Source organism: Pseudomonas sp. PvP001, from assembly GCF_040546375.1.
Classification (GTDB): domain Bacteria; phylum Pseudomonadota; class Gammaproteobacteria; order Pseudomonadales; family Pseudomonadaceae; genus Aquipseudomonas; species Aquipseudomonas coleopterorum.
On the sequence record NZ_JBEPNQ010000001.1, the window covers coordinates 285,599 to 400,941 of the forward strand.

The window sequence follows — 115,343 nt, forward strand, 5'->3', positions numbered from 1 at the left end:
CATGATCGCCCAGCGGTAGCGTTGCCACAGACCGTCGGTGACGATCATTTCAGTGCGCCAGTGACGGGTCAGTTCGCTCATGTGCGGCGGTGGGATGTCCTGCAGGGCGCTGTCGAGGATCGACTGCAGCACTTGAGCCCGAGGCGATACGGCGAAGGCGAAATGGACCGGCGCCAGTGGCAGCGCCACACTGATGCGCAGCCGGTTGCGATACTGTCGCGCGATCATGTAGCGCGCGGCGATCAGGGGCAGCACCGCCGCTTCAGCCTGGCCGCGGTCGAGCATGGCCAACGCCTCGGCCGTACTGACCGCGTCCAGCCGGGTGATCGAGGGGTAGTTTTCCTGCAGCCATTCATGCACGCGGCTGCCCTCCACCAGCACGACGCGCTTGCCGCTCGCCTGCTCCAGCGAGACCAGGCCTCGCGCGCCCTCGCGGGTAACCAGTACCGGCGAGCTGCTCAGGAAACCTCGGCTGAATGCCAGGCGGGTCTGCCGCTCGGCGCTGGGGATCATGGCCGCGATCAGATCGGCCTCGCCGCGTTCGATCATTTCGCTCATACGTGTCAGCGAAGTGCCCTCGATCACCTCGATGGCCAGCCCGGTGCGCCGGGCAATCTGTTGCAGCACGTCAGCCGCCACCCCGGCGAAGCGGCCCTGATCGTCGCGGTAGCTGACCGGCACGAAACGCGGATCCATCAGCACCCGCAGTTCGCGACGTCCGGCCAGCCATTGCCGCTGTGCGGCGTTCAAGGTCAATGCCGCCGGCTCCGCCACGTCCGGGCGCTCGACGCTCCAGCGGCGCAGGATGGTTGCCCGCGCGTCGTCGGGTATGGCCGCCAGGGCCTTGTCCAAAACCCGCAACAGGCGCGCATCCTGCGGGCCGACGGCAAAGCCGAAGGCATGCCCTTCGATGCCCTCGGCCGATTGCAGCCGCAACGCAGGCAACTGGCTGCCATCGGCCTGGTAGACCATCGCCAGGGCCCCGCCGACGTACAGGTCAGCCTGCTGATACGCCACGGCCGCCATGGCGTTCAGGGGGGTGGGATGGAACTGCAGCTGAGCGGTCGGGAAGCGTTCGCGCACCTCGCTGGGCGAGACATGGTCCCTCACCAGGGCCACGCGCACCGGCGAGGCAGGATCGGCATCCAGCGCCCACTCCCGGCGCGTGGCCAGCACTGGCCGATCGCCGATATAGGGGTTCGAGAGCAGCAGCCCATGACGCAACACTTCGCGCCGGCTGGAGGTGCCCAGCACCTGGACCTCGCCCGCCTTCAGCGCAGCCAGCGCCAGCTCACGGGACGGATAGGCCTGCACTTCCACCTTCAATTCGAGCAGCTGTGCCAGCAGGTCCAGATAGTCGGCGCTGATGCCTTCGTAGGTGGCGCCGTTGGCGGACAGGTCGAACGGCGCGTAATCGGGGCGGCTGACGCCCACCCGCAAGACGCGCCGGGCGCGCAGCCACTGGCGGTCGCGATCGGCCAACTGGACCTGCAAGCGGTCGAACCAGGCGATCTCTGGCTGCGACCGGCCATGCAGCGGCAGCATCTCGGCGTGGACCAGGGCCGTACTGGCCAGCCACACGAGTACCCAACGCGTGCCGTGACCGATTCCCGCCAGAAGGCTCATCAGGCCACCCGTCAAACCAGAAAATTACGTTTGGCGAGCTCGGCCAGCTCGACCAGCGAGCCCATCTGCAGTTTGTCCATCAGGCGAAACTTGTAGGTGCTCACGGTCTTGTTGCTCAGCAGCATCAATTCGCCAATGGCCTTGTTGCTCAAGCCGCGGGCCAGGTGCTGCAGGATGGTCAGTTCGCGGTTGGTCAGGCGGGCGATGCTGTCCGTCTCGCTGACCAGCGCATCGCTGTTGCGCACCGAGCTGAAGGCGACCACCGGAAAATAGGTGAATCCGGTCCCGATGGCCGTTACCGCCTTGCGCAGCTCGTTGAGGTCGTCGCACTTGGACACATAACCCATGGCGCCCAGCTTCATGCAGCGCAGGGAAAAATGTTCGGCGGGCTGGGAGGTGAGGATGACGATCCGGCTGCTGGTCCCCAGTTCCTTGATCCTGGCGATGACATCCATGCCGTCGAGTCCGGGCAGGGAGATGTCGAGCACGATCAGGTCGGGCTGGTGAGTCTTGGCCATGAGGACGCCATCGACGCCGTCTTTGGCCTCTGCGACCACGCTGAACCTTTCCTGCTTGAGCAACAGTTTGACGCTGGACCGGATGAACGGATGATCGTCGATTATCAGTGCTGTACGCATGTGTTTCTCCTGATTGCGCGGGCGCCGGACGGCGCTTGCATGCCCGGTGCGTGCTTCCTTTGCAGCGTTTCGCAGCGCCTCTGTCGGTTCTGGATCAGGGGACGGCGGTCAAGCGCAGGACAAGACCACCTGCTGTAGGAGTGTTCCGCAAATTTGCGGTTGGCGTCGGTCGCCTCATTCCGAGTTGGCTATGGGAAGATTCCCAAACGCTTGAGTGAAATTTTCCCTAGCCTCGTAGGATGGCCACGCTTCAAGCGCCCCCTGTTCAGCGGTGCCAGTATTCCCGTGCTGTGCTGACATGAAAGCCGGACAATTCCCAAGCTTTCAGAGAAATCTCCTACACGTGGACCGCCGCAAACGTCTGCGAATGTCGCCGACGGGACTTCCGCGCACGGCCGCGGTCCATTGCAGACACAGGCCACGGTTTTCTGCGCAAATGTCCGACCTTCTCGAAATCGAACTTCCCGCTGATCTGCATTACGTTGACGACACCCAGCCCGGACTGCGTCGCAAGACGGTGCGTGGCCATTTCGCCTATTTCACGGCGGATGGCGAGCGCATACGCGACGAAGCCGAAATCAAGCGCATCAATGCGCTGGTGATCCCGCCGGCCTACACCGACGTGTGGATCTGCGCCGACCCCCAGGGCCACCTGCAGGCCACCGGGCGCGATGCACGCGGGCGCAAGCAATACCGCTATCATCCGCGCTGGCGCGAGGTCCGGGATGAAGACAAGTACTCGCGCATGATCGAGTTCGGCAAGATGCTGCCCAAGGTGCGGCGGCAACTGGAGGCCCACCTGGCCGCACCGGGGCTGGATCGCAACAAGGTCATGGCGGCGGTGGTGTCGTTGCTCGACAACACGCTGATTCGCGTCGGCAACACCCAGTACGCCCGAGACAACAAGTCCTATGGGCTGACCACCATGCGCAACAAGCATGTCGAGGTCAAAGGCCACACGATCGCCTTCCAGTTCCGCGGCAAAAGCGGCGTCGAACACTCGGTGACGGTGAAGGACCGGCGCCTGGCCACGATCGTCAAGCGTTGTATGGAGTTGCCCGGCCAGAATCTGTTCCAGTACCTGGATGAGGAAGGTCAACGGCACAGCGTCAGTTCCCACGACGTGAATGCCTACCTGCACCAGATCACCGGCGCTCATTTCACCGCCAAGGACTATCGCACCTGGGCTGGCAGTGCCCTGGCCCTGGCCATGCTGCGTGAGCTGCATTGGCAGCCGGAGCCCGATGCGAAGAAGCACATCGTCGACATGGTCAAGGCGGTGGCCAAACAGTTGGGCAACACGCCGACGGTCTGTCGCAAGTGCTACATCCATCCCAAGGTGCTGGAGCACTTCGTCATGGGTGAACTGGCCAAATTGCCCAAGCCGCGCCAGCGCAAGGGGCTGCGCCTGGAGGAAGTCGCCCTGGCAACGTTTCTCGAGCGCCTGGTGGCGGCTGCATAAAAGCGGCAAGCGAGGATGGCCGGAATTGTGGGTGGCGACTGCGGTCGGTTATAGCACGGCTCATACATTCCAAGGCTTTTCATGAAACCTACCGCTCCCAGCGGCTTCGTCCAGGTTCGCGGCGCTCGCGAACACAACCTCAAGAACGTCGATGTCGATATTCCACGCGATGCCCTGGTGGTCTTCACCGGGGTCTCGGGGTCGGGCAAATCGTCGTTGGCATTCGGCACCCTCTACGCCGAGGCGCAACGGCGCTACTTCGAATCGGTAGCCCCCTACGCTCGACGTCTGATCGATCAGGTCGGGGTGCCCGATGTCGACAGTATCGAAGGGTTGCCGCCGGCCGTCGCCCTGCAGCAACAACGCGGCACGCCCAGCACTCGCTCTTCGGTGGGCAGCGTCACCACACTGGGTAGCCTGGTGCGCATGCTCTATTCCCGCGCCGGCGCTTACCCAGCCGGCCAGGACATGCTCTATGCAGAAGATTTTTCGCCCAATACCCCGCAGGGTGCATGCCCGAATTGCCACGGTCTGGGCCGCGTGTACGAAGTCACTGAAAAGACCATGGTGCCCGACGACAGCCTGACCATTCGCCAGCGCGCGGTGGCCTCCTGGCCGCCGGCATGGCAAGGCCAGAACCAGCGCGACATCCTCGTGACCCTGGGGTATGACGTGGACGTACCGTGGCGCGACCTGCCGAAGAAACAGCGCGACTGGATCCTGTTCACCGAAGAAACCCCGACCGTGCCGGTGTATGGAGGGCTCACGCCGGAACAGACCCGCGAAGCACTCAAGCGCAAGATGGAACCCAGCTATCAGGGCACCTTCACCGGGGCGCGGCGCTATGTACTGCACACCTTCACTCACTCGCAAAGCGCACTGATGAAGAAGCGCGTCAGCCAGTTCATGATCGGCGCGGCGTGCGAAGTCTGCGCGGGCAAGCGACTCAAGCCCGAAGCGCTGAGCGTGACCTTTGCCGGCCTGGACATCGGAGAGTTCTCTCAACTGCCGCTCAGCCAGCTGGCGCAGAAGCTCAAGCCGGTGGCCGAGGGCAAACAGGTGGGCAAGAAACTCAGCGAGGAGAAGCGCCTGGCTGCTCAGCAACTCGCGCAAAACCTGTTGGGTCGCCTGCACACCCTGATCGATCTGGGCCTGGGCTACCTGTCCCTGGAACGCAGCACACCGACGCTGTCGTCCGGCGAGTTGCAGCGCCTGCGCCTGGCCACCCAGCTCGGCTCGCAACTGTTCGGCGTGGTCTATGTGCTGGACGAACCCACCGCCGGCCTGCACCCGGCCGACGGTGAGTCATTGCACACGGCGTTGCAGGGGCTCAAGGCGGCGGGCAATTCCCTGTTCGTCGTCGAACACGATCTGGACACCATGGCGCGCGCCGACTGGGTGGTCGATGTCGGACCGCTGGCCGGCGAACAGGGTGGCCAGGTACTGTACAGCGGTCCGCCCAAGGGCCTGGCCCGGATCGACGCGTCGCAGACCCGTGCCTATCTGTACGGCGGCGCCGTGCCGCTGCCGCGCCCGCGTCGCGAAACCGTCAACTGGCTGAAACTCGCCGACGTCAGCCGCAACAATCTGCACAAGGTGGCCGCCCAATTCCCGTTGCAATGCTTCACCGCCGTCACCGGCATCTCCGGCTCGGGGAAGTCGAGCCTGGTCAGCCAGGTATTGCTGGAGCTGGTCGGTGAACACCTGGGCCAGACTCAGGAAGAAGTCGAAGACCTGCTGGAAGACGCCGCGCCGCAGACGGAATCGGGGCACATCGTCGAGGGCATGGATCACATCAAGCGACTGGTGCAGGTCGATCAGAAGCCCATCGGCCGCACACCGCGCTCGAACCTGGCCACCTACACCGGCCTGTTCGATCATGTCCGCAAGCTGTTCGCCGCCACCGACGAGGCTCGTCGTCGCGGTTTCGATGCCGGACAGTTCTCGTTCAACGTGGCCAAGGGGCGCTGCCCGGAGTGCGAAGGCGAAGGTTTCGTCAGCGTCGAGCTGCTGTTCATGCCCAGTGTGTTCAGCCCCTGCCCGACCTGTCACGGCGCCCGCTACAGTCCCAAGACCTTGGCGGTGAAATGGCAGGGCCGTACCATTGCCGACGTGTTGCAATTGACGGTCCATCAGGCCTGTGAAGTGTTCGCCGAACAGCCAGCGGTGCTGCGCCCCTTGAGCGTACTGCGCGATATCGGTCTGGGCTATCTGCGCCTCGGTCAACCCGCCACCGAGCTGTCGGGCGGCGAGGCGCAACGGATCAAGCTGGCCACCGAACTGCAGCGCAATCAGCGTGGCGCCACCTTGTACGTGCTCGATGAGCCGACCACGGGCCTGCATCCCAGCGATGTGGACCGGCTGATGCAGCAGCTCAATCATCTGGTGGATGCCGGTAACAGCGTGATCGTGGTCGAGCACGACATGCGCGTGGTGGCTCAGGCGGACTGGGTGATCGACATCGGGCCAAAGGCTGGTGATCAGGGCGGCAAGGTGGTGGCGTCTGGAAGGCCCGAAGCGGTGGCCGAGGTTGGCCAAAGCCAGACTGCGCCGTACCTGCGCAGCGCCTTGGCAGAACCGGTGTAGCGAATCGGCAGCCCCGAAGGGTCGGGGCTGCCGGAGGTTCAACCGACGGGCTTGCTCTGGCCTTCATCGGAGGGGGTACGTTCCTTTTCCCCCTGCTGATTCTCGCGCTTGTGCTCCTCACCGACCTTGCCGGCATTTTCCGGCTTGTGGTCGAGGTCTTCGCGATCGGATTCTTTATTCTCGGTAGTCACGGTACTTCTCCTGGGAGTGCGCGGACGGCACATTGGGCCGTCATGCAGTTTAGGCATCTGCGCATGGCATTCGTGCCCAAACGTTTCCAGGCTGAACTCCCGCACCGCGTTGTCAGTCAGCATTGAAACGCCATTATCGGAGGATCATCCCGGATGCAGATTTCATTGGATAAACAGGTCGCCTTGGTCACCGGCGCCAGCTCTGGTCTGGGTGCCGCCGCCGCGAAGGCATTGGCCGCCGCCGGTGCCAGCGTGGTCGTGAACTACAATTCCCACGCAGAGCCTGCCGAAAAACTCGTCGCGCAGATCCGCGAAGCGGGTGGCAAGGCCATTGCGGTAGGCGCCGACGTGTCGAAGGAAGACGACGTCGAGCGCCTGTTCGCCACGACGGTCGACACCTATGGCGCTCTGGACATCCTGGTTGCCAACTCCGGGCTGCAGCGCGACGCCGCCACGGTCGACATGACCCTGGCCGACTGGAACAAGGTGATCGAAGTCAACCTGACCGGCCAGTTCCTCTGTGCCCGCGCGGCCTTGCGTCAATTCCAGCAGCAAGGGCCACGTTCCTGGCTGTCGCGCGCGGCTGGCAAGATCATCCACATGAGTTCGGTGCATCAGCTCATTCCGTGGGCAGGCCACGTCAACTATGCCGCGTCCAAAGGCGGTATCGACCTGCTGATGCGCAGCATTGCCCAGGAAGTGGGCGAACAGCGCATTCGCGTGAATGCCATCGCACCCGGTGCCATCCGCACGGCGATCAACGAAGAGAACACCCAGGGCGATGCCGAAAAGAAACTGCTCGAGTTGATTCCCTACGGTCGCGTCGGCGAAGTGGACGACGTTGCCAACGCAGTGGTCTGGCTGGCGTCCGATCTGAGTGACTACATACATGGCACCACTTTGTTCATCGACGGCGGCATGAGCCTGTATCCGGGGTTTCGAAACAATGGCTGAAGACGTCTGCAGTACCACGCAAAGCCCCATCGAGGCCCACGGTATCATCGGTGACATGCGCAGCGCTGCACTGGTCGCCGACAACGGCAGCATCGACTTCTGCTGCTGGCCGGAATTCGACAGCCCTTCGATATTCACCGCGCTGCTCGACTGCGACCGCGCCGGTGTCTTCGAGCTGGCTCCGGATCTACCCACTGCACGCCGTCAACAAATCTATCTGCCCGACAGCAACGTGTTGCAGACACGTTGGATCGACCATGATGCCGTGGTCGAAATCACCGATCTGATGCCGATCGCCGCCGTGGCCGACGCCCTGCCCCGGCTGATCCGCCGAGTCGAAGCCCGCAACGGCACGGCCACCATTCGCCTGCGTTGCCGGGTTCGACACGACTACAGCCGCGCCGATACCCAGGCCTACGCCAGTGGCGAGGACGTCTGCTTCCGGGCCGAGGGCCAACCCACTCTGCGGCTGTCGGCGACCCAGACCCTGAGCATCGACGAGCACAGCGCCATCGCTGTGTTCGAGCTCAAGGAAGGCGAATGCGCCGAATTCATCCTGGGTGGCGAAGAAGACCCCATGGTGAGCGCCGGCAAGGGACAGACCTGCCTGGAAGAAACCCTGGCGTTCTGGCGCAACTGGATCGGCCATTCGAACTACAAGGGTCGTTGGCGTGAAATGGTCGACCGCTCTGCCTTGGCGCTCAAGCTGCTGACATCGCGCCGGCACGGCGGAATCATTGCCGCGGCCACGTTTGGTCTGCCGGAGGCGCCGGGTGGCGTGCGCAACTGGGATTACCGCTATACCTGGATCCGAGACGCGTCGTTCACCGTATACGCGTTCATGCGCCTGGGTTTCACCACCGAGGCCAACGACTACATGCGCTGGGTACGCGATCGGGTCGGCGAATGCACCGACGAACCTGCTCGGCTGGGCGTGGTGTATGGCCTGGACGGCCGCGAAGAGTTGCCCGAGTCGGAGCTCGATCACCTGAGCGGGCACGGTGGTGCCCGTCCGGTGCTGGTGGGCAACGGCGCCCATGATCAGGTTCAGCTCGATATCTATGGCGAGTTGCTGGATGCGGTGTACCTGGCCAACAAGTACGGCGAAGCCATTTCCCATGAGGGGTGGAAACACGTCACTCACATCGTCGACAAGGTCTGCAGCAGTTGGCATCAGAAGGATGTCGGTATCTGGGAGATGCGCAACCCGCCCGAGCATTACCTGCATTCACGACTGATGTGCTGGGTCGCTATCGATCGCGCGTTGCGCCTGGCCGAGAAGCGTTCGCTGCCGGCACCGTTCGAGCGCTGGGACAAGGAACGACAGGCGATCCACGACGATATCTGGACCCATTTCTGGAACGCCGAAGCCGGGCACTTCGTACAGAAGCTGGGCAGCGTCGAACTCGACGGCTCCATGTTGCTGATGCCGCTGGTGCGCTTCGTCGGCGCCAGTGATCCGCAGTGGTTGAGAACCCTTGAAGCCATCGAACGCACGCTGGTTCGTGACGGTATGGTTTATCGCTATCGTCAGGATGACGGCCTGCCGGGCGACGAAGGCGCTTTCACGGCCTGTTCGTTCTGGTATGTGGAGTGCCTGGCCAGGGCTGGACAGGTGGAAAAGGCGCACTTGGAATTCGAACAACTACTGCGCTATGCCAACCCCTTGGGCTTGTTCGCCGAAGAGTTCGATCGACATGGCCATCACCTGGGCAATACGCCTCAGGGATTGAGTCACCTGGCGTTGATCAGCGCGGCCAGTTTCCTCGATAGAAAGCTGAGTGGCCAACGCACGCAATGGCAACCGTAGCCCTTGTAATCAACGATAGTGGCAAGAGTGCCACTATCACACCCATAAACCAAACGTAATGCCAATCTGCTAGGCGCTTGTCACGAAGCACGCCATACTGGCGCCTGTTACCCCTTGTTGCGCCATCGCTGCCGAGCCTCGATAAACCTGGCGCTTCGAGGGAATTAAATTTGTCATGCTGCGCTCCTATTCAGGTAGCAATGGACACACGTCATACACCGGATAAATTCTAAGCAAAGGAATCAAGGAGCCGTTCATGCTGATACTCACCCGCAAGGTAGGCGAAAGCATCGTCATTCACGATGACATCAAGATCACTATCCTGGGCGTTAAAGGGATGCAGGTGCGAATCGGCATCGATGCGCCGAAGGACGTACAGGTACACCGCGAAGAGATCTTCAAGCGCATTCAGGCGGGCAGCCCTGCGCCTGAAAAAGGAGATGGCAAGGCCTGATTGGCCAACTGCCGCGACCCTTCAAGCGCCGCCATGCAGCTGGTTCGAACCAGGCTGCACCGCGGCGCGAAGCGATCGTCAGATAGGCGTTGCCTGATGATGATTGTCGTCCGGAGCCCCTGCTCCCCCGCCAGCATGACGTTTCGCCTTGTCTGCGGCGAAATCCAGAGCGTCCTTGGCACACGTCAATCCATCGCGGATTTCGGTCTGCTCCTTGATCACACGGCCGTCCGACCCATAAGTCCCAAAGAACACTGAAACTTTGTCTTCAGCGATCTTGCGTGCGCGAACAACGATATGGCAGCCGTTCTTCAGCGTTTCTTCGTGGCGAACTTGCTCGTCCAGAAAATCCTTGGAGGATTTGTCCCACTCCTCGAACTGCGGAGTGGTTTGCAATTCTACGTCTGTCATATGCCTACCTCTTGTGGGTAATAAAGGCGATGCCTTATGTAACGGACCTTTCAGACACAGCGTGGTTCAGTAAAACGGAGCCAGGAAAGTCGGCAGACCCGGGTCGATCATAAAAAGGAATTATTCCAGCGGGCCACACGTCACTAATCAGACATGCCCTGAACGATCGCCTTCAGGCGCGAGGACCCCGCCATGCTGATATTGACGCGCAACACCGACGAAAGCATCGTGATCGAAGAGGATATCTTCATCACCATCATCGACATCAAGGGCGGGCAGGTCCGCCTTGGCATTGACGCTCCCCGGGATGTCGCCGTGCATCGCCAGGAGATCCATGACCGGATCCAGGCCGGCGTGCCGCTCGTGCCGAAGACGGCAGGCCGCTAGGCGCCGAAGGCGGCGCGCAGCTTGCTGGCCAGATCCTGTTCGCGGAACGGCTTCTGCACCAGCGGATAGTGCTCCGAGTCCAGCCCTTCGAGTTCAGCATAGCCGGTGATGAAGACAATCGGTAACCGTGGGTGGCGACGGCGGATCATGTGGGCCAGTTCGCCGCCGTTGGTACCCGGCATCGCGAAGTCGGTCAGCACCAGATCGACATTGGGGTCGAGCTTGTTCAGCGCCTGTTCGGCACTGTCGGCCTCGACCACGCTGTAACCCAGCCCGTGCAGCATCGTAGCGGTCACTTCACGCACGTCGTGATCATCGTCTACCAGCAGGATGGTCTGGCGTTCGCCGCCTTCATGGGTGGCAGCGACGTAGGCGGCTTCGTCTTCGCGGGCCAGCAATTGGTCTGGAACGCCTGGCAGGTACACCTTGACGGTGGTGCCATAGCCCGGCGACGTCATGATGGCCACGCCCCCTCCCGACTGCTTGGCGAACCCGAACACCTGGGCCAGGCCCAGGCCGGAGCCCTTGCCCACTTCCTTGGTGGTGAAGAACGGTTCGAACGCCTTGGCCAGTACCTGCTGGCTCATGCCGGTGCCCGAGTCCTGGATCGACAGCACCACATAGTTGCCAGGTTCCGGATCTTCCGGACGCTGGGCAGCCATGCTTACGGTTTCATTGGCCGTGGACAGGCGCAGGGTACCGCCGCCGGGCATGGCATCGCGCGAGTTGATTGCCAGGTTGAGAATGATCATCTCGGTCTGGGTCGGATCCACCAGAGCGTTCCACAGGTCGGGCGCGGTGTCGGTTTCGATCCAGATGCTGCCGCCCAACGTGCGTTGCAAGAGCTCGATCATGCCCTCCACGGTGCCATTGAGGTTGACCGCTACCGGCTCCAGGCGCTGCCGGCGCGAGAACGCCAGCAACTGCCCGGTGAGCTTGGCACCACGCTCGCCGGCTTCCTTGATGTTCTGCAGGCGACCCTGGATGCGTTCGGTCTTGCCTTTTTCGAAATCCCGGGCGATGAACGTCGTGCTGGCCAGGATCACCGTCAGCAGATTATTGAAGTCGTGAGCCACGCCTGCCGTCAACTGGCCGACCGCTTCCAGGCGCTGCAACTGATGCAGGGTGGCTTCGATGCGCTGGCGCTCGTCGATCTGTTCGCGCAACTGATGGTTGGCCCCGGCCAGTTCATCCAGCACTTCACGTTCGCCGGTGATGTCGCGTACGGCCGCGTACATGAGGCCTTCATCGGGAACGATGGTCCAGGACAACCAGCGGTAATCACCGTCGGCGTGGCGCATGCGATTGACGAAGCGCGTCGAGACGTTGCCGTTGGCGATGTTTTCGGTTTCGCGGCGCGTGGCGGCCAGATCGTCGGGATGGATGATTTCCCACAGCTGCATGTTGCCCAGTTGTTCCCGGGTCCAGCCCAGCGTGGTTTCCCACGCGGGGTTGAGCGAGACCGGCGACATGTCGAAACGCATCACCCCCAGCAGCTCGCGGGACAGCTCCCAGGTACGGTCGCGCTCGCGGGTACGCTTGACCACCCGTTCGCCGAGCATCTCGTTGAGCTGTTGCAGGGCCTGGGTCGCCTGCTTCTGCTCGGTGATGTCCTGGATGACGCCGGTGAAGCGCACGCACACGCCGTCTTCGAAGAAGGCCTGGCCATGGCTGGCGATCCAGCGCAGGGTGCCGCTGTCCAGACGCACGCGGTACTCGATGTGAAAGCGATGCTGGTCGTCCACGGTCAGCGCCGCCGCCATGCGTTCCTGCACGACAGGCAGGTCCTCGGGATGGCAGTGGTCGAGGAACAGCTGGATGTTCACTTCGGTATCAGGATGCAGTTCGTACAGTTCCCGGCAGCGCTCGTCCCACAACAGCGTGTCACTGACTGGCGCGTAATCCCAGATGCCCATGCGCGCGGCGTTGGTGGCGATGTGTGCGCGGACTTCGGCGTGCTGAAGCGAGCGCTCGGCGTTACGCCTGCGGCGGCGCTCGTGGACTTCGTCCATAGCCCGCTGTATCGCCCGGGGTAGCAGGCTCAGGTTCTGCTTGAGCACGTAGTCGATGGCGCCCTGGCGCATCATCTCGACCGCGTGTTCTTCGCCGTAGACGCCGGACAGGAAGATGAACGGCGTCATCGGCGCCAGCCGTTGCGCCGCCTGCAAAACCAGTGGCCCCGACGAGCCCGGCAGCATGTAATCGCACAGGATCAGGTCGAACGTACCGCCAGCGAGCGCCTGCTCTACGGCCTGATGATTGAACACCAGGGTCGGTTCGACCGCGAGACCGGCGCGCTCCAGGTTCAGCAGCGCCAGTTCGGCATCATGGGTGCTGTCTTCCACGAACAGCAATTGCAAGGGCTTGGGCGGCATAGGATTCCGAAAACGTGACTGGAGTGTGGCGCTCTGCACGCCATCCGTAAGCCCTGGTTCACGCTGCATGCCGGTTGATTCGATCAGCAGCGCGACTCGGGCTCAGGAGCCGGGGCGGCGAATGATTCGCGACGAACCCGGTGGCGGCTCGTTCAAGACCGCCCAGAAAATACCCAGATCGGAAATGGCCGAGACGAACTCCTTGAATTCGACCGGCTTGACCACGTACGCGTTCACTCCCAGTGAATAGGCGCGTTCCAGATCCGGCTCTTCCTTGGACGAGGTCAGCATGACCGTAGGAATGCTGCGCAGCTCGTTGGTCTCGCGTACCACCTTGAGTACTTCCAGGCCGTCGACCTTGGGCAACTTGAGGTCCAGCAGCAAAACGGCCGGGTTGCCCTCGTCGCGGGTGGAATGGCTGCCACGGCGCAGCAGGTAGTCCAGCGCCTCGGCGCCGTCACGCATGACGATCACTTCGTTCGCCAGCTGGCTGCGCTCCAGCGCCACCAGGGTCAGCTCCAGGTCTTTGGGGTTGTCCTCGACCAGAAGAATGGGTTTGAGCATCGCTTACCTCGGTTGATTCGTGCTGGCGGAATGTGCGCGTCTCGGCAACGCCATATAGAAGGTGGCACCCTGGTCAAGAGCGCCTTCGGCCCAGACTCGGCCGTCGTGTCGTTCGATGATGCGGCGCACGCTGGCCAGGCCGATGCCGGTACCTTCGAACTCTTCCATGCGGTGCAGGCGCTGGAACACGCCGAACAGCTTGCCGCTGTAGGCCATGTCGAAGCCGACGCCGTTGTCGCGGACGAAAATGACCGTCTCGGCGTCCTGCTGGTAGGCACCCACTTCGATCACGGCGTGTTCGCGGGTGCGGCTGTACTTGATGGCATTGGACAACAGGTTGCGCAAGGCCAGGTGCACGAAGGCGGCATCGGCCACCAGGCGCGGCAAGGGTCCGACGTGCCATTGCAGATCGCGGCCTTCGTAGTCGGGTCGCATCTCCAGACGGATCGATTCGACCAGCGCATTCAGGTCGACGTCGGTGAAGCGCAAGGCTGAACGCCCCATCTGGGAAAAGCTCAGCAGGTTGTCCACCAGCGTGCCGGCAAAACGCGCCGACTCGCCGATGTGCTCGAGAAAGCGCAGGCCTCGCTCGGAGAGTTTGGGACCTTCAAAATCGGTGAGCAGCTCGGCGTAGCCGGCGATGTGCCGCAGCGGCGCACGCAGGTCATGGGAAACGCTGTAGGAAAAGGCTTCGAGTTCCTTGTTGGATTTCTTCAGCTCCCCGGCCAGTTGCGCCAGCTCCTCGGCCTTGCGCAGGACGATACCCAGCACGGCGGTGCGCAATTCGTGCACACCTTCGATTTCCAGGGTATCCCAGGGGCTGGAATAGCCGCTGACTTCCTGCTGCCAACTCTCGAAGCTGGCACGCGGGTTGAGCACACCGGAACTGTCCAGGCTCTTCTCCGCCCGTCCGGCCCAGGTCACCGTGCGCGACTGCTCGGGCTTGAACCAGATGAGGTAGTGGGAATGGATTTCGGAGATGGCCACGGCCAGCACACCGCCGCAATGACGGGCCAGTTCGGGCAACTCGGGCACGTCGCGGCCCACGTTGTCGCTGTGGAAGATCTCCTGCCCGCCGCGCTCGGCCAGCCACAACGCCAGGGCGTCGACCACCGCCTGCGGCGGCGTGTCGCCAAGCAGCTCGCAACGGGCTTCGGCGATGATCGCTGCACCGCTGGCGCGGGCGAAGCCCAGGAAGGTGTCGGGCAGTGCCATCAGGCCGGCGCGCACGCTGTCGCTGTCGGCCATGGCCGAGAGCAGCTGGACGATGTGTCGGCGCAGTTCGAGCATGCGCTCGTTCTGCGCGTGGGCGGTCTTGGTCTCGATCTGCAGCGACAGTACGCTGCCCAACAGCTCACAGGCCGTACGGGTCTGGAAGCCCACCGCATGGGGCTGGTCGTGGTGGCAGGAGATCAGACCCCAGAGTTGACCGTCGACCACGATCGAGATCGACATCGAAGCCATGGTCTGCATGTTGCGCATGTATTGCAGGTGTACCGGCGACACACTGCGCAGGGCCGCAAGGCTCAGGTCCAGCGGCGCGCCGGTGACGGGGTTGTGGGCCGGCACCAGTGGCGAGGCCTGGTAGTTCGCATCTTCGATCACCCGGATGCGGTTGCTGCAATACAACTCCCGAGCCTGGGCGGGAATGTCGGAGGCCGGGAAGCACAGACCCAGGTAGCTGGGATAGTCGTCATCGCGCACTTCGGCCAGTACCGTGCCGTTACCGGCCGCATCGAAGCTGTAGGCCTTGACGCGGCCAAAGCCGGTCACGCGCTTGACCTCGATCACCGAGCGCTGGCACAGCTCGATGATGTCTGCTGCATTGTGCAACTGGCTGATGAAGGTCCGCACCAGCGGATACAGGGCACCATAGGCATGGGCCTCGTCGGCGGCGGGCTCGAACTCGGCGATGATGACGCCGTCGGCACGGTGCACCATCATCGCCATGGCGCGCGGGTGGCCGCCTTGCGCGAAACGCACATCGGCGAAATGGAACGGCTGCCGCTCCTCCCCGGGCCAGGCGGCCAGGCGCGACGAAAGGTTGCTGCCCTGCTCGAAGAGGGTTGCCACGGCGCATTCGAGCACGTGCGCAGGCTCGAGTTGCAACCAGTGACGCACGTTGTCGCTGACCTGCAGCACGCGCTCGGCGGCGGCATCGAGCACCATCATGAAGCCCTGCGGCTGAATGCTGCCGGGGGTGCGGATGGGTTCGCGCGCGCATTGCTCGAGGGCAGCGGCGAGCAGCACCGAAGTCTGGCTGGATGTCACAGTGTATCTCCTGGCGGCCCATCAGCGCGCTGCAAGCCATTGCATGGTCGCCAACCGTGGCATGTGAAAACGACTTTCAATCGGCGACTACTTTAGCAAAGAACCGCGCACTCCGGGAGCGTCGTCATCACTAATGGCAAATTGATTTTCGCCCGCTCGACAGCGGCCTGTCAGGGTATCCGCCATCTGCCATTAGCGCATGACATTTCCGAGCCATATCAGTATGATGCGCGAGCATGCGAGGTTGGCGAAATTGGTAGACGCATCAGACTTAAAATCTGACGACCTTTGGTTGTGCGGGTTCGATTCCCGCACCTCGCACCACCTCGATTGCCCCTCCTCTTCCCAATCTTCGGGAACTCCTGCCCGCAACGCTTGCCGACTTCCTAGACACCACGCATTTCGCGGGTGATACAAGGAGGCCCGACCCATGCCTGATGCTCAGGGTAAGATTCGTTACGCCGTGGTTGCCGGCGGCTGGATTTCGCAGGGTGCATTCATGCCCGGTGTGGACCAGACCCGCAACTCCGTGATGACCGCGCTGGTGACCGGCGACCCCATCAAGGCCGATCAACTGGCCGCGCTGTATGACCTCAAGAGCTACAGCTACGAGCAGTTTCCCGAACTGCTGGCGTCCGGCGAAATCGACGCGATCTACCTGGCCACGCCTAATTTTCGCCATCGCGAGTTCGCCGTCCCGGCCTTGCAAGCCGGTATCCATGTCCTGCTGGAGAAGCCCATGGCGGCCAGCGAGGAAGATTGCCTGGCGATCAATGCCGCCGCCGAACGAGGCAACGCCAAGCTGATGATCGCCTACCGCCTGCACTGCGAGCCCGGCACCGTGGAGATGGTGCAGCGGGTGCGCAATGGTGATATTGGCGAGCCCCGGTTGTTCACCGCCACCTTCACCCAGCAAACCAAGGCGGAAAACCATCGGATGAAAAGCGGTTTCTGGGCCGGCCCGGCCGCGGACATGGGACCCTACCCGCTCAATGCCGTGCGCAACCTGTTCGGCGGCGAGCCCCTGGAAGTGCACGCGGTAGGTGCGCAAACGCCGGGGCGGCCGATCAATACCTTCGACACCGTCAGCGTGACGCTGCGCTTCGCCGAACAGCGGCAAGCGACCTTTACCGTCAGCTTCAGCCTGCCCGCGAGCGAGCGCTTTCAGTTGATCGGTACTCAAGGTGAATTCGAGGCCTCGCCGTGCTTTGGTTTCGGCGAGGGCGTGGCCATCGCCTATCGCTCGATCATCGACGGCGAAAAGCAGGAGCATACCTTTCCGGTCGTCGACCAGTTCGGTGGCGAAACCGAGTACTTCTCCCAGTGCATCCTGGACGATCGTCAACCTGAAGCGGACGGCGACGAAGGCTGGCGCGATGTGCGGGTGTTGGCAGCCATCGAGCGCTCGCTGCAGACCGGCGAGGTGCAGCAGCTGGAACCGCTGCCGTCGCGCAAGGGGATACAGGCCGATCAGGCCCGCCAGCTGCCGCTGGCCAAGATCCCACCCTACGTCAACACGACCGAACCCAACGACTGATCGATCGGTGAAGCAGCGGCGTCCACCGCCCCTGCTTCAGTCGGACTCCAGCAAGGTGGCGGCCAGCCGTTTGGCTTGAGCCGCCACATCCGTCACCGCAGTACTTTCCCACCACATCCCACGCAGCGGCGGCCCCATGGCAAACAGACGCCGGCTGGCAATCCCGTCGCTGTCCAGCAAGGCCCCTTCATCGTCAGCCAGCAGCCCCAGTGCGAGCGGCCCGGGCTTGACCAGACCACGCGCCAATAGCTGGCGCGGCAACGGTTTATCGACGCGACGCCAGTCGTATTCGATACCACTGGAATTGATCAGTACGTCACCGTGCAGCGGCACAGGCACCGACTCACCCCTGCGGCGGATGGTCAAGGTCGTGCCTTCGGCGCTCAGGTAGCAGGCCGCCTGCAGGGTAAGTCGCCCTTCGGCGATGGCCTTCTGCAGCAGCGCATCGCTCGGCGGTGGCGAGCGATGGTGATGGCTTTCCCACCAGGGCCGTACATGGCGTACGAACTGCCGTTTCTGCCGCTCGCTGGCCTGGCTCCAGAGCCGTGCGATGTGCACCCTCACGGTGTCCAGCGGCGCCTGCCAATCGATTCCCTGCTGCAGGGCCTGGCGGCATTGGTTGCGCACCTCGGCCATGAGCTGGCGCGGGCTGCTCAGGTCGCTGGCTGCCGCCAGAAAGTCTGGCCAGGCCGGCGGCTGACGACGCACATGAGGCCACAAGCCGTGCCGCGAGATCACCGTGATCGGTCCGCGGTGACCGGCGCGGTCGAGGGAGACCACCGCATCGACCATGGTCAGCCCCGAACCGATGATCAGCACCCGCGCCTGCGGATCCAGCGTTCGCATGGTTTGCACGTCCCACGGATCGACCGCGGCGGCGTTCAGTCCGCCGGGCGCCTTCACGGCGGTGCGTGCAGCGGGAAACATGCCGGTAGCGAGCACCGCGCGGGGTGCGCACCACACTTGCGCGTCATCCAGCGTCACCCGGACCTGCTCGTTGTGGGTCTGGACGTCGACCACCTCCGCCCGCACGTGCTCCGCCGTGGAGCCGAAGCGAAGGCCCAGGGCGCGAGCCTCGGCCAGGCGTTGCTGGGCATAGAGGCCGAAGATGCCGCGCGGTGGAAACAATTCGGCGACCGGCAGCGCCTGCTCGGCCGATTCGGGCCAACCGCCGTTGTCGATGAACTGGGTGAGCCACTGGGTCAGGTCGTCGGCGTTGTCCGGGTCGACACTCATGCGCGCAGCGTTGCCGTTCAAGGTGTGACCCAGCTCGGTAGCGCTGTAGGCCTCGCCACGTCCCAACTCGGGACGTGGTTCGATGATGACAATGCGCTGCCCGCGAGGCTGCCTGAGCAACTGCACGGCCAGCAGGGTGCCGCTCAAGCCGCCTCCGATGATCACTACGTCGGCGAATCGGGGTGCAACGTGGGTCATGTCTGACTTCTCGAAAAACGATTTCGCCGATCATACGTCATGCAGTGCGCCGGGCCGTGGCGCTGCCGTCACGACAGCCTTCCATCCTGTCAGATCGAGGTCCTGTATGGCAGCGGGTTTGGCGAAGTAATAACCCTGTGCCTGGGATGCACCCATCTCGCGCAGCAGTTGCAAGGTGGCCAGGTCCTCTACCCCTTCGGCCACCAACGGTCAAACCCAGCGACTCGGCCATGCGCACGATGGCACGGACGATGGCCCGACTGCGCGGACTGCCGGTCAACTCGAGAATGAACGACTTGTCGATCTTCAAGCCATTGAACTGGTACTGATGCACGTAGCTGAGCGAAGAGAAACCGGCACCGAAGTCGTCCAGCACCACGCTCATGCCGTGCTCGGCCAACTGCTGCATGGTGCGCTGGGCCATGGCCGGCTCGGCCACCAGCGCACCCTCGGTCAATTCCAGGCAGATCCGTGAGGCGTCCACCTGATGGCGCGCCAGTACCGCGAGCACTTCATCGGCGAAACCGCTGCGAGTGATGCTGTAGCTGGAACAGTTCACATGCACCGGCGGCCAGTGGGCATGAGCGGGCTCGGCAAGAATCTGAGCCACACGGGTGAGCATGTACAGGTCGAGACGACCGATCAGCCGCAGACCCTCGAGCGCCGGCAGAAAGTGTCCTGGCGCGATGATGCGTCCGTCCGGCTGATGCCAGCGGATCAATGCCTCCAGCGCCTGCACCTCACCGGTCTGGACATCGACGATCGGCTGAAAATACGGCAGCAGCTCGTCGCTGCGCTTGAGCGCATTGCGCAGCGCGCCCTCTTGTTCGACCTGATCGGACACTTCACGGCGCAGGGCCTGGTTGAACACCGCGTAGCTGTCACGACCGGCACTCTTGACCCGGTACATGGCCTTGTCGGCATCGCGCAGCAGGTCGGCGGGTTCGCTGTGGAATTGACGGTCGGCGCCGACGATGCCGATGCTGCACGAGGAAAACACTTCATGGCCATTGATGAAGAACGGGCGGTCGAAGGCCACCAGGATGCGTTCGGCGATCTCCACGGCCTCCTCCAGGCTCGAGTCCGGTGCCAGCACGGCGAACTCATCGCCGCCCAAGCGGGCCAGCAGGTCATCCTCGCGCAGGCAACTGCGCAGGCGGGCCCCTGCCTCCAAGAGCAACTGGTCGCCGAAATGATGGCCAAAGCTGTCATTGACCATTTTGAAACGGTCAAGATCGATGAACATCACCACCAACTCTCGGTCATTGGCGCAGTACTCATGCCAGGCCTGTGCCAGACGTTGTTGCAGATGGATGCGATTGGGCAGCGCAGTCAGGGCGTCGTGGGCGTTTTCGTACTGCAACTTGGCGTTGGCGTGGTCGAGCTCGCGGGTTCGACTCTGGACGCGGGCTTCCAGGCGCAGGTTGGCCTCATAGATGGCTTCGGCCGCGCTGCGCCGGGACAGCGCGGTATCGATGTGGCGCGAAACGAACGTCAGCAGGTCCTGATCGCGCAGGGTGTAGTGCACGTCGCTGGCGTAGCTCTGCACCACCAGCACGCCGCGCACACGGTCGTCGTCGAACAGCGGAACGCCCAGCCAGGATTGCGAGCGGATCGGCTCGCGGGTGTCGTCGACTTCGCCCTGGATCATCAAGCGGGTGGCGGCATCGAAGTCGATCAGGCAGGCGCAGCGTTGACGAATCACATACTCGGTCAATCCGCGCCTGCCACGGCGCGGCTGCGGTCGCCCGGTGAGTTGTTCGTCGACGTAATAGGGGAAGCTCACTTCACCACTTTCGCCGTCGAAGATGGCGATGTAGAAATTGCGCGCATACAGCAGGTCGCCAACGATCACGTGGAGGCTGTGATAGAGGTCATCGAGCTCACCGGGCTTGCTCGACAGCTCGGCGATCTGGAACAGCGCCACCTGCAAATGCTCGGCGCGCTTGCGCTCGGAGACTTCCAGGCGCAGCGCCGCGTTGAGTTGGGACAGTTCCTGGGTGCGGCGTGACACCGTTTCTTCCAGGTCGGCACGGTGCAGGATGCGGTCCAGCGCCATGGCCACGTGCCGGGCGACGACCAGGAACAACGCGCGGTCTTCGGCAGTGTATGCACGCTCGACGTCGTAGACCTGCATGGCGATCATGCCGAACACTTCGTCGCGGGCATTCTTGAGCGGCGAGCCCATCCAGAACTCGGGGATATGCCCGACGCAATGAAAACGCCCCTGACGCCCGGCCAGGGCAATGCCCTTGGCGTCGATCAGCAATGGCTGACCGCTGGTCAACACCTGGCCGGTGAGCGACAGGTGGTCAGGGATGAGGTACTCGTAGTTTTCCGCTTCGAGGGCCTCGACATCGATCACGTCCACGTAATAGGGGTAGGTGATCTTGCCGCTTTGCTCATCGTAGAGCGCCAGGTAGAAGTTTTCCGCATCGATCAGGGTGGCCAGCAGCTTGTGCACGCCCACCAGGAAAACGCCTCGGTCGCGGGTGGAGCTGGCCAGGTAGGTGATTTCGTACAACACGCGCTGGGTAATCTGCGCACGGGCCAGGGCGTCGGTCTGGACCTGCCGGCCGATGGCGGCAGCCAGGTCGGCCAAGGGGCCATCATGGGAAATGTGCAACGGCGCCATCAACCAGCCGAGTACTGCCTCGCCCTGCCCGGTCGGCCATAGCTGCAGCCCGCAGCTGTCGCAGAAGCGCTGCAGCTCGTGGTTGGCCAGGACCAGCGGCCAGTGGCGCTGCGGATCGCCCTGACCTTCCAGGTGCAGTTGCTCACCGGCCCGGTACCAGGCCCACGCCGTGCTGTGTGGCCAATCACGGGCCTGCTGCAGAATCGCTTCCAACGAAGCGGCATCGAGCATGGACGTAGAGCCCTTGCCGAACTCGGCAAAGGTCGGGGGATCGGAACTCATAGACGCTCCATGCCAGAAAACCAACGGTCTACATCTTCGAGCCTATGGCTATCTAATGGCAAGCCCCGCGAGCGGCGCTGACGTTTACGGCAAACCCTTGTGTCGCAATCCCCCTGTCAGGCCTGGGTAGCGCTGCCGGTGTGCATGGCGGCCTGGATGTCGTGCATGAAGCGCTCGGCCGGTAGCGGATGGCCGAGCAAGTAGCCTTGCAGGGAATCACAGCCCAGCCGGGTCAGGAACAACTGCTGATTGCTGGTCTCCACCCCTTCGGCAACGATTCGCAGGCCCAGGGCCTGGCCCAGTGCCACGATCGCCGAGACGATCGCCGCGTCGTCACCGTCCTGCTCCAGGTCGCGAACGAAGCCGCGATCGATCTTCAGCTCGTTGGCAGGCAGGCGCTTGAGGTACATGAGGCTGGAATAGCCTGTACCGAAATCGTCGATGGACAGATCGACGCCCATGTCCGACAGCTGCTGCAGCACCGTCATGCTGGCATCGGCGTCGCTCATGGCGGTGCTCTCGGTGATTTCCAGGGTCAGGTTGGCAGCCGCCAGCCCGTGCCGCGCCAAGGTGACGGCAACGCTGCGCACCAGTCCAGCGTGGCCGAACTGCAAGGCCGACAGGTTGACCGCGACGCGCCAGTCATGGAAGCCCATCTCGACCCACTCGCGCATCTGCCGACAGGCCTCGTCAAGCACCCAGTGGCCGATGTCGATGATCAATCCGGTCGTCTCCGCCAGGTCGATGAACGCCGCAGGCGCCAGCAGGCCCATGCGCGGGTGCTCCCAGCGCAACAGCGCCTCGGCGCCGACCGGTTTACCGCTGCGGGCATCGAACTTGGGCTGGTAGAACAGGCGCAACTGGCGCTCGGCTACCGCCAGACGCAATTCCTGTAGAAGCTGCAAGCGCTTGCGGGCATTGGTGTTCATCGAGCTTTCGAAGAAGCTGTAGCCGTTCTTGCCAATGCTCTTGGCATGGTACATGGCCGCATCGGCATTCATCAGCAGCTCGTTCTGATCGATGCCGTTGCCAGGGTACAGGGCGATACCGATGCTGGCGGAAATATGCAGGCTGTGTCCGGCGACTTCGAACGTCTGGCCGATCAGGTGAACCTGGCGCGCGGCGATACCCTTGGCGTAGGCCGCTGCTTCGAGGCTTACCAGCAGGACGAACTCGTCGCCACCGATTCGGGCCAGAGTGTCCTGGCCGTGCAGGCTGGTGCGCAGGCGCGAGGCGACGGCGCGCAGCAGCTGGTCGCCCATGTGATGGCCAAAGGCGTCGTTGACCGGCTTGAAACCATCCAGATCGATGAACATCACCGCCAGACAACCGCCGACCGCATCGATCTGGCTGATCGCCTGGCCGATGCGGTCGGCCAGGAGAATACGGTTGGGCAAGTTGGTCAGGTTGTCATGCAGGGCCAGTTGCGTCAGCTCCTGGTTGGCCAGGGTCAATGAATTGGCCAGCGCCGCGGTGCGCGACTCCAGGCGCGCATCGAGCACCGACGTCAGCAAGGTCATGCCCAGCACCGCCAGGGTCGTGACCAGCACCAGGTAATCGAGGCCATCCCCGGTAAGGCCGTCGAGGGCGCCACCACACACGCTGCCCTCGGGAAATTTGGCCGCGGCCATGCCGGTGTAATGCATGCCGACGATGGCCAGGCCCATCAGCACCGACGCGCCGGCTCGGGCCAGTCGCACGTTCGGCCGGTTGCGCCGCAGGCGGAAGGCGATCCACAGCGCTGCGCCGGAAGCGCCCGCGGCGATGGCCAGAGAGGCGACGAACAGCACGGGGTCGTAGACGATGCCAGGCTGCATCTCCAACGCCGCCATGCCGGTGTAGTGCATGCTGCCGATGCCTGCGCCCATGATCAGCGCGCCCCCGGCCAACTGCGGCCAGGGCAGCAGCGGCTGGCTGACCAGCCACAGGGCAAACCCTGAGCTCAGGACGGCGATGAGCAGCGAAGCGGCGGTCAGGCCCAGGTCATAGCCCAGTTGTATAGGCAGTTCGAAGGCAAGCATGCCGATGAAGTGCATCGACCACACGCCGATACCCAAGGCCAGCGCACCGCCGCTCATCCACAGATAGATCGCCCGGCCCTGCGCCGTAGCGATGCGCCCGACCAGATCGAGTGCGGTATAGGACGCCAGGATGGCGACACACAGCGATACGGCCACGAGGGCGGAGGAATAGGTACCAATCAGCATCGATATCTTGACCAGGGCGTGCGGGGTTTCAGAGGTGGTACGAAACACGGTTGCCGACGCGGCTGGCCTATTGTGCCGGTTCCTGCCAGCCGCCGCCCAGCGCCGCGATCAACTGCACGCTGGCGACCAGCCGACTCTGCATCAGGGTCAACACGCTGCGCTCGTTGCTCAACGCCGTTGCCTGCACGTTGACCACGTCAAGATAGCCAATAAGCCCGGCCTTGTATTGGTTGGACGTGAGGCGCAACGACTCGCGGGCCGCCTGCAGCGCCTCGTTGCGCACCGACGCTTCCTCGTCGAACACCTTCAACTGGCTCATGTAGTCTTCGACTTCACGGAACCCGTCGAGCACGGTCTGACGATACTGCGCGACGGTCTGGTCGTAGGCCGCTTCGCTGCGGTCCACTTCCGCCGCACGCTGGCCGCCGTCGAACAGGGTCATCGCCAGTTGCGGGCCGACCGACCAGAAACGGTTGGGCAGCGAGATCCAGTTACTGAAGCTGCTGCTGCTGTAACCGCCGGAGAGGCTCAAGGTCAGGTCGGGAAAGTAGGCGGTCTTGGCCACGCCGATTTCGGCATTGGCCGCCATCACCGAGCGCTCGGCGGCGGCAATGTCGGGACGTCGCTCGAGCAGCTGCGAGGGGACGGCCAGAGGGATCGCCGGCAACGCCGGGATCTCGGTGCTCGCAGCCAGACTGAATTCGGCCGGTGCCATGCCGATGAGCACGGCAATGGCGTTTTCGAGCTGGGCTCGCTGCCAGGCCAGATCGATCAGGTCGGCCTGGGTGCTCTTGAGCTGGGTCTGTGCCAGGAACACCGCATCCTTGCCGGAAATCCCCGCCCGGTACTGGTTCTGAGTCAGGTCGAGCGAGCGCTGATAGGCTTGCACCGTGGCTTCGAGCAGGCGCTTCTGCTCGTCGATGACCCGCAATTGCAGGTAGTTCTGCACCAGCTCCGACTGCAGGCTCAGGCGCATCGCGGCCAGATCCGCAAGGCTGGCCTGGGCACTGGCCCGATCAGCCTCCAGCCCGCGGCGCAGCTTGCCCCAGATGTCGGCTTCCCAGCTCACGCCCAACTGCGTGTTGTAGGTATCGCGAATGCCGCTGCTCGATTGGCTCAGGCTCGAACCGCTGCTGCCGGTCCCCTGGCTGGAGCGGGTCTTGCCCGCGCTCAGATCGACGGTCGGAAACAGCGCGCCGCGGGTGCTGCGGACCAGCGCCTGGGCCTGCCGATATTGCGCCTCGTATTGGGCGACCGTCTGGTTGGAGCGGTTGAGCCTGAGCACCAGGGCATCGAGCTGGCGGTCGCCGTACAGCTCCCACCAGGCGCCGCGCGCCATGGCATCGCTGGGGTTGGCCTGACGCCAGCCATCGGCCTGCTTGAATTGCACCGGCGTGGCGATCGTCGGGCGTTGGTAGTCCGGGCCCAGGGTGCAGGCGCCCAGCATCAGGCTGCACAGTGCCACACTGGCCAGGCGCGAGACGCGCGGAAAAACGGAATCGGTCATAGCGGAGTGTCCAGAGCGGCATCGGTACGCACGCCGCGCCGCGTGTTGAAGCGGTGGCGCAGGCGGTCCAGATAGAGGTAGACCACCGGAGTGGTATAGAGCGTGAGGATCTGGCTGAACACCAGGCCACCGATGATGGTCAGGCCCAGCGGACGGCGCATCTCGGCGCCTGCGGCGGTGCTGAACATCAACGGCAGCGCGCCGAGAATGGCCGCCATGGTGGTCATCAGGATGGGCCGCAGGCGCAGCAGGCAGGCCTGGCGAATGGATTCGGCCGGGCCCAGCCCTTCATTGCGTTCGAGCTGCAGCGCCAGGTCGATCATCATGATCGCGTTCTTTTTCACCACGCCAATCAGCAGAAACAGGCCCAGCAGCGAGATCAGGCTGAACTGGCCACCGGTCAGGTAGATGCTCAGCAAGGCCCCTACCCCGGCCGATGGCAGGGTCGAGAGAATGGTCAGCGGGTGAATGTAGCTTTCATAGAGAATGCCCAGCACCAGATACACCGCCACCAGCGCGCCGAGAATCATGAAAGGCTGGCTTTTCTGCGCGGCTGCGAAGGCATCGCCGGTGCCGGCGACCTTGACGATGATGTCCTCGGGTAGACCGACCCGCACCAGCGCGCGCTCGATCAGTGGCGTGGCGACGTCCAGGGTCACCCCGCTGACCAGGTCGAAGGAAATGCTCTCCGACGCGAATTGGCCCTCGTGGCTGACGCTGTCGTCGGCCAGGCTGTTTTCGTAGTGAGCGATGCTCGACAGCGGTACGCGCTTGTTGTCGGTGGTGATCACCTGGACCTGCTCCAGGGTGATCGGATCCTGCGCATACCTGGGGTTGATCTCCATCACCACCTTGTACTGGTTGAGGCTGTCGTAGATGGTGGAAATCTGCCGTTGGCTGTAGGCGTTGTTGAGCACCGAGGTCACGGTGCTCATGTCGATGCCCAGGCGCTTGGCCTTGTCGCGGTCGACGATCAGCGTCACCTGGGCGGCACCGCGGCCTTCGCGGGCATCGATGGCGGTCAGTTCCGGCAGCGCGCGGAAGGCCGCGACGATTTTCGGGTACCAGGTACGCAGCGCGGACAGATCGCCGCTCTGGATGATGTACGAATACTGCGAGGTGCTCTGCTCCCGGGCACCGCCGAACTGCAGGTCCTGGTCGGCCATCAGCATCAGGCGGCCGCCGGGCACCTTGGGCATCTCCTTGCGCAGCCGCTCGATCACCTGCTGCGCGTTGATCTTGCGTTCCTCGATGGGCTTGAGGCGAACCAGAATGGTCGCGTTGTTGCTGCCGTTGTTGCCACCGATGAACCCGGCCACGCTGTCGACCGCCGGGTCGGCGAGCAACGCGCGGCGATAGGTTTCCATCTTCGGCTGCATGACCGAGAACGACAGACCGTCGTCGCCGCGCACGAACCCGATCAACTGACCGGTGTCCTGCTGCGGCATGAAGGTCTTGGGCACCACCACGTACAGGGCAACGTTGCCGATGATGGTCAGCAGCAGGCTGAGCAGGGTCAGCCTGCGGTGACGCAGAACCCAGCCCAGGCTGCGGTCGTAGGCAGCGACCATGCGCTGGTTGACGCGGCGACTGAAGCGCTGCAGGCGGTTGTCCTTCTCGGGCTCATGCGGCGTCAGCCAGCGCGCGCAGAGCATCGGCGTCAGGGTCAGCGAGACGAACAGCGAAACGACGATGGCCACCGCGAGGGTGATCGAGAATTCGCGGAACAGGCTCTCGATGATCCCGCCGATGAACAGGATCGACAGGAACACCGCCACCAGCGAGACGTTCATCGACAGCAGGGTGAAGCCGACTTCCTGGGTGCCCAGGTAGGCTGCGCGCAGTGGCGGTACGCCGTCGTCGATGTGCCGGGAAATGTTCTCCAGCACCACGATGGCGTCGTCCACCACCAGCCCGGTTGCCAGGATCAGCGCCATCAACGACAGGTTGTTGAGGGAGAACCCCCACAGGTACATGATCGCGAACGTCCCCACCAGCGACACCGGCACGGCCAGGGTGGGAATCAGCGAGGCGCGGAAATTGCCGAGAAACAGGAACACCACCAGCACCACCAGGACCACGGCGATGAGCAATGTCATCTCGGCCTCGTGCAGGGTGGCGGTGATCACCGGCGAGCGATCCATGGCGATGTTCAGCTCGACACTGGCCGGCAACAACGCCTCCAGGGCCGGCAGCTGTTCCTTGATCTGGCTGACGGTCTGGATGATGTTGGCCCCGGCCTGGCGGTTGATCACCAGCAGCACGGCCGAATTGTCATTGTAGAACCCGCTGTTGTAGCGGTCCTCGACACCGTCGGTGACCTTGGCCACGTCGCTCAGGCGCAGCACCGACCCGTCCTGATAGCGGATGATCAGCGGCTTGTAGTCGTCGGCCTTGTCCAACTGGTCGTTGGCCTGCACCTGCCACTGGCGTTCACCGTCCTCGACGAAACCGATCGGGCGCCGCACGTTGGTCCCGTCGATGGTGGTGCGCACGTCATCGAGCGAGACGTTGTACTGGTTGAGCAACTGCGGCTCGAGCTCGATGCGCACCGCCGGCAGCGAGCTGCCGCCGATCTGCACCTCGCCCACTCCAGGCACCTGGGACAGGCTCTGGGACAGGATGGTCGACGCCAGGTCGTACAGCTGACCCTTAGCCAGCACGTCGGAGGTCAGCGACAGGACCATGACCGGTGCCTGGGAAGGGTTGATCTTCTTGTAGGTCGGCATGCTGCGCATGCCACTGGGCAGCAGGTTGCGCGACGCGTTGATCGCCGCCTGCACTTCCCGCGCCGCGCCGTTGATGTCGCGGTCCAGGTCGAACTGCAGAATGACCCGGGTCGAGCCCTGGCTGGAACGGCTGCTCATGGTGGTCACGCCCGGAATGGCGCCGAACGATCGCTCCAGCGGCGTGGCCACGGTCGAGGCCATGACCTCGGGGCTGGCGCCGGACAGGTTGGCCGACACCACGATCACCGGGAAATCCATGCTGGGCAACGGCGAGACCGGCAACAGGCTGAAACTGACCCCGCCCAGCAGCATGATCGCCACGCTCATCAGGAAAGTCGCCACCGGGCGACGGATGAAAGGTCCGGAGAGGTTCATGATTCAGCCTGTTCCACGGCGGCTGGTCGGCGCCCCCAGCGTCGACCCAGGCGGTCGAAGTACAGGTAGATGACTGGCGTGGTGAACAGCGTCAGCACCTGGCTCACCAGCAGCCCGCCGACCATGACCAGGCCCAGTGGCTGGCGCAACTCGGCACCCGAGCCGCTGGCAAGCATCAGCGGCACCGCGCCGAACAGCGCGGCCATGGTGGTCATGAGGATCGGCCGGAACCGCAGGAGCGCCGCCTGGTAGATCGCGGTCTCGGGATCCAGCCCCTGATTGCGTTCGGCCTCCAGGGCGAAGTCGATCATCATGATCGCGTTCTTCTTGACGATACCGATCAACAGGATGATGCCGATGATCGCGATCATGCCCAGGTCGTTGCCGCTGATCAGCAGCGCCAGCAAGGCGCCCACCGCCGCCGAGGGCAAGGTCGAGAGAATGGTGATCGGATGGATGTAGCTCTCGTAGAGCACGCCCAGCACGATGTACATGGTGACGATGGCCGCCAGCACCAGCAGCAGGGTGCTCTGCAACGACGCCTGGAAGGCTTCGGCAGCGCCCTGGAACTGGGTCTGCACGCCCAGCGGCATGCCGATGTCACGCTGCACCTGTTCGATGACGTCGACCGCCTTGCCCAGCGCTACACCATCAGCGAGGTTGAACGACATCATCACCGCCGGGAACTGACCGATGTGCGCGATGGCCAGCTGGGCCCGGCGCTGTTCGATGTGGGCCAGGCTCGACAGGCGCACCTGGGTGCCACTGGTGGCAGTGGTGTCGCTGTCGGCCGTCTGGTTGGTCGTGCCCGTGCCGTTGACGCTGGCCTTGACGTAGATCTGCTCCAGCGCCTGCGGCCCGAGGGTGCTGGCGTCGGTGGCCTGCAGCACCACTCGGTACTGGCTGGACTGGGTGTAGATGGTCGAAATCTGTCGCTGACCGAAGGCGTCGTACAGCGCGTCGGTGATATCGGCGACATCCACCCCGACCCGCTTGGCCGCATCGCGGTCGATCACCAGGTACACCTGCAGGCCCTTGTCCTGCAGGTCGCTGGCCACGTCGGTGAGTTCGGGACGCTGCTTCAGCGCGTCCACCAGACGGGCGCTCCAGGTGGCGAGCAGGTCGGCGTCCGGGGAGGACAGGCTGAACTGGTACTGAGTGCGGCTGACCCGATCCTCGATGGTCAGGTCCTGCACCGGCTGCATGAACAGGCGCACGCCGAGCAGCTTGTCGACCTCCGGCTGCAGGCGCGCGATCACCTGGCTGGCTGTGAGGTCGCGTTCGCTGTGGGGCTTGAGGTTGATCAGCAAGCGTCCACTGTTGAGCGTGGCGTTGTCACCGTCCACGCCGATGTACGAAGACAGGCTGGAGACGGCCGGGTCCTGCAGGATGATCCTGGCCAGGTCCTGCTGTCGCTCGCCCATGGCCTTGAAGGAAATCGACTGTGGCGCCTCCGAGATGCCCTGGATGACGCCGGTGTCCTGCACGGGGAAGAAGCCCTTGGGCACCACCAGGTACAGGAGCACGGTCAGGCCCAGGGTGGCGACGGCGACCAGCAGTGTCAGCGGCTGGTGCCGCAGCACCCAGCGCAGGCCGCCGCCGTAACGGGCAATCAGCCAGTCGATCCAGGCGCCGCTGGCCTTGTAGAAGCGGCTCTGTTCCTCTTCCTTGGGCTCGCGCTTGAGCAGGCGTGCGCACATCATCGGGGTCAGCGTCAGCGAGACGACCAGGGAAATGAGGATGGCCACGGCCAGGGTGATGGCGAATTCACGGAACAGGCGGCCGACCACGTCAGCCATGAACAGCAGCGGGATCAGCACCGCAATCAACGAAAACGTCAGTGACAGCAAGGTGAAGCTGATCTGCCGCGCACCCTTGAGCGCGGCCTGCATCGGTGTCTCCCCCTCCTCGATGTGGCGCGAGATGTTTTCCAGCATCACGATGGCATCGTCGACCACGAAGCCCGTGGCCACGGTCAGGGCCATGAGGGTCAGGTTGTTGATCGAAAACCCGGCCAGGTACATCACCCCGAAGGTGCCTACCAGCGACAACGGTACGGCGATGGAAGGAATCAGGGTCGCGCTGAAGCGGCGCAGGAACAGGAACGTGACCATCACCACGAGGGCAATGGCGATCAGCAGTTCGTGCTGGACGTCGGTCACCGACGCGCGGATGGTCTGGGTGCGGTCGGTCAGCACCGTAACGTCGAGCCCGGCCGGCATGGTGTCGGTGATCGTGGGCAGCAGCGCCTTGATCCGATCGACCACGTCGATGACGTTGGCCCCCGGTTGACGCTGGATGTTGAGCAACACGGCCTGATTCTGGTTGGCCCAGGCAGCCAGCCGTTCGTTCTCGGCGCCGTCGACGATCTGCGCAACGTCACGCAGCCGCAGCGGGCCGCCGTTGTTGTAAGCCAGAATCAGGTTGGCGTATTCCTCGGGCGAACGCAGTTGGTCGTTGGCGTCGAGCATCGACACCCGCGTGGGGCCGTCGAAATTGCCCTTGGGCTGGTTGACGTTGGATGCGCCGATCAGGGTGCGCACGTCGGACAGGTTCAAGCCGTTGGCCGCCAGCGCTTCGGGATTGACCTTGATACGGACCGCCTGACGCTGGCCACCGGCGATGCTGACCATGCCCACGCCGCTGATCTGCGCGATCTTCTGCGCCATGCGGGTGTCGACCAGGTCGTTGAGCTTGGGCAGCGGCATGGTCTTGGAACTGATGGCGATGGTCAGCACCGGGGTGTCGGCCGGGTTGACCTTGTTGTACACCGGCGGCGCGGGCAGGTCCGAGGGCAGCAGGTTGCTGGCGGCGTTGATCGCCGCCTGCACCTGCTGCTCGGCGACGTCCATGTTGATCTCGAGGCTGAAGCGCAAGGTCAGCACCGACGCGCCGCCCGAGCTGGTCGAGGCCATCTGCGTCAGGCCGGGCATCTGCCCGAACTGGCGTTCAAGCGGCGCGGTGACCGCGCTGGTCATCACCTGCGGGCTGGCGCCGGGGTACAGCGTCATGACGCGAATCGTCGGGTAGTCGACCTGCGGCAGCGCCGACACCGGGAGCAATCGATAGGCGAGCACGCCCGCAAGTACGATGGCGAGCATGGTCAATGTCGTGGCGACAGGGCGCAGGATGAACAGCCGCGAGATATTCATGCCCCGGTCTTGCCCTTCTCGCCCGGCACACCAGCGCCATCCTGCCCCTGCAGATGCTGCCCCGGCGTGGTGGGGACCTTGGCGCTGTCATCGACCACTTCGACCCGGCTGCCATCGCGCAACCGATCGGTGCCTTCGAGCACGACCCGATCACCTTGGGCCAGACCTTGTTCGACCACAGTATTGGTGCCGTCGGTGGGGCCCACCTTGAGCTGACGGATCTTGACCTTGTCGTTACCGTCCATGGCGTAGACGAAGGTGCCGTCGACGCCGTACTGAACGGCTGCCGAGGGCACCAGCACGACACCTTTGAGGGTATCCGAGAGCAGACGCACGTTGACGAACTGGTTGGGGAACAGGGCCTCGTCCTGGTTATCGAAGCGAGCCTTGAACTTCAGGGTACCGGTGGTGGTGTCGATCTGGTTGTCCAGGCTGCCCAGCACGCCGGTGGCCTGCTTGCGCGTGTCGCCCCGGTCCCAGGCTTCCACGGTCAACTTGGCGCCGCTGCGGTAACGCGACAGCACCGGCGTCAGTTCGCTCTCAGGCAGGGTGAAGGCCACGGTGATCGGTTGAACCTGGGTGATCACCACCAGCGCACTGGTGTCGTTGGCAGCCACCAGGTTGCCGATGTCGAGTTGGCGCAGCCCCAGGCGGCCGGCGATGGGTGCGCGAATGCGGGTGAAGTCCAGGTTGAGTTTGGCGTCGTTGACCGCCGCCTGGTTGGTCTGGATGGTGCCCTGGTACTGCCCCACCAGCGCCTGCTGGGTGTCCAGGGTCTGACGGGCGATGCTGTCTTCGGCGAACAGGCCTTTGTAACGCTGCAGGTCGATCTGCGCGTTTTTGAGTTGTGCCTGGTTCTGCGCCAGCGTCCCCTGGGCTTGCTGCAAGGCGATTTCATAGCTGCGCGGGTCGATTTCCGCCAGCAGGTCGCCGGCCTTGACCCGCTGCCCCTCCTGGAAGTTGACCTTGACCAGCTCCCCGGCCACACGGCTGCGCACATTGACAGTATTGATCGCGGTCACCGTGCCCAGCGCCTTGTAGTACACCGGGAAGTCACCGGTGACCACATCGGCTACCCGCACCGGGGTGGGCTCGGCCGAACCGCCGAAACCAGGGCGCGCGGAACCTGCGTTGCGCCCCGCACTGGCGGGCGCGGCGGCGCCGTTCTCCGGGCTTTTCTTGGCCGGCCAGAACCACCAGCACAACGCGGCGACAACCAGCACCATCAACAGGCCGAACAGCCAGCGACGCGATTTACGGGGACCTGGGGACTGCATTGAATGATCGACCATTGTGCGGGAGGACTTCTACTTTGAGGAGGCTGAACGATAAGGAGTCGGCGGGCATAAGCAAAGCGCCTTTACGGGCAATTTACCTTGGCCGGCAATGCAGCGGGAGGTTACAGGCGATCAACCCGTAGCAGCGGCGCGAGCCGCGTCACGGGCCACGCGGAGCATCTGACCTTACGCGGCGCAACCGGACGCGGCTTGCGCCGCTGCTACAACGACGTCGCACCCTGTAGCAGCGGCGCGAGCCGCGTCACGGGCTACGCGGAGCATCTGACCTTACGCGGCGCCACAGGACGCGGCTTGCGCCGCTGCTACAGGGAGTGAGTCACTTCAAGACAGCGACGGCCGCCGCGTAGTCAGGTTCCTGGCCGATTTCCGGAACCAGTTCGCTGTACAGCACCTTGTCGTTCTCATCGAGAACGACGACGGCGCGGGCGGTCAGGCCCTTGAGGGCGCCTTCGGCGATGTCGACGCCGTAGGCGCGGTGGAAGTCATGGGCGCGGAAGGTCGACAGGTTCTGCACGTTCTCCAGGCCTTCGGCACCGCAGAAACGGGCCTGGGCGAAAGGCAGGTCAGCCGAGATGCACAGGATGGCGGTATTGGCCACGTCGTTGGCCTGAGCATTGAACTTGCGTACCGAGGTAGCGCAGGTCGGGGTGTCGATGCTTGGGAAAATGTTCAGCACCTTGCGCTTGCCGGCCAGGCTTTGCAGAGAAACGTCAGCCAGCCCGCCGCCGACCAGGGTGAACGCCGGGCCCTGAGCGCCGATCTGAGGAAGCTCGCCGTCCACTTTGATGGCGTTGCCTTTGTGCGTCACTTGAGCCATGAGCCTTGTCCTTTTCGGATTGAGAAAGGGCAAAGTTAAGCATGAAAACGGCTGTACGGCCTATGCGCAAAGTGAAAATAAAAGTTCTGCACACCGCTGCACCCAAGCTGCTCGGGGAAACACATCAACCGGCTCTGGCACGGGCTTCTGCAGTTGCTGGCCGAGGCCGCGCCCGCAGTTCGAGCACCAGCCTTGCGCACTCGCGGGCATTGGTGACGCGGTCAAGAGGAATGTCCACCCTGACCATCTCGACTTCATCGGTCTGCGGATTCATCAACTTCACGCACACTGACTGATCGCCAGTGACTGTGCACACGCATTTCTGGGGCAGGAACGCCAGTTCGACGAGCCTGCGCAGTTCCAGCGAGCTAAGTCCGGGGGGCAGCATGGTCAATCTCCTTTGGAGCCGGTGATTGGCGTCCCACCCGTGACGCATTCGGTCTCGGGACTGCAGAACGTTTCGTGTTTCTCAAGGTATATACCTGCTTTCACGCAGGCGCAACGGGAGTTTTCGGCCTACCCCAAGATTCCGATAAACTGCTGAAACATAAGGATATAAAATAGTTGTACAGATCATTCGAAGAAGCGTTTCAGCACTTCAAGACCTGTACACCCGACGTCGACAGCGCAGCCCTGATCAGTCGCGAGACTTGGGAATCAGCCCCTGCAACTGCTGAGCGAAGAAATGCGCATCCAGCTGACTGGATTCCGCCTCCTTGGTACCGCGATCCTTGCGCCAGAACCAGGCGCCATCGGCCGAGTCCTTGACGATGGAGATGCTGCCGTGCCGATCCGAGGTCAGGCCTGCCACGGCAATGACCATCGCCCCGCCCTGCCCCATGACCTGCGGCACCAGCTCTACCCGACGCTGCGCCAGAATGATCGCCAGGGACTCGCTGATGAAGGGCGAATGATCGCTGGGGTAGGTGCTGCTGGTGGCCACCCAGGGCGTGCGCTCGATCACCAGCAGCTGCCGCTCGGTGAGCGGCGCCAGCCAGGTTTCGATCTGAGCGAACAGGGCCTGGATGCTGTCCCGCCAGTGCTGGCATTGATCCTTGAACGCCTGTTGCTGGCGTTGCTGGGTTGCGGCATGTTGCTGGAGCATGTCAGCCAGTTGCTGTACTTCGTCCATCGCTACCACCTCGGTGCGCGCCCGCCCTGGACTGGCCGCAAATCGGCCGCCGCAGGTCGGGCATCGGTGGTCAGTGTAACAGGCTTGGTCAGACGCTCAGCGAATAGACCAGGGCCGAAATGGCCACCAGGCCGACCAGCGTCACGAACACGTTGGACATGTGCCCAGCGTACTTGCGCATGGCCGGCACGCGACGGATCGCGTACATCGGCATGAGAAACAGCAAGGCGGCAATGACCGGGCCGCCGAAGCTCTCGATCATGCGCACGATGTTCGGGTTGAGCGTGGCGACCAGCCAGCACACCAGCAACATGAACAGCGCGGTGAAACGGTCCAGGGCCTTGGCATTGGGTCGACGACCGGATTTCAGCACCAGGCCCTTGATGCCCTCGCTGGCGCCGATGTAGTGGCCCAGGAACGACTTGGCGATCGCCACGATCGCGATCAATGGCGCGGCGAAGGCGATCACCGGGTTGCTGAAGTGATTGGCCAGGTAGGACAGGATCGACAGGTTCTGCGCCTTGGCCTCGGCCAACTGCGCAGGGGACAGGGTCAGCACGCAGCTGAACACGAAGAACAGCACCAGCACCACCATCAAGCCATGGGCGCGGGCCAGGATCTGGCTGCTGCGTTGGTCGGCGTGCTCCCCGTAGCGGCGTTTCTGGTCCACCGCGAAGGCCGAGATGATCGGCGAGTGGTTGAACGAGAACACCATCACGGGAATCGCCAGCCACAGGGTATGAATGAACGCGCCCGGCGCGGGCATCTCACCTGCGGTGGCGAGGATGCCGCCGTTCCAATGGGGGATCAGGTACAAGGCCAGCAGCAACAGTGCGACGATGAACGGGTAGACCATCAGGCTCATCGCCTTGACGATGAATTGCTCGCCACAACGCACCACGATCAACAGGCCCAGGATCAATACCAGCGCCAGCACCGCCCGCGGCGGGGTCTGCATGCCCAGCTGGTGCTCCATGAAGCTGCCAACGGTATTGGTCAGGCCGACGCTATAGATCAGCAGGATCGGAAAGATGGCGAAGAAATAGAGCAGCGTGATCAACGCCCCGGCCTTGATGCCGAAATGCTCTTCCACGACGTCGGTGATGTCGGTCCCGGCACGTCCGGACAGCACGAAGCGAGTCAGGCCCTGGTGCGCGTAGTAGGTCATCGGAAAGGCGAGCACTGCCAGAATCATCAGTGGCCAGAAGCCGCCGAGGCCGGCGTTGATCGGCAGAAACAGCGTGCCGGCGCCGATCGCGGTGCCGAACAGGCCCAGCATCCATGTGGTGTCGTGGCGGTTCCAGGGCGTCAGCGCGGCGGGCGCCTGCGCGTATCGGGGGTCAAGGCTGTTGGCTTGCTCGTTCATCCGTTCGAATCTCCGCTTGCCGGTGTTCAATCGATGGCCGGAAGCGGAAAAACGTGCAGCTGGCAGCGCCCCGGCCTTGAAAAGGGGCGTGATTGTCCAAGATTGTGCAAGGAAAGCAAAGGGTTACTCGAGCAACGGTGCGCCAAAGGCATTGCGACCCCTCGCCTAGGCGATGGATTGCAACCACAGCGCGTGCAACGGCGTGCAGACCGCTTGACGAAACAACCTTTCAAGAACAACATTACAAGTGGAACGTCGTTACAATAATAAAATCCTGGAGCAATCCCATGAGCGATACCTTGCAACCCGACCCGAATTCCAAGCGCCAGTCGAGGAAAGCCGCCGCCAGCGGGTGGATAGGATCGGCGCTGGAGTACTACGACTTTTTCATCTACGCCACTGCTGCGGCGCTGCTTTTCCCGCAACTGTTCTTTCCGACAGACAACCCCACTGTCGGCATCATCGTCTCGCTGGCCAGCTTCGGTGTCGGCTACGTCGCCCGACCGATCGGTGCCGTGGTGCTGGGACATCTGGGCGACCGACATGGGCGCAAGACCGTGCTGGTCTACTGCATGTTCCTGATGGGTTTCTCCACGCTGAGCATCGGGCTGCTTCCCACCTACCAGCAGATCGGTGTATGGGCGCCGGCGATATTGATCTTCCTGCGCCTGGTGCAAGGCTTCGCCGTCGCAGGCGAAGTGTCCTGCGCCAGTTCCATGACCCTGGAGCATGCACCCGACGGGCGTCGCGGATACTTCGCCAGCTTCACGCTGCAAGGCGTACAGGCCGGGCAACTCCTGGCCGCGGCAGTGTTCCTCCCGCTCGCCCAGTTCATGCCTGCCGATCAGTTCGCTGCCTGGGGCTGGCGGATTCCGTTCCTGCTGAGCGCCGTGGTACTGGTGGCCGGTTGGATCATCCGCCGTGAAGTTCATGAAGCCCCGGTGTTCACCGAAGCGAAGACTCACGCCAAACCCGAGAAATTGCCTGTGGTCGAAGTGATCACGCAAAGCTGGCGAGATGTGCTGCGGGTGATCTGCATGGCGCTCTCTGCGGTGCTTGCCATCGTCGCCTCGGTTTTCGGCGCAACCTATGCAGTTCAGCCTGCCTACGGGATTGGCTTCCCTTCCGGGGTGTTCATGTGGATCCCGGTACTGGGCAATTTGTGTGCAGTCGTTCTCATCCCCTTCGTTGGAAAGCTTTCTGACAGGATCGGCCGTCGACCTCCGGTCATCGTAGGAGTCCTGTGCGGCGGGCTGCTGTCATTCGCTTATCTCTACGCGATCAGCATTCACAACCTGTGGCTGTCGCTGATTCTGTCGCTGCTCATGTGGGGCGTGGCGTACCAAGGGTTCAATGGTGTGTTTCCAAGCTTGTTCCCCGAACTGTTCCGTACCCGGGTTCGTGTCACGGGTATGGCAATCGGTCAGAACATCGGCGTGGCCTGCACGGCGTTCCTCCCTGCCCTGTTCGTCACCATTGCGCCTCCCGGAACCGAAAACATCCCCCTGAAAATCGGCGCATTGACGTTCGGCATCTGCGCCATCTCTGCAATCGCCGCGTTCACTACCCGTGAAACCTACCGCGTACGCCTCAAGGACCTGGGCGACCCCAATGCCGTCCCGATGTCGAAGGAGGAATATGAACGGGTGCAGGCACTGTCCAGCCGCAAGCCGGCAATGAACGTACCGCAATCGGTGTCGGTAACACGTTCCTGACGAGCAGCAGGCGGACTGTCGACGTACTGTTCAAGGCTCTGCGCAGCGCCACACGCACCTGGACGACGCAGGCAGAAGGTGACGACACCTTCTGCCTGCGCCGGACGGCCCTGTGGCAACCGCAGGACCTGACACGCCACCACCATCAATAAGGAATGAATGTGTGAACGTTGTTCTCCTGGAAGTAAGCCATTGGCACACGCCGCTATACCTGGATGCCCTGGAGCGGCTGGCCGATGTCACCGTCACGGCGATATCCGACGCCACCGGAACGCGCGGCGCCGCCCTGGCCGAACGCTTCGGCGCAAGGCTCTTCGATGATTGGCAGACCCTGTTGCAGCACCAGCCAGCTGACTTCGCCTTCGCCTTCGGCCCGCACGATGAACTCCATGACATGGGCAAAACACTGATAGAGCGGCGCATCCCGTTCGCCATGGAAAAGCCCTGCGGGCTCACTCGGCAGGAAGTGCTGGAGTTGCAACGACTGGCCGAAGCCGCTGATCTGTTCGTGGCCGTACCCCTGATCTGGCGGCACAGCGAACTATTGAGCCGGCTCAAAAGTGCGGCGCTGCACACCGGCGCCAAATGGAGGACTCAGTCATTTCGATTCAATGCCGGCCCACCCGATCGCTACCTGACCAACAGCTGTGCCTGGATGCTCGACCCAAGACGCTCGGGAGGCGGCTGCACGATCAATCTGGCCGTTCACTTCGTTGATCTGATCGAGCAGATTTGCGCCGAACGCATACGCAGCGTTTCTGCGGTCATGTATCGTGACCCGCAACTGGCGGCCGTGGAAATTGGCTCCATGATGACCTTGGTAACCGAGAGCGGCTGCATCTGCACCATCGAAACGGGATACAACTACCCGGCCAACACCCCGGAACAGCGTGAGTATTCATTTTCATTGTCGAGCGATCGGTTCTACGCCCGTTCGACCGCAGAAGGCATGCGTGTGATTGATTCCAACGGCCAGGCCAGCGACCTGCAGATGAGCCTGAACTCGGACGTGTATTACGACAACTTCGTGACCGATGTTCTCGCTGCCGATCGTGACACTGCCTATGGGGGTGCAAGACTTGCGACAATGCATACAGTCCTGAGTATCATCGAGGCTGCCTATGAATCGGATCGCCTGGGTGGTTTTCCCGTTCGGCTCTAGCATCGTGAATCAAAGTTGCCTGGCGTCGGCCGGCAGCGTAGAGGATTGGAAACTTGTCGCATATTGGACGTTACTTCAACACCCTGGAACTGCTGCTTGCTCATCCGGGTGGTCTTTCTCTGTCTGAGATCAGCGAGCAGACCCAAGTTGCGATGGCAACGGCTCACCGCATATTGAGCGCGCTTCGAGAAAGGGGATATGTTTGTCAGGACGAACAGGATCACTACCGCTTGACGCTGAAGATTCCCAGCATGGGCATGAGTTTCATCAATGAAACGGGATTTGCCAGAATCATGCAGCCATTGCTGGATGACCTGGCCGTTGAAACCGGCGAGCACGTTCGGCTGGCAGAGGTCGCGGAGGATCATCTGACCTGGGTACTTCAGGCCACCAAGAACACTCGGGGCCTGCAATACCGCCGGGCCCTGGATGAAAAGATCATCCCGCACACGACCGCGGCAGGAAAAGTGTGGCTGTCGACCATGCGCGACGAGCGCGCCATGCGGATCCTGTCAGCCTGGGACATAGAAAACACCCGAGACTACGCAGGCCCCAAGGCGCGTGTTTCGATTCGCGACATTTTCGATGACATAGCCTTGATTCGTAGCGAAGGACATGCGGTCGTGCGCGAGGAAGGCGAAGTCGGCGTGTGCGTAGTGGCAGTGGCCGTCTTCGACGCCTCGCGCCCAGCCAACACCGCGCCTGTGGGGACTCTGAGCATTGCCGGCCCCATAGCACGCATGCGCGAAGAAACGCTTGATGCACACCTGGCAAGCCTCAAGCGTTCAGCCATCAAGCTGGGCGAACACTGGGCGCTCTGGAATTCGGTGAGCGAAGCGTGATTCGTTGCCCCATCGCGCGCATGCTTGCGCTGCGATATGCCAAGTAACGTCCCAAGTGCCTGGTCCCTTCTGATCCCGGCGTCGGCAACGGATCGCATGGCAGGCCCTGAGGGCCTGCAAACCCGTGGGCTGCCTATGGAATTTTCCATCCCTTGGCGCGCAGGTCCGCCACACCCTTGTTCAGTTCGTGCAACGCGTTTTCCTCGCGGATAATTTCCAGCACGCAGTTTTCGATACCGCAGGTGGCCTGAACGGCCTCACCCAGCCCTACGAAGTCGACTACACCGGTCCCAACCGGATCATGCCCCCAGACATCCATACCGGTGTCGGACACGTGCACAAATTCGATAGCAGCATGGTAAGCCAGCAAGCTCGCGACCGGATCTTCAGCGATGTACGCGGCGTTGGCGATGTCGTAGACAACCCTGACCGTATCATCGTTTAGGGTTTCGACCACTTCTGCCAGTTGCGGCATCGTGGGGGTGAAGCAGTACGGCGTGTTTTCGAGAAGCAGCCGGACACCGGCCTGCTTCGCCATCGGTGTCAGCACCGCAAGGCTTTCGTACATCCAGTCGTAGGTCTTTTCCAGTGGCGGGGAAATCATCGGTCGACGAGTGCCAGGGGATATCACCACCTCTTGCGTACCCCAGGCGGCGGCCAGATCGATCACTGCCTTGATGTGATCGATACTTTTCCGACGCATGTTCGCAGCGGGGCTGGCCAGATTGATGTCATAGCCGCCAGCGTTGAGGGACCTGACCTTGGCACCGTAACCCAGCAGCCGCACGTAGGCTTCGGACTGCTGGGCAGTCGAGAGTTCCACGGGCCAGCAATGAGGCGAACTGACAGGCACTTCGAACACGCGATGCCCGTGCTCGGAAAGTTCGGCGATGGCATCGATGGCCGTGGACGCCCATAGGTAGGAAAACGTGCTGATGATCATACTCAAATTCCCTTCTTGTTATTGTTTCGACGAAATGGAAAAGGCCACGGACTATTGATCCGGTGATTGGCCAAGGCCATACAACGCCTCGGTCTTACTTGGCTGGAAGATCGCCGCAGTAGCCGCCAGGACAGGATAAAACAAACACCAAAAAAACATAATGGAATCGAGTTACGTTGTCAATTCGATTGCAAAGCACAAGCTGTTTTCGTATGTTGGCATTGTTTCGAATGTCCCGGTTCAAACAACGACATCCAATAAATCCAATAAGAAGGACTGCATCAATGAGAGCTCTGGTCAGTGGTGGTAGCAGTGGTATCGGCGCGTCGGCCTGCATGAGAATCGCGGAGGCGGCGCTGGCTCGAGGAGTCCAGCCTAGAATTGCGGTCTGTGGACATGCCCCGAATGACACACAGAAAGAAGTCGTCAGGTCCATCGAGGCCATGGGAGGAGTCGCCATTTCACTGTGCGGGGATCTCGGCAAGGATGAAGTACCGAGTCAACTGGTGGCGACAGCGGTCGCGGAGTTCGGCGGGCTTGACGCCCTGGTGGCCAATGCCGGCATCGCCAGCCCTGGCAAGATTTGCGACCTGACGCTTGCAGATTGGGACGATATGTTTTCGGTCAATCTACGCGGCGCCTGGCTCCTCGCCAAAGCCAGTTACCCGCATTTGCGCGAGAGCGGTGGTGCGGCCTGTTTTACCTCTTCGATGTCCGGCCAGATTCCACATGCCGGCTCGGGCGCCTACAGCCCGACCAAAGCGGCATTGACGATGCTTGCCCAGACACTGGCCCTGGAATGGGCGCCCGAAGGTATCCGCGTCAACGTGGTCTCTCCGGGCATGACACACACACCGATGTCCGAAAAGATCTACGCTGACCCACAACTCAAGAAAGCCAGGGAGGCAATCATCCCGTTGGGCAGGATTGGCCAACCGATCGATATCGCAAACGTGATCGAGTTTCTGGTCAGCCCATTGTCAGGATACGTGACGGGGCAAGATATCTGCGTCGACGGTGGCTTCTCCAAGTCCATCCTCAACCACATACCCGGCCGGCCCGGCTCGAAATCCTGATCACGGCAAAGGCCAAGCGTCGTCAGCGCTGAACCGGAGCATGGTCCAGGGCAATCCAGTCCGCGGTATCCAGCGCGGACATGGGCCGGGCGAAGTAGTAGCCCTGCACATAGCGGCAGCCCAATGCGACCAACGCCTGAACCTCCTCTCGGGTCTCCACGCCCTCGAAAATGCAATCCAGGTCCATGTCCTGGGTCAGTGCGAGCAAGGATTTGACGATTTTGTAACTGGCCGGCTTCTCGTGCAGGCGGGCGACGAAACTGCGATCGACCTTGAGTTTGGTCAATGCCAGCGCATGCAGGTGACTGAGGCTGGAATAGCCGGTGCCGAAATCGTCCAGGGAAATGCCGCACCCCAACGAGCGCAGGGTGGCGATCGCTTCCTGGACCAGATCCAGATCCTTGAGGGTCGCCGTCTCGGTGATCTCCAGGTCGACCCGACTCGGATCGAACAGCCCACTGGTGAGCAGCTGGACGATGGCCTGGACTGCGTCGGGCGAACCGCAGTCATGGGCCGACAGGTTGAAGGAAAGACGAATCGGCGCCGGCCAGGCCGCGGCACCCCGCAAGGCCTTGGCCAGCAGCGGCAGGGTCAGGCGATTGATCATGCCGCTGCGCTCGGCGACCGGAATGAACTGGCCGGGCGGAACCGGCCCCAGCTCCACGCTCTGCCAGCGCGCCAAGGCCTCGAAGGCGACGGTGGCACCGGTCTGCAGGTCGACGATGGGCTGAAAGGCGACATGGAATTCACGCTCGAGATCCGCACGTCGCAAGGCCTGTTCGGTGATGATCGCGCTTTGCAGCTGCTTGCGGTGCGCAGCCGAGAACAGCGACATATGGCCGACGAAATGGTGCTTGCTCTGGTACAGAGCGTAATCGGCGTACTCGAACAATTCATGGGCATTGCCGGCCAGATCGGGAAAGGTCGCCAGACCCATGGACGCGCCCACCTGGATCGGCACATCGACCAGCAGGTAGGGTTTGCTCAGTTCCACACAGATGCGTTCGGCAAACAGGGAAATCTCCAGGTTGTCGCCACAGTCGGGCAGGATCAGCGCGAATTCGTCGCCTCCCAGGCGCGCGACCTGGACGTTATCGGGCAGCAACGCAGCCAGGCGTGTGCCGACCTCGGCCAGCAGGCGGTCGCCGACGCTGTGACCGTACAGGTCGTTGACCGGCTTGAAGCCATCGAGGTCGAGGATGCCCACGCCCAGGCGTTGGCCCTCCTCGCCCGCCTTGGCCAGGCAGGTGTCCAGGCAGTTGAAGAACCAGCGCCGGTTGGGCAATCCGGTCAGGCTGTCCTTGTTGGCCAGCAGGAAGTTCTCGTCGCTTAGGGCTTCGCTGCGCGCCTGGGCGTTCACCAGTCCGGTGAAGTTGCGATAGTTGTTCTGCAGCACCACCAGCATGATGCCGGTGACCAGCAACACGTTGACGCTGGTGGCGATGAAGGTCGGGTTGTCGGTGGAGGCAAAGAATGCGACGAAGGCGACGTTGACCACCACCGCCGTCATCAGGGCCGCGGAACGCAGGTGCATCAGGCAGAAAATGCAGCCGATCACCGTAATGGCCATGTAGAAGGCCACGTGCGCCTTGGCATAACTGTCGCCATAGGGAAACAGCGCCAGGGCCCAGACCGTGAAACCGATGGCCACCACGCAGCAGATACGGTTGGTCCGCGCGAGCGCCTGGGCGACCTCGACGTCGTCGGGTTGCTGCTGCCAGCCTCGACGCCAGGCCACCGCCCGCACCAGGCTGATGATGGTCAACACCAGAGGGATGTGCACGGTCATCCACACCGGCGAACTGGCCATGTGGGTAAAGGCCAGTGCCCAGCTGTTGATCAGCAGGATGAAGTACATCAGAGGAATCTGCCTGGCCAGGGCCTTGTACTGGGCCGCGAGCAGACGCGAGTTGCCTTGAGGTACGCTGCACAGCCGTTTGATCAGAGCGAACAGGCCGGTGCAGGAAAAGCGTCTGGTCGTAGACATCATGTCCGAATGTATGGCTGTAATCAGAGGGTGTCGGCCGAACTCAGCTTTACTGTAGCCAACCGGACGCGATCGAGGCGGTTTATTTGTGTGGTCCGACAGGCTGGGTGCTGGCGGTGTCGGCTTTACCGCCCAGGTACCAGCCCACCACGCCCCACAGCGCGGCGCAGGCGGCGCCCACCAGCGCGATCAGCACCACGCCCTGACCGAGCAGGTCGAGCAGGCTCTTGACCCAGCCGCTGAAGGCGTCGCCACCGCGGTAAACCACGGTGTCGATGAAGTTCTTCGCCTTGTACTTGGTTTCTGCGTCCAGCGGCGCAAACAGCATCTCGCGCCCAGGTCGCACGAACGCGTATTCACCGATGCGCCGGGCAATCATCAGCCCCGCCAGCATGGCGAAGCTCGGCGCCAGCGCCAGGCCGATGAAACCCAGGCACACCAGCGCCGGCACCAAGGCCAGCAAGGTCCTAACCCCCAGTCGCTGCGCCAGCCGGCCGGTGATGAACAGCTGCGCGGTGAGTGCGCCGGCCTGAACGACGAAATCGATGATGCCGAATACCCGGACCTGTTCCTCGCGGCTGGGGAACAACTCGGCCACCAGGCGCGCCTGCTCGAAATACAGAAAGGTGCTGACCGTGGCCAACAGCACCACGAAGGCGCAGACGCCCAGCAGGTAGCGCGATTGCAGCACACGGGTCAGCCCGCTGAACGGATTGCCAGCCACCGGGCGGCGCGGGTTTTCGGCCTGAGCGGCGCCGGGCCGCCCTGCCCCGTGCACAGCGCGCCAGCTCATCAACAGGTGCTTGAGGGCGACGGCGATGGCAAGCAACACAGCGGCCAGTACCGACAGGCCGCTGGGCCCCATGACACTCACCAGCAAGGCGCTCAGGGCCGGGCCGACGAGACCGCCGACGCTCGCGCCCGCGGCGATGAACGCGAACAGGCGCTTGGCCTGTGCGCCATCGAAGACGTCGGCCATCAGGCTCCAGGCGACCGAGATGACGAACAGGTTATAGACCGAGATCCACACATAGAACACCCGCGCCAGCCAGATGCCCTGTTCCGCAGCGCCAAACGCAACGGCGAAGAGCAACAGATTGCCGCAGAAAAAGCCGTAGACCCAATCGATATAGTGAAGCCTGGCCACCCTGGAGTTGAGCCAGCCAAACAGCGGCACGGCCACCAACATGGCGATGAAGGTGGCCGTGAACAGCCATTGCAGGTTTTCCACACCGCCCTGAATGCCCATCGACTCGCGGATCGGTCGCAGCATGAAATAGCCGCAGAACAGGCAGAAGAACAACGCGAACCCGGCCAGTGCGGCCTGCCCCTCGCCAGGACGGGCATTGATCACCTGCGTGAAGCGCGCAGCGATGGGGGTCATGGAAGACGCACCTCAGGCAAACTCGGTGGCAATGCGCTTGAGTTGCTCGGCATTGGGCAAACGACCCTGGCCGGCGAGCAGGTTGTCGAGCACATAACGCGGCTGCGACGTGGCGGGAATGACGGCGGTCGCCGCAGGATTGGCCAGGACGAACTTGAGCATCAACTGCGCCCAGGAACTGGCATCCAGCTCGGCGCTGGCCCATTCAGGTACGGCACGACCCTTGACCTTGGCGAACAGGCGGCCGGCTTCGAACGTCCGATTGATCAAGGTGGCGATACCCTTGTCGGCGCAATACGGCAGCAGCTTGCGCTCGGCGTTGCGCGCACCGATCGAGTAGTTGATCTGCACGAAGTCGACGGGCTCCTGCTTCAGCACGGCCAACAGCTCATCCTGGGCCGACTCCACGTAGTGCGTCACGCCAATGTAGCGAATGCGGCCCTGGGCCTTGAGTTCGCGCAGCAGCGCCAACTGCGTGCGGGTGTCCTGCAGGTTGTGAACCTGAATCAGATCGATCCTGTCGGTGCGCAGCGCCTTGAAGCTGGCCTCGATCTGGCGCATACCGGCCTCGCGGCCGGTGGACGAGACCTTGGTCGCCAGAAACACCTTGTCGCGTGCGGCGGCTTGAGCCACCAGCTCGCCGCTGACTACTTCCGCCCGACCGTAGCTGGGCGCCGTATCGATGACCTTGGCGCCGCCCGCTACGAACGCCGCCAGCACCTCGCGCAGAGGGGCCATGTCCGCCGACTCCGGCTCTACATTGAACGTCTGGGACGTACCCAGTCCGATCACGGGAAGCAACTCACCGGTCGCCGGTATCTTGCGTTGCAGCAGCGGCTGCGCCGCGAACGCCAGGCGCGACATCAGCGGGCCACAACTGGCCAGGGCGCCGAGCGCGGCGGTGTATTGAACGAACTGGCGGCGAGTCGGCATGGCGCTGCTCCTTGAGATCTTTCACGCGAAATGTGGGGAGGCTTCCTACAGAGGGGCGGAGCTCAGTATGGCGAAGTACGGATCACAAGGGGCGCAGATGTCTGCTGATGAAACATGAAGATAAAAATTAGCCACTCACCGCATTTCGCCTGGCACAAACAAAAAAGCCCCCGGGCAATGAAATTGCGCCAGGGGCGTTGTGTGTCGAGTCGACCCGTTCAAGCGGCCGATACGGCGGGACTCAATGCATGAACAGCGCGATCAGGATGATGATCGGGATAGGCACACCGAGAAAGAACAAAAGAATCGAGCGCATGGCAGTACTCCTTGATCAGCGAATCGAAGTGGGTGTGTGGGTGCGGGTACGGTCGCGTTCATGCCAGACCACGGCATCGCGGCTGCGGCCACCGAAGGTTGCTGCGAAGCTGGCGAAGAATGCGCCGCAGAGCAAGGCAACGAAGGTCCACAGTGCAGTGGCGGCAGCGACTTTCTTGGCAGTGTCAGCGGCCTGGCGGGCAGCCAGTTCAGCGTCCTGCACCGATTTCAGCGCTTGACCGTAGACCTGATCGACACGCTGCTCGGCCTGGGCTTGAGTCAGGTTGGTGCGCTGGCTGACCAGCTGTGCCAGGTAGGCACGGTCTTCGACGGCGAGCTGTCCATCGTTGCTCACGGTACGGGCAAAGATGCGGGTCACCACGGCGTGTGCCGCGTCATCGCTGACCGCGACGGGACGGTTGTCACGAAACAGCATGTCCACGAAGTAACCATAGGGGTCACTCGCGCTATCGCTGTTGGAGCTCGCGGCTGCGACGGACGCCCCACCGGCGACGCTGGCAGTGGCCTGCACACCGCTGCCGATCGCACTGCCCACCGAACCCAATACCAGCATGGCGGTGACCAACGAAGCAACGGCCCAGGCCAGGAAGCCATGGGCGGTGTCGCGGAAGTACACTTCATCGCCATGCATATTGGCCCACTTGACCCGCAGCCGGCCGGCCAGATAGCCGCCCATGCCCGATGCAGCGATTTGCGTGAAGGTCAGCCACAGGACGGTCGAGACGCCGAGAGTCGTGGCGCTCACCCCTTTGTCAGCCCACGGTGATACGGCCGAGAAACCCAGGCCGAAGCCCAGTACGACGAGAATCATGGAAAGTGCGGAGGCAGCAGCGGCGCCGGCGAAGATCGCGGCCCAGGAGACTCCCGAGTGATTGGAGCTGTCCGCGGAGGCGGATAGCGCGGCAGGAGGAAGGTGTTCGGCAGGGCTCATCATTGTTGTCGTGCTCCTAGCAGGTTGAACCTGTGTGATCGCTCACGTGCGGTTTGCCAGGGATACCGGTGCACACACCATGCCAGCCGATTATTGCCAGATACCTACATAAATCAGCTAGTTATAAGACAAAGCTAGAAGCGAGTTCAGGCAGAATGCCCGAATCGAGGCTGATCGACCGGGCTTTTTGCATTATTTTGAAACGTAAAATAGATTGACTATTACACTGTAAAACTCACGGCGCAGTGGTGTTTTTCTGCTCCGCCGGATAGAACTCCCCTTCCATGTTCTGTTTTTCCAGGGACGCACGCAGCAGTGCTTCGGCCGCACCCACCTCGGCATCATCGTCAACGTTGGCGACCACCAGCCACAGACGCTGCAGATTCTGTTCGTGAGTCCCTTCACTGAGCATGTCGTGGCTGACGGTAGGTTGCCCGCGCCAGAAGCATTTGCTATCGACCTCGCTTTCCACGTCATAGGTGCACTTCGGCCCTGCCAGCCAGATTTCGCTGACGGTGCGCAGATTGGCTCGTTCGATGTCTTGTTGCTGAATTCGGAGTGTCATGGTGAAGACCCATTGCGAAGGAGCGGTAGGGCTTTGAACCCCGGGCGCATCGCCAAGTTCTACCGGGAGTGACACTATTGTGTACAGGCTTGAAACCATCGGGAGATCGAACATGAAAGCGACGATTGCAGTGCTTGCACTGGGCGTTGGACTGGGCCTTGCGCTGGCTTCGGCCGAAGCCAGCGACGCCAATCCGCTGGTAGCCGAACGTTGGCAGAGCCGCCCTTTGATCGTGATCGTCCCCAACGCTCAGGACGCGACCCTGGTGGAGCTGCGGGAAGCCTTGGGCAAGCCAGACGCCCGTGAAGGGTTCGTCGAACGGGAGATGGTGCTGTACGAGATCGTCGCGGGTGCCGCCAGCCGCAATGGCCAGCCGCTGAGCGGTTCAGCCAGTGCAGCACTGCTGCAGGCGGTCGGGCATCGGGGCGATGCCGGGGCGCGGGTGATACTGGTGGGCAAGGACGGTGGCATCAAGGTCGACCGGCCAGGGCCGGTCGATCCCGAGTCGCTGTTCACTACCATCGATCGCATGCCGATGCGCCAGAGGCAGTGAGCCGAGCCTCAGATGCCTTCGCGGGCGATGTCCATGGCGAAGTAGGTGAAGATCAGGTCCGCACCCGCACGCTTGATGGCGCCCAGGCTCTCGCGCACGAGACGCTGCTCGTCCACGGCCCCGGCCTGGCCGGCGAACTTGATCATGGCGTATTCGCCGCTGACCTGGTAAGCCGCCAAGGGAAGCCGCGAGGCTTCGCGGATGTCGCGAATGATGTCCAGGTAGGCCCCGGCCGGTTTGACCATCAGTGCATCGGCGCCTTCCTGCTCATCGAGCAACGACTCACGCACCGCTTCGCGGCGGTTCATCGGGTTCATCTGGTAGGTCTTGCGGTCACCCTTGAGCGCCGTACCACCGGCTTCGCGGAACGGCCCATAGAACGAAGAGGCGAACTTGGTCGAGTAGGCCATGATCGACGTATCGAAGAATCCGGCTTCGTCCAGCGCACTGCGAATCGCCTGCACCTGACCGTCCATGGCCGCCGACGGCGAGATGAAGTCGGCACCTGCCCGTGCGGCCACCACGGCCTGCTTGCCGAGATTGATCAGGGTGGCATCGTTGTCGACATGATCACCGTGCAGGACACCGCAGTGCCCATGGGAGGTGTACTCGCAGAAACAGGTGTCGGCCATCACCACCATTTCCGGGACGGTGTCCTTGCAGATGCGCGCGATACGCGACACCAGGCCGTTTTCGTTCCAGGTGTCACTGCCGTCGGCGTCCAGATGGTGGGACACGCCAAAGGTCATCACCGACTTGATGCCGGCACGCGCGTAGCGCTCGATTTCGCCGGCCAGCTTGGATTCGGGGATCCGCATGACTCCCGGCATGCTGCTGATGGGAACGAAGTCGTCGATTTCTTCTTCGACGAAAATCGGCAGCACCAGGTCGCCTAGGTTGAATTCGGCTTCCTGGAACAGATCGCGGAAAGAAGCGTTGCGGCGCAGGCGGCGGGGCCTGGCGGAAGGAAACTGGCTGGGCATCATGGATTCCACTGGTAAGGGCATACGGCATCGAACGGCCAAGCTTAGGCCGGGACGCAGGCGTGGGGCAAACCGGATTTCGATAAAGCTGCGTTGCATGCCCGGTAACAATTTGCCCGGAACGGCTGGCTCGAGGGCGCCGACACGGCACCGGGCGCTTGCAACGCAACTTACCCGGCCGCCGGAGGGTCAACCCTGACGACATCTTCACCGCGATTTCCTCGCGAACTCAATGTGGGATCGAATCGACATGCCTAATCAAGCTCCAACTTCAGCCTCCTCCGCCGCCAACGACCAATTGTGCATCAACACCCTGCGCACCCTGGCGATGGACGCGGTACAGAAAGCCAATTCCGGTCACCCCGGCACCCCGATGGCCTTGGCCCCGGTCGGCTACACCCTGTGGAGCCGCTTCCTGCGCTACCACCCTGAGCATCCCGACTGGCCCAACCGCGACCGCTTCGTGCTCTCCGCCGGCCATGCCTCCATGCTGCTCTATGGCCTCCTGCATCTGGCCGGTGTCGAGGAAATCGACGCAGACGGCACCAAGACCGGCCAACCGGCCATCAGCCTCGACGACATCAAGAAATTTCGCCAGATGGACTCGAAGACCCCAGGTCACCCGGAATACCGTTACACCACCGGCGTGGAGACCACGACCGGCCCGCTCGGGCAAGGGTGCGCCAACAGCGTGGGCATGGCCATGGCTCAGCGCTGGCTCGGCTCGCGCTTCAACCGGGACGATCTGAAGCTGTTCGATTACAACGTCTACGTGATCTGCGGCGACGGCGACATGATGGAAGGCGTCAGCAGCGAAGCCGCGTCGATGGCCGGCCACCTGAAGCTGTCGAACCTGTGCTGGATCTACGACAACAACACGATCAGCATCGAAGGCCACACCGAGCTGGCCTTCAGCGAAGACGTGATGACTCGCTTCAAGGGCTACGGCTGGAACACGCTGCACGTGACCGATGCCAACGATACCGAGGCGCTGGCCAAGGCATTCGAGCAGTTCAGCCGGACGCACGATGCGCCGACCTTGATCATGGTCGACAGCGTGATCGGCTATGGGGCGCCGAACAAACAGAACACGGCCGCTGCTCACGGTGAAGCCTTGGGCGACGATGAGATCAAGCTCGCCAAGAAAGCCTATGGTTGGGATGAGAACAGCAGTTTCTCGGTGCCTGAGCAGGCCGCTCACCATCTGCGCGACACGCTGCTGACCCATCACGGCGAACGTTATGAGCAGTGGGAGCGCCAACTGCAGACCCTGAGCGAGCGGGAACCGGAGCTGGCCGAGCAATTGCGACGCATGCGGGCCGGTGAAATGCCAGAAGGCTGGGAAGCGGAACTGGAAGCCTTCGACACCGACGCCAAAGGCCTGGCGACGCGTGCTGCCGGGGGTAAGGTGCTGAATGCGTTTGCCAAGAAGATCCCCTGGTTGCTGGGTGGATCGGCCGACCTGTCGCCTTCGACCAAGACCAACCTGACCTTTGACGGAGCCGGCAGCTTCTCGGCCACGGAGCCCGGTGGCCGCAACCTGCACTTCGGCATTCGCGAGCACGCCATGGGCGCCATCGCCAACGGCCTGGCGCTGTGCTACATCCGACCCTACACCTCGACGTTCCTGGTGTTCAGCGATTACATGAAACCGCCGATTCGCCTGGCGGCGATCATGGAGTTGCCGGTGGTGTTCGTGTTTACCCACGACTCGATCGGTGTGGGCGAGGATGGGCCGACCCACCAGCCTATCGAACATCTGACCCAACTGCGGGCCACCCCGGGGTTGTTGACGTTACGTCCAGGTGATGCCAATGAGACGACTCAGGCCTGGAAGATTGCCTTGGCACAGACCGATCGGCCTTCGTGCATCGTGCTGTCGCGCCAGCCCATGGCGACGTTGGATCGTGAGCGCTTCGCCAGTGCCGAAGGCGTTGCTCGGGGCGGTTATGTCCTGGCCGATAGCGACAAACCGCAGGTGATCCTGATTGCCACCGGCAGCGAAGTGGGCTTGGCGGTTCAGGCCTATGAAGAGTTGCAGGCTCAGGGCATTGCGGCGCGGGTCGTGAGCCTGCCCTGCTGGGAGTTGTTCGAGGACCAGGACGCCGGATACCGTGAGCAAGTGCTGCCAGCGGCAGTCACCGCCCGCGTGGCCATCGAACAGGCTGGGCCGCTGGGCTGGGACCGGTATGTCGGCGCGACGGGCGCGAAAGTGGTCATGAACAGCTTCGGCGCCTCTGCACCGATCGACAAGTTGCAGGCCAAGTTCGGGTTTACCGTGGACAACGTAGTGAAGTTGGCCAAGGAGCAGATTGGTTGATTGCGCGGATGGTGTAAGGGTATGCGGTGCGGCCGGACGCGGCTTGCGCCGCTGCTACCGGGTTCGCGGTGGGTCCGGATGAACGCGGTGTGGCCGGACGCGGCTTGCGCCGCTGCTACAGGGGTGCGCGGTGTTTGTAGCAGCGGCGCGAGCCGCGTCGGTGGTGGATGCGGTGTGTCTGGATGAACGCGGTGCCGTCAGGCGCGTTACACACGAATACGGTTTGCGATGGCGCAGGCGATGGCTAAAATGGCGGCTTTCGCATGCGCCTTTCGCATGCACCCTGCCGTGAAGCCGATGACATGCCCTTCGACCTTCTTTCCAGCCTCAGCGTTACGCCGAGCGTTCTGCTCATTCTCGTGTTGGTGGCGTTCATCGCCGGTTTCATCGACGCCATTGCCGGCGGCGGTGGCCTGCTAACCACCCCTGCCCTGCTCACCGCCGGCCTGCCGCCGCACCTGGTGCTGGGCACCAACAAACTGAGCTCGACCTTTGGCTCGGCCACGGCCGGCTACACATTCTATCGCCGCAAGCTGTTTCATCCTCGTCAATGGAAGAATGCCCTGCTGGGCACCTTGCTAGGGGCTTTCCTCGGCGCGGGGGCCGCGCATTACATGCCCGCCGAATGGCTGAACAAGATGCTGCCGGTGATCGTCTTCGCCTGCGGTCTGTACCTGCTGTTCGGGGGCACACCCAAAGCCCCACTGGACAGCGACGCGCCGATCAAGCGCAAATGGCAACTGCCCCAAGGCCTGACCCTGGGCTTCTATGATGGTGTCGCAGGCCCCGGCACCGGAGCCTTCTGGACCGTCAGCACGCTGCTGCTCTACCCGCTCGATCTGGTTCGCGCCAGCGGCGTGGCGCGCAGCATGAACTTCGTCAGCAACATCGCGGCACTCACGGTGTTCATCGCCAGTGGCCAGGTCGACTGGCTGATCGGTTTGAGCATGGGCCTGGCGGTCATGGTCGGCGCCTTCTTCGGCGCGCGCACCGCGATTGGCGGCGGGGCCAAATTCATTCGCCCGGTGTTCATCACGATCGTCCTGGCGCTGACCGTACGCCTAGCCTGGCAGCACTGGTTCGGGCAGGCCTGAGCGGCGCGCCACATAGAGGTCGATGAGGTGCCGGGCAATCGATCGCCCAGCCGGCAGGGCCGGCAACGCGTCGATGTGAAACCACTGCGCGTCCTCGATCTCGTCCAACTGCGGAACGATCTCGCCGGCCGCATATTCGGCGTGAAAGCCCAGCATCATCGAATGGGGAAACGGCCAGCACTGGCTGCCGATGTACTGAATGTTGCGAACGGTGACCTGCACTTCCTCCATCACCTCGCGGCGCAGGCAGTCCTCGGCCGATTCGCCCGGCTCGGCAAAGCCTGCCAAGGTGCTGTAGACACCCGGAACGAATCGCGGCGAACGCGCCAGCAGCACCTCGTCGCCACGGGTGACCAGCACGATCATGCTCGGCGAGATCCGCGGGTAACTGCGCAGCTCACAGCGTGCACAATGCATCGCCCGCTCGCCCTGGACCTGCTGCATGGGCCCGCCGCAACTGCCACAGAACCGATGCTCACGCGCCCAGGTGCCAATCTGCGCGGCGTAGCCGAGCATGCGATAAACCTGAAAATCACCTTCGAGCATGAACTGACGCAAGCCTTGCCAATGGCAGTCATCCGGCGTATCCGGGCTGCGCAGTTCGAGCAGGTAGACCGGCTGGCCATCGAAATGGCCGATCCCGTGTTCGGCCAGGATGTCCAGGGGTTGCTGCTTCAGCCATTGGCGCTCGAACAGCACGCCTTGGGCAGCGCAGAGAAACCCCTGGCTGCTACGGGCGACCGCCAGGCCGCCGGGTATCGCGGTATCGAGTACCGCCGTGGTCCAGCGTTCACTCATCGAATCCAATCCTCGTTTGCCACCGTTGCCCGATCATTCCACACACACGCCGGCTGTCGCGGCTGCGCGAGCCTGAGCCGGGTTCTGCGCGCGGTACAGGTTGAGCGCGGTGTTGATGATGCCCAGCTGGCTGAACGCCTGGGGAAAATTGCCCAGCATGCGCGCCGCCTTGGGGTCGTACTGCTCGGCCAACAGGCCGACGTCGTTGCACAGACCGGCCAGACGCTCGAACAGACGTTGGGCGTCAGCCATACGGCCTTGCAGCACATAGACATCGGCGAGCCAGAAAGAGCACACCAGAAAAGTCCCCTCGCCCGGGTCCAGGCCATCGACGCCATGGGCCGTGTCGTAACGCAGCAGCAGACCGTCGCGCATCAACGTGCTCTCGATACGGGCCACGGTCGCCACGACACGTGAGTCGTCTGGCGGCAGGAACCCGGTCAAGGCGATCTGCAGCAGGCTGGCGTCGGTATGGGTCGAGCCATAGGCCTGGACGAAATGGCCGTGTTCGGTATCGATGCCCCGACTGCACACCTGAGCATGGATCCGGTCGGCGACGGCGCGATAGTGCTGGGCTTGCGCGCGGCCCTCTTCGGTCGGCTCGGCAAGGGTCGCTGCGCGGTCGAACGCCACCCAGGCCATGACCTTGGAATGGGTGAAATGCTGGGGTTCGCCGCGGATCTCCCAGATGCCTTCGTCGGGTTGTTCCCAGATGCTTTCCAGGTACGGCAGGATCACGCGAAAGATCGCGGCACCGCGGGGATGACGGGGCAGACCGGCGCGAATGGCCTGGCTCATGGCGTCGGCGACTTCGCCGTACACATCCAGCTGGCGCTGGGTCGCCGCGCCGTTGCCGATGCGAACCGGCGCCGAACCCTCGTAGCCGGTCAGCCACGGCAAGGTCTGCTCGGGCAATCGGCGCTCACCGGCCAGGCCGTACATGATCTGCATCTGCTCGGGGTTGCCGGCGACCGAGCGCATCAGCCACTTGCGCCACGCGGCCGCCTCTTCGTAGTAGCCCAGGTTCATGAACGCCAGCAGGGTCATGGTCGCGTCGCGCAGCCAGCAATAGCGGTAGTCCCAGTTGCGCTCCCCGCCCAGTTGTTCGGGCAGCGAGGTGGTCACGGCGGCCACGATGCCGCCGGTGGGGGCATAGGTCATGGCCTTGAGGGTCAGCAGCGAGCGTTTCACCAAGGGCGTCCAGCTGCCGACATCCGGGCAACGCTGGGCGAACTCGCGCCAATAGCGTTCCGTTTCAACCAGGGACAGTTCAGCCTCCACCGCCGGTTGCACGGGCAGATGCGAGGGCTGAAAACTCAAGCGGTAGCACAACTGCTCGCCGGCTTCGACCGTGAAGCGGCTACCGGTGCGGTGGTCCACGGCGTGCAGATCGGAGGCGCTGCGCAACACCAGCATGTCGGGGCCGGCCACTGCCGTGAGCGTTCGTGGCTGAGCCTGCTCGACCCACGGCACACTGCTGCCATAGTCGAAACGCATGACCAGCTCCATGTCGAACTCGACCTGTCCGCTCAGGCCGACCACCGTGCGCACCACGCAGTCCTGCTCGCCGACCGGCATCCAGTCGACGAGCATGGCGCTGCCCTGCTCGGTATGAAACACCGTCTCCAGAATCATCGTGCTGTCGCGGTAGCGTCGCTCGGTACCGGTCAACGGCTGGCTGGGACAGATACGCCAGCGGCCGTTGTCGCTGCTGCCCAGCAAGGCGGAGAAACAGGCGGGGGAATCGAATCGGGGAAAGCACAGCCAGTCCAGCGACCCGCAGCGGTCGACCAGGGCAGCGGTACGGCAATTGCCCAACAGGGCGTAGTCTTCGATCAGCGCCGGCATGGAACCCTCATGACCACTGGCGCGGACCGGGAACGGTGCGCGCCTGGAATCTACATCAACGTTGCGCGCGCGGCAGGATCAGTTCGTGAATGGCCTGCGCCACGCCATCCTCGGCATTGCTGGCGGTGACCGCATCGGCCTGCTCGCGCACGACCTGCTCGCCCTGGCCCATGGCCACGGAAAATCCGGCACGCTTGAACATGGCCACGTCGTTGCCGCCGTCGCCCAGCACGGCCGTGTTGGCCAGTTCGATGCCCAGACGCTCTGCCAATGTGGCCAAGGCTTCGCCCTTGTTGGCCAGCACCGCCGTAATGTCCAGGTAGTACCGCTGCGAGCGCGCCGCGATGGCCTTGCCGTGCAACGGCGCCTGCAACTGCTGTTCAAGGTCGACCAACAGCTGGAAGTTGCCGGAGGTGGCGACCATCTTGTGCACACGATCCAGATACGGCGTGAAGTCTTCGACGATCAGCGGCTCGTAGCCCAGCGCGTGCAGTTCCTTGGGGAAATACTCGGCCTTGCGATCCCGCGCCAGCCACTGGTCGTCGGCGAACACCCAAACGTCCAGAGCGTGTTCGGCGAACAGCGCCAGGCAGATGTCCACGGCTTCGCGGTCGACCCAGTGGGACTGCAGTTCGCTGCCATCGGCATTGATCAGCACACCGCCATTGAACGCAGCGGTCGGCAAGTCGATGCCCAAGGCCTCGATCTGCTGGCGCATGGCCCGCGGTGGACGGCTGCTGGCCAGGGTGAACTTCACCCCGGCCGCGCGCAGCTGCGCCACGGCCTCGATCACCGCGGGGCTGAGGCTGTGGTCGGGCATCAGCAGGGTGCCGTCCATGTCGCTGAGGACCAGCTGGATGAGGTGATTCGACGGCGCACTCATCCCAGACGATGCCAGTGGTGGCCGTCGCGGGCCAGCAGCTCGTCGGCCGCCTCCGGACCGTCTTCGCCCGCTGCGTAGGTGGCAATGCTGCCACCCTCGCGCCAGGCATCGAGGAACGGCTGCACTGCACGCCAGCCGTTCTCGATGTTGTCGGCCCGCTGGAACAGGGTCTGGTCGCCGATCAAGCAGTCGTAGATCAAGGTTTCATAGCCGGTGGACGGCTGCATCTGGAAAAAGTCCTTGTAGGCGAAGCCCAGCTTGACATTCTCCAGTTCCATGGCCGGTCCCGGACGCTTGGCCTGCAGGTCGAACCACATGCCCTCGTCGGGCTGGATCTGGATCTTCAGGTAGTTGGACTTGAGCCTGTCCACCTCGGTGTCACGAAACTGCGCGTAGGGCGCGGGTTTGAAGCAAATGGCGATCTCGGTATCGCGCACGCTCATGCGTTTGCCGGTGCGCAGGTAGAACGGCACACCCACCCAGCGCCAGTTGTCGACCATGACCTTGAGCGCCACGTAGGTTTCAGTGGTGCTCTGGGGATCGACCTTGGGTTCTTCGCGGTAACCGGGTTTATCGCCCTGTCCCGCCGTGTACTGGCCGCGCACCGAGTTCTTCAGGGCATCAGCCTTGGACCACGGCCGGATGGCACCGATGACCTTGGCCTTCTCGCCGCGAACCGCATCGGCGCCAAAGGCTGCTGGCGGTTCCATGGCGATCATGGCCAGCAACTGGAACAGGTGGTTGGGCACCATGTCACGCAGGGCGCCGGTCTGGTCGTAGAAGTTGCCACGGGTCTCGACCCCGACCGTTTCGGCCGCGGTGATCTGCACGTGGTCGATGTAGTGGTTGTTCCAGAACGCTTCGAAGATACCGTTGGAAAAGCGACTGACCAGGATGTTCTGGACGGTTTCCTTGCCCAGGTAATGATCGATGCGGTAGATCTGCTTCTCGCTCATGACGCTCAACAGACACGCGTTGAGCGCTTCGGCGGAAGCCAGGTCGTGACCGAAGGGTTTTTCGATCACCACCCGGCGAAAGGCGTCGGGCTGCTCCTTGAGCAACCCGCTGCTGCCCAGTCGCTGCGCCACTTCACTGAAGAAGCGCGGCGAGGTGGCCAGGTAGAACATGGCATTGCCGGTGCCGTTGACTTCGATGCGCTCGGCAATGGCCTGGTAGGTGGCCTCGTCGAGGAAGTCACCGGAAATGTAGCTGATGCGCTTGCGCAACTTGGCCCAGAGCGCCGGATCGAGCACCTTGTCCGGCTCGTCGACGCCCTTGGCCCGCGCCTGTTCGATGATGAACGCTTCGAGCTTCGCGGCGAAATCCGCGTCACTCACCTCGTTATGGTCGACCCCGACGATGTGCAGACCGTTGTCCAGCAGTCCGTCCCGGCTCAGGTTGTACAAGGCCGGCATCAGCAAGCGTTTGACAAGGTCGCCATGGGCGCCGAACAGAAACAGGGTTGACGGTGGAGCGGCATCTACTTTCGAGGTCGCTCTACTCATTTGGGAACCTCGACATGGCCGCCGAAGCCGAAACGCATCGCCGAGAGGATCTTGTCACCGTAGGTGGCGTCCTGACGCGAGCGGAAACGGGCGAACAAGGCGCTGGAGAGCACCGGTACCGGTACCGCCTGCTCGACCGCAGCGTCGATGGTCCAGCGACCTTCGCCACTGTCCGATACCACGCCGGAGTACTGGGTCAGCTGCTGATCGCTGGCCAGAGCATCGGCAGTCAGGTCCAGCAGCCAGGACGAAACCACGCTGCCTCGGCGCCAGACTTCGGCGATGTCGGCCAGGTTCAGGTCGAAGCGCTGGTCTTCGGGCAGCTCGCTGCTGGATTTGGTCTTGAGGATGTCGAAGCCTTCGGCGAAGGCCTGCATCATGCCGTACTCGATGCCGTTGTGGATCATCTTGACGAAGTGACCCGAACCGGCGGGGCCTGCATGGATGTAACCACGCTCGGCACGGTCATCCGGGCTGTTGCGGTCGCGGGTGCGGGGAATGTCGCCCATGCCGGGTGCCAGGCAGTCGAACAACGGGTCGAGGCGTTCGAAGATTTCCGGCTCGCCACCGATCATCATGCAGTAGCCGCGGTCCAGGCCCCAGACGCCGCCGGAGGTGCCGACGTCGACGTAGTGCAACTGGCGCGCCTTGAGGTCGCGTGCACGGCGGATGTCGTCCTTGTAGAAGGTGTTGCCGCCGTCGATGATGACATCGTCCGGCTCCAGCAGGTCAGCGAGCTGGGCGATGGTGGCCTCGGTCGGAGCCCCGGCGGGCAGCATGACCCAGACCGCGCGCGGCGTGTCCATCTTGCTCACCAGATCGGCGAGATCGGCGGCACCGGTAGCGCCCTCACCGGCCAGGCCATGCACCGAATCCTGATTGCGATCGAAGACCACCGTTTGATGACCAGCGCGCATCAGCCTTCTGGCGATGTTTCCGCCCATGCGGCCCAGCCCAATGATTCCCAGTTGCATGCGAGAGCTCCACTCTATGTTGCTTGAAAAAGATATTTCTTGAACGGTGATGTCCTGGAAGCGGGTCAGGGTATTACCCGAACGAGCCTCCAAGTTAGTCCCGGACGATACCGGGAAGTTTCCGAGTATACCTTTGGTCGGTTGCGGGGCTGGCCAAAAAACTTGAATTTTTGTCGATTTCATCAAGACGCGCTTCTGGAACGGTACACAAATCGCAATGGTTTTGTTCCAAGACCCGTGACGGTTCGCCAACAGGCTCGAGCAAGGGCCGCGAAGCCGCCAAAACGCCCACCGCACAAGGCCTGTAGGACGAGTGTGCCAATAATAATCGCCCGTCAGTCGCGCGCCCGGCCCAAAAAAATGGCGGATCTCCTACACTCAGGTCACAGGCGATCTATCGCTTGGAAATCCGATGCAAAAAACTCGAAACTTTTTGCAAATCAGACAGGTCAGGATAGGAAGCAGGTTATTTGATGTTTCTTGTCCGCCAAACCTGCTATCCCGTGAATCATTGCAGCCTGCGGCAGGAACGCCGTTGTCTGCAGCGCCTGTGCGTGTGTCAGCGGGAAGCGCTAATCGATCAGCGCTTTTTCAGAGTCAGGATCTGCCATACAAGTACGTAATGCACGGGAGAGAACAATGATCAGTGCCGCTGTCGAAAACCACGGAGAGCGTTTCAACAGGCAAGCGGCGGAACCCGCCCACTTGCAGGTTCCCACGCCTACCAGCAAAGCACTGCAGACGCCGTCCAGCGTCCACAAGCAAAAAGTTCTTTTCGTGACATCGGAGATCGCCGACCTGGTCAAGACCGGCGGCCTGGGTGACGTGTCGGCTGCGCTGCCACGTGCCATGAGCCAGGTTCACGACGTTCGTGTGCTGATTCCCGGCTACCCGCAAGTGTTAAACAGTGACAATCCGATTCATGTGGTTGGCGAATTGAGCGGCCACGCTGCCCTGCCGCCCTGCAAGATCGGTCGTATGGACATGCCCGACGGGCTCGTCATCTACGTACTGCTCTGCCCTGAGCTGTACGAACGTGACGGCACTCCTTATGGCGCCAACAACGGTCGCGACTGGCCGGACAACCATATTCGCTTCGCTCGCCTGGGCCTGGCTGCTGCCGATATCGCAGCCGGTCAGGGCATGGTCCACTGGAAGCCCGATCTGGTTCATGCCCATGACTGGCCGGCCGGTCTGGCGCCTGCCTACATGCATTGGCGCGGGCTGAACACACCGACGTTGTTCACCATCCACAACCTGGCCTACCAGGGTGTTTTCAGTCGTGCCTGCTGCCCTGAATTGGGCGTGCCCAGCCATGCGATGCAGCAGGACGGCATGGAATTCTTCGGCAAGTTGTCGTTCCTCAAGGCCGGCATGGCCTATTCGAACCATATCACCACGGTGAGCGCGACCTACGCCGAAGAGATCACCACCCCTGAATTCGGCTGTGGCCTTGAAGGTTTCCTCAGCAGCAAGGCGCAGCAGGGCAAGCTCAGCGGCATTCCCAATGGCATCGACGCCAGCTGGGAATCGGCGACCGACCCGCACCTGGTGTGCCCGTTCAGCTTGAACGACTGGGAAGGCAAAGCCGTCAATGCCGCCCACGTGCGCGAGCTGTTCGAGATCGACGATTCGGACGGCCCATTGTTCGCCGTGGTGTCCCGCCTGGTTTACCAGAAGGGCCTGGACCTGACTGAAGGCGTTACCCAGTTCATCGTCGAGAACGGCGGCCAGGTGGTCATCATCGGCCGCGGCGAGCCTGAAGAAGAGCAAGCCATGCGCGAACTGGCCCTGCGTTTCCCGGGTCGCGTCGGCGTACGCATCGGCTTCAACGAAACCGACGCCCGCCGCATGTTCGCCGGCAGCGATTTCCTGTTGATGCCTTCGCGCTATGAACCCTGCGGCCTGAGCCAGATGTATGCACAGCGCTTCGGTTCCTTGCCGGTGGCGCGCAACACTGGCGGTCTGGCCGATACCATCGAAGACGGCGTGACGGGCTTTCTCTTCGGCGAATCGACCATCGAAAGCTATCAGGCCGCCTTGGCCCGTGCCTTCTATGTGTTCGACAAGCCTGAACTGCTGAATGCCATGCGCTGCCGCGCCATGACCCAGCCGTTCAACTGGAGCGAAGCGGTCGAACCCTACGCCGACCTGTACAAGACCCTGGTGCAAGGCAGCAAGCGTTCCGCGGCTCATCGGTAACGGCAGTCACTCAGTCACGGCAACTCATCAATAACGGCAACTGATCAATGACGGAAGAGGTTTCATCGATGCCTTCACGGAAAACTGAAACCTGGTCCCACGGTGCGGTAATGCAGGACTCCGGACTCACTCACTTTGCACTGTGGGCTCCGGATGCTTTCTCGGTTGGATTGCAGATCGCTGATGATGAATCCTTGCCCATGGTCGCGCGCAGCGACGGGTGGTTCACCCTTGAGCACAAGTGCCCGGCGGGCACGGCCTACCGCTTCGATATCGATGGCGAGGTTGCCGTGCCGGATCCCGCGTCCCGCGCACAGCAGGACGATGTGCACTCCCCCAGCGTCGTGGTCGACCCGTTGGCCTATGAGTGGCAGAACACCAACTGGCTGGGTCGTCCCTGGTCTCAGGCAGTCATTTACGAGCTGCACGTCGGTGCCTTGGGTGGCTACGCCGGTGTCGAGGCTCATCTGGCCCGCCTCGCCGCGCTGGGTGTGACTGCCATCGAACTGATGCCGATTGCCGAATTTCCCGGCACGCGCAACTGGGGCTACGACGGTGTGCTGCCCTATGCACCCGAAGCCTCCTACGGTACTCCTGAACAACTCAAGCACCTGATCGACTGCGCCCACGGCCATGGTCTGATGGTGATCCTCGATGTGGTCTACAACCACTTCGGGCCGGACGGCAATTACCTGGGCCGCTATGCCAAGGGTTTCTTCCGTCACGACAAGAAAACCCCATGGGGCGACGCCATCGACTTCCGTCGCGATGAGGTGCGCAGCTTCTTCATCGACAACGCCGCGATGTGGCTGCTCGAATACCGTTTCGACGGTCTGCGTTTCGACGCTGTGCACGCTATTCAGGATCCTACGTTCCTCCAGGAAATGGCCGGCACCCTGCGTGAGCAGGTCGGGCCGGACCGGCATGTCTGGTTGATGCTGGAAAACGAGCACAACCAGGCCCACCTGCTCGAACAGGGTTATGACGCCCAGTGGAACGACGACGGCCACAACGTGCTGCACGCGATGTTGACCGGCGAAAGCGAGGCGTACTACGCCGACTTCAGCGAAGACTCCACCGAGAAACTGGCTCGCTGCCTGAGCCAGGGTTTCATCTACCAGGGTGAAACCAATCAGAAAGGTGAAGCGCGTGGCGAGCCGAGCGGTCATCTGCCACCGAGCGCCTTCGTGCTGTTCCTGCAGAACCATGACCAGATTGGCAACCGCGCCATGGGCGAGCGGCTGAGCCTGCTGTGCAGCGAGCCTGCGCTTCGGGCAGCGACTGCGCTGCTGTTGCTCTCGCCGATGATCCCCATGCTGTTCATGGGCGATGAATGGGCCGCAGACGAACCCTTCCTGTTTTTCACCGATCACCACGGCGAACTGGCGGAAGCCGTTCGCGAAGGTCGCCGTGCCGAGTTCGCTGCCTTCGACTCGTTCGCCAACGAAGAAACCCGCGCCAAGATTCCCGACCCGAACGCGGCGAGCACCTTCGAAGCTTCGCGCCCGGACTTTGCCGAGTTCCAGTTCCGCCAGGACGGTCCCTGGGTGCAGCTGTACCGTCAGCTGTTGGCCCTGCGCCGCGACGAGATCGTACCGCGGCTTGACGGTGCCCAGTCGCTGGGAGCCCAGGTGCTGGCCGAAAAGGCCGTGAGCGCCAAATGGCGCATGGGTGACGGCAGCGTGCTGCGCATCGACCTCAATCTGAGCGAAAGTGCAGTGCCCGTTCAACTGCCCACCGAACACCGGCTGTTCGACAGCCGCCTGCAACCGGACGATGCGGGGAGCACTCAAGGCTTGCCTGCCCTCACGGCGCTGATCAGCCTGATTCCGGCGAGCGCTGCGGAGACCGCGGCATGAGCGAGCAAAAGCAACTGCATGACCTCGCCGAGCAGGCGGGTATCGCCGTCGACTGGACCGATGCCAACGGCAAGCCGCAAAAAGTTCCTGACAGTGTCCTGCGTAAAGTGCTGCGAGGCCTCGGTCATCCGGCCGACAACGACGAGGAACTGAAAGAAAGCCTGGCGGCGTCGAGCAAGGCGGCGCAGTCGCAGCGTCTGCCACCGTTGCTGACCGTCGAGCATGGTCAGCCGCTGGATCTGGCGAAGTTCTTCGCGCCCGGTACGGCGTGTGAGGTGCATCTGGAAGACGGCAGCACGCTGTCGATCAGCCTGGACAACCATGCCGCCCTGCCTGGTCTGCTGCCCGTGGGCTACCAGGACGTGCAGATCGAGCAGCAGCGCTTCACCTTGGCCGTGGCACCGGCTCGCTGCTACAGCGTCGCTGACGCCTATGGGCAGGACACTGCCCACGCTTGGGGGCTGGGCGTGCAACTCTATGCCGTGCGCCGCACCGGCGATGGCGGCTTCGGCGACACTCAGGCGCTGGAAGCCCTGGTGCGCAGCGCCGGCGAGCGCGGTGCCGACACCTTGGCCATCAGCCCCATGCACGCGATGAGCAGCAGCGACAACACGCGCTACAGCCCCTACTCGCCGTCCAGCCGACTGTTCCTCAACAGCCTGTACGCGGCCCCTGCCGCGGTGCTGGGCGAGGACGCAGTACGCACGGCGATCGAGGCTGCCGGACTGAGCGAAACCCTGCAGTCGCTCGAAGCACTGCCGCTGGTCGACTGGCCGGCCGCCGCCGGCGCCAAGCAGCGCCTGTTCAGGGCTCTGTACAAGGGCTTTGGCGACACCGAACACGCGTTGAACGCGGATTTCAGCGCCTTTCGCCACGCCGGTGGCGAGGCGTTGGAGAACCACTGCCGCTATGAAGCCCTGCAGGCCGATTTCAAGGCCCGTGGCGAAAGCCTGGATTGGCGCCAATGGCCACAAGAGTGGCACGACCCGCGCGGCACCGCGGTGGCCGAGTTCGCTGCCGCCCATGCCGACGAGATCGCCTTTCACGCCTTCTGCCAGTGGCTGATCGATCGCTGCCTGGCCAAGGTGCAGAAAGCCGCCCGTGACAGCGGCATGAAGATCGGCCTGATCGCCGACCTCGCCGTGGGTGCCGATGGTGCCGGGAGCCAGGCCTGGAGTCGCCAGGACGAATTGCTCGCCGACCTCACCGTCGGCGCGCCACCGGACATTCTCAATCGCTCCGGACAGAGCTGGGGCATTTCCGCCTTTTCTCCCGAAGGCCTCAAGCGCAATGGCTTCCGGGCCTTCATCGAAATGCTGCGGGCCAATTTTGCCCACGCGGGCGGCCTGCGCATCGACCACATCATGGGCCTGCAACGCCTGTGGCTGATCCCGGCCGACGCCAAGCCCGGCGAAGGTGCGTACCTGCAGTTCCCTATCGACGACATGTTGCGCCTGCTTGCCCTCGAATCTCATCGTCACCAGGCGGTAGTGCTCGGCGAAGACCTCGGGACCGTGCCGGATGGGCTGCGCGAGAAACTGGCGGCCAGGCAGATGCTCGGCATGCGCGTGCTGCTCTTCGAGCAAAACGATGGGGAGTTCACCGAACATCAAGCGTGGCCAGACAACGCCTTGGCGACGTCGACCACCCATGACTTGCCCACTCTCAACGGCTGGTGGCACGGCCGCGACATCGATTGGAACCGCGATCTTGAACTGATCGACGAGCCGACCGAGAAGCAATGGCGCGTGACCCGCGAGCACGAACGTCGTGCCCTGCGCCAGGTGCTCGCCCCTGAGCTGCAACACAGTGAAAGTGAAGGCATCGAGGACATCGACGCCATCATCGACGCAAGCACACGCTTCCTTGGCCTGACCCCTGCCCCGCTGGTGCTGCTGCCGATCGACGACGCCTTGGGTATCGAAGAACAAGCCAACTTGCCGGGCACCATAGACAGTCACCCCAATTGGCGCCGCCGCTACAGCGCCCATGCCCAGAATCTTCTCGACGATGAAGACGCTGCCAGACGCCTAGAGCTGCTGGCTTGCGCCCGCCAACAAGCCAGTGAGCGTTACCGATGAAAAAAATGACGGCCAGCGTTCGGCTGCAATTGCACAAAGACTTCACCCTGGACGATGCCGCTCGCCTCGTGCCTTATTTTTCCCGGCTCGGCATCAGCCATGTGTACGCGTCACCCATTCTCAAGGCACGCCCAGGCTCCATGCACGGCTATGACGTGGTCGACCCGACCCAGGTCAACCCCGAGCTAGGCGGCCAGCCTGCGCTGGAGCGACTGATCGCGGCGCTGCGCGAGCACGATATGGGCTTCATCCTCGACATCGTGTCCAACCACATGGCGGTCGGTGGCTCACACAACCCGTGGTGGCTGGATTTGCTCGAGTGGGGCCGTCGCAGCCCGTATTCGGAATTCTTCGACATCCAGTGGCATTCGCCCGATCCGCTGCTCGAAGGCCAGTTGCTGTTGCCGTTTCTGGGCAGTGATTACGGGGTGGCCCTGCAGAAGGGCGAGCTGGTGCTCAAATTCGATGCCGAACAGGGCAGTTTCTTCGTCGAGCACTACGAACATCGCTTCCCCATCTGCCCCATCGACTACCCGCACATTCTGGCCGCATCCGGGAATGCGCCGGTCAGCGAGCTGGGTGCGCGCTTCGCCAATCTGCATGGCAGCGACGACGCCTATGCTCAGGCCCGTGCGTTGCAGGCCGAGCTGGCCAAACAGGCCGCTGGCGCGGGCTTGAGCGAAGCCATCGAAGCTTCGCTCGCCCGCTTCGACTCGACCAGCGAAGAAGGCTTCAAGCGTCTGCACGAACTGCTGGAACGCCAATCTTATCGCCTCGCCAGCTGGCGCACGGCGGGCGACGACATCAACTGGCGGCGCTTCTTCGACGTCAATGAACTGGGCGGCTTGCGTGTCGAGCGCCCTGCCGTGTTCGAAGCCACCCATGCGAAGATCTTCGAGTTGATCGCAGCGGGCCTGGTGGATGGTCTGCGTATCGACCACATCGACGGCTTGGCCGATCCGCGCGGTTACTCGCGCAAACTGCGGCGTCGGGTCGAAGGCCTGTTGCAGCAACGTCCCGAATCGGCGCGCATCGACCATGTGCCGATCTATGTCGAGAAGATCCTCGGCGCGGGCGAAACGTTGCACCGTGACTGGCAGGTCGACGGCACCACCGGTTATGAATTCATGAACCAGGTGTCCCTGCTTCAGCACGATCCAGCCGGGGAACAGCCGCTAGGCGAACTCTGGAACCGCATCAGCGGACGCCCCAGCGAGTTCATCGAAGAGGCGCACGTAGCGCGCAATCTGGTGCTCAATGGCTCGCTGGCCGGTGACTTCGAGTCCGTCGCCCAGGCCCTGTTGCAGGTGGCCCGAGGCGATCTGATGAGCCGCGACCTGACCCTGGGCGCCATTCGCCGGGCGCTGCAGGAGCTGATCGTGCATTTCCCGGTATACCGCACCTACATCAACCCGTGTGGGCGTCCTGCCGAAGACGAGGCCTTCTTCCAGAAAGCCATGGAAGGTGCTCGCAGTACCTTGGGTGAAGCCGATTGGCCGGTGCTCGACTACCTCGAGCGCTGGTTGGGCGGCCAATCGTGGCGCGACCTGCCGCTAGGCCGCCCGCGCAAGCTGATCCGTCATGCCTGCGTGCGCTTCCAGCAGCTGACTTCGCCGTCGGCAGCGAAGGCCGTGGAAGACACCGCGTTCTATCGCTCTGCCGTACTGCTTTCGCGCAACGACGTAGGGTTCGAGACCGAACTGTTCGCCGGTACTCCTGAAGCGTTCGACGAAGCCTGTCAGCAGCGTCTGCAGCACTTCCCCGACAACCTCTTGGCCACTGCGACTCACGACCACAAGCGCGGCGAAGATACTCGCACCCGTCTGGCCGTGCTGAGCGAGCGTGCTCCCTGGTACGTCGAGCAAGTCGAACAATGGCTTGAACTGGCCGCGCCCCTGCGCAGTGCCTTCGGCGATGGCCATGCACCGACCGGTGGCGACGAACTGATGCTGTATCAGGCATTGCTGGGCAGCTGGCCGCTGGACCTGCGCAGCGACGACGTCGATGGCCTGACCGCCTACGCCGAACGCCTGTATCAGTGGCAGCAGAAAGCGTTGCGCGAGGCCAAGCTGATCAGCAGCTGGAGCGCACCGAACGAAGCCTACGAAAAGGCTTGCCGCGAGTTCCTCGAACAGTTGCTGCTCAGCGAAAAGGGTCGCTCACTGCGCGATGCCATCGCTGCAGCCAGCCGCACCATCGCGCCCAGCGGCGCGCTGGACAGTCTGGTGCAGACGCTGCTGCGCATGACCGTGCCAGGTATTCCCGATCTGTATCAGGGCGCCGAGTACTGGGATTTCAGCCTGGTCGATCCGGACAACCGTCGTCCGGTCGACTACGCCGCGCGGGAACGTTCGCTCGATGCACGTCCTGCCGTCAGCGAGCTTTTGGAAAGCTGGCACGATGGTCGCATCAAACAGTCCATGATTCAGCGTACCCTCGAGGTCCGCGCCGCGCATCCAGCGTTGTTCCGCGAGGGCAGCTACCAGAAGCTGGACGTTCTGGGCGCTCATGCCGATCGTATCCACGCTTTTGCGCGGGTACTGGACGGCACCGCTGCAGTGGTGATCGTGCCTCGCCTGGCCAGTGGCCTTCTTGCTGATAGCAAGACGCCTCTGATCGATGCGAGCGCTTGGGGCGACACCCGTGTCGTTTTGCCATCGGCAAAATCCGGGGCTACATTGAAGGGACTTTTTTCCGAGCAGGCAGTCACAGCAGAGAAGGAATTGTTGGTAGGCACTGCGCTGAAAGAGTTTCCTGTCAATCTCTTCCTACAAAGTGAGCTGTAATTAAGGAGCGTTGAAATGAGTGCCGACGACAAACGAGTCCGCGAATTCGCCTATCAGATCTGGGAATCCGAAGGCCAGCCCGAAGGTCAGGAAGAGCGTCATTGGGAAATGGCGCGAAAACTGGCCGAAGCCGAAGCGCTGGCACCGTCCAAGCCAAGCAAGGGCAAGGCACCGGCCAAGCCCAAGGCAGCGGCTCAGCCAAAGCCCAAGCCAAAGCCGAAAGCTGCCGGTGAAGCCCCCGCCGCCAAGCCCAAGCCACCGGCCAAGGCCGCCGACCAGGCGACCGCCGACTCGGCTGCAAAAGCCGAGGACGACACCAAGCCAGCCGCCCCGAAAAAGCCGCGGGCGCCGAAGAAGCCTGCTGCAAAGTGATACCCGCCCGCGTACCAACTTTGCCGGGCACGCGGGCCCATTTTTCGCCGATCCAGCCTCAGGGCTGGATGGTCGCGGTTTCACGACCTCAAACGCCCGTCACTCGCACGGCGCGTCTTCCAACCCGTTGCACACCCTCGTACACCCGACTCTGAAGACACCGAAGATGCCGTGACATCTGCCTGCGCCGTACGCGTGCAAACCAAGAGCAAGGATCGACCATGAGTCCGCAAAAAAAAGCTGCACCAGCGCCAGAACCCGCCGAACCCTCGCGTATCCGTGAAGGCCTGCCCTTCCCGCTCGGCGCGACCTGGGATGGCCTGGGCGTCAACTTCGCGCTGTTTTCGGCCAATGCCACCAAGGTCGAGTTGTGCATCTTCGACGCCAGCGGCGAAGAAGAAATCGAGCGCATCGAGTTGCCCGAGTACACCGACGAGATCTACCACGGCTACCTGCCCGACGCCCACCCGGGGCTGATCTACGGCTACCGTGTGCATGGTCCCTACGATCCGGAAAACGGCCACCGCTTCAACCCCAATAAACTGCTGATCGACCCTTACGCCAAGCAACTGGTCGGTGAGTTGAAGTGGTCCGAAGCCCTGTTCGGTTACACCATCGGGCATCCCGATGGTGACCTCAGTTTCGACGAGCGCGACAGTGCGCCCTTCGTGCCCAAAAGCAAGGTCATCGACCCGGCCTACACCTGGGGCCGCGACCACCGCGTCAGCGTCCCGTGGGACAAGACCATCTTCTACGAAGCCCACGTACGCGGCCTGACCATGCAGCACCCGGCCGTGCCCGAGGCGTTGCGCGGCACCTTCGCCGGCCTGGCCGTGCCGGAAGTGGTCGACCACCTGAAAAAGCTGGGCGTCACCTCGATCGAGCTGCTGCCGATCCACGGCTTCGTCAACGACCAGCATCTGCTGCAGAAAGGCCTCAACAACTATTGGGGCTACAACAGCATTGCCTTTTTCGCCCCGCATTCGCGCTACATCGCCAGCGGCAAGATCGCCGAGTTCAAGGAGATGATCGCGCACCTGCACGACGCCGGCCTGGAAGTGATTCTCGACGTGGTCTACAACCACACCGCCGAAGGCAACGAGCAAGGCCCGACCCTGTCGATGCGCGGTATCGACAACGCCTCCTACTACCGCCTGATGCCGGAGAACAAGCGCTATTACATCAATGACTCGGGCACCGGCAACACCCTGGACCTGAGCCACCCCTGCGTGCTGCAGATGGTCACCGACTCGCTGCGCTACTGGGCGTCGGAGATGCACGTCGACGGCTTCCGCTTCGACCTGGCGACCATTCTGGGGCGCTATCACGACGGTTTCTCCGAACGCCACAGCTTCCTCGTTGCCTGTCGTCAGGACCCAGTGCTGCGCACGGTCAAGCTCATCGCCGAACCGTGGGACTGCGGCCCCGGCGGTTATCAGGTGGGCGGTTTCGCCCCCGGCTGGGCCGAATGGAACGATCGCTTCCGCGACACCGTGCGGGCCTTCTGGAAAGGCGACGACGGCCAGCTCGCCGACTTCGCCGCACGAATGACCGGCTCGGGTGACATGTTCAACCAGCGTGGCCGCCGCCCGTATTCTTCGGTGAATTTCATCACCGCCCACGACGGCTTCACCCTGCGCGATCTGGTGTCGTACAACGACAAGCACAACGAAGAGAACGAGGAAGACAACCAGGACGGCACCAGCAACAACGTCTCCTGGAACCACGGCGTCGAAGGCCCCAGCGATGACCCGGAAATCGTCGAGCTGCGCCTGCGCCAGATGCGCAACTTCTTCACCACCCTGCTGTTCTCCCAAGGCACGCCGATGATCGTCGCTGGCGACGAGTTCTCGCGGACCCAGGGCGGCAACAACAATGCCTATTGCCAGGACAGCGAGATCGGCTGGATCAACTGGGAACTGGACGAGGAAGGCAAAGGCCTGCTGCGCTTCGTCAAGCGTCTGGTGAAGCTGCGCAACAGCTATCCGATCCTGCGTCGCAACCGCTTCCTGGTGGGTGAATACAACGAAGCGATCGGCGTCAAGGACGTCACCTGGCTGGATCCATTGGGCAACGAGATGACTGCCGAGCAATGGGAAGATCCCAACGGCCGCTGCCTGGGCATGATGCTCGATGGCCGCGCGCAGCCCAGCGGCATTCGCAAGCCGGGGGCCGATGCCACCTTGCTGCTGATCGTCAACGCCCACCACGACGTGGTCAACTTCATCCTGCCTCAAGTGCCGGAAGGAGAGTACTGGAACTGTCGCATCGACACCAACCGCCCGGAACTGGGCGAGCATGAGCGTCTGGAGTTCGGCAGCGAATTCCTGGTAACCGGTCGCTCGATGCTGATGTTCGAACTGCACCGGGACCTCGAAGAATGAAGCCAACCCTGATCGAAGCGCTGACCCGCCCACCACAGGGTTACGCCGACACCGCAGCGCTGGGCAAGGAAATGCGGCGCTTGTGCAGTCTGGGCCTGGACAGCCTGACGCTGCCGGCCGGCGGCGACACGCTGCAACGCTGGCAATGCCTGGCTGCCGTGGCCGGGCATGACCTGGGCTTGTGCAAGCTGTATGAGGGGCATACCGACGCCCTGGCAATCATGCAGGAACTGCGCGCACAGCCTGTGCCGGAAGGCTCGATCTGGGGCACCTGGGCATCGGAGCCGCCTCAGGCCCGGGTAATGGTCAGGCGCGAGGGCGATCGTGCGGTGCTCAGCGGCCGCAAGGCCTGGTGCTCGGGCGCCGGCGTCGTCACTCATGGCCTGCTGACCGCCTGGGATGACGATGGCCAGCAGCAGTTGGTCGCCGTGCCGATGGATCAGCCCAACCTGTGCGTCACCGACGACGGCTGGCACGCGGTGGGCATGGCCAACACCGGCAGCGTCGAAATCCTGCTGGAAAATGCCGAAGGCTGGTATGTCGGACCGGCTGGGGGCTACCTGAGCCGTCCGGGGTTCTGGCTGGGCGGGATCGGTATCGCCGCGTGCTGGTTCGGCGCTGCCCGCGAACTGGCACGCCACCTCGCCCAGCATTGTCACGCCCGTCCCGAGCCCCACGCCTTGGCTCACTTGGGCGCGGTGGATCGGGCGCTGGGCGCTTGCATCGCCGTGTTGCGCCAAGCGGCCAATGCAGCCGATCTGCAGCCCGAAGGCCCTTTCGAGCATTCGGCGCGGCTGTGCCGTGGGGTGGCCGAAGAGACCGCAGAAACCGTCATCAGCCACGTTGGCCGGGCCATGGGTGCCGGCCCGTACTGCAAGGATCCTCATTTCGCCCGGTTGATCGCCGATCTGCCGGTGTACCTGCGACAGAGCCATGCCGAACGCGACCTGGCCGCGCTTGGGCAATTGCTTGGCGCCCCCACGACGCGGACCTGGAGTTTATGAAAGAGAACCCTATCGTAGGCCAGGGTACGCCCCTGCAGGCCTGGCGCAGCTCCAGGCACCTCGCCGAATTGCCGCTGATCGATGCCCAGACCCTCGTCCCTGCCGGTTCACGAGCAGTGATCATCGCCCCGCACCCCGACGACGAAGTGCTCGGCTGCGGCGGGCTGCTGCAATTGCTCGCGCAGTTGGAACGGCCGATCCTGATCATCTCCGTCACCGACGGCAGCGCCAGTCACCCCGGATCGCAGACCTGGACGGCCGAACGCCTGAGCGCCGTACGCCCGCAAGAGAGCAACGAGGCGCTGCGCAGACTGGGCTTGCCCCTGCACAGCCTGCAGTGGATCCGCGGCGGTTTCGCCGACAGCGGTGTGGCCCGTGACGAACAACGGCTCACGGACTTCATCCAACGCTATCTCAAGCCCAACGATGTCGTGTTCAGCACCTGGTGCAACGATGGCCACACCGACCACGAGGCCAGTGGCCGCGCGGGCGCGACGGCCGCTGCAGCGGTCGGAGCGGTTCATCACGAGCTGCCGATCTGGACCTGGCATTGGGCCGCGCCCGAAGACGATCGTATTCCTTGGGAACGAGCGCACAAGCTGCCGCTGGACAAGGTCATGGTGGCGCGCAAGAGCCACGCCGCCCACGCCTTTGCCAGCCAGCTGGAAGGTGACCCGCAGATCGGTCTGGCACCGGTTCTTCCACCCTATGTATTGGAGCGGCTGCTGCAGCCGTTCGAGGTCGTCTTTCTATGAGCGCAGACAGCGTCGACAACCAGTATTTCGACAAGCTCTACGATGGCAATGACGACCCCTGGGCGATGCGTCATCGCTGGTACGAACGACGCAAGCGTGCCCTGCTGCTGGCCTGCCTGCCGCAGGAGCACTATGGCGCGATCTTCGAGCCAGGCTGCGCCAACGGAGAAACCAGCCTGGCCCTGTCAACCCGCTGCGACTACCTGCTCAGCTGCGACATGAACGCCCGTGCGGTCGGCCTGACCCAAGCGCGCTTGCACGAGCTGGATCATGCCCACGCCAGGCAGGCAGCCCTGCCCGCCGACTGGCCAAGCGAACGCTTCGACCTGATCGTGCTCAACGAATTGGGTTACTACCTGAATCGAACCGACTTCAGCCAAGTCATCGAACAGGTTCGGCGCTCACTCAACCCAGGCGGTCAACTGGTGGCCTGCCACTGGCTGGCAACCATCGAAGGCGCCCCGCAGACGGCCGAGCAGGTACACGCCCAGCTGCAGGCCGAACTCGGTATGCATCGGCTGATAGAGCACAAGGAAGGCGACTTTCTGCTGGAAGTGTGGGGTCTTGAACCGACCACCGTGGCACAGCACGAGGGGTTGCGCTGATTAGCACAGACTGGGTAGCGCAGGTTTGATAGCGCAGCAGGCCGCGTGTGCAGCCGATAAAAAAGGGGCTTCTTGAAGAAGCCCCTTTTCATTGGCATCAGCCCTGGATATCGGCTCGCGTAGGACGCAGGATCAGCACGCCCAGCGGTGGCAGATTGAGGGTGATCGAGTGCGGCTGGCCATGGCTGCTCTCCTCGCTGGCAAACACCTTGCCGCCGTTACCGTAGTTGGAACCGGCGTATTGCTCGGCATCGCTGTTGAGCAGCTCTTCCCACTCACCGCCGAACGGTATGCCCACGGTGTAGCTCTCGCGTGGCACCGGGGTGAAGTTGGCGACCACCAGTACCGGCTCGCCGCCAGCGCTCCAGCGCAGCCAGGCAAAGACACTGTTGGTGGCGTCATCACCGATGATCCACTGAAAGCCTTCAGGCTGGCAGTCCTGCTGGTGCAGGGCCGGTACGTCGCGGTACAACCGATTCAAGTCGGCGACCAACTGCTGCACACCCGAGTGCTCCGAGTACTGCGTGAGGTACCAGTCCAACTGATGGTCATGGTTCCACTCGCGCCACTGGCCGAATTCGCAGCCCATGAACAGCAGCTTCTTGCCCGGGTGGGTCCACATGAACGTCAGGTAGGCCCGCAGATTGGCGAATTGCTGCCAGCGGTCGCCCGGCATCTTGTCGATCAGCGAATGCTTGCCGTGCACCACTTCGTCATGGGAGATCGGCAGCACGAAGTGCTCGGAGTAGGCATACACCAGACCAAAGCTCAGTTGGCTGTGGTGATGCGGCCGGTGGATCGGGTCGTTCTGGATGTAGTTGAGCGTATCGTGCATCCAGCCCATGTTCCACTTGTAGTCGAAGCCCAGGCCACCCTCTTGAGTCGGCTGGGTAACACCCGGCCATGCCGTGGATTCCTCGGCAATCACCATGGCACCCGGTGCTTCCTGTTTCACCACATCGTTGAGGTGACGCAGGAACGCGATGGTTTCCAGGTTTTCCCGACCGCCGTATTGATTGGGAATCCACTCGCCGGCCTTGCGTGAATAGTCGCGGTACAGCATCGACGCCACGGCATCCACACGCAGGCCGTCGATGTGGAAGTGCTTGAGCCAGTGCACCGCGGACGCGATCATGAAACCGTGGACTTCAGTGCGGCCCAGGTTGTAGATCAGGGTGTTCCAATCCTGGTGGAAACCTTCCAGCGGGTTGTCGTATTCGTACAGCGCCGTGCCATCGAAACGTGCCAGACCGTGTTCGTCGGTCGGGAAATGCGCAGGTACCCAATCGAGGATCACGCCGATTTCGGCTTTGTGGCAGGCATTGACGAATGCCGCGAAGTCTTCCGGTGTGCCATAGCGGGCCGACGGCGCGAACTGCGACAGCGGCTGGTAGCCCCATGAACCTCCGAACGGATGCTCCATGATCGGCAGCAGTTCGATGTGGGTGAACCCCATCTTCTGCACGTATGGGATCAGGCGCTCCGCCAATTCGTGCCAGTTGTACGGACGAACCACTTCACCCGCTTCATCGAGTTCGCACATCCACGAACCGGCATGCAGCTCGTAGATGGACTGCGGCGCACCGATGGCGTGACGTTCGGCACGAACGTCGAGCCAGGCGTCATCGTCCCAGGCAAACTGCATCGGCTTGGCCACTCGCGACGCGGTCGACGGCGGCAGCTCGGTGCACAGCGCAATGGGGTCGGCCTTCAACGGCAGGATGCCGTGCTGGCCGAGGATTTCGTACTTGTACGGCTCACCCGGTTGCAGCGCCGGAATGAACAGTTCCCAGACACCGGATGGAAAGCGCTGACGCATCGGATGGCGACGGCCATCCCAGACGTTGAAGTCGCCAACCACCGAAACGCGCTTGGCGTTGGGTGCCCAGACGGCAAAGCGGGTGCCCTGGACACCGTCGATCTCGATGAACTGCGCACCGAATACGCTGCCCAGGTTGCGGTGCTTGCCCTCGGCAAACAGATAGATGTCCATGTCGCCCAGCAGGTTGCCGTAGCTGTACGGATCTTCACTGACCTGCACACCACCGGCCCACTGCACGCGCAGCAGATACGGCTGGCTTTGCTCGATGTGGCCGGTGAACAGGCCAGGTACGTTGCCCTGGTCGAGCGTGGTCAACGGATGACCACCGTCCTTGGCCAGTACCTGTACGCTCAATGCGGTCGGCAGATAGGCACGGATGTAGCTACCCGTGCCACCGTCGCTGTGGGCACCCAGAACCGAGAACGGATCGGAATGATCGGCACGGATCAGCGCCTCGATATCGGCTTTTGCCGGCAACGCGCCAACATCACGCTTGCCCTGTTCGCTGTGCGCACTCATTGCTTATTCTCCCTCGTACTCAAGAGCCCGAACAGTCCGTGCAAGGGCACGGCCAACCAGCTCGGGCGATTCTCCGCTTCATAAGCGATCTCGTAGGCAGCCTTTTCAAGGCTGAACAAATCCAGTGCAGCGCGGGCACCCTCAGGATTCTGCCACTGATGGGGCACGGCCTGGGTCGCCAGGTCATAGGCGCCGATGAAGGCTTGACGGGCTTCTGCCAGGTAACGCTTGGCCACGCGCTGACGCGCCAGCGCCGCCTCGTCGGAGGCGTCCGTGCTCTGCACATTGCGCACGGCCATGGCCGCCGCGTAGTCGAAGGAGCGCAACACACCGCCGACGTCTTTGTAAGGGCTGTATTTGGCTCGACGCTCTTCGAGGGGCCGAGCCGGCTCGCCTTCGAAGTCGATCAGGTAGGCATCGCCCTGCACCACCAGCATCTGACCCAGGTGCAGGTCGCCATGCACACGCATGATCAAGCCACCGATGGCCTGCTGGCTGAGTTGCTGCACATGGGCCAGCAGCGTCTCGCGCTCGCTCAACAGTTCAGCCACCAGGGCCTGATCCTGCTCGGCAAAATCGGCGCGACGCTGTTCGAGCAGATTCAGCGCCCGTTCGACCTGGCTGGAAATACTTGCGGTCCAGCTCTGGGCGTCTTTCTCGGTGCTCACGCGGGCCAGGAAATCAGCCTGCGCACCGGGTGCGGCCAGGGCCACGTGCATCTCGCCCAGGCGTTGGCCCAACATGGCGGCAAAGTCGGCCAGTTCGCCCAAGGCGTCGTAGCGCTGGCCCTGCTCGGCATGGGCGAAAGCCATTTCATCGCGAATGGCGCGTTCGAGGTTGTTCTGTGTCCACTCCCACGCGTCGCCCTGATTATTCAGATAGCCCTGGGCAATCATTAACAGGTGCGGGGTGCCGCTGGCATCCACACGGCTGACCGAGCCCATCAGAGGTGAGATATTGGCGTAGCCGGCAGCGGTCAGGTAGGCGCCCATCTCAAGCTCGGGGTGAATGCCGCCACTCACGCGACGGATCATCTTCAACACCAGGCTACCGCCGACCACCACCGAACTGTTGGACTGCTCGGCCGACAGGTAGCGGATGACCGAGCTCTGGTCCAGCTTCAACGCTGCCAGGTGATCGGTGGCCTGGAAGCGGATCTCGCCTTCGGCGCTGGACAACGTCTTCTGCACCTGCAGCCCTTCGATCACCGAATGGATGAAGCTTTCCAGTACGAAGGCATCGGTGATCAAGCCGACCTCACGGCCGCGTCGAACCCGCGACAGCGCCAGTTGCAAAGGCAGCGGCGAACCACTGTGGTCTTCAGGGATGAAGCCGAACGGGAACTGGTAGCGGCTGGTCTGCCCACCGGCTGTGACTTCCAGCTCGCTGAACAGCACGGGATTCTGCGCGGTGCCGAAACGCACGCCGTAGGCGATGCGCAGGTTGTCGATGGCAACGTCCTTGCCACCGAACCAGCGGCGCTTGGGCAGGTACTGCATCAATGACGTGTGTTCCAGAGTGCTGCGCGACGGCTCGTCGAGCAACTCCTCCATCCGTTGTTTCAACACCAGGGTCTGGAAGTCAGGCATGCTTTGGGCCGGTTCGACGTGCCAACTCGGCATCTGGGTTTCGCTGGCCAGCAGGAACCAATAGAAGCCGTAGGGTGGCAAGGTCAGCAGAAAATTCAGCTGACCGATGGGAGGGAAGGCGCTGCCACCGAGCATTTCCACCGGCACCATGCCGGCGTACTGGGACAGATCCAATTCAGCCGCTTGGGCGGCACGCGAGACGTTGGCGACACACAACACGATCTCGGTCTTGCCATCGCTACCGGTGTATTCACGCACGTAGGCCAGAATGCGTCGGTTGGTCGGCGTGAGCATGGTCAGACTGCCCCGGCCGAATGCCTTCTGCTGGCGGCGCACGGCGAGCATGCGCCGGGTCCAGTTGAGCAGCGAGTGCGGATCGTTGGCCTGGGTCTCGACGTTGACCGACTGGTAGCCATACAGCGGATCCATGATCGGCGGCAATACCAGGCTGGCCGGGTCGGCGCGGGAGAAGCCGCCGTTGCGGTCGATCGACCACTGCATCGGCGTGCGCACGCCGTCCCGGTCGCCCAGGTAGATGTTGTCGCCCATGCCGATTTCGTCACCGTAATACAGGGTCGGTGTACCGGGCATGGACAACAGCAGGCTGTTGAGCAGCTCGACGCGGCGGCGGTCCCGTTCCAGCAGCGGCGCCAGGCGACGACGAATGCCGAGATTGATCCGCGCCCGGCTGTCGGCGGCGTAGTAGTTCCACAGGTAGTCGCGTTCACGATCGGTGACCATTTCCAGGGTCAATTCATCGTGGTTGCGCAGAAAGATCGCCCATTGGCAATTGGCCGGGATCGCCGGGGTCTGACGCAGGATGTCGGTGACCGGGAACCGGTCTTCCTGGGCCAGCGCCATGTACATGCGCGGCATCAGCGGGAAATGGAAGGCCATGTGGCATTCGTCACCGTCGTCGCCCTTCGCCTCGCCGAAATACAGCTGGGTATCTTCCGGCCACTGATTGGCTTCGGCCAACAGCATGCGATCGGGGTAGTTGGCATCGATCTCGGCACGAATCTGCTTGAGCACCTGGTGGGTCTCGGCCAGGTTCTCGTTGTTGGTGCCGTCACGCTCGATCAGGTACGGAATGGCATCCAGGCGCAGGCCGTCGATGCCCATGTCCAACCAGTAGCGCATCACATCGATGACCGCTTTCATCACCTGCGGATTGTCGAAATTCAGGTCGGGCTGGTGGGAATAGAACCGGTGCCAGAAATACTGACCGGCCACAGGATCCCAGGTCCAGTTGGACTTTTCGGTGTCCAGAAAGATGATCCGCGTGCCGTCGTATTTCTCGTCACTGTCGGACCACACATAGAAATCACGGGCTTTGGAGCCCTTCTTGGCCTTGCGCGCACGCTGGAACCAGGGGTGCTGGTCGGAAGTGTGGTTGATCACCAGTTCGGTGATCACTCGCAAGCCACGCTTGTGCGCCTCGTTGATGAAGCGACGCGCGTCGGCCAGGGTGCCGTAGTCCGGGTGCACGGCCTTGTACTCGGCAATGTCATAGCCATCGTCGCGACGCGGCGAGGGGTAGAACGGCAACAGCCAGATGGTGTTGACGCCCAGATCGGCAATGTAATCGAGTTTGGCGATCAACCCCGGAAAGTCACCGATGCCATCGTTGTCGGAGTCGAAGAACGACTTGACGTGGACCTGATAGATAACCGCGTCCTTGTACCAGAGCGGGTCATCGATGAACGCTTGCGACCGAGGCTTTTTCGCCATTGTTGTTTCCCTGTCTTGTGCGGCTAGGCAACATTGATTGCAACGTGTGGCCAGGAGTGCAGCGTACAGCGAGGGTGCAGCGCGAGACGAGTATTCACACCTCGACGCGCGTGAGCCTCCAGATGCCGAACGGCTGGTAGCCGGGGTCGATCCGCATGAACTGGGTCTTGCCATGCCACGTCCAGCGGTGCCCGGTCATCAGGTCTTCGCCATTAGTGGATGCATTGTCGTCCAGCCCCAGCTCCCACAACGGCAGCTCGAAATGGGCTTCCTGAACGTTGTGCGGATCCAGGCTGACCGCGACCAGTACATAGTTGCTGCGGTCGGCCGTGCGCTTGCCGAAATACAGGATGTTGTCGTTGTAGCATTGAAAGAACTCGACGCCCAGATGTGTTTGCAGCGCCGGGTTCTGACGACGGATACGGTTGAGCTGGGCAATCTCGGCAATGATGTTGCCCGCAGCGGTGTAATCCCGTGGCCGGATCTCGTATTTCTCCGAGTCCAGATACTCTTCCTTGCCGGGGATCGGCGCCGATTCACACAGTTCGAAACCCGAGTACATGCCCCACAGGCCCGAGCCCATGGTCGCCAGCGCGGCGCGGATGAGGAACCCGGCGCGGCCGCTGTCATGCAGGAAAAACGGGTTGATGTCCGGCGTATTGACGAAGAAGTTCGGCCGGTAGCAGTGCGCCCAGGGTGCCTGGTTCAACTGGGTGAAATAGGTGGTCAGCTCAGGCTTGGTGTTGCGCCAGGTGAAGTAGGTGTAACTCTGGGAATACCCGACCTTGCCCAGGCGCGCCATCATCGCAGGTTTGGTGAACGCCTCGGCCAGGAACATCACGCTTGGGTCCTTGCTGCGGATATCGGCAATCAGCCATTGCCAGAACGGCAGCGGCTTGGTGTGCGGATTATCAACGCGGAAGATCTTCACGCCCTCCTCGACCCAACCCCAGACCACATCGCGCAGCTCGGTCCACAGACCTGGTACGGCATCAGCCGCGTAGAAGTCGACGTTGACGATGTCCTGGTATTTCTTCGGCGGGTTTTCCGCGTAGCGGATGGTGCCGTCCGGGCGCCAGCTGAACCAGCCCGGATGTTCCTTGAGCCACAGGTGATCCTGCGAGCACTGGATGGCGAAATCCAGGGCGATTTCCAGACCATGCTCGGCAGCAGCGGCCACCAGTGCACGGAAGTCTTCGCGGGTACCCAACTGCGGGTGAATGGCCTCGTGTCCGCCTTCGGCGCTGCCGATGGCGTACGGGCTGCCGGGATCGTCCGGGCCTGCAGTCAGGGAGTTGTTCGGGCCCTTGCGGTGCGCACGGCCGATCGGATGGATCGGCGGGAAATACAGCACGTCGAAGTTCATGTCGCGAATCATCGGCAGACGGCTGTGCACGTCGTTGAAGGTGCCGTGGCGCGCCTTGTCGTCGGTGATCGAACGCGGGAACAGCTCGTACCAACTGGCGAACTGCGCCAGTGCCCGTTCCACGTCCAGAGGGAATTCGATGCTGGTGCAGAGGAAGGCACGATGGTCGGCCAGGGACATCAGCGCCTGAGTATCACGCTGCAACAGCAGCGCAACCTTGGCGTCCAGATCCAGTCCCTGCAATTCATCGTGAAGCTGACGCAGCTGGCGAGCCAGGGTGTCCTGGCTGCGCGCGGCGGCTTGTTCGAGGTGCAGGCGACCTTCTTCCAGTTCGAGTTCGATGGTGACGCCGGCAGCGAATTTCTTTTCCAGCTCGTAACGGTAGCTGGCGAACTGGTCGATCCAGGCATCGATACAGTAGGCATAGGTGCCAACGCTGTCGATGACCAGTTCCGCTTCCCAGCTGTCGTTGCCCAGCTCGCGCATGCTCGTGGTGTGCCAGGTGTCGGAGCCGGCCTCGTGCCAGCGCAGCACCACGGCCAGCTTGTCGTGGCCATCGGCATAAACCTTTGTGCTGACCGTGACGGTCTGGCCGACGATGGCCTTGACGGCGAACTGCCCGCCGTCGATGGCAGGCTGAGTGTCTTCGATCACGATCCGTGGCAGCAGCAGCGCCTGGGACAGGCTCAGCACGTGGTCTGGCGTCTGTGCATCGGTCGCGTTCTGGTCCGTCGGGATAGTCTGATCAGCCGTCATCGAGCCTTGCTCCTGTGCGTCGCCTGGACGCTGTTGTGCTTGTGCAAGCGGTGAAGTGAATCGGGTTTTTCAATCGCTTAGGTTCGGAGCCGGGCCGGGTGGGAAAGTTCATATGCTTTTGCAGCTTCAGCGTCCTCGCCAGGGAGCCAAATGATGCTCCGTGGTGTCCACCGCAGGCACTACTCTTCCTCCTTGTCCTTTACTTTGCAGAGGTAGCGCCATGAGCCTTCCACTTCCACCCGGAACCCCCGATCCCAACATCGACCAGCCGAATCTGCCACCGTCGTCGCCCAGCGACGAACCCGAGGGCGTGCCCGTGCTACCCACGGTACCACCCACACCGGTTGGCGACCCACCGACCGACCCTGTGCCTCTGCAAGGCTGAAACATCGCGGACAGCAGGCAGACGGTGCCGGTCACGTCTGTCGGCTGTGCGCGGGGCCCTCCAGGTGGCATAGTGCAGCCCTGCCCAAGACCGCCAGGCCGGTAATGAAACGCTACGAGAAATTTGCCGCCCACATTGCCGAGCTGATCCGCACCGGCGTGCTCAAGCCCGATGAGCGCGTACCTTCAGTGCGTCATGCCAGCCAGACCCAGGGCGTAAGTCCTTCGACGGTGTTCCAGGCGTACTACCTGCTCGAACGCCGAGGCCTGATTCGCGCCCGGCCCCGCTCGGGTTACTTCGTCAATGCGCTGGCCGAGCGTGCTCTGCAAGAACCCCAGGTGGAAACGCAGACACTGGCGGAGTCGACCGATGTCGACGTCAGCGAACTGGTGTTCTCCATTCTCGATTCGATCAAGGACCCGAACACAGTCGCCCTGGGCTCGGCATTCCCCAGCCCCGAGCTGTTCCCCCTACCGCGTCTGGCCCGCTCCCTGGCCAGCACCAGCCGCGCCATGCATCCGCGCGAAACGGTGACGGATCTGTCGCCCGGCAGTCCGGAGCTGCGCCGGCAGATCGCCTTGCGCTACAACATCGCCGGGATGACCCTGCCGGTCGAAGAATTGCTGATCACCAACGGCGCGCTGGAAGCATTGAACCTGTGCCTGCAGGCGGTGACCGAGCCTGGTGACATGGTGGCCATCGAAGCACCGGCCTTCTATGCCTGCCTGCAAGTGCTGGAGCGCCTCAAACTCAAGGCCGTGGAGATCCCCACTCATCCGCGCGAAGGGCTCGATGTGGATGCCCTGGCCAATGCCCTGCAACGCCTGCCGATCAAGGCCTGCTGGTGCATGCCGACCTTCCAGAATCCGGTCGGCGCGAGCATGCCCGAGGCACGCAAGCGTCAATTGGTGGAGCTGTTGCACCAGCACCAGGTACCGTTGATCGAGGACGACGTGTACGCCGAGCTGTACTTCGGCCAGCACGCGCCACGCCCTGCCAAGGCCTACGACCGCGACGGCTGGGTGCTGCATTGCGGTTCGTTCGCCAAGAGCCTGGCACCGGGCTATCGCATCGGCTGGGTGGCCGCCGGACGCTTTGCGCAGAAGGTCGAGCGGTTGAAGATCATGACCTCGATCTGCGCATCGGTACCGGGTCAGGCGGCGATCGCCGATTATCTGCAGCACGGTGGCTACGATCGCCATCTGCATCGGTTGCGCGATGCGCTCCAAGGCCAGCAGCACGCGATGATGGCGGCGATCGCGCGGTACTTTCCCGAAGAGACGCGAGTGAGTCGCCCCGACGGCGGTTATTTTCTCTGGCTCGAGCTGCCGCCGCGGGTGGACTCCCTGCAGTTGTTCCGTCTCGCGCTGGCGCAAGGCATCAGCATCGCACCGGGGCCGATCTTTTCGGCCAGTGGCCGTTTCGGCAACTGCATCCGGCTCAATTACGGTACGCCGATGGACAAGGTGCAACTGGCGGCCATGCAGACCCTGGGCAACCTGGTCCACGAGTTGGCCTGACCCACGGCGGCGTCCGCCGACGCGGCTTGCACCGCTGCTACAGGGGGCGCGCACAACGTGGTTACACATTTCGCAGAAATTCGGGATGGGCAACTTGATGCGCGATTTGGCCTTACTCTGGGCGTCGCCTGCCGACGCGGCTTGCGCCGCTGCTACAGGGGGGGTGCACGGCGTGGTTACGCATTTCGCAGGAATTCGGGATGGGCAACTTGATGCGCGATTTGGCCTTACTCTGGGCGTCGCCTGCCGACGCGGCTTGCGCCGCTGCTACAGGGGGTGCACGGCGTGGTTACGCATTTCGTGGGGATTCGCGATCCCCTGTAGCAGCGGCGCGAGCCGCGTCCGGTTTCAACACAGGGCATCTGGCACACTGCGGGCGCCGTCGACGCGGCTGGCGCCGCTTGTGGACCGCCAACAAATGTGTGCGATCAGCGGCTACAATACCAAGCAAGCTAGGCAATGAGAGCGACCGCCGAGGCGCCGCTCAGCCATGGGCGAACCGCTCTAGACCGGTACTTTCGATTGAAACACGAAGTCACTTGGGGCAGTCTTGCACGCAGAACGGACGGATCCTCCCTGCAACCTGCGTGTGCCGCCGTATTGACACTCATTCGACGCCACTGCTAAACATTAACTACCCAGTTAGTTTTGCCTCTTCCCCGCGCTCGCAAGCTTGCCTGCCAGGGGTAGAAACGAAGCCAACGGTTCCAATGCTTCATAATAAAAACAACGGAGACACAGCATGGCGCATGCTCAGTCAGAATCGCACGGCTCGCAGCAAACCAAGAAGGCCACCGCCAGCGGATGGGTCGGTTCCGCCCTGGAATACTACGACTTCTTCATCTATGCCCAAGCCGCGGCGCTGATCTTCCCGCAGATCTTTTTCCCCAACACCGACCCCAAGGTCGCCATCGTTGCCTCTCTGGCCACCTACGGCGTGGGCTATGTTGCCCGCCCCATCGGTGCGTTCTTCCTGGGCCACTGGGGCGATACACGCGGCCGCAAGAACGTCTTGCTGCTGTGCATGTTCCTCATGGGTTTCGCCACCATGGCCGTGGGCCTGCTGCCGACCTACAGCCAGGTCGGCCTCTGGGCACCGGCCATGCTGGTGGTGCTGCGTTTGATCCAGGGCTTCGCAGTGGCGGGGGAAATCTCCGGGGCCAGTTCGATGATTCTCGAACATGCGCCCTTCGGCAGACGAGGCTACTACGCCAGTTTCACCTTGCAGGGCGTGCAGGCCGGACAGATCTTCGCTGCGGCGATCTTCCTGCCCCTGGCCTACTTCATGCCGGATGAAGCGTTCAACTCGTGGGGCTGGCGGATTCCGTTCCTGCTCAGTGCCGTGGTGCTGATCGCCGGCTACATCATCCGTCGCGAAGTCAATGAAACCCCGGCTTTCGAAACCGTGGAAGCGCGCGCTGCCATTCCCAAATCCCCGGTCGTCGAGGCGTTCAAGCACAGTTGGCGCAACATGGGCCTGGTGATGTGCATGGCGCTGATGAACGTCATTCCGGTAGTGGCCACCATCTTCGGCGCGGCCTACGCCGTGCAGCCGGCCTACGGCATCGGTTTCGCCAAGAGTGTGTACCTGTGGATTCCGGTGGTCGGCAACATCGTCGCGGTGTGCGTGATTCCCTTCGTGGGCAACCTCTCAGACCGCATCGGTCGTCGTCCGATGATCATCGGTGGCGCGCTGAGCTCGGGCATTCTGTCGTTCTTCTACCTGTACGCGATCAGCATCCACAACGTGCCCTTGGCGTTCGGCATGTCGATTCTGATGTGGGGCGTGTTCTATCAGGGCTACAACGCGGTGTTCCCAAGCTTCTACCCCGAGCTGTTCCAGACCCGCTATCGCGTGTCGGCCATGGCCATCTCGCAAAACGTCGGCACGCTGATCACCGCCCTGTTGCCAGCACTGTTCGCAGCGATGGCGCCGCCCGGCTCCACCAACATCCCCATGGTGGTCGGCTCGCTGGCCCTGGGTGTGTGCTGCATCGCAGCGCTGGCAGCGTTCACCGCCAAGGAGACCTACCGCATCCCCATGGCTGATCTGGGCAAACCCGATGCTGCGGCGGTGGATTCCCAGGAATACGAGCGCAGTCGTCAGCAGGCGATAAGCTCGGTGCGTTGATCCGCTGACCCGCCCCACCCGAAGGCCCCTGCAACCGCAGGGGCCTTCTGCATTCAGCCACCTGGATTGGTGTACTGGGCATAGACGGCGAAAACCCCGAGTATCGCCCACAGCACGCTGAACAGAAACGGTGACCTCATCGAGAACATCAAAGCCCCGCGCCAGCGTTTCTCGTTCGATTCGCGCTCGCTGAACAGCGGTGATTCGTCATAGGCCGCGCCCATGGCCGGCTCGCTGTCGAGCAACTGGCTCTGCTTGAAGTGCCAGTGATCGATGATGTCGTAGGCCGAACGAATGCCTGGCCAGGCATGCAGCGAACTGACCAGACCGAACAGCGCCAGCAACGGCGGCACGACCAGGGTAAAAAGCTTGCCCCACTCCGGGTTCAGGTTGGCCATGGACGACGCGTAGGCGATGACCAGGAACGACTGCGCGGAGAGGTAGGCGTCGGTGCGGTTGGAAAGGATGGAGGTTTCGTACTGGATTTCCTTGCGGTAAAAGTCCAGGCGATCCTTGGGGGTACCGAACATCAACACATCGGCCTTGGCATCGGCCGGGGGCGTTACGTCATCGACGATGATCTTCGACATGGGTGCATTCCTCTTGCGCTAAGGCTCATAAGAAGGCCATTCCCCCAGTTGGTTCAGCCGCGCCCGGTACGACCGCGGTCCTTCAGGCACACCGCATGCACCGCCGACGCGGCTTGCGCCGCTGCTACACGGAGTGCGAACGCCGTCGACCGCGTCCGGAACACGAACCCCTGTAGCAGCGGCGCGAGCCACGTCCGGCATCACCGCGTTCCTTCAGGCACACCGCATGCACCGCCGTCGCGGCTTGCGCCGCTGCTACACGGAGTGCGAATACCGCTGACCGCGTCCGGAACGCGAACCCTGTAGCAGCGGCGCGAGCCGCGTCCGGCATCACCGCGGTCCTTCAGGCACACCGCATGCACCGCCGACGCGGCTTGCGCCGCTGCTACAGGAGTGCGAACACCGTCGACCGCGACCGGAACGCGAACCCCTGTAGCAGCGGCGCGAGCCGCGTCAGGGTCACTGGAACACGCAGACACACCCACGAACGCAGGGAAACATCCGCTTACACCTTTTGCAACTCGTCAGGTCATATGACATCCTAACTCATGCTTGAATAACCCACTGTTCCATCCACAAAAACAACAAAGGGAATTCACCCATGACGAGTACCCACTCGCTCGAAAAGAAGGCGGCCGCCCCCACGACTCGCCTGGGCAGGCTCGCCAAGATCGTCGGACCGGGCATCATTGCCGTCCTGTCATGGCTCGGCGCAGGCGACCTGATCACCTCCTCCGTGGCCGGCGCCAACTATGGCTACGCGATGATGTGGGTGCTGGCGGTGTCGCTGCTGCTCAGATTTCTCATCGTCAACATCATTGCCCGCTTCCAGCTGTGCAACAACCAGGGCATGACCATCTTGCAGGGCTACGCGCAACTGCACCCCTTCTTCGCCTGGTTCATGCTGGGGTACGCCCTGATCATGGGTCACCTGACCAATGCGTACATGATCAAGGGCGCTGGTGAAGCACTGGCCACCCTGCTGCACATCAATCAGCCGTTGCTCGCCTCCTTCGCCGTGGTACTGGGCGTGTGGCTGCTGGTAGGCCGCAACATCTACTCGCTGATCGAAGGCGTCATGAAAGGCTTGCTGGCCCTGATGACCCTGGCGTTCATGGCGCTGGCGATCATGTCCAAACCCGATGTGGGCGGCATCCTGGCCGGAACCATCGGTTTCAGCATTCCGCCGGATGAAGGCGTGCACGGTGCCCTTCTGGTAGCCGTTTCGGTGATCGGTGCGGTGGCCGGTTCGATCGCCAACTTCGTGCACCCCTACGTGATGCGCCAGAAAGGCTGGGTCGGCCCGGAACACAAGCGCATCCAGCGCAACGACCTGCTGTTCGCGGTGTTCGTCGGGATCATCATCAACCTGGCCATCTGGGTGGTCGGCGCGGAAATCCTGCGTCCCAACGGGATCGAAGTGAAAACCCTGGACGACCTGGGCGCGGCGCTGCAGATGTTCTTCGGCACCGGCGGCTGGTTGATCTTCTTCGTCGGCGTGTTCGCTACCTTGTTCGCCAGCATCGCCGGCAAGACGACCGCCTTCCCCATGCTGATCACCGATGCCTTCCAGCACATCCGTCCTGAGCGTCGCGAGAAGTACGGCAAGGAATTCCATCACGACCCGATGCACAAGTGGTTCCTGCTGTTCATCCTCGTCACGCCGCTGGTGTGGTCGCTGCCGGGCATGCCTGACTTCGTCACCCTGACCATCGGCGTGAATGCGCTGAACATCATCGGCCTGCCAGTGATCTCCCTCGGTCTGCTGATCATGTCCAATCAGAAGAAGTTGCTCGGCAACTACCGCAACAACTGGTTCGAGAACATCGCCCTGGGCTTCGCCACCATCCTCGCCGTCTGGGTCGCCTTCCAGCTGGGCTCGCAACTGCTCGCCTGACCCTGCCACTGCGGACTGTGTCCGCAGTGCGCCTTTCGCGGCCGACGCTCATTTATCGGGCATGCCGTTCGTCGGCACGCGGGCACCACTGACGTGTGCCCGCAGCCCAATACATGACGCATTCACACGAACAAGGAGAGCTCCATGAAAAGCCTGAAACGCATCAACGCAGCCCTGTTGGCAGGTCTGCTGACCGCCGCTGCCGTACCGGCCATGGCCGACAACAGCACCGGTCCGACCAACCCCGCCGCCAAAGGCACCGTGCCCTCGGCCGTAGGCGTACCGTCCGGCACTGGCACCAACATGCCCAATGGCAACACCGATGGCTCCAGCGCGCCGCGTGACGGCACCAGCACTCAGATCAAGCCGCAGAACACCGGCAACCCTGAAGGCAGCTCCATGGGCGGCGCGGTGACCAAGCCAGAATCCGGCAGTCATGACATGGGTGACGGGACTGGCTCTGAAGGCGGCAAGCTCTGATTGACCCTGCACGCTTGAGCCTAGGGAGAATGATATGAGCGAACACAAGACACCTGCGCCAAACGATGTCGACCATGACACCGGCAGTGCGGCCAATGCCACGCCCAACGACCCGGCGCTTGACCCTGCTGTCCGTCCTGATTCCAACGATCCAACCACAGCCGAAGGCAATCGCTTCAGTCCGGACTTCAAGTCCGAGCCGGAAGTCGATCCTTCGACCAGTGCAGACGATGAGGAAACGGACGCCGATATCGACACCACCGGCGGCTGATCGCCGCTCCCCTTCGAAGGCCGCTCAGCGGCTGATGCGGCTGCGCTCGTTGCGTACATCGAAAATCAGCTGCCGCGCGGCCTCCGAGCTGATCAGGCCCTGCTCCCTGAACCTCTCGACCTTGCCTATGATCTGCACTGCAGCCTGATCCAGGTCTCTGGAAGCGGCGGTGTGCAGATTGCGAATCTCTCGAAAGATGATCTGATCCACGGGTTCATTCTGCTCGGTATCCCCGCCCGCGCCGTTATCAAGCATTTCCACATCTCCCTGCATCGGTTCACGATGGGGGGGCGTCCAGCCTGTCCCCCATTCAACCTAGATGTGTACCCCGAGCAGCCTTGGGTGTGCAAGGGCCGCCATGGAATCAATTGCCCGGCGGAAGGATATTCCCGATCAACGTAGGGCCGATCAGAGGTGCGTCAGGGTGCCATGGGTGGGATGTAGGTCAACGTTGTCCCCAGCGCCCAGAGCAGGAACAGCACGAGCGGCGCGTGTACCAGCAGTTGCACGAACGAGAAGCCGATCAGGTCGCGCGCCTTCAGGCCCAACACACCCAGCAAAGGCAGCATGTAGAACGGGTTGATCAGGTTCGGCAAGGCTTCGGCGGCGTTGTAGATCTGCACCGCCCAGCCCAGGTGGTACTGCAACTCGTTGGCCACCTGCATGACGTAGGGCGCCTCGATGATCCATTTGCCCCCACCCGATGGGATGAAGAATCCCAACACCGCCGAATACACGCCCATGAGCATCGCATAGGTATCGTGGGAGGCGATCTGCACGAAGAAGGTCGAGATGTGGTGAGCCAGGGTCTGCGCGTCGCCGCCCTTGACCGTGGTCATGATCGCGGCGATGGAGCCGTACAGGGGAAATTGAATCAGCACACCGGTGGTCGTCGGCACGGCACGCGCCACGGCATCGAGAAAGCTGCGAGGGCGCCAGTGCAGCAGCAGGCCGAGCATGATGAACAGAAAGTTATAGGTATTGAGCCCCGAGATGGCCGTGATCGCCGGCTTGGTGGAAAACTCGTGGAACAGCCATCCGGCGGCGAGCAACACCAGGAAGATAGTGATCAGCGGACTGTATTCCAGCCATTCACCCGGTCGGCTGCGCTTGCTCAGCGGCGGCAGGCTGAAAGCCGGGTCGACGCCGCAGGCCTGGGCATCGCGGGCCGAATTCGGACCGGGCGCGGTGGCATAGGCGACCACCAGCGAGACCACTACCAGCGCCAGCAACAGCACGCCTGACTGCCAGAGGAAAATGGTCTGGGTGAACGGGATGACACCCGTGATCGACAAGATGGACGGCGGCAGGCTGGCCGGATTGGCCTGCAACTGCGCCGCCGACGATGACAGGCCCAGGGCCCAGACCGCGCCCAGACCCAGGTACGCTGCAGCGCCGGCAGCGCGATAGTCCATGCGCAGATCGGTGCGGCGCGCCAGCGCGCGCACCAACAGGCCGCCGAACACCAGAGACAGCCCCCAGTTGAGCAGCGACGCCACCATCGAGATCAGTGCCACCCAGGCCACTGCCGAGCGTCCATTGCGCGGGATGCGCGCGAGACGGTCGATGAGTTTCACGGCGGGCGGCGAGCTGGCGACGACGTAGCCGCCGATGACCACGAAGGCCATCTGCATGGTGAACGGGATCAGGCTCCAGAACCCGTCGCCGAACGCGGTGGCCGTGGCCGTCGGCGTGCCGCCGATGGCCAGGGCGCCCAATGCGACCAGCAGCACCGCCACGGCGGCGAATACGTAGGAGTCGGGGAACCAGCGCTCGGCCCAGCTCGAACAGCGTAGGGCGAAGCGAGCGTAGCGGCTCTCTTCCAGGTGTGCGGACATGGTGGTGTTTCCTTGTTTTTATAGTTGGAGAGCTGCAGGTGTTGGCAGGAAGTTTTCAGAAAGTCATTTCGATCACATCATCGGCAATGATCAACTTGCCGGCCGTTTTCGCCTTGATTTCATCGATGCTGACACCCGGCGCACGCTCCTTGAGGATGAACGCACCGTCTTCGATCTCGAGATAAGCCAGATCGGTCAGCACCTTGCGAATGCAGCCGGCGCCGGTCAGCGGCAGGGTGCACACAGGCAGCAGTTTCGACTCGCCGTCCTTGGACGCGTGGGTCATGGTGACGATGATGTTCTCCGCACCGGCCACCAGGTCCATGGCCCCACCCATGCCCTTGACCAGCTTGCCGGGAATCATCCAGGAGGCGATGTTGCCCTGCACGTCCACCTCGAAGGCGCCGAGCACGGTGAGGTCGACATGGCCGCCGCGAATCATCGCGAACGACTGCGCCGAGTCGAAGATGGAGGCGCCCAGGCGCGCGGTCACGGTCTGTTTGCCGGCATTGATCATGTCGGCGTCGACGGTAGCCTCGGTGGGGAATTCGCCCATGCCGAGCAGGCCGTTTTCCGATTGCAGCATCACGTCGATGCCAGGTGGCACGTAGTTGGCCACCAGGGTCGGGATGCCGATGCCCAGGTTCACGTAGTAACCGTCCTGCAGTTCGCGCGCCACGCGCTGTGCCATCTGTTCGCGGGTAAGTGCCATGGAAAAAACCTCGTGGGAAACAGCGCAGAAAGGAAACAATCAGGCCTTGAGCGTGCGCTTCTCGATGCGCTTCTCGAAGGTGCCCTGGATCACCCGGTCGACATAGATGCCTGGCGTGTGGATATGCTCGGGCAACAGCACGCCCGGCTCGACGATCTCTTCGACCTCGACCACGGTGATGCGCCCGGCACTGGCGGCCAGCGGATTGAAGTTCTGTGCGGTATGACGATAGACCACGTTGCCGAAGTGGTCGGCCTTCCAGCCCTTGACGATGGCGAAGTCGCCGGTGATGGCTTGTTCCAGAATGTACTGGCGGCCATTGAATTCGCGCACTTCCTTGCCTTCGGCAATCGGTGTGCCGTAGCCGGTGGCAGTGAAAAACGCGGGGATGCCGGCGCCGCCGGCGCGCATCTTCTCGGCCAGGGTGCCTTGAGGGGTCAGTTCGACTTCCAGTTCGCCATCGAGCAACTGCCGCTCGAACAGCGCGTTTTCGCCCACGTAGGAGGCGATCATCTTGCGAATCTGCCGGTCTTCGAGCAGTACACCCAAGCCGAAACCGTCGACGCCGCAGTTGTTGGACACCACCGTGAGATCCCGCACGCCCAGCCGCTTGATCTCGGCGATCAGGTTCTCTGGAATGCCGCACAGGCCGAACCCGCCGGCCAATACCGTCATGCCATCGCGCAGGCCATCGAGCGCCTGTGCGTAGGTTGCCACTCGCTTATCGAGTCCAGCCATGATCGTTCGCCTTTTATTGTTTGTCATGGCGCCGTCCGTGCCGCGACGGCGTGGGTGCAGGTATCTTCTCCCCACACGGCTAATTTGTTAATTTTGTTTTTCTTCGGTATTGATTGGTTTTCCAAATAGATGAACGTCAAACAGCTCCGCGCCTTTCTCGCCGTGGCCCAGGCCCTGAGCTTTGCCCAGGCGGGCGAAAATCTGCACCTGTCCCAGCCTGCGCTGAGCCTGACCATCAAGGGTCTGGAAGAAGACCTGGGCGGCGCGCTGCTGATCCGTACCACGCGCAGCGTCAGCCTCACGCCCGAAGGCGAAGCCCTGCTGCCGCTGGCCCGGCGCCTGCTGGCGGATTGGGACAACACCGAAGAGTTGCTGCGCCAGCACTTCACCCTGCAATTGGGCAAGGTGTCCATCGCGGCCATGCCGTCGTTCGCCGGCAACCTGTTGCCTGGGGCCCTGCGGATCTTTCGCGACCGCCATCCACGGGTCAATGTCGCGGTGCATGACGTGATCAACGAGCAGGTGGTGGAGATGGTTCGTCACCGCCGCGTGGAACTGGGCATCGGCTTCGAGCCGGAAAGCACCTCGTCACTGGTGTTCACGCCCTTCTACACCGACCGCTTCGTGGCCGTGGTGCCGGCCGATTCGTCGCTGGCCGAGCAACCGGTACTGACGTGGGCAACCCTGCTGGCCCATGATTTCATCGCGCTGCAGCGACCTTCTGCGGTCCGTCTGCTGCTGGAAAGCGCCGTCAGCGAAGAGCACGGCAAGCTGGCGGTGGCCTTCGAAAGTCACCAGTTGAGCACCATCGGGCGCATGGTCGCCCATGGCCTGGGCGTCAGCGCGGTACCGGCCCTGTGCATCGAGCAGATGCACGAACTGGGGGCGCGCTGCGTGCCGCTGGAGTCGCCCAGCGTCGAGCGCCGAATCGGCCTGATGCGCTTGCCGGACCACAAGCTTTCGGCCGCCGCACACGCGCTGATGGAAGTGCTGCTGGAGCACACGGCCCACCGTCGCCAATGACCCTGCCACCCGACGGTTTGAACCGCAGCCCGATGACACTGCCCAACCCACACGCCCCATGTAGCAGCGGCGCAAGCCGCGTCGGCGGTCCATGCGGTCTTTCGGAATGACCGCGTCGAAGCCGGACGCGGCTTGCGCCGCTGCTACAGGGCGCTCAATTCCTTTTCCATCGAGGAGCATTGTGATGAGCAGCATTGATCTGGCCGGCAGGCCGGTTCCACGCATTGGCCAGGGCACCTGGCGCATGGGCGAAGACCCGGCCCGTGCCCGGCAGGAAATCGCCGCGTTGCAGGAAGGCATCGACCTGGGCCTGACCCTGCTCGACACCGCCGAAATGTACGGCGAAGGCGGCTCTGAAAAAATCGTCGGCCAGGCCATCCAGGGTCGCCGGGACCAGGTCATGCTGGTCAGCAAGGTCTACCCGCACAACGCCAGCCTCAAGGGCGTGGCGCAAGCGTGCGAGCGCAGCCTGCAGCGCATGCAGGTGGAGCACATCGACCTGTACCTGCTGCACTGGCGTGGTCAGTACCCGCTGAGCGAAACGGTGGACGCCTTCGAGCGTCTGCGTGAACAGGGCAAGATCGGCGCCTGGGGCGTGTCGAATTTCGATGTCGATGACATGATCGAGCTGAACGATGAACGCTGTGCGACCAACCAGGTGCTGTACAACCTGGAAGAGCGCGGCATCGAGTTCGACCTGCTGCCCTGGTGTGCCGAGCGGGCAATGCCGGTGATGGCCTACTGTCCGATTGCCCAGGGCGGCCGCTTGCTCGACCAACCGGCATTGCGCCAGGTTGCGCAGCGCCACGGCGTCACGCCGGCGCAAGCCTGCCTGGCCTGGGTCATTCGCCGTGAAGGGGTGATCGCCATCCCCAAAGCCTCCACGGCCGAACATGTGCGCCTGAACGCCGCCGCCCTGCACGTCAAACTCGATGCCGAAGACTTCGCCGCGCTGGATCTAGCCTACCCCGCACCGCAACGCAAGCAGCGGCTCAACATGGTCTGAAGCCGCCGCGTGCCGCCGACCGAGGCGCCGTCAATCGTCCAGCGGTTGCGGCGCCTTGCTCGGTTTCGCGGCCTTGGCGGGCTTGTTCGTAGGCTCTTGCGCGGCGGCTGCGACCGGGGCTGGCGCATTGGCCTCCTTCTCGGCTGCGGGCAATTGATCGATGGTACTGAACAGCTGCGCAGGCTCGACGTAGCCCGCCTGTTCGAGCTTTTTCTCGCCATCCTTGCCCAGCAGCACGAACTTCTGACTGGAACCGGCGCCCAGCTTCAAATCGCGGATCAGGGACATGGTCGCTTGCGGGTCGAGGTCTTTGCCGTCACGCTGGCCGATGGTATTGATCACGGTGTAGCGCACCATCCCGCGCTGCTTGAAGCCGTCGCGGTTGGCGGGCTCTTCCAGCGCCTTGCGCAGTTTCAGCAGGTTGGGATCCACCGAACTCGGGGCGATCACCACCAACGGCCGGGCCCGTCCACGGTCCTGGGCCAGGGGGCTATCACCGTCGGCGGCCAGCAGCGGCGCGGCGAAGGCGAACAGTGAGGCGAGGGTCAGCGACCGGATCATCATGCTCCATCTCCTTGACGTATCGATGGCTCATCATTACAGAGATTTCGCCCCCGTGCGAGCCGGGGCCAGGCGAGCGATCAGGCTGCCGCCGAACACGTTGATCACCAGCCCCACCATCACCAGCGCACCACCCCACCACTGCAGGGCGCTCAGCCGCTCGCCGAGAATCCAGGCCGAGGAGCTCAAGCCCACCACCGGTACCAGCAACGAAAACGGTGCCACCTTGCCCGCCGGATAGCGCGATAGCAGCTTGCTCCACAGGCCATAACCCAGCACCGTGGCGATCGCGGCCAGGTACACCAGGCTGCCGATCGACTTCCAGCCAATGCCCAGCAGTGACCGTTCGATCAGCGCCGGCCCTTCCAGCCACAGCGACAGCGCGAAGAACGGCAGTGGCGGAATCAGCGCGCCCCAGATCACCAGCGCGACCAGGTCGATATTGCCGAAACGGCGGGTAATGATGTTGCCCATGGCCCACATCGAGGCTGCGCACAGGGTCAGCAGCACGGCCACCAGTGGCGTGGCCTGATCGCTTTCCAGGCCGATCATCGCCAGTCCGCCTGCCGCGACCAATAGCCCCACTACACTGGCCGCACGCAGGCGTTCGCCGATAAACAGCGCGGCGAAGAACAGCGTGAAGAACGCCTGGGATTGCAACACCAGCGAGGCCAGGCCCGCAGGCATGCCGTTGGCCATGGCCTCGAACAGAAAGGCGAACTGCCCCAGTGAAATGGTCGCGCCGTAGGCGATCAGCCAGCGCAGCGGCAGGTTCGGACGGCGAATGAAGAACACCGCGGGAATCGCCACCAGGGTGAAGCGCAGACCACCCAGCAGCATGGGTGGCAGGCCGTCGAGGCCGTAGCGGATCACCACGAAATTCAAGCCCCAGACGACGATCACGATCAAGGCCAACATCAGGTCTCTAGGTGCCACGGTACCTCCACAGGTTCAGGTCAGTCCGCTCGGGGCAGCCGATCCCCCACGGGGTGGCGACTGCACGGGTCAGCCGGATCATTCTTGCCCATCGCAGCCCCTGACGGGAACCTGTTTCAAAACTTTTCTGAACCGGGTCGGGCAGCCTGGCGTTCCGTGGCGGCCCTCGCTTGAGCTAGAGTGCAATCACAATGCCATTTCAGGGGTCCGTCGATGCGCGTGTTCTGGGTAATGCTGATTGCAGTGGGCTTGTCGGGTTGTACCTCGTTCCGCGCCGATTCGGAGCACCTCAAGGCTGTCCCGGCAGATCGTTTGTCAGCCTGGCAACAGACTCTGGCGCCGTCGAGCGAACTGGTGGTGGACCGCGACATCGGCATCATGGGCGGCGGCTGCTACGTCGCGCTGCTGATCGACCGCGAACCGGCGGCGTTGATGGCCGTCGGCGAGGTGGCCACCTTTCACCTGCCGCCTGGCGAACACATCGTCGGCATCACCACCGACAAGCAAGGTGGCATGCTCTGCAGCAAGGGCCGTCTGAACCGCGAACTGCGCCTGCAGGCCAACCCAGGCGAGCGCCAGCACCTGCGTATCGTCAGCGAAGCCAAGAGCGGCTTCGGCATCGTTCTGGACCCGCGCTGATTGCATCGAGACACCTTCCCCACCGCTCATCTCGTCAGGAGTCGCCATGCCCAGCCAGCCGCTGCACCACAACGCACACCAGCAGCCTGTCGGCCACCCGCTGCCCGACTGGACCGCGCGCCCTCGCCCGGCCCATGCGGTGATCGAAGGCCGCTATTGCCGCCTCGAGCCCCTGAACGTCGCGGCCCACGCCGAGGATCTGTTCCAGGGCTATTGCCAGCAGAGCGACGGCAGCGACTGGACCTACCTGCCCGTCGGACCGTTCGCCGACCTCGACAGCTATCGCACTCACCTGCAAACCGCGGCAGCCAGCCAGGATCCGCAACACTGGGCGGTGATCGATCTGCGCAGCCAACGGGCCGTGGGCACGTTGGCCTTGATGCGCATGGACCCGGCCAATGGCGTCATCGAAGTGGGCCATGTGACCTTCTCGCCGTTGATGAAACGCACCCCGGTGTCGACCGAAGCGCAGTACTTGTTGATGCGCCTGGTGTTCGATGAGTTGGGCTACCGGCGCTACGAATGGAAATGCGATGCCTTGAACGCGCCCTCGCGCAAGGCCGCCGAGCGCTTGGGCTTCAGCTTCGAAGGCATTTTTCGCCAGGCATTGGTGTACAAGGGCCGCAACCGCGACACCGCGTGGTTCTCGATCATCGACAGCGAATGGCCAACGCGGCGCGCGGCATTCGAACGCTGGCTGGCGACGGAGAACTTCGACGGCTCGGGCCAACAATTGACTGCATTGACCGCCTGTCGCCAGCAGGATTGAGAAACCCGGCTATCCTTGCGACTGGCGAAATGAATCGCCTCGTTGCTCACCACCTGCAGCTCCTCATTCACAAAAAAGAGAGCCGACGCTTGAAACTCGAACCCTTGCCAAAGTCGCTGATCGCCGTTGCGTTCGCGCTGGCCCCCACCTGTTTGTTCGCCGCCTCCCCCGCCCCCGTCGCCGCGCAGAACGGCATGGTCGTCACCGCCCAGCAGCTGGCCACCCACGTTGGCGTGGACGTGCTCAAGGACGGCGGCAATGCCGTCGACGCTGCCGTCGCCGTGGCCTACGCCCTGGCTGTGGTCTACCCGGCCGCCGGCAACATCGGCGGCGGTGGCTTCATGACCCTGCAGATGGCCGATGGCCGCAAGACCTTTCTGGACTTTCGCGAGAAGGCCCCACTGGCCGCCACCCCGGACATGTACCTGGACAAGGCCGGCAACGTCATCGAAGGCCTGAGCACCGACGGCCACCTGTCGGTGGGCATTCCAGGCACCGTTTCGGGGATGGAACTGGCCCTGCAGAAATACGGCACCTTCAAGCGCGCCGACCTGCTCGCGCCAGCCATCAAGCTGGCCGACGAGGGCTTCACCCTCGGTCAGGGCGACGTCGACCTGCTGGAAACCGCCACCGAGGATTTCCGCAAGGACAGCCAGGATTCGGCGAAGATCTTCCTCAACCAGGGTCAGCCGTTCAAGGCCGGTGACAAGCTGGTACAGAAGGACCTGGCACGCACCCTGCGGGAGATTGCCGACAAGGGCAACGCTGGCTTCTATCAGGGCTGGGTCGCCAAGGCCATCGTGGATTCGAGCCAGGCCGGCAAGGGCATCATCACCCAGGCCGACCTCGACAAGTACAAGACCCGCGAGCTGGACCCCATCGAGTGCGACTACCGCGGCTACCACGTGATCTCCGCGCCACCGCCCAGCTCCGGCGGCGTGGTCATCTGCCAGATCATGAACATTCTTCAGGGCTACCCCATGGCCGAACTGGGCTATGGCTCGGCGCAGGGCATGCACTACCAGATCGAGGCCATGCGCCACGCCTATGTGGACCGCAACAGCTACCTGGGCGACCCGGACTTCGTCAAGAACCCCATTGCCCACCTGCTCGATGCCAACTACGCGACGAAGATCCGCGACAGCATCTTGCCGAACAAGGCGGGTGTCTCAGCCGAGATCAAACCGGGCGTGGCGCCCCATGAAGGGAGCAATACCACCCACTACTCCATCGTCGATCAGTGGGGCAATGCGGTTTCGGTCACCTACACCCTCAACGGCTGGTTCGGCGCACGGGTCATGGCCAGCGGCACCGGCATCCTGCTCAACGACGAGATGGACGACTTCACCTCCAAGGTCGGCGTCGCGAACATGTACGGCCTGGTGCAGGGCGAAGCCAACGCCATCGCCCCCTACAAGACGCCGCTGTCGTCCATGAGCCCGACCATCGTCACCAAGGACGGCAAGCCGGTGATGGTGGTCGGCACGCCCGGCGGCAGTCGAATCATCACCGCGACCTTGCTGACCATGCTCAACGTCATCGACTACGGCATGGCCATCCAGCAGGCGGTCAATGCGCCCCGCTTCCACCAACAGTGGATGCCCGACGTGACCAACCTGGAACACTTCGCCATCAGCCCGGACACGCGCAAGATCCTCGAGAGCTGGGGGCACAAGTTCGGCGAGCCACAGGACGCCAACCACCTGGCAGCGATCCTGGTCGGCGCGCCTTCACTGGGTGGCAAGCCCGTCGCCAGCAACCGCTTCTACGGTGCCAACGACCCGCGCCGCAATACTGGCCTTGCCGAAGGCTATTGAGCCAATGAACACGCGGCCAGGCCAGTGAGATGGCCTGACCGCGTGCACCCCCGGTGAACGATCCACCTGAACTTTCCATTTTCCTCCGCGCTCAGATTTTTTGATCGCCTGGTACGCCAGGCCTTAACTGACCCGAGGAAGATCCACATGGCTACCCAACTGCAAGGCAAGAAAGTCCTGTTCATCACCGCCAACACCGGCATCGAGCGTGACGAACTGCTCAAGCCCGTCGAAGCGCTGCGTGCAGCCGGCGCCACCGTGACCCACGCCTCCAGCGAAGGCGGCACCGTGCAGACCTTCCAGCAGGACACCGAGAAAGATCGCACCGTCGAGTCCGACAGCAAGATCCAGGGCCTGAGCGTCAGCGACTTCGACGCCCTGGTCATTCCAGGCGGCACCGTCAACGCCGACACCCTGCGTCAGGACACCGATGCCCAGCACCTGGTCAAGGCTTTCGCCGATGCAGGCAAAGTGGTCGCTGCCATCTGCCACGGCCCATGGCTGCTGATCAACGCCGGCGTGATTCCCGGCAAGACCCTGACCTCCTACCCCAGCGTCAGCCTCGACCTGACCAACGCAAAGGCAGCGGGCTGGGTCGACCAGGAAGTCATGCAGTGTGGTGCCAACGGCTGGACCCTGATCACCTCGCGCACTCCTGACGATATCCCTGCGTTCAACGACGCCATCATCAAGGCCCTCGGCGCAGCCTGAGCCGCCCTTCCACTCACAGATCAGGGAGCCTAGATGCCTTCTCTATTCGATTCGATCCAGGTTGGCGAGCAGCAGTTGCCCAACCGGATCCTCATGGCCCCGCTGACACGCGGCCGCGCCACCCGCAACCACGTACCCACCGACCTGATGATCGAGTACTACACCCAGCGCGCCAGCGCCGGGTTGATCATCACCGAAGCGACCGGGATCACCCAGGAAGGCCTGGGCTGGCCCTACGCACCAGGCATCTGGAGCGACGAGCAGGTCGAAGGCTGGAAGAAGATCACCGCCGCCGTGCACGAAGCCGGCGGGCGCATCGACTTGCAGCTGTGGCACATGGGCCGCATCGTCCACCCCAGCTTCCTCGGCGGTGCACAGCCGGTTTCGTCTTCGGCGACGACTGCGCCAGGCCACACCCATACCTATGACGGCAAGCAACCCTACGTGGAAGCCCGGCCGTTGGGCATCCATGAGATCCCGCGGTTGCTGGACGACTACGAGCACGCCGCGAAGAACGCCATGCGTGCAGGCTTCGATGGCGTGCAGATCCATGCCGCCAACGGCTACCTGATCGACCAGTTCCTCCGCGACAACAGCAACTTCCGCGACGACGCCTATGGTGGTTCGGTAGAAAACCGGATTCGCCTGTTGACCGAAGTCACCCAGCGGGTTGTCGACACCATCGGTGCCGAACGTACCGGCGTGCGCCTGTCGCCCAACGGCGATTCGCAGGGCGTCAACGACAGCGATCCGGAAACCCTGTTCTCCGCCGCTGCCGCTGCGCTGGACAAGATCGGCATCGCCTATCTGGAATTGCGCGAACCGCCGTTCGACGGCACCTTTGGCAAAGCCGATCGCCCGCCGGTGCACCCGGTGATCCGCAAGGCCTTCAGCCGTACCCTGGTGCTCAATTCCGACTACACCCACGAAAAAGCGCAGGCTGCGCTGGACGCCGGTGAGGCCGATGCGATCGCCTTCGGTCGGCCGTTCCTGGCCAACCCGGACCTGCCCCATCGGTTCGCCAAGGGGCTGCCGCTGAACAAGGACGTCATGGAGACCTGGTACAGCCAGGGTCCGGAAGGCTATGTGGATTACCCCACGGCCGACGAGCAGTAAAACGGAAACGGGGGCTTCGGCCCCCGATCTTTTTTGGACATTGTCGACACTTACCTTCGAGTACCTTGACTGCAAGCTGTAACAGGACTATTTTTTGGTCACTACCTGCCCAGGTGTCGACAATATGTCCGCTACCTCTGTTTCGTCCTTGCCCTTGCCCGTTCCCGATCCGGAATTCACGACCCCGCCCAGTGCCGTTCCAATGGAAACCGAGACGCTGTCGGAGAACGTGTTCCGCCGCATCCAGGCGGCGATCATCAACGGCGAAATAGCCCCAGGCAGCAAGATCTCCGAACCCGAACTGGCACGCACCTACGGCATCAGCCGCGGACCGCTGCGTGAAGCCATCCACCGTCTGGAAGGCCAGCGCCTGCTGGTGCGCATTCCCCACGTCGGTGCCCGGGTGGTGTCGCTCAACCACGCCGAACTCATCGAACTCTACGAAATCCGCGAATCCCTCGAAGGCATGGCCTGTCGACTGGCTGCCGAGCGCATGAGCCAGGCGCAGATCGACGAGTTGCGTGAGGTGCTCGCCACCCATGAACGCGATGCCGCGTTCCAGGCCGGCGTCGGCTACTACCAGCAGGAAGGCGATTTCGACTTCCACTACCGCATCATTCAGGGCAGCGGCAACAGCACGCTGGTGCAGATGCTCTGCGATGACCTGTACCAACTGGTGCGCATGTACCGCATCCAGTTCTCCGCCACGCCCAACCGTCCGCACCAGGCTTTCGCCGAGCATCACCGTATCCTCGACGCCATCGCCGAGCGCGACGGCGAACTGGCCGAGTTGCTCATGCGTCGGCACATCGCCGCGTCCAAGCGCAATGTCGAACGCCATTACCTGGAACCCAACCAGAACAACACCCCAGGAGCCCCATCATGAGTCAGCCCTCCCGCCCCGGCCAACGCTTCCGTCAGGCCCTCGCCGAAGAGTCGCCCTTGCAGGTGGTCGGCGCCATCAACGCCAACCACGCCCTGCTCGCCCAGCGCGCCGGTTTCAAGGCTATCTACCTGTCCGGTGGCGGCGTTGCGGCCGGCTCCCTGGGCCTTCCCGATCTGGGCATTACCGGTCTGGACGATGTGCTGACCGACGTGCGCCGCATCACCGATGTGTGCGATCTGCCGCTGCTGGTCGACGTCGACACCGGTTTCGGCTCGTCGGCCTTTAATGTCGCCCGCACCGTCAAGTCGATGATCAAGTTCGGCGCCGCGGCCATGCACATCGAAGACCAGGTGGGCGCCAAGCGCTGTGGCCACCGGCCGAACAAGGAAATCGTTTCCCAGCAGGAAATGGTCGACCGCATCAAGGCGGCGGTGGATGCGCGCACCGACGACAGCTTCGTGATCATGGCGCGCACCGATGCGCTGGCAGTGGAAGGTCTGGAGTCAGCCCTGGACCGGCGCGGCAGCCTGCATCGAGGCCGGTGCGGACATGATCTTCCCCGAAGCCATCACCGAACTGCAGATGTATCAGCTGTTCGCCAGCCGGGTGAAAGCGCCGATTCTGGCCAACATCACCGAGTTCGGCGCCACGCCGCTGTTCACCACCGAGCAGCTCGGTGGCGTCGGCGTGGGCCTGGTGCTCTACCCGCTGTCAGCGTTCCGCGCCATGAACAAGGCTGCCGAGAACGTCTACACCGCGATTCGCCGCGATGGCACCCAGCAGAACGTGGTCGACACCATGCAGACGCGCATGGAACTGTACGACGCCATCGACTACCACGACTTCGAGCGCAAACTCGATGCGCTGTTCGCGCAGAAAAAATGATCGCTGCATTCCAATAACAAATCCAAGATCGGAGAAAACCATGGCCGAAGCAAAAGTACTCAGTGGCGCTGGACTGCGTGGCCAGGTGGCCGGACAAACCGCGCTGTCGACCGTCGGCATGCCCGGCGCCGGGCTGACCTATCGCGGCTACGACGTGCGCGAACTGGCCGAGCACGCGCTGTTCGAAGAAGTCGCCTACCTGCTGCTGCACGGCGAGCTGCCCACCCACGACGAGCTGGCTGCCTACCAGGGTAAGCTGCGCAGCCTGCGCGACTTGCCGCAGCCCCTCAAGGAAGTGCTCGAACGCATTCCGTCCAGCACCCATCCGATGGACGTGATGCGCACTGGCTGTTCGTTTCTCGGCACTCTTGAGCCGGAGCGTAACTTCAGTCAGCAGGAACACGTCACCGACCGCCTGCTGGCGGCCTTTCCGGCGATCATGTGCTACTGGTATCGCTACAGCCACCACGGTGTGCGCATCAGTTGCACCAGCGATGAAGACACCTTCGCCGGGCATTTCCTGTACCTGCTGCATGGCAAGTCACCGAGTGAACTGCACAGCAAGGTGATGGACGTCTCGCTGATCCTCTACGCCGAGCACGAATTCAACGCATCGACCTTCACCGCGCGCGTGTGCGCCTCGACCTTGTCGGACATGTATTCGTGCGTGACCGCAGCCATCGGCTCGTTGCGCGGCCCCCTGCACGGCGGTGCCAACGAAGCGGCCATGGCCATGATCCAGAAGTTCGCGTCGCCCGAAGAAGCGGTGCGCGGCACCTTGGCCATGCTCGAGCGCAAGGACAAGATCATGGGCTTCGGCCATGCCGTGTACAAAGACAACGACCCACGCAACGAAGTGATCAAGGGCTGGGCGAAGAAGCTGGCCGACGAAGCCGGTGACAAAGTCCTCTACCCCGTCTCCGAAGCCATCGACAGGACCATGTGGGAGCAGAAGAAGCTGTTTCCCAACGCCGACTTCTACCACGCCTCGGCGTACCACTTCATGGGCATCGCGACCGAGCTGTTTACGCCGATCTTCGTCTGCTCTCGGGTGACCGGCTGGGCAGCCCATGTGTTCGAACAGCGGGCCAACAACCGAATCATTCGCCCCAGCGCCGAATACGTCGGCGTAGAGCAACGCGCATTCGTGCCTCTGGATCGCCGCTGACCTAGCGGGCCTCTTCGCGGGCAGAGCCCGCTCCCACATTCCCATAGTGCTCAAGACGTACGGGTCCATGTGGGAGCGGGCTCTGCCCGCGAAGGCCGCCCCGCCGAACTTCTGCCATGCCTTGCACCGTGAGCCGACCTGATGAACACACAACACCGCAAGTCATTACCCAACTCGCCGCTGGACTATTACGACGCCCGAGAAGCCGTCGAAGCCCTCCAGCCCGGCGCCTACGCCACCCTGCCCTACACCTCCCGCGTACTGGCGGAAAACCTGGTGCGCCGTTGCGACCCCGCCACCCTGGACGCCTCCCTGCGCCAGTTGATCGAGCGCAAGCGTGACCTGGACTTCCCCTGGTACCCGGCGCGAGTGGTGTGCCACGACATCCTCGGCCAGACCGCCCTGGTCGACCTGGCCGGCCTGCGTGACGCCATCGCCTCACAGGGCGGCGACCCGGCCCTGGTCAACCCAGTGGTACCAACCCAACTGATCGTCGACCACTCCCTGGCCGTGGAAAGCGCCGGCTTCGATCCGCAGGCATTCGAGAAAAACCGCGCCATCGAAGACCGTCGCAACGAAGACCGCTTCCACTTCATCGACTGGACGCGCAAGGCGTTCAAGAACGTCGACGTCATTCCGCCGGGCAACGGCATCATGCACCAGATCAACCTGGAGAAAATGTCGCCGGTGATCCAGGTCCGCGAGGGCGTGGCCTTCCCCGACACCTGCGTCGGCACCGACAGCCACACGCCCCATGTCGACGCGCTGGGCGTGGTGGCCATCGGCGTGGGCGGCCTCGAAGCCGAGAGCGTCATGCTCGGTCGCGCGTCGTGGATGCGCCTGCCCGAAATTGTCGGGGTCAAGCTGACCGGCCAACTGCAGCCGGGTATCACCGCCACCGACATGGTGCTGTCCCTGACCCAGTACCTGCGCCAGCAGAAAGTGGTGGGTGCGTACCTGGAGTTCTTCGGTGAAGGCGCACGCGCCCTGACCCTGGGCGACCGCGCCACGCTCTCCAACATGGCCCCGGAATACGGCGCCACGGCGGCGATGTTCGCGATCGACCAGCAGACCATCGACTACCTGCGCCTCACCGGCCGCGAAGAGCAGCAGGTGCAACTGGTCGAAGACTACGCGCGCCTGACCGGCCTGTGGGCCGACAGCCTGGACGACGCTGTCTATGAGCGCGACCTGAGCTTCGATCTGTCCGGCGTCGTACGCAACATGGCCGGGCCGAGCAACCCGCACGCGCGCATCGCGACCAGCGACTTGACGGCCCAGGGCATCGCCGGCCCCTGGAGCGAAGTGCCCGGGCAGATGCCGGACGGTGCGGTGATCATCGCCGCCATCACCAGTTGCACCAACACCAGCAATCCCCGCAACGTCATCGCTGCCGGGTTGCTGGCGCGCAATGCCAACCGCCTGGGCCTGACCCGCAAGCCCTGGGTCAAATCGTCCCTGGCACCGGGCTCGAAAACCGTGGCCCTGTACCTGGACGAAGCTGGGCTGACCGAGGAACTGGAGACCCTGGGCTTCGGCATCGTCGCCTTCGCGTGCACCACCTGCAACGGCATGTCCGGCGCGCTCGACCCGGTGATCCAGCAAGAGATCATCGAGCGCGACCTGTACGCCACTGCGGTGCTATCGGGCAATCGCAATTTCGACGGACGCATCCACCCCTATGCCCGTCAGGCCTTTCTGGCCTCGCCGCCGCTGGTGGTGGCGTATGCGATTGCCGGCACCATTCGTTTCGACATCGAAAAAGACGTGCTCGGCCTCGACCCGCAGGGTCAGCCCATCCGCCTCAAAGACATCTGGCCCAGCGACGAGGAAGTCAACGCAGTGGTCAAATCGTCGGTGAAACCCGAACAGTTCCGCCAGGTGTACATCCCCATGTTCGCCGTGCACGAGGACCACGGACCGAAAGTCGCGCCGCTGTATGACTGGCGCCCGGCGAGCACCTACATCCGTCGTCCGCCGTACTGGGAAGGTGCCCTGGCCGGCGAGCGCACGCTCAAGGGCATGCGTCCGCTGGCGGTGCTGCCGGACAACATCACCACCGATCACCTGTCGCCGTCCAACGCGATCATGCTCGACAGCGCCGCCGGCGAATACCTGGCGAAAATGGGCCTGCCCGAAGAAGACTTCAACTCCTACGCCACCCACCGCGGCGATCACCTGACCGCGCAACGAGCGACGTTCGCCAACCCCAAGCTGTTCAACGAAATGGTGGTGGAGAACGGCAAGGTCCGCCAGGGCTCGCTCGCGCGCCTGGAACCCGAAGGCCAGGTCATGCGCATGTGGGAAGCCATCGAGACCTACATGCAGCGCAAGCAACCGCTGATCATCATCGCCGGGGCCGACTATGGCCAGGGTTCCTCACGGGACTGGGCGGCCAAGGGTGTCCGTCTGGCCGGGGTGGAAGCGATCGCCGCCGAGGGCTTCGAGCGTATCCACCGCACCAACCTGGTGGGCATGGGCGTGCTGCCGTTGCAGTTCGACGCGGGCACGGACCGCAAGACCCTGGGTATCGATGGCACCGAGGTGTTCGACGTGGTCGGCCGCTTGACGCCCCAGGCGCGGCTGACCCTGATCATCGAACGGCGTGACGGCGAACGTGTGGAAGTACCAGTGACCTGCCGCCTGGACACTGCCGAAGAAGTATCGATCTACGAAGCCGGCGGCGTGCTGCAACGCTTCGCACAGGACTTCCTGCAGGCGACTGCACCCACTCACGCCGCGGCCGACGCCTACTGAGGATTGCCTTATGACCCAGCTTCGCATTCCCGCCACCTACCTGCGCGGTGGCACCAGCAAAGGCGTGTTCTTCAAGCTCGCCGACCTGCCCGAAGCGGCGCGTCTGCCCGGTCCCGCGCGCGACGCCCTGCTGTTGCGGGTGATCGGCAGCCCCGACCCCTACGGCAAGCAGATCGACGGCATGGGCGGCGCCACATCGAGCACCAGCAAGACGGTGATCGTCAGCCCCAGCAGCCAGCCGGGGCACGACATCGACTACCTGTTCGGTCAGGTCTCCATCGACAGCGCCTTCGTCGACTGGAGCGGCAACTGCGGCAACCTGTCGGCAGCGGTCGGCCCGTTCGCCATCGCTCAGGGCCTGATCGATCCCACCCGTGTGCCCCACGACGGCATCGCCACGGTGCGCGTATGGCAGGCCAACATCGGCAAGACCATCATTGCCCATGTGCCCATGAGCGGCGGCGAGGTTCAGGAGACCGGTGATTTCGAACTGGACGGTGTGACCTTCCCGGCCGCCGAAGTGCAGCTCGAGTTTCTCGATCCGGCCGCCGAGGCCGACGGCGCGGCCGGGGCCATGTTTCCCACCGGGCAGCTGATCGACGAGCTGGACGTACCCGGCGTGGGTCGGTTCGAGGCGACGATGATCAATGCTGGGATTCCAACGATCTTCATCGATGCCGCCGCGTTGGGGTACAGCGGCTGCGAGTTGCAGGACGCGATCAATGGCGACCCTCAGGCGCTCGCGCGCTTCGAGACGATCCGCGCCCACGGGGCTTTGCGCATGGGCTTGATCCAGCGTCTGGAAGAGGCGCAAACCCGCCAGCACACGCCCAAGGTCGCCTTCGTCGCGCCCCCAGCCGACTACGTCGCTTCCAGCGGCAAGCCGGTGGCAGCGGCCGATATCGACCTGACGGTTCGGGCCATGTCGATGGGCAAGCTGCATCATGCCATGATGGGCACCGCCGCGGTGGCCATCGGCACGGCCGCCGCGATTCCCGGGACCGTGGTCAACCGCGCGGCCGGCGGTGGCGTGCGCAGTACGGTGTGCTTCGGCCATCCCTCCGGCACCCTGCGCGTGGGCGCCGAAGCCAACCAGCTGGATGGCCAATGGCAAGTCACCAAGGCGATCATGAGCCGCAGCGCGCGGGTCCTGATGGAAGGCTGGGTCAGGGTGCCCGCGCAGACCCTCGCTTAGGCGTGGGTCGGGAACTCAGGTGGTGGGCTGCTCCTGCTGCCGGTAACGCAGCCACACCGCGCCGCCCTCTTGCACCTCGGCACTGTCGAGTGTCAGGTAGGTCGGCTGCTCCCACTGCTTGGCATCGATCTCGAACGACGCCGGATGCTCGCCCCGGCCATCCACCAACGGCAACAGCAGGACACTGATCTCGTCGACCAGCCCGGCGTTGACGAACGAGCCACTGACGTGGGGGCCGCCTTCGACGACCAGGCGCTTGATGCCCAATTCCCGGCCGAGAATGTCCACCACCTGATGCAGGTCGAGGGAGTCCTTGCCGGCGAAGATGTAGGACACCTGGATCGATTGCAGATAGGCCAGATAGTCGTCGCTGACCGCTTCGGTGAGCACTTCGACGATGTGCGAATCCAACGCCGTGTTGGACTTCCAGCCGACCTTGCCCTGGGGGTCGATGGAAATGGCGTAGGCACTCGCCGAGCGATCGGCAAAATGATGCGTCCGCTCGATCGGCCCCTTGGCCAGGCCGGACGGGTAACCCTCGTCGTGAGCGATTTCCTGCATCGTCACGCGCCCGCAGGCCCAGGCGTCGAAGTCGAACTGTTTGGCCAAGCGTTCGTACAGCTCGCCGGCGGCGTTCTTGAACGGCCGGGCCCAGCCGTCGGTGAGGGCATGACCGTCGACGGAGGACATCATGTGGCAGATTACATAGGGCTTCATGGGAGCTCCTTGGCTGTCGGTGTGTCTATCACCGACCGGCGCCCATGGCCGTTGGTTCAGCTTGAAGCGCGCGTGGACCTGCTCGACGCTGCCCCGAGATCGAGGCGCATGTGCGTCGTCTGCCAGACGGGATCGGACTCGACGTCGATCACCTCGAAGCCCTGTTTCTGCCAGAACGCGATCGCTCCTGGCAGGAACGGATGGGTGTGCAGATACAATGTGGCCACACCAGCCTGGTGCGCCTGCGCCAGCAGCGTTGCGTACAGCGCCTTGGCAACCCCGGCACCCCGGCAGCTCGGCGAGACGAACAGCCTGACCACCTCGACGATGCCAGTGGCCGGCAACTGCAACTGGCTGAAGCGCTGGTCATAGGGCAGGTAGCCGATGGCGCCGACGATGCGACCCTCTTGCCAGGCGAGCAGGAAACAGCCCTGGTTCGAAGCCAGGTACACCTCGTCGAAGCGGGCCAGATCGTCCGGCACCTGGGTGGCGTCCAGCTGCGGGAAGATCGAGGCCCGCGCGGCCATGACGTAGTCGAGGATCGCGGGTACCTGCTCCGGCGCTGCCGGACGGATGTCGATGGCGTTCACTGTGTCTGTCCTCCTGTCAGTGAGCTCAGAACGCAAGCTTGTAACCGATCAACAGCAGCATCACCGCCAGGCAGGGCCGCAGGATATCGTCCGAAACCCGCCCGGACAGATGGCTGCCCAGGTAGATCCCCGGCAGCGAGCCGAGCAGCAAATGCCCGAGCAATGACCAGTCCATGTTACCCATGCTGGCATGCCCCATGCCCGCGACCAGAGTCAATGGCACGGCATGGGCGATTTCGGTGCCCACCAGGCGCCGGGTCGCCAGGAACGGATACAGCATGAACAACGCCACCGTCCCTAGGGCACCGGCGCCGATCGAGGTCAGCGAGACCATCACTCCGAGCACGACACCAGTTACCACAGTAAGCGCGTTGAGGGTGTTCGAGCTGAGGTTGTAGCGATCCCCGGCATGGCGGCTGGCCAGGGCTTGCAGGCGCTTCTTGAACAGGATCGCCAACGCCGTCAGGAACAGCACGACCGCCAGCGCCTGCTTGATCACCACGCCCATGGCCTGCGGTTCGGCATTCAGGCTTTTCAGGTACCAGAGCACGAACGCTGCCGCCGGCACGCTGCCCAGCGCCAGCCAGCCGGTGATCTTCCAGTCGATGTTCTTGTTGCGTCCATGAACCCAGACGCCGCTGGCCTTGGTGATGGCCGCGTACAACAGATCGGTGCCGACCGCCGTGGCTGGATTGATGCCAAACCAGAGCAGAATCGGCGTCATCAGTGAGCCGCCGCCTACGCCCGTCATGCCGACGATGAAGCCCACGACCAATCCGGCAATGGTGAAACCCCAAGTACCTACTTCCATTCTTACGTCCTACACATCAGATTCAGCATCGCGGGAGCGGTAGCCGGGCGGCAGGATATCAACTTCTGTTATAGCCATTTATAACTATGCAGCATTAGCTTATAACCCGCCCTCCGGGAGGGTCAGAAAATGCACAACGATTCACTGTCAACTTCAGCGCGACAGTCCTGACCGCTTCGACGGATTTATCCTCTTGCGAAGAACGCATACTCTTGATCCATCGCACAGCATTTCCACCGCTGGGCACCTTCACTCGGGAGAACGTCATGCTCGCACTTCGCAAAGCCTCGGATCGCGGTATCGCCAACCACGGCTGGCTGCAATCCTTCCATACCTTTTCCTTCGGGCATTACCGCAACCCTCAGGAACAGGGCTTCTCCGACCTGCTGGTAATCAACGACGACCGCGTCAGCGCCGGCAAGGGCTTCGGTCAGCACCCGCACCGCGACATGGAGATCTTCTCCTACGTGCTGGAAGGCGCGCTGGCGCACAAGGACACCCTGGGCACCGGCTCGGTGATTCGCCCCGGTGATGTGCAGCTGATGAGCGCCGGCCACGGCGTCGCCCACAGCGAGTTCAACCACAGCGACGTCGATCCCGTGCATTTTCTGCAGATCTGGATCGTGCCCGAAGTGGCAGGCGCCAAGCCGCGCTATCAGCAGGAGCACTTTTCCGCCGAGCAGAAACGCGGTCGCCTGCAACTGATCATCTCGCCCGATGGCGCCGAAGGCTCGCTGCATGTCCGCCAGGATGCGCGGGTGTATGCCGGGTTGTTCGATGGCGAGGAACAGGCCACGCTGACACTTGCGGCCAACCGCTACGCCTATGTCCACGTGGCCACCGGCAGTGTCGAACTCAACGGCCAGCGCCTGAACGAAGGGGATGGCGTGCGCCTGCGGCAGGAAACCGTGCTGCAGTTGGCCAATGGGGTCAATGCCGAGGTGCTGGTGTTCGACTTGCGCCCGAGCGAGCTGCCGCAGATGCCCTGATCGGTATCCGCACCGGGGGTGCCCATCGACCTTGTCGATGGGCACATTGAAAAAAGCGATTGGCTTGACCCCGGTGTGGCGCGTACCTTCAAGGTCTGCATTTTTTTGCAACGCCTGTACGGCGTTGGCAGTCGAAATGGTCATGCCCTTTATTGGTACCCCTGATGCACACCCCTGAGCGCACCCTGCACGATGGCTTCGCCCGCAAAGTCGATTACCTGAGACTGTCGGTTACTGACCGCTGTGATTTCCGCTGCGTGTACTGCATGGCCGAAGACATGACGTTTCTGCCGCGCAAACAGATCCTCAGCCTCGAAGAGCTCGAACAGGTGGCAGCCAGCTTCGTCGCCCTGGGCACGCGCAAGATCCGCCTGACCGGGGGCGAACCCCTGGTGCGTTCGGGCATCGTCGATCTGTGCCGACGCATCGCCGCCCTGCCCGGCCTTCAGGAACTGTGCATGACCACCAACGGTTCGCAGCTGGCGACCTTGGCCCAGCCGTTGTTCGACGCCGGGCTCAAGCGCCTGAACATCAGCCTGGACAGCCTCGACCCGGCACGTTTCCGCGAACTCACCCGTACCGGCGACCTGAACAAGGTGATCGCCGGCATCGACGCGGCCAATGCTGCCGGTTTCCGCCATACCAAGCTCAACTGCGTGGTCATGCAGGGCCGCAACGATGACGAAGTCGTCGATCTGGTGGCCTTCGCCATCGAGCGCGGCCTGGACATTTCCTTCATCGAGGAAATGCCCCTGGGGGCGATCAGCGAGCACAGCCGCGCCGAGGCCTTCTACTCCAGCGAGCAGGTCCGCGCACGGCTCGCCGAACGCTACGAATTGCTCCCGTCCACGGATTCCACCCAAGGCCCGTCGCGCTACTGGCGCATTCCTCAGGCACCGGGCACTCGCATCGGCTTTATCTCGCCGCACAGCCACAATTTCTGCGCGACCTGCAACCGAGTGCGCCTGACCGTCGAAGGCCGACTGCTGCTGTGCCTGGGGAACGAGCACTCGGCAGACCTCAAGCAGGTGCTGCGCGAGCATCCCGGCCAGCCGGAAGTGCTCGAACAGGCAATCATCAAGGCCATGCAGCTCAAGCCATGGAGCCACAATTTCCGCCTGGACGACGATGTGCAGGTGGTGCGTTTCATGAACATGACTGGCGGCTGATCGCGGCGGCCGTCGTCGTCATTGTTCCGCTTTGCTTATCAACCCGTTTGAAAATGCAACTTATCAAATCAGTGCACAGGGCCGACAATCGCCCTGTGCCGTCGCTGTATTTCCGGTACGTCGTGCGCTGTCCGCGCCCCACAAGAACAAGGCCACCGGCCCACCTACCGAGGACTCCTCCATGCAAGACGTCGTTATCGTTGCCGCCACACGCACTGCCGTAGGCAGTTTCCAGGGTTCACTGGCGAGCGTGCCCGCCGTCGAGCTGGGCGCCGCGGTGATTCGCCGACTGCTTGCACAGACCGGCCTGGATCCGTCGCAGGTCGACGAAGTGATTCTGGGGCAGGTGCTCACGGCCGGTGCCGGGCAGAACCCGGCGCGTCAGGCGACCCTGTTTGCCGGCCTGCCCAGCGCGGTACCGGCCATGACCCTGAACAAGGTCTGCGGTTCGGGGCTCAAGGCCGTGCACCTGGCGACCCAGGCCATTCGTTGCGGCGACGCCGAGGTGGTGATTGCCGGTGGCATGGAAAACATGAGCCTGGCGCCCTACGTATTGCCAGCGGCCCGCACCGGGCTGCGCATGGGCAACGCACCCCTGGTCGACAGCATGATCAAGGACGGCCTGTGGGATGCCTTCAACGACTACCACATGGGCATCACCGCGGAAAACCTCGCCGAACAGTACAGCATCAGCCGAGAAGCGCAGGATGCCTCCGCGGCGCAGTCCCAGCAAAAGGCCGTGGCGGCCATCGAGGCAGGTCGCTTCACCGCCGAGATCACGCCCATCGACGTTCCTCAGCGCAAGGGCGAACCCCTGCCCTTCGCGATCGACGAGCAGCCCCGCGCCGGCACCACCGCGCAAAGTCTGGGCAAGCTCAAACCCGCCTTCAAGCCCGATGGCAGCGTCACGGCTGGCAATGCGTCGTCGCTCAACGACGGCGCCGCCGCGGTCCTGGTGATGAGCGCAGCCAAGGCGCAAGCGCTGGGCCTGCCGGTGCTTGCGCGCATCGCCGCCTACGCCAATGCCGGCGTGGATCCGGCGGTGATGGGCATCGCCCCGGTGTCGGCGACGCGCCGCTGCCTGGAAAAGGCCGGCTGGAGCCTGGATCAACTGGACCTGATCGAGGCCAACGAAGCCTTTGCCGCCCAGGCGCTGTCGGTGGGCCAGGTCCTGGAGTGGGACGCGAGCAAGGTCAACGTCAATGGCGGTGCCATAGCCCTGGGTCACCCGATCGGTGCTTCGGGTTGCCGGGTCCTGGTGACCTTGCTGCACGAGATGCTGCGCCGCGACGCCAGCAAGGGTCTGGCAACCCTGTGCATCGGTGGTGGCCAAGGCGTTGCCCTGGCCCTGGCTCGAGACTGACCCGTGCTCCCTCGCTGCGCACTGGCCGTGCGTGGCGAATGGGGCGACAATGGCTCACCGCCACTTATTCAGGAGCTCTGCCGATGAGCCGCACCCTATTCGCTTCGCTGTGCATCACGGGCGCACTGTTGTCGGCTGCGTCGACCGCCACCTTCGCCATCGAAGTCCTGCAAGCGCCCGGCACCGGTGCGCAGATGGTTTCGCTGGGCAAGGGCGACCGTGTTCCGCCCAACTATGCCCTCCCTGAATCGGCCTTCACGGGCTGGAAAGCCGCCGGCCTCAAGCAACCCGATATCGACAGCCAATGGGTGCAGATGGGTGACAGCTTTGTGCTGGTCAGGCGTGGCAATGCCGTGATTCAGGACGTTCAACCCATTCCAAAATAGACGCGGCAGCGATTATCGGTGCAACCGGTGTGTCGGCAACCACATCGTCGAAGCCTCGATCAAGCGCTTTGCAGCGTCATTTACATCTAGTTACAGACAAACTGCATAGATTGTAAATGCGCTTTACTCTCAAATGAGAACACCTATCATCTGCGCTCGCACCTCGTGTCGAGCGCTCCGGACCCTGGCTGCTCCATAGCTCTTTCCCTTCCCGGTCGCTCTCGTCACGCCACTGAATTGCTGGAGAGCCCCGATGCGCTTGAACCTGAGCCACCTGTCCGTTGCCTTGCTGGCCGCGCTTGCACCCCCGACCTTTGCCGAATCGGCATCCACCAATTCCCAAGGCATTCCGGTGCAACCTACCGACCTGCCCGTGGATGGCAGCGAGCAGGCATTACAGCTGGAGGAAACCCGGATTCTGGGAACCGCCGCGCAGGAGCTCAAGCAGGCACCCGGGGTGTCGATCATCACCGCCGAGGACATCAAGAAGCGCCCGCCCACCAACGACCTGTCGGAAATCATTCGTCGCGAGCCGGGTGTCAACCTGACCGGCAACAGCGCCAGCGGCAACCGCGGCAACAACCGCCAGATCGACCTGCGCGGCATGGGTCCGGAGAACACCCTGATCCTCATCGACGGCAAACCGTCCTCGTCGCGCAATGCCGTGCGCTACGGCTGGAACGGCGACCGCGACACCCGTGGCGAAACCAACTGGGTACCGGCCGAGGAAGTCGAACGCGTCGAGATCCTCCGGGGTCCGGCCGCAGCGCGCTATGGCTCCGGGGCCATGGGCGGCGTGGTCAACATCATCACCAAACGGCCGACCGACGAATTGCACGGGTCGATGACCGTCTACGCCCTGCAACCCGAAGACAGCGCCGAGGGTGGCGGCAAGCGGGCCAACTTCAACCTCAGCGGACCGCTGACCGATGATCTGATCTTCCGTGTGTATGGCAGCGCGAACAAGACCGATGCCGACGACGCCAACATCAACAGCAGCCACCAGGCCGATCCCGGCTCGCTGGTCGCCGGTCGCGAAGGCGTACGCAACAAGGACGTCAACGGCCTGCTGAGCTGGAAGCTCGACCCCGAGAACACCGTGGACCTGGAAGCCAGCTACAGTCGCCAGGGCAATATCTACACCGGTGACACGATGAACAACGTCGGCAGCGACTTCGTCAACAGCCAGCTGGGCAAGGAGAGCAACGTACTGCACCGCTCGAGCTTCGGCATCACCCACCACGGCGACTATGAGTGGGGCAGCAGCCAGTCTTCCCTGACCTATGACTTCACCCGCAACAACCGCCTGCGCGAAGGCCTCGCCGGTGGCCCGGAGGGCGCGCCCAACGGCTCCGGACGTTTCGAATCACGGTTGCGCAACACCCGCGCGGCGAGCGAGATCAACCTGCCCCTGAGCTGGGGCGCAGAACAGGTCCTCACCCTGGGCGGTGAGTACCTGTACGAGTCGATGAGCGACCCTGGCGCCCTAAGTTCGCAATCGTTCGACGGCAATGGCGGTGCCGCAGGCGCCCTGGGCGTGGACCGCAGCACCGACAAGATCACCGCGCGCAGTTTCGCCGTGTTCGTGGAAGACAACATCGAGGCGACGCCCGATACCATCGTCACTCCCGGCTTGCGCTACGACCACCACGAGACCTTCGGTGACAACTTCAGCCCCAGCCTGAACGCCTCGCACAAGCTGACCGACGATCTGACCCTCAAGGGCGGCATCGCGCGTGCCTACAAGGCGCCCAACCTCTACCAGTCCAACCCCAACTACCTGCTGTACAGCCGTGGCCAGGGTTGCAGCATCGCCCAGACCAACAACGGCGGCTGCTACCTGGTGGGCAATGAAAACCTGGTGCCCGAAATCAGCGTCAACAAGGAGCTGGGGCTGGCTTACGACAAGGGCACCTGGCGCACCAGCGCGACCTACTTCCGCAATGACTACAAGAACAAGATCGTCGGCGGGATCGACCCGCTCTACCGCCTGAACAGCGGCGCTCGCGTGCTGCAATGGGAGAACTCGGGCAAGGCGGTGGTCGAGGGCGTGGAAGGCAACCTGTTCATCACCCTCACCCCCGAGCTGGACTGGAACACCAACCTGACCTACATGATCGAGTCCGAGAACCGTGATACCGGGGAGCCGCTCAGCGTGATCCCCAAGTACACCCTCAATACCACTCTGGACTGGCAGGCCAGCGAAAAACTGTCGTTCCAGGCCAATGCTACCTGGTTCGGCAAGCAGGAAGCGCCATCGCTCAATACCCGTACCGGTGCGGTCTACGACGACCTGGCCCAAAAAGACGTCGCTCCCTACGCGATTGCCGGGCTGAGCAGCGGCTATGCGTTCAACGAACATTTGAGTGTGCGGGTCGGTGTGAACAACCTGTTCGACAAGCGCCAGTACCGTGAAGGCGGCGC

Annotated in this window: 87 protein-coding genes, 1 tRNA gene and 2 pseudogenes (2 of these 90 running past the window's edge); 47 read left to right on the forward strand and 43 right to left on the reverse strand. The window is 63.1% G+C overall.

All coding sequences use genetic code 11. The annotated features are described in order from the left end of the window. Both ABMD26_RS01295 and ABMD26_RS01300 read right to left on the reverse strand, forming a co-directional pair. Window positions 1-1,626, reverse strand: partial view of a transporter substrate-binding domain-containing protein gene (locus tag ABMD26_RS01295; protein WP_354307073.1) — the beginning only. Its footprint begins 2,001 nt before the window's first position; only the first 1,626 of its 3,627 coding nucleotides appear in the window; its start codon is at window positions 1,624-1,626; the stop codon falls past the left edge of the window. A gap of 11 nt (window positions 1,627-1,637) precedes the next feature. Further along, window positions 1,638-2,264, reverse strand: a complete 627-nt coding sequence (locus ABMD26_RS01300; RefSeq protein ID WP_134722231.1) for a response regulator transcription factor — start codon at window positions 2,262-2,264, stop codon at window positions 1,638-1,640. A gap of 436 nt (window positions 2,265-2,700) precedes the next feature. Here ABMD26_RS01300 and ABMD26_RS01305 point away from each other — a divergent pair, with 436 nt between their 5' ends. Next, window positions 2,701-3,726, forward strand: a complete 1,026-nt coding sequence (locus ABMD26_RS01305) for a DNA topoisomerase IB (RefSeq protein ID WP_122742104.1) — start codon at window positions 2,701-2,703, stop codon at window positions 3,724-3,726. Window positions 3,727-3,807: 81 nt separating this feature from the next. Further along, complete coding sequence (gene uvrA, locus ABMD26_RS01310; RefSeq protein WP_134722230.1) at window positions 3,808-6,312, forward strand: excinuclease ABC subunit UvrA; 2,505 nt, start codon at window positions 3,808-3,810, stop codon at window positions 6,310-6,312. A 38-nt stretch (window positions 6,313-6,350) separates the two neighbouring features. Here the strand turns inward: uvrA and ABMD26_RS01315 are convergent, their stop codons facing one another. Then, window positions 6,351-6,626 carry a hypothetical protein gene (locus tag ABMD26_RS01315; protein ID WP_354311863.1) on the reverse strand — a complete coding sequence of 92 codons (276 nt, stop codon included), beginning with the start codon at window positions 6,624-6,626 and terminating at the stop codon, window positions 6,351-6,353. A 30-nt stretch (window positions 6,627-6,656) separates the two neighbouring features. Here ABMD26_RS01315 and ABMD26_RS01320 point away from each other — a divergent pair, with 30 nt between their 5' ends. From ABMD26_RS01320 to csrA (ABMD26_RS01330), 3 genes are all read left to right on the forward strand, one after another. Then, complete coding sequence (locus ABMD26_RS01320) at window positions 6,657-7,457, forward strand: glucose 1-dehydrogenase (RefSeq protein ID WP_354307076.1); 801 nt, start codon at window positions 6,657-6,659, stop codon at window positions 7,455-7,457. Further along, window positions 7,450-9,267, forward strand: coding sequence for a glycoside hydrolase family 15 protein (locus tag ABMD26_RS01325; protein WP_354307078.1), 1,818 nt, complete (start codon window positions 7,450-7,452; stop codon window positions 9,265-9,267). Before ABMD26_RS01320 ends, ABMD26_RS01325 begins: the two co-directional genes overlap by 8 nt. 256 nt (window positions 9,268-9,523) lie before the next feature. Then, complete coding sequence (csrA, locus tag ABMD26_RS01330; RefSeq protein ID WP_043189867.1) at window positions 9,524-9,721, forward strand: carbon storage regulator CsrA; 198 nt, start codon at window positions 9,524-9,526, stop codon at window positions 9,719-9,721. A 78-nt stretch (window positions 9,722-9,799) separates the two neighbouring features. Here csrA (ABMD26_RS01330) and ABMD26_RS01335 read toward each other — a convergent pair whose 3' ends face one another. Beyond that, window positions 9,800-10,132, reverse strand: coding sequence for a hypothetical protein (locus ABMD26_RS01335; protein ID WP_122742100.1), 333 nt, complete (start codon window positions 10,130-10,132; stop codon window positions 9,800-9,802). Between the two features lie 192 nt (window positions 10,133-10,324). Here ABMD26_RS01335 and csrA (ABMD26_RS01340) point away from each other — a divergent pair, with 192 nt between their 5' ends. Then, window positions 10,325-10,519 carry a carbon storage regulator CsrA gene (gene csrA, locus ABMD26_RS01340; protein WP_134722228.1) on the forward strand — a complete coding sequence of 65 codons (195 nt, stop codon included), beginning with the start codon at window positions 10,325-10,327 and terminating at the stop codon, window positions 10,517-10,519. Here the strand turns inward: csrA (ABMD26_RS01340) and ABMD26_RS01345 are convergent. The 3 genes from ABMD26_RS01345 to ABMD26_RS01355 form a co-directional block, all read right to left on the reverse strand. After that, on the reverse strand, window positions 10,516-12,894 hold the full coding sequence (locus ABMD26_RS01345; RefSeq protein WP_192068627.1) for a PAS domain-containing hybrid sensor histidine kinase/response regulator: 2,379 nt from the start codon (window positions 12,892-12,894) through the stop codon (window positions 10,516-10,518). The two genes, csrA (ABMD26_RS01340) and ABMD26_RS01345, sit on opposite strands and share 4 nt — an antisense overlap. 102 nt (window positions 12,895-12,996) lie before the next feature. Continuing rightward, on the reverse strand, window positions 12,997-13,458 hold the full coding sequence (locus ABMD26_RS01350; protein WP_122742097.1) for a response regulator: 462 nt from the start codon (window positions 13,456-13,458) through the stop codon (window positions 12,997-12,999). Window positions 13,459-13,461: 3 nt separating this feature from the next. Beyond that, the gene (locus ABMD26_RS01355; RefSeq protein WP_354307082.1) at window positions 13,462-15,729 is read right to left on the reverse strand and encodes an ATP-binding protein; all 2,268 of its coding nucleotides are present in this window, start codon (window positions 15,727-15,729) and stop codon (window positions 13,462-13,464) included. Window positions 15,730-15,967: 238 nt separating this feature from the next. Here ABMD26_RS01355 and ABMD26_RS01360 point away from each other — a divergent pair. Together ABMD26_RS01360 and ABMD26_RS01365 are read left to right on the forward strand one after the other, a co-directional pair. Then, window positions 15,968-16,053: transfer RNA gene (locus ABMD26_RS01360), tRNA-Leu, on the forward strand. 106 nt (window positions 16,054-16,159) lie between these two features. After that, the gene (locus tag ABMD26_RS01365; RefSeq protein ID WP_354307083.1) at window positions 16,160-17,266 is read left to right on the forward strand and encodes a Gfo/Idh/MocA family protein; all 1,107 of its coding nucleotides are present in this window, start codon (window positions 16,160-16,162) and stop codon (window positions 17,264-17,266) included. 36 nt (window positions 17,267-17,302) lie between these two features. Here ABMD26_RS01365 and ABMD26_RS01370 read toward each other — a convergent pair whose 3' ends face one another. From ABMD26_RS01370 to ABMD26_RS01420, 11 genes and pseudogenes are all read right to left on the reverse strand, one after another. Continuing rightward, window positions 17,303-18,700 carry an FAD/NAD(P)-binding protein gene (locus ABMD26_RS01370; protein WP_354307084.1) on the reverse strand — a complete coding sequence of 466 codons (1,398 nt, stop codon included), beginning with the start codon at window positions 18,698-18,700 and terminating at the stop codon, window positions 17,303-17,305. Window positions 18,701-18,730: 30 nt separating this feature from the next. After that, a pseudogene (locus tag ABMD26_RS01375) lies at window positions 18,731-21,566 on the reverse strand (bifunctional diguanylate cyclase/phosphodiesterase). A 167-nt stretch (window positions 21,567-21,733) separates the two neighbouring features. Then, window positions 21,734-23,824: a putative bifunctional diguanylate cyclase/phosphodiesterase gene (locus ABMD26_RS01380; RefSeq protein ID WP_354307086.1), complete on the reverse strand. Its 2,091-nt coding sequence runs from the start codon at window positions 23,822-23,824 to the stop codon at window positions 21,734-21,736. A 67-nt stretch (window positions 23,825-23,891) separates the two neighbouring features. Then, window positions 23,892-25,331: an efflux transporter outer membrane subunit gene (locus ABMD26_RS01385; protein ID WP_049860182.1), complete on the reverse strand. Its 1,440-nt coding sequence runs from the start codon at window positions 25,329-25,331 to the stop codon at window positions 23,892-23,894. Further along, window positions 25,328-28,435, reverse strand: coding sequence for an efflux RND transporter permease subunit (locus tag ABMD26_RS01390; RefSeq protein ID WP_354307089.1), 3,108 nt, complete (start codon window positions 28,433-28,435; stop codon window positions 25,328-25,330). Before ABMD26_RS01390 ends, ABMD26_RS01385 begins: the two co-directional genes overlap by 4 nt. After that, window positions 28,432-31,587, reverse strand: coding sequence for an MdtB/MuxB family multidrug efflux RND transporter permease subunit (locus tag ABMD26_RS01395; RefSeq protein WP_354307091.1), 3,156 nt, complete (start codon window positions 31,585-31,587; stop codon window positions 28,432-28,434). Before ABMD26_RS01395 ends, ABMD26_RS01390 begins: the two co-directional genes overlap by 4 nt. Further along, on the reverse strand, window positions 31,584-32,879 hold the full coding sequence (locus ABMD26_RS01400; protein WP_354307093.1) for an MdtA/MuxA family multidrug efflux RND transporter periplasmic adaptor subunit: 1,296 nt from the start codon (window positions 32,877-32,879) through the stop codon (window positions 31,584-31,586). Before ABMD26_RS01400 ends, ABMD26_RS01395 begins: the two co-directional genes overlap by 4 nt. A gap of 322 nt (window positions 32,880-33,201) precedes the next feature. Continuing rightward, window positions 33,202-33,702: a thiol peroxidase gene (gene tpx / locus ABMD26_RS01405; RefSeq protein ID WP_354307095.1), complete on the reverse strand. Its 501-nt coding sequence runs from the start codon at window positions 33,700-33,702 to the stop codon at window positions 33,202-33,204. 124 nt (window positions 33,703-33,826) lie between these two features. Further along, window positions 33,827-34,090 (reverse strand): DUF1652 domain-containing protein, encoded by a 264-nt coding sequence (locus ABMD26_RS01410; RefSeq protein WP_354307097.1) that lies wholly within the window; start codon window positions 34,088-34,090, stop codon window positions 33,827-33,829. 249 nt (window positions 34,091-34,339) lie between these two features. After that, window positions 34,340-34,834: a hypothetical protein gene (locus tag ABMD26_RS01415; protein ID WP_049860176.1), complete on the reverse strand. Its 495-nt coding sequence runs from the start codon at window positions 34,832-34,834 to the stop codon at window positions 34,340-34,342. Between the two features lie 88 nt (window positions 34,835-34,922). Then, on the reverse strand, window positions 34,923-36,200 hold the full coding sequence (locus tag ABMD26_RS01420) for a serine/threonine transporter (RefSeq protein ID WP_134722217.1): 1,278 nt from the start codon (window positions 36,198-36,200) through the stop codon (window positions 34,923-34,925). A 287-nt stretch (window positions 36,201-36,487) separates the two neighbouring features. On the opposite strand from ABMD26_RS01420, the gene ABMD26_RS01425 reads away from it, so the two are divergent. The 3 genes from ABMD26_RS01425 (at window position 36,488) to ABMD26_RS01435 (ending at window position 39,919) form a co-directional block, all read left to right on the forward strand. Beyond that, window positions 36,488-37,915, forward strand: coding sequence for an MFS transporter (locus ABMD26_RS01425; protein ID WP_134722216.1), 1,428 nt, complete (start codon window positions 36,488-36,490; stop codon window positions 37,913-37,915). A gap of 163 nt (window positions 37,916-38,078) precedes the next feature. Continuing rightward, window positions 38,079-39,077, forward strand: a complete 999-nt coding sequence (locus tag ABMD26_RS01430; protein ID WP_354307101.1) for a Gfo/Idh/MocA family protein — start codon at window positions 38,079-38,081, stop codon at window positions 39,075-39,077. Window positions 39,078-39,130: 53 nt separating this feature from the next. After that, a complete protein-coding gene (locus ABMD26_RS01435) occupies window positions 39,131-39,919 on the forward strand; it encodes an IclR family transcriptional regulator (RefSeq protein WP_354307103.1) in 789 nt (262 codons plus the stop codon). Between the two features lie 133 nt (window positions 39,920-40,052). Here ABMD26_RS01435 and ABMD26_RS01440 read toward each other — a convergent pair whose 3' ends face one another. After that, window positions 40,053-40,862, reverse strand: a complete 810-nt coding sequence (locus ABMD26_RS01440) for a sugar phosphate isomerase/epimerase family protein (protein ID WP_049860171.1) — start codon at window positions 40,860-40,862, stop codon at window positions 40,053-40,055. Between the two features lie 284 nt (window positions 40,863-41,146). Here ABMD26_RS01440 and ABMD26_RS01445 point away from each other — a divergent pair, with 284 nt between their 5' ends. Further along, on the forward strand, window positions 41,147-41,938 hold the full coding sequence (locus tag ABMD26_RS01445; protein WP_192068641.1) for an SDR family NAD(P)-dependent oxidoreductase: 792 nt from the start codon (window positions 41,147-41,149) through the stop codon (window positions 41,936-41,938). A gap of 22 nt (window positions 41,939-41,960) precedes the next feature. Here ABMD26_RS01445 and ABMD26_RS01450 read toward each other — a convergent pair whose 3' ends face one another. The 5 genes from ABMD26_RS01450 to ABMD26_RS01470 form a co-directional block, all read right to left on the reverse strand. Then, window positions 41,961-43,925: a putative bifunctional diguanylate cyclase/phosphodiesterase gene (locus ABMD26_RS01450; RefSeq protein WP_354307106.1), complete on the reverse strand. Its 1,965-nt coding sequence runs from the start codon at window positions 43,923-43,925 to the stop codon at window positions 41,961-41,963. Window positions 43,926-44,007: 82 nt separating this feature from the next. Continuing rightward, complete coding sequence (locus ABMD26_RS01455; protein ID WP_354307108.1) at window positions 44,008-45,309, reverse strand: NTP/NDP exchange transporter; 1,302 nt, start codon at window positions 45,307-45,309, stop codon at window positions 44,008-44,010. 12 nt (window positions 45,310-45,321) lie between these two features. After that, the gene (locus ABMD26_RS01460; RefSeq protein ID WP_354307110.1) at window positions 45,322-46,242 is read right to left on the reverse strand and encodes an aldo/keto reductase; all 921 of its coding nucleotides are present in this window, start codon (window positions 46,240-46,242) and stop codon (window positions 45,322-45,324) included. Between the two features lie 331 nt (window positions 46,243-46,573). After that, on the reverse strand, window positions 46,574-47,509 hold the full coding sequence (locus ABMD26_RS01465; protein WP_122742390.1) for a hypothetical protein: 936 nt from the start codon (window positions 47,507-47,509) through the stop codon (window positions 46,574-46,576). Between the two features lie 235 nt (window positions 47,510-47,744). After that, the gene (locus tag ABMD26_RS01470; RefSeq protein WP_049860166.1) at window positions 47,745-48,074 is read right to left on the reverse strand and encodes a hypothetical protein; all 330 of its coding nucleotides are present in this window, start codon (window positions 48,072-48,074) and stop codon (window positions 47,745-47,747) included. A 112-nt stretch (window positions 48,075-48,186) separates the two neighbouring features. Between ABMD26_RS01470 and ABMD26_RS01475 the strand changes: the two genes are divergently transcribed. Continuing rightward, entirely contained in the window at window positions 48,187-48,627 is a 441-nt protein-coding gene (locus ABMD26_RS01475) for a DUF4174 domain-containing protein (protein WP_354307112.1), read from the forward strand. 8 nt (window positions 48,628-48,635) lie between these two features. On the opposite strand, the gene hemB is transcribed toward ABMD26_RS01475, so the two are convergent. Further along, window positions 48,636-49,610, reverse strand: coding sequence for a porphobilinogen synthase (gene hemB, locus ABMD26_RS01480; RefSeq protein WP_354307114.1), 975 nt, complete (start codon window positions 49,608-49,610; stop codon window positions 48,636-48,638). A gap of 250 nt (window positions 49,611-49,860) precedes the next feature. Between hemB and tkt the strand changes: the two genes are divergently transcribed. Beyond that, window positions 49,861-51,930: a transketolase gene (gene tkt / locus ABMD26_RS01485; protein ID WP_354307116.1), complete on the forward strand. Its 2,070-nt coding sequence runs from the start codon at window positions 49,861-49,863 to the stop codon at window positions 51,928-51,930. A 302-nt stretch (window positions 51,931-52,232) separates the two neighbouring features. After that, a complete protein-coding gene (locus ABMD26_RS01490) occupies window positions 52,233-53,024 on the forward strand; it encodes a TSUP family transporter (protein WP_310793135.1) in 792 nt (263 codons plus the stop codon). Here the strand turns inward: ABMD26_RS01490 and nudC are convergent. From nudC to gnd, 5 genes are read right to left on the reverse strand one after another with little or no spacing between them, the layout of a single operon-like run. Next, window positions 52,992-53,822, reverse strand: a complete 831-nt coding sequence (gene nudC / locus ABMD26_RS01495; RefSeq protein WP_320521968.1) for an NAD(+) diphosphatase — start codon at window positions 53,820-53,822, stop codon at window positions 52,992-52,994. The genes ABMD26_RS01490 and nudC overlap by 33 nt on opposite strands. 33 nt (window positions 53,823-53,855) lie before the next feature. Further along, entirely contained in the window at window positions 53,856-55,670 is a 1,815-nt protein-coding gene (locus ABMD26_RS01500; protein ID WP_354307118.1) for a glycoside hydrolase family 15 protein, read from the reverse strand. 55 nt (window positions 55,671-55,725) lie between these two features. After that, window positions 55,726-56,553 carry a Cof-type HAD-IIB family hydrolase gene (locus ABMD26_RS01505; protein ID WP_354307120.1) on the reverse strand — a complete coding sequence of 276 codons (828 nt, stop codon included), beginning with the start codon at window positions 56,551-56,553 and terminating at the stop codon, window positions 55,726-55,728. Then, a complete protein-coding gene (gene zwf / locus ABMD26_RS01510; protein WP_049860159.1) occupies window positions 56,550-58,058 on the reverse strand; it encodes a glucose-6-phosphate dehydrogenase in 1,509 nt (502 codons plus the stop codon). The genes ABMD26_RS01505 and zwf overlap by 4 nt, the downstream gene beginning before the upstream one ends. Further along, on the reverse strand, window positions 58,055-59,032 hold the full coding sequence (gnd, locus tag ABMD26_RS01515; RefSeq protein WP_049860158.1) for a phosphogluconate dehydrogenase (NAD(+)-dependent, decarboxylating): 978 nt from the start codon (window positions 59,030-59,032) through the stop codon (window positions 58,055-58,057). The genes zwf and gnd overlap by 4 nt, the downstream gene beginning before the upstream one ends. 639 nt (window positions 59,033-59,671) lie before the next feature. Here gnd and glgA point away from each other — a divergent pair. The 9 genes from glgA (at window position 59,672) to ABMD26_RS01560 (ending at window position 73,080) form a co-directional block, all read left to right on the forward strand. Next, entirely contained in the window at window positions 59,672-61,234 is a 1,563-nt protein-coding gene (glgA, locus tag ABMD26_RS01520) for a glycogen synthase GlgA (RefSeq protein WP_134722204.1), read from the forward strand. A gap of 68 nt (window positions 61,235-61,302) precedes the next feature. Continuing rightward, window positions 61,303-63,093, forward strand: a complete 1,791-nt coding sequence (gene treZ, locus ABMD26_RS01525) for a malto-oligosyltrehalose trehalohydrolase (RefSeq protein ID WP_354307123.1) — start codon at window positions 61,303-61,305, stop codon at window positions 63,091-63,093. Then, the gene (gene malQ, locus ABMD26_RS01530) at window positions 63,090-65,174 is read left to right on the forward strand and encodes a 4-alpha-glucanotransferase (protein ID WP_354307125.1); all 2,085 of its coding nucleotides are present in this window, start codon (window positions 63,090-63,092) and stop codon (window positions 65,172-65,174) included. The genes treZ and malQ overlap by 4 nt, the downstream gene beginning before the upstream one ends. Beyond that, window positions 65,171-67,960 carry a malto-oligosyltrehalose synthase gene (locus ABMD26_RS01535; protein WP_354307127.1) on the forward strand — a complete coding sequence of 930 codons (2,790 nt, stop codon included), beginning with the start codon at window positions 65,171-65,173 and terminating at the stop codon, window positions 67,958-67,960. The genes malQ and ABMD26_RS01535 overlap by 4 nt, the downstream gene beginning before the upstream one ends. Window positions 67,961-67,975: 15 nt before the next feature. Further along, entirely contained in the window at window positions 67,976-68,332 is a 357-nt protein-coding gene (locus ABMD26_RS01540; protein ID WP_134722200.1) for a DUF2934 domain-containing protein, read from the forward strand. A 221-nt stretch (window positions 68,333-68,553) separates the two neighbouring features. Then, a complete protein-coding gene (gene glgX / locus ABMD26_RS01545; protein WP_056842534.1) occupies window positions 68,554-70,716 on the forward strand; it encodes a glycogen debranching protein GlgX in 2,163 nt (720 codons plus the stop codon). Continuing rightward, window positions 70,713-71,720, forward strand: a complete 1,008-nt coding sequence (locus ABMD26_RS01550) for an acyl-CoA dehydrogenase family protein (protein WP_354307129.1) — start codon at window positions 70,713-70,715, stop codon at window positions 71,718-71,720. The genes glgX and ABMD26_RS01550 overlap by 4 nt, the downstream gene beginning before the upstream one ends. Next, window positions 71,717-72,475 carry a PIG-L deacetylase family protein gene (locus tag ABMD26_RS01555; RefSeq protein WP_354307131.1) on the forward strand — a complete coding sequence of 253 codons (759 nt, stop codon included), beginning with the start codon at window positions 71,717-71,719 and terminating at the stop codon, window positions 72,473-72,475. Before ABMD26_RS01550 ends, ABMD26_RS01555 begins: the two co-directional genes overlap by 4 nt. Then, window positions 72,472-73,080, forward strand: coding sequence for a class I SAM-dependent methyltransferase (locus ABMD26_RS01560; RefSeq protein WP_354307133.1), 609 nt, complete (start codon window positions 72,472-72,474; stop codon window positions 73,078-73,080). The genes ABMD26_RS01555 and ABMD26_RS01560 overlap by 4 nt, the downstream gene beginning before the upstream one ends. Before the next feature lie 97 nt (window positions 73,081-73,177). Here ABMD26_RS01560 and glgB read toward each other — a convergent pair whose 3' ends face one another. The 3 genes from glgB to ABMD26_RS01575 all read right to left on the reverse strand — a co-directional run bounded on the left by glgB (window position 73,178) and on the right by ABMD26_RS01575 (window position 80,863). Beyond that, on the reverse strand, window positions 73,178-75,421 hold the full coding sequence (glgB, locus tag ABMD26_RS01565; protein WP_354307135.1) for a 1,4-alpha-glucan branching protein GlgB: 2,244 nt from the start codon (window positions 75,419-75,421) through the stop codon (window positions 73,178-73,180). Further along, a complete protein-coding gene (gene treS, locus ABMD26_RS01570) occupies window positions 75,418-78,741 on the reverse strand; it encodes a maltose alpha-D-glucosyltransferase (RefSeq protein ID WP_354307137.1) in 3,324 nt (1,107 codons plus the stop codon). Before treS ends, glgB begins: the two co-directional genes overlap by 4 nt. Window positions 78,742-78,835: 94 nt before the next feature. Beyond that, on the reverse strand, window positions 78,836-80,863 hold the full coding sequence (locus ABMD26_RS01575; RefSeq protein WP_134722194.1) for an alpha-1,4-glucan--maltose-1-phosphate maltosyltransferase: 2,028 nt from the start codon (window positions 80,861-80,863) through the stop codon (window positions 78,836-78,838). Window positions 80,864-81,083: 220 nt separating this feature from the next. Between ABMD26_RS01575 and ABMD26_RS01580 the strand changes: the two genes are divergently transcribed. From ABMD26_RS01580 to ABMD26_RS01590, 3 genes are all read left to right on the forward strand, one after another. Beyond that, window positions 81,084-81,248, forward strand: coding sequence for a hypothetical protein (locus tag ABMD26_RS01580; protein WP_167375923.1), 165 nt, complete (start codon window positions 81,084-81,086; stop codon window positions 81,246-81,248). 104 nt (window positions 81,249-81,352) lie between these two features. Continuing rightward, a complete protein-coding gene (gene mapR / locus ABMD26_RS01585; RefSeq protein WP_134722193.1) occupies window positions 81,353-82,768 on the forward strand; it encodes a GntR family transcriptional regulator MpaR in 1,416 nt (471 codons plus the stop codon). Window positions 82,769-83,510: 742 nt separating this feature from the next. Then, on the forward strand, window positions 83,511-84,899 hold the full coding sequence (locus tag ABMD26_RS01590; RefSeq protein WP_049860144.1) for an MFS transporter: 1,389 nt from the start codon (window positions 83,511-83,513) through the stop codon (window positions 84,897-84,899). 53 nt (window positions 84,900-84,952) lie between these two features. Here the strand turns inward: ABMD26_RS01590 and ABMD26_RS01595 are convergent, their stop codons facing one another. Then, a complete protein-coding gene (locus ABMD26_RS01595) occupies window positions 84,953-85,489 on the reverse strand; it encodes a hypothetical protein (protein WP_049860143.1) in 537 nt (178 codons plus the stop codon). A 601-nt stretch (window positions 85,490-86,090) separates the two neighbouring features. Here ABMD26_RS01595 and ABMD26_RS01600 point away from each other — a divergent pair. From ABMD26_RS01600 to ABMD26_RS01610, 3 genes are all read left to right on the forward strand, one after another. Then, window positions 86,091-87,386 carry an Nramp family divalent metal transporter gene (locus ABMD26_RS01600; protein ID WP_049860142.1) on the forward strand — a complete coding sequence of 432 codons (1,296 nt, stop codon included), beginning with the start codon at window positions 86,091-86,093 and terminating at the stop codon, window positions 87,384-87,386. A gap of 144 nt (window positions 87,387-87,530) precedes the next feature. Beyond that, window positions 87,531-87,866 (forward strand): hypothetical protein, encoded by a 336-nt coding sequence (locus tag ABMD26_RS01605; protein ID WP_056842527.1) that lies wholly within the window; start codon window positions 87,531-87,533, stop codon window positions 87,864-87,866. A 34-nt stretch (window positions 87,867-87,900) separates the two neighbouring features. After that, a complete protein-coding gene (locus tag ABMD26_RS01610) occupies window positions 87,901-88,137 on the forward strand; it encodes a hypothetical protein (RefSeq protein ID WP_354307142.1) in 237 nt (78 codons plus the stop codon). Between the two features lie 24 nt (window positions 88,138-88,161). On the opposite strand, the gene ABMD26_RS01615 is transcribed toward ABMD26_RS01610, so the two are convergent. From ABMD26_RS01615 to ABMD26_RS01630, 4 genes are all read right to left on the reverse strand, one after another. Continuing rightward, entirely contained in the window at window positions 88,162-88,392 is a 231-nt protein-coding gene (locus ABMD26_RS01615; protein WP_049860139.1) for a hypothetical protein, read from the reverse strand. A gap of 164 nt (window positions 88,393-88,556) precedes the next feature. Then, window positions 88,557-89,975 (reverse strand): short-chain fatty acid transporter, encoded by a 1,419-nt coding sequence (locus ABMD26_RS01620; protein WP_090357922.1) that lies wholly within the window; start codon window positions 89,973-89,975, stop codon window positions 88,557-88,559. A 55-nt stretch (window positions 89,976-90,030) separates the two neighbouring features. Continuing rightward, window positions 90,031-90,687 carry a CoA transferase subunit B gene (locus ABMD26_RS01625; RefSeq protein ID WP_192068659.1) on the reverse strand — a complete coding sequence of 219 codons (657 nt, stop codon included), beginning with the start codon at window positions 90,685-90,687 and terminating at the stop codon, window positions 90,031-90,033. 39 nt (window positions 90,688-90,726) lie between these two features. Next, window positions 90,727-91,425, reverse strand: a complete 699-nt coding sequence (locus tag ABMD26_RS01630; RefSeq protein ID WP_049860137.1) for a CoA transferase subunit A — start codon at window positions 91,423-91,425, stop codon at window positions 90,727-90,729. Window positions 91,426-91,554: 129 nt separating this feature from the next. On the opposite strand from ABMD26_RS01630, the gene ABMD26_RS01635 reads away from it, so the two are divergent. Beyond that, entirely contained in the window at window positions 91,555-92,448 is an 894-nt protein-coding gene (locus ABMD26_RS01635) for a LysR family transcriptional regulator (RefSeq protein ID WP_354307145.1), read from the forward strand. A gap of 184 nt (window positions 92,449-92,632) precedes the next feature. After that, a complete protein-coding gene (locus ABMD26_RS01640; protein WP_354307147.1) occupies window positions 92,633-93,454 on the forward strand; it encodes an aldo/keto reductase in 822 nt (273 codons plus the stop codon). A gap of 30 nt (window positions 93,455-93,484) precedes the next feature. On the opposite strand, the gene ABMD26_RS01645 is transcribed toward ABMD26_RS01640, so the two are convergent. Together ABMD26_RS01645 and ABMD26_RS01650 are read right to left on the reverse strand one after the other, a co-directional pair. Next, on the reverse strand, window positions 93,485-94,018 hold the full coding sequence (locus ABMD26_RS01645; protein WP_354307149.1) for a DUF4174 domain-containing protein: 534 nt from the start codon (window positions 94,016-94,018) through the stop codon (window positions 93,485-93,487). Between the two features lie 33 nt (window positions 94,019-94,051). Continuing rightward, entirely contained in the window at window positions 94,052-94,951 is a 900-nt protein-coding gene (locus ABMD26_RS01650) for an EamA family transporter (RefSeq protein WP_090357912.1), read from the reverse strand. Between the two features lie 213 nt (window positions 94,952-95,164). Here ABMD26_RS01650 and ABMD26_RS01655 point away from each other — a divergent pair, with 213 nt between their 5' ends. From ABMD26_RS01655 to prpF, 10 genes and pseudogenes are all read left to right on the forward strand, one after another. Beyond that, on the forward strand, window positions 95,165-95,590 hold the full coding sequence (locus tag ABMD26_RS01655) for a 3-isopropylmalate dehydratase (protein WP_354307151.1): 426 nt from the start codon (window positions 95,165-95,167) through the stop codon (window positions 95,588-95,590). A 46-nt stretch (window positions 95,591-95,636) separates the two neighbouring features. Beyond that, window positions 95,637-96,359 carry a GNAT family N-acetyltransferase gene (locus ABMD26_RS01660; protein WP_354307153.1) on the forward strand — a complete coding sequence of 241 codons (723 nt, stop codon included), beginning with the start codon at window positions 95,637-95,639 and terminating at the stop codon, window positions 96,357-96,359. Window positions 96,360-96,448: 89 nt separating this feature from the next. Then, window positions 96,449-98,176, forward strand: coding sequence for a gamma-glutamyltransferase (gene ggt / locus ABMD26_RS01665; protein ID WP_354307155.1), 1,728 nt, complete (start codon window positions 96,449-96,451; stop codon window positions 98,174-98,176). A gap of 147 nt (window positions 98,177-98,323) precedes the next feature. Then, window positions 98,324-98,887, forward strand: a complete 564-nt coding sequence (locus ABMD26_RS01670) for a type 1 glutamine amidotransferase domain-containing protein (RefSeq protein WP_354307157.1) — start codon at window positions 98,324-98,326, stop codon at window positions 98,885-98,887. Between the two features lie 33 nt (window positions 98,888-98,920). Next, window positions 98,921-100,003 carry an alkene reductase gene (locus ABMD26_RS01675; RefSeq protein WP_049860129.1) on the forward strand — a complete coding sequence of 361 codons (1,083 nt, stop codon included), beginning with the start codon at window positions 98,921-98,923 and terminating at the stop codon, window positions 100,001-100,003. A gap of 202 nt (window positions 100,004-100,205) precedes the next feature. Beyond that, entirely contained in the window at window positions 100,206-100,889 is a 684-nt protein-coding gene (locus ABMD26_RS01680) for a GntR family transcriptional regulator (protein ID WP_049860128.1), read from the forward strand. After that, window positions 100,886-101,774, forward strand: a pseudogene (gene prpB / locus ABMD26_RS01685) (methylisocitrate lyase). The gene ABMD26_RS01680 and the pseudogene prpB overlap by 4 nt, the downstream one beginning before the upstream one ends. A gap of 40 nt (window positions 101,775-101,814) precedes the next feature. After that, window positions 101,815-102,942 (forward strand): bifunctional 2-methylcitrate synthase/citrate synthase, encoded by a 1,128-nt coding sequence (prpC, locus tag ABMD26_RS01690; RefSeq protein WP_354307159.1) that lies wholly within the window; start codon window positions 101,815-101,817, stop codon window positions 102,940-102,942. Window positions 102,943-103,083: 141 nt separating this feature from the next. Continuing rightward, the gene (gene acnD / locus ABMD26_RS01695) at window positions 103,084-105,699 is read left to right on the forward strand and encodes a Fe/S-dependent 2-methylisocitrate dehydratase AcnD (RefSeq protein WP_354307161.1); all 2,616 of its coding nucleotides are present in this window, start codon (window positions 103,084-103,086) and stop codon (window positions 105,697-105,699) included. A gap of 10 nt (window positions 105,700-105,709) precedes the next feature. Then, the gene (gene prpF, locus ABMD26_RS01700) at window positions 105,710-106,894 is read left to right on the forward strand and encodes a 2-methylaconitate cis-trans isomerase PrpF (protein WP_354307163.1); all 1,185 of its coding nucleotides are present in this window, start codon (window positions 105,710-105,712) and stop codon (window positions 106,892-106,894) included. 15 nt (window positions 106,895-106,909) lie between these two features. On the opposite strand, the gene ABMD26_RS01705 is transcribed toward prpF, so the two are convergent. Genes ABMD26_RS01705 through ABMD26_RS01715 form a run of 3 tightly spaced genes read right to left on the reverse strand, consistent with a single transcriptional unit; the run spans window position 106,910 to window position 109,012 of the window. After that, window positions 106,910-107,611, reverse strand: coding sequence for a RibD family protein (locus ABMD26_RS01705; RefSeq protein WP_354307165.1), 702 nt, complete (start codon window positions 107,609-107,611; stop codon window positions 106,910-106,912). 56 nt (window positions 107,612-107,667) lie between these two features. Next, on the reverse strand, window positions 107,668-108,201 hold the full coding sequence (locus ABMD26_RS01710; protein ID WP_502948291.1) for a GNAT family N-acetyltransferase: 534 nt from the start codon (window positions 108,199-108,201) through the stop codon (window positions 107,668-107,670). A gap of 25 nt (window positions 108,202-108,226) precedes the next feature. Next, a complete protein-coding gene (locus ABMD26_RS01715; RefSeq protein ID WP_354307167.1) occupies window positions 108,227-109,012 on the reverse strand; it encodes a sulfite exporter TauE/SafE family protein in 786 nt (261 codons plus the stop codon). Between the two features lie 266 nt (window positions 109,013-109,278). Between ABMD26_RS01715 and ABMD26_RS01720 the strand changes: the two genes are divergently transcribed. From ABMD26_RS01720 to ABMD26_RS01740, 5 genes are all read left to right on the forward strand, one after another. After that, window positions 109,279-110,001 carry a pirin family protein gene (locus ABMD26_RS01720; RefSeq protein ID WP_354307169.1) on the forward strand — a complete coding sequence of 241 codons (723 nt, stop codon included), beginning with the start codon at window positions 109,279-109,281 and terminating at the stop codon, window positions 109,999-110,001. 164 nt (window positions 110,002-110,165) lie between these two features. Then, complete coding sequence (gene moaA / locus ABMD26_RS01725; RefSeq protein WP_134722177.1) at window positions 110,166-111,170, forward strand: GTP 3',8-cyclase MoaA; 1,005 nt, start codon at window positions 110,166-110,168, stop codon at window positions 111,168-111,170. A gap of 181 nt (window positions 111,171-111,351) precedes the next feature. Continuing rightward, window positions 111,352-112,533, forward strand: coding sequence for an acetyl-CoA C-acetyltransferase (locus tag ABMD26_RS01730; RefSeq protein ID WP_354307172.1), 1,182 nt, complete (start codon window positions 111,352-111,354; stop codon window positions 112,531-112,533). 83 nt (window positions 112,534-112,616) lie between these two features. After that, window positions 112,617-112,919 (forward strand): RcnB family protein, encoded by a 303-nt coding sequence (locus ABMD26_RS01735; RefSeq protein ID WP_354307173.1) that lies wholly within the window; start codon window positions 112,617-112,619, stop codon window positions 112,917-112,919. Between the two features lie 253 nt (window positions 112,920-113,172). Then, window positions 113,173-115,343, forward strand: the 5' portion of a protein-coding gene (locus tag ABMD26_RS01740) for a FepA family TonB-dependent siderophore receptor (protein ID WP_354307175.1). The gene runs 73 nt beyond the window's last position; only the first 2,171 of its 2,244 coding nucleotides appear in the window; its start codon is at window positions 113,173-113,175; the stop codon falls past the right edge of the window.

Excerpts from the sequence above, each read along its gene's own strand:
- ABMD26_RS01300 (WP_134722231.1), bottom strand. The coding sequence starts at position 2,264 with ATGCGTACAGCACTGATAATCGACGATCATCCGTTCATCCGGTCCAGC.
- ABMD26_RS01305 (WP_122742104.1), top strand. The coding sequence starts at position 2,701 with ATGTCCGACCTTCTCGAAATCGAACTTCCCGCTGATCTGCATTACGTT.
- uvrA (WP_134722230.1), top strand. The coding sequence starts at position 3,808 with ATGAAACCTACCGCTCCCAGCGGCTTCGTCCAGGTTCGCGGCGCTCGC.
- ABMD26_RS01315 (WP_354311863.1), bottom strand. The coding sequence starts at position 6,626 with ATGCTGACTGACAACGCGGTGCGGGAGTTCAGCCTGGAAACGTTTGGG.
- ABMD26_RS01320 (WP_354307076.1), top strand. The coding sequence starts at position 6,657 with ATGCAGATTTCATTGGATAAACAGGTCGCCTTGGTCACCGGCGCCAGC.
- ABMD26_RS01325 (WP_354307078.1), top strand. The coding sequence starts at position 7,450 with ATGGCTGAAGACGTCTGCAGTACCACGCAAAGCCCCATCGAGGCCCAC.
- csrA (WP_043189867.1), top strand. The coding sequence starts at position 9,524 with ATGCTGATACTCACCCGCAAGGTAGGCGAAAGCATCGTCATTCACGAT.
- ABMD26_RS01335 (WP_122742100.1), bottom strand. The coding sequence starts at position 10,132 with ATGACAGACGTAGAATTGCAAACCACTCCGCAGTTCGAGGAGTGGGAC.
- csrA (WP_134722228.1), top strand. The coding sequence starts at position 10,325 with ATGCTGATATTGACGCGCAACACCGACGAAAGCATCGTGATCGAAGAG.
- ABMD26_RS01345 (WP_192068627.1), bottom strand. The coding sequence starts at position 12,894 with ATGCCGCCCAAGCCCTTGCAATTGCTGTTCGTGGAAGACAGCACCCAT.
- ABMD26_RS01350 (WP_122742097.1), bottom strand. The coding sequence starts at position 13,458 with ATGCTCAAACCCATTCTTCTGGTCGAGGACAACCCCAAAGACCTGGAG.
- ABMD26_RS01365 (WP_354307083.1), top strand. The coding sequence starts at position 16,160 with ATGCCTGATGCTCAGGGTAAGATTCGTTACGCCGTGGTTGCCGGCGGC.
- ABMD26_RS01370 (WP_354307084.1), bottom strand. The coding sequence starts at position 18,700 with ATGACCCACGTTGCACCCCGATTCGCCGACGTAGTGATCATCGGAGGC.
- ABMD26_RS01380 (WP_354307086.1), bottom strand. The coding sequence starts at position 23,824 with ATGCTGATTGGTACCTATTCCTCCGCCCTCGTGGCCGTATCGCTGTGT.
- ABMD26_RS01385 (WP_049860182.1), bottom strand. The coding sequence starts at position 25,331 with ATGACCGATTCCGTTTTTCCGCGCGTCTCGCGCCTGGCCAGTGTGGCA.
- ABMD26_RS01390 (WP_354307089.1), bottom strand. The coding sequence starts at position 28,435 with ATGAACCTCTCCGGACCTTTCATCCGTCGCCCGGTGGCGACTTTCCTG.
- ABMD26_RS01395 (WP_354307091.1), bottom strand. The coding sequence starts at position 31,587 with ATGAATATCTCGCGGCTGTTCATCCTGCGCCCTGTCGCCACGACATTG.
- ABMD26_RS01400 (WP_354307093.1), bottom strand. The coding sequence starts at position 32,879 with ATGGTCGATCATTCAATGCAGTCCCCAGGTCCCCGTAAATCGCGTCGC.
- tpx (WP_354307095.1), bottom strand. The coding sequence starts at position 33,702 with ATGGCTCAAGTGACGCACAAAGGCAACGCCATCAAAGTGGACGGCGAG.
- ABMD26_RS01410 (WP_354307097.1), bottom strand. The coding sequence starts at position 34,090 with ATGCTGCCCCCCGGACTTAGCTCGCTGGAACTGCGCAGGCTCGTCGAA.
- ABMD26_RS01415 (WP_049860176.1), bottom strand. The coding sequence starts at position 34,834 with ATGGACGAAGTACAGCAACTGGCTGACATGCTCCAGCAACATGCCGCA.
- ABMD26_RS01420 (WP_134722217.1), bottom strand. The coding sequence starts at position 36,200 with ATGAACGAGCAAGCCAACAGCCTTGACCCCCGATACGCGCAGGCGCCC.
- ABMD26_RS01425 (WP_134722216.1), top strand. The coding sequence starts at position 36,488 with ATGAGCGATACCTTGCAACCCGACCCGAATTCCAAGCGCCAGTCGAGG.
- ABMD26_RS01440 (WP_049860171.1), bottom strand. The coding sequence starts at position 40,862 with ATGATCATCAGCACGTTTTCCTACCTATGGGCGTCCACGGCCATCGAT.
- ABMD26_RS01445 (WP_192068641.1), top strand. The coding sequence starts at position 41,147 with ATGAGAGCTCTGGTCAGTGGTGGTAGCAGTGGTATCGGCGCGTCGGCC.
- ABMD26_RS01450 (WP_354307106.1), bottom strand. The coding sequence starts at position 43,925 with ATGTCTACGACCAGACGCTTTTCCTGCACCGGCCTGTTCGCTCTGATC.
- ABMD26_RS01455 (WP_354307108.1), bottom strand. The coding sequence starts at position 45,309 with ATGACCCCCATCGCTGCGCGCTTCACGCAGGTGATCAATGCCCGTCCT.
- ABMD26_RS01460 (WP_354307110.1), bottom strand. The coding sequence starts at position 46,242 with ATGCCGACTCGCCGCCAGTTCGTTCAATACACCGCCGCGCTCGGCGCC.
- ABMD26_RS01465 (WP_122742390.1), bottom strand. The coding sequence starts at position 47,509 with ATGAGCCCTGCCGAACACCTTCCTCCTGCCGCGCTATCCGCCTCCGCG.
- ABMD26_RS01470 (WP_049860166.1), bottom strand. The coding sequence starts at position 48,074 with ATGACACTCCGAATTCAGCAACAAGACATCGAACGAGCCAATCTGCGC.
- ABMD26_RS01475 (WP_354307112.1), top strand. The coding sequence starts at position 48,187 with ATGAAAGCGACGATTGCAGTGCTTGCACTGGGCGTTGGACTGGGCCTT.
- hemB (WP_354307114.1), bottom strand. The coding sequence starts at position 49,610 with ATGCCCAGCCAGTTTCCTTCCGCCAGGCCCCGCCGCCTGCGCCGCAAC.
- tkt (WP_354307116.1), top strand. The coding sequence starts at position 49,861 with ATGCCTAATCAAGCTCCAACTTCAGCCTCCTCCGCCGCCAACGACCAA.
- ABMD26_RS01490 (WP_310793135.1), top strand. The coding sequence starts at position 52,233 with ATGCCCTTCGACCTTCTTTCCAGCCTCAGCGTTACGCCGAGCGTTCTG.
- nudC (WP_320521968.1), bottom strand. The coding sequence starts at position 53,822 with ATGAGTGAACGCTGGACCACGGCGGTACTCGATACCGCGATACCCGGC.
- ABMD26_RS01500 (WP_354307118.1), bottom strand. The coding sequence starts at position 55,670 with ATGCCGGCGCTGATCGAAGACTACGCCCTGTTGGGCAATTGCCGTACC.
- ABMD26_RS01505 (WP_354307120.1), bottom strand. The coding sequence starts at position 56,553 with ATGAGTGCGCCGTCGAATCACCTCATCCAGCTGGTCCTCAGCGACATG.
- zwf (WP_049860159.1), bottom strand. The coding sequence starts at position 58,058 with ATGAGTAGAGCGACCTCGAAAGTAGATGCCGCTCCACCGTCAACCCTG.
- gnd (WP_049860158.1), bottom strand. The coding sequence starts at position 59,032 with ATGCAACTGGGAATCATTGGGCTGGGCCGCATGGGCGGAAACATCGCC.
- glgA (WP_134722204.1), top strand. The coding sequence starts at position 59,672 with ATGATCAGTGCCGCTGTCGAAAACCACGGAGAGCGTTTCAACAGGCAA.
- treZ (WP_354307123.1), top strand. The coding sequence starts at position 61,303 with ATGCCTTCACGGAAAACTGAAACCTGGTCCCACGGTGCGGTAATGCAG.
- malQ (WP_354307125.1), top strand. The coding sequence starts at position 63,090 with ATGAGCGAGCAAAAGCAACTGCATGACCTCGCCGAGCAGGCGGGTATC.
- ABMD26_RS01535 (WP_354307127.1), top strand. The coding sequence starts at position 65,171 with ATGAAAAAAATGACGGCCAGCGTTCGGCTGCAATTGCACAAAGACTTC.
- ABMD26_RS01540 (WP_134722200.1), top strand. The coding sequence starts at position 67,976 with ATGAGTGCCGACGACAAACGAGTCCGCGAATTCGCCTATCAGATCTGG.
- glgX (WP_056842534.1), top strand. The coding sequence starts at position 68,554 with ATGAGTCCGCAAAAAAAAGCTGCACCAGCGCCAGAACCCGCCGAACCC.
- ABMD26_RS01550 (WP_354307129.1), top strand. The coding sequence starts at position 70,713 with ATGAAGCCAACCCTGATCGAAGCGCTGACCCGCCCACCACAGGGTTAC.
- ABMD26_RS01555 (WP_354307131.1), top strand. The coding sequence starts at position 71,717 with ATGAAAGAGAACCCTATCGTAGGCCAGGGTACGCCCCTGCAGGCCTGG.
- ABMD26_RS01560 (WP_354307133.1), top strand. The coding sequence starts at position 72,472 with ATGAGCGCAGACAGCGTCGACAACCAGTATTTCGACAAGCTCTACGAT.
- glgB (WP_354307135.1), bottom strand. The coding sequence starts at position 75,421 with ATGAGTGCGCACAGCGAACAGGGCAAGCGTGATGTTGGCGCGTTGCCG.
- treS (WP_354307137.1), bottom strand. The coding sequence starts at position 78,741 with ATGGCGAAAAAGCCTCGGTCGCAAGCGTTCATCGATGACCCGCTCTGG.
- ABMD26_RS01575 (WP_134722194.1), bottom strand. The coding sequence starts at position 80,863 with ATGACGGCTGATCAGACTATCCCGACGGACCAGAACGCGACCGATGCA.
- ABMD26_RS01580 (WP_167375923.1), top strand. The coding sequence starts at position 81,084 with ATGAGCCTTCCACTTCCACCCGGAACCCCCGATCCCAACATCGACCAG.
- mapR (WP_134722193.1), top strand. The coding sequence starts at position 81,353 with ATGAAACGCTACGAGAAATTTGCCGCCCACATTGCCGAGCTGATCCGC.
- ABMD26_RS01590 (WP_049860144.1), top strand. The coding sequence starts at position 83,511 with ATGGCGCATGCTCAGTCAGAATCGCACGGCTCGCAGCAAACCAAGAAG.
- ABMD26_RS01595 (WP_049860143.1), bottom strand. The coding sequence starts at position 85,489 with ATGTCGAAGATCATCGTCGATGACGTAACGCCCCCGGCCGATGCCAAG.
- ABMD26_RS01600 (WP_049860142.1), top strand. The coding sequence starts at position 86,091 with ATGACGAGTACCCACTCGCTCGAAAAGAAGGCGGCCGCCCCCACGACT.
- ABMD26_RS01605 (WP_056842527.1), top strand. The coding sequence starts at position 87,531 with ATGAAAAGCCTGAAACGCATCAACGCAGCCCTGTTGGCAGGTCTGCTG.
- ABMD26_RS01610 (WP_354307142.1), top strand. The coding sequence starts at position 87,901 with ATGAGCGAACACAAGACACCTGCGCCAAACGATGTCGACCATGACACC.
- ABMD26_RS01615 (WP_049860139.1), bottom strand. The coding sequence starts at position 88,392 with ATGCTTGATAACGGCGCGGGCGGGGATACCGAGCAGAATGAACCCGTG.
- ABMD26_RS01620 (WP_090357922.1), bottom strand. The coding sequence starts at position 89,975 with ATGTCCGCACACCTGGAAGAGAGCCGCTACGCTCGCTTCGCCCTACGC.
- ABMD26_RS01625 (WP_192068659.1), bottom strand. The coding sequence starts at position 90,687 with ATGGCACTTACCCGCGAACAGATGGCACAGCGCGTGGCGCGCGAACTG.
- ABMD26_RS01630 (WP_049860137.1), bottom strand. The coding sequence starts at position 91,425 with ATGGCTGGACTCGATAAGCGAGTGGCAACCTACGCACAGGCGCTCGAT.
- ABMD26_RS01635 (WP_354307145.1), top strand. The coding sequence starts at position 91,555 with ATGAACGTCAAACAGCTCCGCGCCTTTCTCGCCGTGGCCCAGGCCCTG.
- ABMD26_RS01640 (WP_354307147.1), top strand. The coding sequence starts at position 92,633 with ATGAGCAGCATTGATCTGGCCGGCAGGCCGGTTCCACGCATTGGCCAG.
- ABMD26_RS01645 (WP_354307149.1), bottom strand. The coding sequence starts at position 94,018 with ATGATGATCCGGTCGCTGACCCTCGCCTCACTGTTCGCCTTCGCCGCG.
- ABMD26_RS01655 (WP_354307151.1), top strand. The coding sequence starts at position 95,165 with ATGCGCGTGTTCTGGGTAATGCTGATTGCAGTGGGCTTGTCGGGTTGT.
- ABMD26_RS01660 (WP_354307153.1), top strand. The coding sequence starts at position 95,637 with ATGCCCAGCCAGCCGCTGCACCACAACGCACACCAGCAGCCTGTCGGC.
- ABMD26_RS01670 (WP_354307157.1), top strand. The coding sequence starts at position 98,324 with ATGGCTACCCAACTGCAAGGCAAGAAAGTCCTGTTCATCACCGCCAAC.
- ABMD26_RS01675 (WP_049860129.1), top strand. The coding sequence starts at position 98,921 with ATGCCTTCTCTATTCGATTCGATCCAGGTTGGCGAGCAGCAGTTGCCC.
- ABMD26_RS01680 (WP_049860128.1), top strand. The coding sequence starts at position 100,206 with ATGGAAACCGAGACGCTGTCGGAGAACGTGTTCCGCCGCATCCAGGCG.
- prpC (WP_354307159.1), top strand. The coding sequence starts at position 101,815 with ATGGCCGAAGCAAAAGTACTCAGTGGCGCTGGACTGCGTGGCCAGGTG.
- acnD (WP_354307161.1), top strand. The coding sequence starts at position 103,084 with ATGAACACACAACACCGCAAGTCATTACCCAACTCGCCGCTGGACTAT.
- prpF (WP_354307163.1), top strand. The coding sequence starts at position 105,710 with ATGACCCAGCTTCGCATTCCCGCCACCTACCTGCGCGGTGGCACCAGC.
- ABMD26_RS01705 (WP_354307165.1), bottom strand. The coding sequence starts at position 107,611 with ATGAAGCCCTATGTAATCTGCCACATGATGTCCTCCGTCGACGGTCAT.
- ABMD26_RS01715 (WP_354307167.1), bottom strand. The coding sequence starts at position 109,012 with ATGGAAGTAGGTACTTGGGGTTTCACCATTGCCGGATTGGTCGTGGGC.
- ABMD26_RS01720 (WP_354307169.1), top strand. The coding sequence starts at position 109,279 with ATGCTCGCACTTCGCAAAGCCTCGGATCGCGGTATCGCCAACCACGGC.
- moaA (WP_134722177.1), top strand. The coding sequence starts at position 110,166 with ATGCACACCCCTGAGCGCACCCTGCACGATGGCTTCGCCCGCAAAGTC.
- ABMD26_RS01730 (WP_354307172.1), top strand. The coding sequence starts at position 111,352 with ATGCAAGACGTCGTTATCGTTGCCGCCACACGCACTGCCGTAGGCAGT.
- ABMD26_RS01735 (WP_354307173.1), top strand. The coding sequence starts at position 112,617 with ATGAGCCGCACCCTATTCGCTTCGCTGTGCATCACGGGCGCACTGTTG.